Consider the following 112,669-nt stretch of genomic DNA (forward strand, 5'->3'; position numbering starts at 1 on the left):
CTGGCGGCGAGCGCTTCCAGGCGCGCTATGTCACGGGCGACCAGTACGAGGTCGTGGCCGCGTGCGGCAAAGCGTTCGGCGTAGGCGGCGCCAATGCCGGTCGAAGCGCCAGTGATCAGAACGGTAGTGGAAGTGCTCATGGTGTGATGCTCTGTGAGTGCGAGGAGGTTTTATGATGTCGATCATAATCAAAGCTGTCAACGGTTTTGATTATGATCGACATCATAGTAATATGCCTATCTCGCAAGCTGGCAGGACCACAGACATGAAGATCACCAAGGCGCAGTCACAGAGCAATCGGGCCCATATCGTCGCGACAGCTTCCGAGCTATTCCGCGAGCGGGGTTTCGATGGGGTGGGCGTGGCCGAGTTGATGGCTGCGGCCGGTTTTACCCAAGGCGGCTTTTACAAGCACTTCGGTTCCAAGGCGGACTTGATGGCGGAAGCAGCCGCCAACAGCCTGGCGCAGTCACTGGCCGACAGTGCGGAGATGGAGGTGGAGCAGTTTTTCGAGGTTTACCTGTCCAGGCAGCACCGCGACCATCGCGGCGGCGGATGCACATTGGCGGCGTTGTGTGCCGATGCTGCCCGTCAATCGGACACGCTGAAGGCGACCTTTGCCGACGGTTTGGAAAATACCCTGCAGGCCCTGGAAGCAAAGTACAACGCAGCTCATGAGACGCCACAAGAAGGCGTGCGCGCGAAAATGCTCGACAGCATGGCCCATGCCATCGGCGCAATCATGCTGTCGCGGGCGTGCCCGGATGATTCCGCACTGGCCGATGAAGTGCTTGAGGTTTGCCGCAAGGAGATTACGGCGTCACTGCCGTAATCCCGTTTGCATCACTCATGCCGTTTCGGCGACGGGTACCTGCGTGGCCCCGGCCAATGCCGGCAGCACGCCGGCGCGCAGGTCGTTGCCGCTCGGCTGCTGATACAGGCTCAGCCCGAACTCCGGCAACACCGCCAACAGATAATCGAAGATATCGCCCTGGATCCGCTCGTAATCGCCCCACGCCGTGGTGCGGGTAAAGCAGTAGATCTCCAGCGGCACGCCCTGGGCGGTAGTTTGCATCTGGCGCACCATGCAGGTCATGTTCGGCTGGATGTCCGGGTGGCTTTGCAGGTATGCCAGTGCGTAGGCGCGGAAGGTGCCGAGGTTGGTCATGCGCCGACGGTTGGCCGACAGTTGCGCGCTGTGGCCCTGAGCCTCGTTCCAGGCCTTGAGTTCGGCCTGCTTGCGGCTGATATAGCCGCTGAGCAAGTGCACCTGGGTCATGCGCACTTCTTCCTCGTCGTTCAGGAAGCGTACGCCGCTGGCGTCGATGTACAGGCTGCGCTTGATACGGCGCCCACCGGAGGCCTGCATGCCACGCCAGTTCTTGAACGACTCGGACATCAGGCGCCAGGTGGGGATGGAAACGATGGTCTTGTCGAAGTTCTGCACCTTCACCGTGTGCAGGGTGATATCCACCACATCGCCATCGGCACCCACCTGGGGCATTTCGATCCAGTCACCGACGCGCAGCATGTCGTTGCTGGTCAATTGCACACTGGCGACGAACGACAGCAGCGTGTCCTTGTAAACCAACAGAATCACCGCCGACATCGCACCCAGGCCCGACAGCAGCAACAGCGGCGAGCGGTCGATCAGGGTGGCGACGATGATGATCGCGCCGAACACGAACAGCACCATTTTCGCCAGTTGCACATAGCCCTTGATCGAGCGGGTGCGTGCGTGTTCGGTGCGTGCGTAGATATCCAGCAGCGCGTTGAGCAGGGCACTCATGGCCAAAACCATGAACAGAATGGTGATCGCCAGGGCGACGTTGCCGATAAACAGAATGGCGGTCTTGCTCAGGTCCGGCACGAGGTACAGTCCGAACTGGACCACCAGCGATGGCGTCATCTGCGCCAGGCGATGGAAGACTTTGTTATGCCGCAGGTCGTTCAGCCAGTGCAGGGCCGGCTGCCGGCCGAGCAATTTGACCGCGTGCAGGATGAGGTAACGGGCGACCCTTCCCACCACCAATGCCACCACCAGCAACACCAGCAAGCCTAGGCTGGAATGCAGGACCGGGTGTTCATCGAGGGCGCCCCAAAGGTCTTGGACGTTGAGCCAGAGCTGTTTGATATCCATGAGTGAACCGATTCTTCTGTAAGACAACACGGGGCGATTAGAGCATTTAAGTGCAACAAAGTTGACGCTCTGGACAAAATCGCTGACAAAAAAGCAGCTGATTAGCCCCGTTCGCGTAAAGAAACTCGGTTTGGGCGCCCGAAACCGGTAACCTATGCAGCTGATATTTTGTATTTCTTCGAGGTAGCACCCGTGTTTTCCCAATTCGCCCTGCACGAACGCCTGCTTAAAGCCGTGGCCGAGCTTAAATTTGTCGAGCCTACGCCTGTGCAAGCAGCGGCCATCCCGCTCGCGCTGCAAGGGCGTGACCTGCGGGTGACGGCGCAAACCGGCAGCGGCAAGACCGCCGCTTTCGTCCTTCCGGTACTTAACCGCCTGATCGGCCCGGCCAAAGTGCGCGTCAGCATCAAGACCCTGATCCTGCTGCCGACCCGCGAGCTGGCCCAGCAGACCCTGAAGGAAGTCGAGCGCTTCTCGCAGTTCACCTTCATCAAGTCCGGCATCATTACCGGTGGCGAAGACTTCAAGGTCCAGGCCGCGATGTTGCGCAAGGTACCGGACATCCTGATCGGCACCCCAGGGCGCATGATCGAGCAGCTCAACGCTGGCAACCTCGACCTCAAGGAAGTCGAAGTGCTGGTGCTCGACGAAGCCGACCGCATGCTCGACATGGGCTTTGCCGATGATGTGCAACGTCTGGTCGGTGAGTGCGTCAACCGCCAGCAGACCATGCTGTTCTCCGCCACCACCGGTGGTTCGACCCTGCGCGATATGGTCGCCAAGGTGCTGAACAACCCTGAGCACTTGCAGGTCAACAACGTCAGCGACCTGAACGCCACTACGCGCCAGCAGATCGTCACCGCTGACCATAACGTGCACAAAGAACAGATCCTGAACTGGTTGTTGGCCAACGAGACCTACCAGAAGGCCATCGTGTTCACCAACACCCGTGCCGCCGCCGACCGTATCTACGGGCGCCTGGTTGCGCAGGAATACAAGGCGTTCGTGCTGCACGGCGAGAAAGACCAGAAGGACCGCAAGCTGGCCATCGACCGTCTCAAGGCGGGCGGCGTGAAGATCCTGGTGGCCACCGATGTTGCCGCACGCGGCCTCGACGTCGACGGCCTGGACCTGGTGATAAACTTCGACATGCCCCGCAGCGGCGACGAATACGTGCACCGTATCGGCCGTACCGGACGGGCCGGCAACGATGGCCTGGCTATCTCGCTGATCTGCCACGGCGACTGGAACCTGATGTCGAGCATCGAACGCTACTTGAAGCAGTCGTTCGAGCGCCGCACCATCAAGGAAGTCAAAGGCACGTACACCGGGCCGAAGAAGGTCAAGGCGTCGGGCAAGGCCGTTGGCGTGAAGAAGAAAAAGACCGATGCCAAGGGCGACAAGAAGAAAACCGGCGCCAAGTCGCCGACCAAGCGCAAGATCGCCAACCGGCCGAAAACCGACAACCTGTCGCTCGTCAGCAAGGACGGCATGGCGCCGCTCAAGCGCCGCAAGCCAGAAGCTCCGGCTGCCGAATAAGCAGTTGGGCATAAAAAAACCGGACAATGTCCGGTTTTTTTTTCGCCATGATCGTTCCCACGCTCCGCGTGGGAATGCCTCCAGAGACGCTCTGCGTCGCGTTGTGCTCAATGCTTCCCCGCAGCCTCTCTGAGCTCCTTGAGTCGCGCATCGATCAACTGGCACTTGTCGGGAAACTTGGCGCTTTCAGTATCCAGGTCCATCTTCTGCAACTCGTCATTCATCTCCTTGGCCTTGTTCGGGTTCTGCTCGGTGAGCTTGGTCACTTCCTTGGCCAGCTCCTCGCGCTTGGCCGTGGCCTCCTCAGGCGTGCAGGCCCAGGCGGGCAGGGTGCTCAACAGCGTGGCGGCGAGGGTCAGCTTCATCAAGGTTTTCATGGTCGGACTTCCTTGGCAGTGATGTGCAGTTGAGGCGGCGAACCTAGGGAAAGTTCAGAGAAATGACGCCCGTCCGTTTGGTTGAACGGCCCGTGCCGGAACGTGTCACTCCCTAAGACGGGCTAACTCCATCGGCCTGCAGGAGGAATCAGGATGACGACTTACAATTGGGATCTGATCGAACGTCTGCTGCATGAAGTGCAGAACGGCGAAGGCAGCTTTGCCCCGCGCAAATACGCCGAACAAGAAGCGGCCGAGAAGGCGACGGCCGGCGAGGACACTGGCAACCTGGACGCACTCAAGAAGACCGCTGCCGATTACGAGGCGCTGCTGTTCAAGCGTGGCTTTATCGAGTCGCGGCCTGAGGAAGAGGGCGGCAATGGCGAGAATTTCATTCTGACGGCGCTGGGTGCGCAATTGCTGGCGCTGATCGACAGTTCGATTCCGGGTAATGATCATCCACGTCAGGTGTTGGATGAGCAGGAGGACGCGCTTGATCCGGCAACGTTCGCTGAAGTGGCCTCCAAAGCGCAGATCGCCTGATCTTCTTGTGCCCCGGCGCCCCCGAGGGAGCCGGGTGAACCTGTCGAATCGGTAATCTGTCGCTAAGGTTGCTGACAGCCGGCGACTCCTAATCTGCTGCCATTCAACTCACGGACTTGAATCGGCATGCACTCCACAACCTCCAGACGCACATTCGTCAAAGGCCTGACCGCAGGCGGCCTGCTGGGTGGGCTCGGGCTTTGGCGCCCACCTGTGTGGGCACTGACCAGCCCCGGCCAGCCCACGGTGCTCGCCGGCAGCGAATTTGAGCTGTTTATTGACCAGACCCCCGTCAACCTGACAGGCCAACCGCGCACCGCGTTGACCGTCAACGGCAGCCTGCCCGGCCCGCTGTTACGCTGGCGCGAAGGCGACACCGTGACCCTGCGCGTGAAAAACCGTCTTGGCGAGCCCACCTCGATCCACTGGCACGGCATCCTGTTGCCATCGACCATGGACGGCGTGCCCGGCCTGAGCTTCAAGGGCATCGAACCGGGCGGCCTTTACGTCTACCAGTTCAAGGTCAAACAGCACGGCACTTACTGGTATCACAGCCATTCAGGGCTTCAGGAACAGCAGGGCGTGTATGGCCCGCTGGTCATTGACCCCAAGGAACCCGAGCCGTATATCTACCAGCGCGATTACGTGGTGATGCTGTCGGACTGGACCGACGAAGACCCCATCGCCCTGATGAAGACCCTCAAGAAGCAGTCTGATTACTACAACCTGCACAAACCCACCCTGGGCGATTTTATCCGGGATGTGGGCAAGCAGGGCTGGTCGGCCACGGCTGCCGACCGGCTGATGTGGGCGCAAATGAAGATGAACCCCACCGACCTTGCGGACGTCAGCGGCGAGACCTACACCTACTTGCTCAACGGCCAGCCGCCTGGGCAGAACTGGACCGGAGTGTTCAAGACGGGGGAAACGATTCGCCTGAGTTTTATCAATGGCTCGGCGATGACCTATTTTGATGTGCGCATTCCTGGGTTGAAGATGACCGTCATCGCCGCGGATGGCCAGCCGGTGAAGCCGGTAAGCGTCGACGAGTTCCGTATCGCCGTGGCGGAAACCTACGATGTGCTGGTCGAGCCTGTGGCAGAGGCCTATACCCTGTTTGCCCAGTCCATGGACCGCACAGGCTATGCCCGTGGCACCCTCGCCCGGCAGATGGGTGCGACCGCCTCAGTACCGCCGCTTGATCCGCGCCCGTGGCTGACGATGGATGACATGGGCATGGGCGGCATGGACCACGGTGCCATGGCCGATATGCCGGGCATGGAAGGCATGGATCACAGCGCCATGGGCGCGATGGCGATGCAGAAACACCCCGCCAGCGAGCAGAACAGCCCGCTGGTAGACATGCAGGCGATGAACCCGATGCCCAAGCTGGACGACCCTGGAATCGGCCTGCGCAACAATGGCCGCCGGGTGCTCACCTATGCCGACCTGCGCAGTACCTTTGAAGACCCCGATGGCCGCGATCCCTCGCGCACTGTCGAATTGCATCTCACCGGGCATATGGAGAAGTTCGCCTGGTCGTTCAATGGCGTGAAGTTTTCCGATGCCGAGCCTCTGCAACTGACCTATGGCGAGCGCGTGCGGGTGGTGTTGGTCAACGACACCATGATGGCCCACCCAATTCACCTGCATGGTTTATGGAGCGACCTGGAGGACGAAAACGGCCAGTTCCAGGTGCGCAAACACACCATCGATATGCCTCCCGGCTCCCGTCGCAGTTACCGCGTCACCGCCGATGCCCTGGGGCGCTGGGCCTATCACTGCCACCTGCTGTACCACATGGAAATGGGCATGTTCCGTGAGGTGCGCGTGCATGAATAAGGAAGCGAGCATGAACCGTTGCGTTCTACCCGTTTGCATCGCCTTCGCCGCGCTGGGGTTCGCCCCATGGGCGTTGGCGGCCGAGGAGGAATTTCAGGGCATGAGCCCGGTGACGCCAGCGCTGACGCAAAGCCGTACGCCGATTCCGGCGCTGACCGACGCAGACCGTGCAGCGGTCTACAACGCGCCGGGAGGGCATCAGGTGCACGACAGCGGCGTGAACTCGATGCTGCTGATCAACCAGTTGGAATGGCAGGGCGGCGACGGCAACGCGCAGAGTTGGGACATCAAGGGTTGGGTCGGCGGTGACATCGACCGGCTGTGGCTACGCAGTGAAGGCGAACGCAGCGCCGGCCGCACTGAAAGCGCCGAAGCCCAAGCGTTATGGGGGCACGCTATCGGCCCGTGGTGGGACGTGGTCGGCGGCATGCGCCAGGACTTCAAACCCGGTGACAGCCAGACCTGGGCGGCCTTTGGCCTACAAGGCATGGCGCTCTACAATTTTGAGGCCGAAGCCACGTTGTTTGTCGGCGAATCGGGGCATACCGCCGCACGCTTGGAAGGTGACTACGACATTCTGCTCACCAATCGCCTGATCCTGCAGCCCACCGCAGAACTCAATTTTTATGCGCAGAACGATCCGCAACGCGGCGTTGGTTCGGGCTTGGCGGAAAGTGAGCTGGGCTTGCGTTTGCGCTACGAAGTTCGCCGCGAGTTTGCGCCTTATGTCGGGCTCAGCTGGAACCGCACTTATGGCCAGACCGCGCAATACGCACGGGACGAAGACGAAGACATCAATCAACTGCGCTGGGTCGTCGGCGTGCGCTTGTGGTTCTGACGGGTTTCCCTTTTTATTATTCGCCGCCTGGCGCGGCCTGGAGTCTTGCATGTCTATGTTGAAAACCACGCTGCTGGGTGCTGCGCTGTGGGTAGGTTTAAGTCTTAGCCTGCCCGCTTCGGCCCACCCCAAGCTGCTGTCATCCATTCCGGCGGCAGGCGCACAGGGCGCCGCTCCCGCAGTGATTGAATTGCATTTCTCAGAAAACCTGCTGACCCAGTTTTCCGGGGCCAAGTTGATCATGACCGACATGCCGGGCATGCCCAATTCGCCGATGCCGGTGAAGGCCAGCGTGTCGGCGAGCAGCGACCCCAAGGTGATGTTGATCAAGCCGGTCTCCGCACTTACCACCGGCAGCTATCGGGTGGATTGGCGTGCCGTGTCGTCCGATACACATCCGATCACCGGTAATGTGATGTTCAGCGTGCAGCCATGAGTGAGCTGATCTCCATCGCATTGCGCTTCGCGCTCTATCTCGACCTGATGATGCTATTTGGATTGGGACTGTTCGGCCTTTATGGTCTGCACGCTGAGCAACGTAGATGGCTCAATCTAAGGGCATGGATGGGATTGACGGGCGGCTTGGGGCTGGCGTTTTCGGTGGCGTCGCTATTGGTCATGACCCAATCCATGAGCGGCGCCACTCATTGGCAGGCGCTATGGCCGCATGTGCAGATGATGCTGTGGCAGACCGACTTGGGGCTGACGTGGTGGGTGCGTATCGCGGCGCTGGTCCTGGCGGCACTGAGCACTCATCTGGCGCTGGCCACGCTGTCGGCTGGCGTGGCGTTGGCCACCCTGGTGTGGACAGGGCACGGCGTAATGCACGAAGGCGTGCAAGGTGTGTGGCATATCGTCAGCGACAGTGCACACCTGTTGGCAGCGGCGGGTTGGGTGGGGGCGTTGGCGGCATTCGGTTTGTTGTTGATGCCTGCGCCGTTGCCACAGGATGATCGAGTGCAGGTTCTGGCCAGCGCATTGGCAGGCTTTGAGCGCATTGGCGCGGGATTTGTCTTGGTGCTGATCGGCACTGGCGTTGCCAATTATCTGTTTGTTGTCGGGCCGAATCTGGGGGGCATCAACGGCGGAGTCTATGCGGTGCTGCTATGCCTGAAGCTGGGGTTGTTCGGCGTGATGCTGGCCTTGGCGGCGCTCAATCGCTTTCACCTGACGCCGCTTCTGCAACAATCTATCGCGGCGGGCGATTATAACGTGGCGATCCGTGCGTTACGGCGCAGCATGGCCCTGGAGTTTGGCGCTGTGGTGCTCATCCTTGGCCTGGTGGCCTGGCTGGGCACCTTGGCGCCTGACTAAGACTGTGCGCTTTTCAGGCATTTAAGCGCCTGGAAGTCGCTGCGGACCTTGTCGATTTTTTGGGTGAGTTTCAGGCGCTGCGCTGGGGAGCTTTGGGCCATCACGTCCACGAGCAAGCCGCGCGCGGCGGCTTCGGTCTGTGCGTAGGCGGCGCGGTATTGTGGGGTCCACAGGCTTTCGCGATCGACCAGCAGTTGCTGGATTTTCTGCGGGAAATCGGCACTGTGGCGTTGTTGCAGCGCCTCGATAAATTGCGCCTGCCAATGGGCGCGGTTGCCGATCCACGCTTGGTTTTGCGCGCCCAACTGGGCGGACCAGGCCGTCACGCGATTTTGCTGGGCCGGACTCAATGGGCCGATCCAGGCGTCCAGGCGCTTGCTCATGCGCTGGGCGCGTTCCTTGATCTGCTGGGCCAGCGGCGGCTTGAGGTATTCGTCCTGGCGTTTGCGCAGGTCCTTGGCCAGGGCATCGCTCATGTCCTTGACCTGCTGATCGTCCAGGCCTTGCAGCAATTGCACGGCTGAGGGCGTGATTTCCCGCGCAATCTCGGCAATTGCCTGTTTGGCTTCGACTGTACGGGTTTGCAATGCGGCGTCGGTGACCTGGTTGCTGTCGACCATCTGTTGCAGGCGGTCGAGCCAGTCCAGGTAGCCAGGCAATTGCGTGGTGCAGTGCCAGGCCAGGTGTTCCTTGAGGGTGTCGTTGAACCAGCTCTTTTGCCCGGCATTCATGTCCAGGTAGTCGTTGAGGGTCCAGGGGATGATCACGTCGAGGTTACGGTAGGCCAGGCCCACGCGATTGCAGCCGGCGAGCACCAGGCTCAGGGTCAGCAGTAGCATCAGGAGTTTGAGCCGGCGCAACATGGGCAGGTCCTTGCATGGAGGGCGTTAATGCATGTGAACCTGCGCGGGGTGCGACAGTTCAGCCCATCAATAAAACGACCGCGCGGCCTTCAAGGTCAACAGCCCATCACATTGCGAATTGTGTCCGGAGTAGGCCGAGCAGTCACTGCCGCTGAGGCTGGAGCCGCTGTAGATCAGGTCCAGGTCAATGCCTTTCCAGGCCCGGGAAAACTGTACCGACCAATCGCTGAAACTGCTGATGGCGCCGTTCTCTACCGAGACCGGTGTGCCCAGTTGATGGGTGGTGTATTTCATGCTGACGCCGATGCCGAAAGGCTGGGTGCCGCCCAGGTCTGCAAACAGGGTGCTGTCCTGGCGGTCGGGGTCGTTGCTGAAAGACACGCCAAAGCGGTTGCCCAACAGGTTCAGCCCGCCGTAGAACTCCTGGCTGTCGAGGGGGGTGAGCTTGGGGTAGCTGTAGTGGATCAAGCCGACTTCATAGCCCAGGGTCTGGTCGAACGGACGCTTGAAGCCCATGTAGGAGTCGACTTCAAGGTTATTGGCCGACGACAGGCCCATGTTCGGGGAAAACTGGCCGAAATACAGGCCGCTGTCGTGGGTAAGGTCCAGGCCTCCGTGGAACGAGTCGCTGCCAGGGGCGGTCGGCTTGACCAGGCCCTGGGCCATGGTGCGGCTGGGGGTTGTACCTAATTTCAGGTCGAAGTCACCCAATTCGCGCTGGAAGATATGCGCTTCGGCCAAAGGGCTGGCGACCAGGATGCTGACCACGAAAATACAGCGTTTAAGCATGCTTCACTCCATGAAAAGCGAGGAGCAGTAACGGAAAGATTCAGGCAGATGCCCGTGCTAGACGGGTGCAAGGATACCGGCGAATGCCAGGCATTGAGGCCCGTTCGTCGATTAGCTGCGTATTGAGGGTGTCGGGAGGGGGTGGCAACTCTAGTCCTAGCGCCTCGAAGGCAAGACGCTTAGGGACCAGATGCAGTGCGCGGGTATGACTATTACTTCTTGCCCAGGCTGATCTGCTTGGACGGGCCGAAAGTCTGGCCGCTCACGCCCTTGGCAATTTGCTGGATTTCGCCGCCGGACTTGAGGAACGCAGCAATCTGGCTATTGATCGATTCGCTGGTTTCAACGGCGGGAGCTGGCTTTGCTTTGCTGTTGGATGCTTTTACACGCATGGCGGCCACTAACCTGTAGAAAATTAACTTGGCCAGCTATCGTACAGGAAATACTTGACAATTGCTTGGCAAATATCCCTCGAGAATAAGTGCTCGCGGCTGGAAATAGCCGAAGTTCAGCGCTGAAATAAAGCGCTAACTTACTGTTTTAGCTGGAAACCCAAGGCTTGTGGACACGCTGATGGCCTGCTCAAAGTGAACCGAACGATCAGACGAGTGGGGCGATGCCACTGGAACGCCATGCCAGCCCGCGATTTTTCAGGCGTGTGCGCGTGCAGGGCACAACTCGGGTAGAATGCCGCCCACGCAATGAGGGTATTGGAAATGGCTTTAGTCGGGCGCTACAACAGCTTGCAAGTGGTCAAGCACACTAACTTTGGTTTGTACCTCGATGGTGCGCAAGATGGGGAAATCCTCTTGCCTAATCGGTATATCCCTAAAGATATTCCCAGTGAAGATGAAGACTGGCTCAACGTTTTCATTTATCTGGACAGCGATGACAAACTTATCGCCACCACCGAAAAGCCCAAAGTTCAAGTCGGTGAATTCGCCAGTTTGAAAGTTGTGGAAGTCAACAGCATTGGCGTCTTCCTTGATTGGGGTTTGCCCAAGGATCTGCTGCTGCCTTATTCGGAAGAAAAACGCCAGATGACCGCGGGTGAATATTGCGTGGTGCACGTCTACCTCGACAAGCACACCAAGCGCATCACCGCCACCGCTCGCCTTGACCGTTACCTGGACAAGACGCCGGCGAACTATAAGGTGGGCCAGGAAGTCGACCTGCTGGTGGCCGAAGCCACTGACATGGGCTTCAAGGCGATCATCAACAACAAGCACTGGGGCTTGATCCACAAGAACGAAGTGTTCAAGTTCCTGCGCCCGGGCAAGGAAGAGAAGGGCTTTATCAAAGAGATCCGCGCCGATGGCAACATCAGCCTGAGCCTGCAGCCGGTGGGCCAGGAAGCGGCCTCCAGCCTGAACTCGAAGATCCTCGCCAAGTTGCGCGACAACAATGGCAGCCTGCCGGTCAGCGACAAAAGCGACCCGGCGGTGATCAGTAACTTGTTCGGCGTGAGCAAGGGCAACTTCAAGAAGGCCATTGGTGCGCTCTACAAGCAGGGCCAGATCGTGATTCATGCGGATCGCATTGAACTAAGCTGAGTACGCTTCGCTCTCCTGTAGGAGCGAGCTTGTTGTGGCGAGGGAGCTTGCTCCCGCTCGACTGCGTAGCAGTCGCAAGCTTTTTTGGGGGCGCTTCGCACCCCAACGCAAGCAAGCTTGCTCGCCACAACAAGCTTGCCTTCACAGTAGGGCTTGCTCATGTCAAGAAAGTCGTTGTATGCCTACCTCGGTACCTTGCTCGCCTTCCTGGTCCTCGACGGCCTTTGGCTCGGTGTGCTCATGGGGCCCACCTACAAATCCCTGCTTGGCGCGCTGATGCTTGATCAGCCACGCCTGTTGCCTGCCGTATTGTTCTATCTCCTGTACGTCCTCGGTTGCGTGGTGCTGGTTATCTTACCCAGCGCCAGTTGGCAGCGCGCTGCGCGTTTGGGCGCCTTGCTTGGCCTGGTGGCCTACGGCACCTATGACCTGAGCAACTGGGCCACGCTTCAAGGCTGGTCCGCTGGGTTGGCGCTGATGGACATGGCGTGGGGCACGTGCCTAACCGCCATTTGCTGCACTGTTGGCCACTTGTGTGCAAATCGGCTGTGGCGGTAGAGGGCGGTTGATCAGTACTGAACCGGCTAATAACAACCCGGTACCGGCAACGACCAACGCCGGTTGCAGGCCGCCACTGAGATGGCTGCTGACCGATGCCAACAGGGGGCCGCTCAATTGGCCGACGGCGAAGCTGGCGGTCAGCAACCCCGTGCTACGTTGGTAGCCATGGGGCGCGACCTCCCTTAATCGCGCCATCACCAACTGCATGCAGGCCAGAAATGGCGCACCGCACAGTAAAACGCCCAACGCCAAGCCCCAGCCATTGCCGAATAGGCAGGCGAACACCCCTGCCGCTTGCAGCCATAAAGTCGCCATCAGCCAGCGACGGGTGGTGTTCGGGTGCTTGCGGCGCAGGCTGGCCACCCCCACTCCCAGCGCGGCCGCCAGGCCAAAGCAGGGCCAGAACAAGTCGGCCTGCCAGGCGCCGTGGAATTGTGCGCTGGCCATCTGCGACAGAAAGGTCGCCGGGATGATGTAGCCCAGGCCGTACAAGAAATAGATACAGCACAAGTGCGCGATGCTGCCGTTGCTCCCCGCACTGGTGGGCTGTGTCACGGTGAGGGTCGGCTTGGGTAGAAACGGCAGGATCGCCAGCAACATCACCAGCGCCACCGTCCCGTAGATCAACCACAGCGCGGCAGAGCTTTGCCCCGATAGGTTCGACACCAGCGCCAGCAGCCCCGTCAGCACAATCCCCAACCCCGGCCCAGCAAACACCAGCGCACCCAGGCGCGGGCGGCCGGCGGCAATCGCCAGTGGCTGGCTCAGGCTGGTAATCATCACCAGGGCCCAGGCACTGGCGACCCCGGTGCCGAAACGCAGCAACAAATGCGGCCAGAACCCGTTAGCCCAGTAGGACGCCAGGGTCAGCAATACGCACAACCACAGCCCGCCGTAGAGGCGCCCGCGCACATGCTGATGGCTGCGGGCAAAGATCGAGTCCACCGCGCCGACAAAATAGCCCAGGTAATTGGCGGCTGCGATCAGGCCGGCGCCGGTCAGGTCGATCTGGCCTTCACTGAGCAAATGCGGCATTTGCGGAGTCAGGGCGAAGCGGCCAATGCCCATGGCCATCATCAGGGCGACGAAGCTGGCGAGTAAACGAATCAGCGGGGACATGGTCAGGTTTCCTGCAAAGAAGCGAATGCCTTGCAGGCTAAGACGGATTGACTTTCTGTAAAATTGAATAATAGTGAGTAACTTGTTCAGTTTTGGAGAAAGCAATGGAGTTCAGTCAATTGCGCATTTTCCAGGCCGTGGCGGAAGAGGGCTCCATCACCCGCGCCGCTGAGCGCCTGCACCGCGTTCCCTCAAATCTGTCGACCCGGCTTAAACAAATGGAAGAGCAACTCGGTGTCGATCTGTTCGTGCGCGAGCGCCAGCGTTTGCAGCTTTCTCCGGCAGGCAAGGTACTACTGGACTACAGCACCCGCCTGCTGGCGCTGCACAATGAAGCCCACGGCGCCGTACAAGGCGGGCAACCGGCTGGTGATTTCGTATTGGGCAGCATGTACAGCACCGCCGCGGTTCATTTGCCGAAGCTGCTGGCGCGCTATCACAAGACTTACCCCATGGTGAATCTGCAGGTGCAGTCGGCGCCCAGCGGGGAGTTGCTGGAAGGGCTGATTACCGGGCGCCTGGACGCAGCCTTCGTCGACGGCCCTCTGACCATCGCCACCCTGGATGGCGTACCGCTGTGCGAAGAGCGCCTGGTGCTGATTTGCGAGGCCGATCATCCGCCGGTGCGTGGCCCCCAGGATGTGGCGGGCCGTGCAGTATTCACGTTCCGGCGCAGTTGCGCCTACCGCACGCGCCTGGAAACCTGGTTTTCCCATGAGCGTGTGGCGATGGGGCGGGCGATCGAGATCGAGTCCTACCAAGGCATGCTCGCCTGCGTGATCGCAGGTTCCGGCGTGGCGTTGATGTCTGAGTCCATGCTCGCAAGCCTGCCCGGCAAGGACAGCGTGTCCGTTCATCCGCTGACTGGGCCTTTTGCCACTGCGACCACCTGGCTGATGTGGCGAAAGGGCATGCTCGGCGCTAACCTCAATGCATGGATCGACCTGCAGCAAGACGGCAACCCGCGATGCGTGCAAGACACACATGCCATTGCTTGAACGATCCGTCAGGATTCGGATCAATTCAGTAATAGTTCGTTGTGGTTTCCTTCAAGCATTACCTAGGACTTAGGGCTACTATCACTGTAGGAAACGGCGACAGTACTCACGCCGGCCAGCACTACCCTCAAAGGGGGCAATCATGAAAGAGAAAATCCAAAACTGGCTCCACGACCTCGGCGTTGCATTGGGCTTGATCGAGCCTCCGCTGCAACCGGTGCCGATTCGCACGGATGACGAGCAACGTCGGCCACGTCGCCGCTAATCACGCGGTTTAAAAAATGTGGGAGCGGGCTTGCTCGCGAATAGGGTGTATCAGCCAAAATAAGGTTGAATGACACACCGCTTTCGCGAGCAAGCCCGCTCCCACAGTTGTTTTGCACCAGGCGAAAAAAACGGGCGCGACCTCCGACGTCGCGCCCGCTGAAGAAAATATCCCCGTCCCTGTTATAGCTCAAACCACCGCAGCCGCCACCTTGGCCGGCCGACGCGACAGCAGGCTCACCAGTACAAAGCTCACCAGCGCCACCGCCAGGCTGTAGTAGATCGGCGTATTTGCATCCAACCCATCCTTGAACATAAATACCAGCGCGGTCACAAAGCCCAAGCTCATGGACGTGATTGCGCCCGAGGTGGTCGCGCGCTTCCAGAAGATCGCGCCGATCAAGGGCACCAACATACCGCCCACTAACAGGTTATAGGCCAGGGTCAGGGCGCTGATCACATCGTTCACCACCAATGCGATACCCAGCACGGCAACGCCGGTCAACAGGGTGAACAGGCGGTTGATGCGCAGGCTCGACGCCTTACCGCCGCGCAGGCGGGGCAGCAGGTCTTCGGTCAATACGGTGGAGGCGGCGAGCAGGCCGGCGCTGGCGGTGGACATCATGGCGGCCAGCGCGGCGGCGATGACCAGGCCGCGAATGCCGTCCGGCAGCGAAGCTTTGACGATCGCGGCGAAGGCATTGTTGACGTTGTCCAGGTCCGGGATCAGCACATGGGCAGCCATGCCGATCAGCGCACAGGCCAGGCCGTACAGGATGCAATAGAAGCCGGCGAAAGTGCCTGCGTACTGGGCGACCTTTTCGTCACGGGCGGTGAAGACCCGTTGCCAGATATCCTGGCCGATCAGGATGCCGAAGAAGTAGATCATGAAGTAGGTGATGATCGTGTCCCAGCCGATAGCGGTGAAGCTGAAGCTCGACGCCGGCAGTTTGGCCACCAGTTCATCCCAGCCACCGACGCGGTACAGGCAGATCGGCAACAGGATGAACATCAGGCCGACGGTCTTGATCACGAATTGCACGATATCGGTGAGGGTCAGCGACCACATGCCACCGATGGTCGAATACACCACCACCACGCCGCCGCCCACCAGTACCGACATCCAGAACGGCAGGTCAAACAGCACTTGCAGCACGGTGCCAATGGCCAGGATCGAGGTCACGCCGATCATCAGCGCGTAGGCCAGCATGATCACCGCGCTGGCCTGGCGGGCCATGGGGTTGTAGCGTTTTTCCAGGACCTGGGTGACGGTGAAGATTTTCAGCTTCAACAGCGGCTTGGCCAGGAACAGGTTCAGGGCAATGATGCCCGCGCCGAGCGCGGCGCACAGCCAGAAACCCGAAATGCCATGCACATACCCCAGGCGCACGGTGCCGACGGTGGAGGCACCGCCCAGCACCGTGGCGGCCATGGTGCCCATGTACAGTGACGGTCCGAGGTTACGGCCGGCGACCAGGTAGTCTTCGTGGGTCTTGGCGCGACGCATGCCGTAGTAGCCGAGCACCAGCATGCCGGCGGCGTAGATGAGTACGACGAATAAATCCAAAGCCATGACGGCGGTTCTCCGATTATATTTTTTATGGGCGATCAGGCGGCAGCTGGCTCGGTAAACACGCGAGCGAAAGTCAGGTACATCGTTGTCGGGGATCTGTGCGATCCCCTTGGTTGTGAGTGTGAAGACGCGGTTTTTATTGTTCTCAGCGCGTTCGCCTTATCAGCGATGCGCGACGCCAGGCAGTACGCAGAGCATCTCGTACAGCAAGTTGGCGCCCAGCAACGAGGTATTGCCGGTGGTGTCGTAAGGCGGCGAAACTTCTACCAGGTCGCAACCAATCAGATCGAGGCCCTGGCAGCCACGGATGATTTCGATGGCCTGGATGGTGGTCAGCCCGCCGATTTCCGGGGTGCCGGTGCCGGGTGCCCAGGCGGGGTCGATGCCGTCGATGTCGAAGCTCAGGTACACCGGGCCGCCGCCGACTTTTTCTCGCACTTCGGCCATCAGCGGCGCGAGGGAGTGATGCCAGCATTCTTCGGCCTGGACCACGCGGAAGCCTTGCTTGCGGCTCCAGTTGAAGTCTTCGGCGGTATACCCCTGGGCGCGCAGGCCGATCTGCACCACGCGGTCGCAATCGAGCAAGCCTTCTTCCACGGCGCGGCGGAAGGTGGTGCCGTGGGCAATTTTCTCGCCGAACATATGGTCGTTGACGTCGGCGTGGGCATCGATGTGCACCAGCCCGACCTTGCCATGTTTTTTGTGGATCGCCCGCAGGATCGGCAGGGTGATGGTGTGGTCGCCACCCAGGGTCAGGGGGATGGCGTCGTGCTCGAGGATCTCGTCGTAGGCCTCTTCGATGATGCGCACCGCGTCGAGCAGGTTAAAGGTATTGATCGCCACGTCGCCGATATCGGCCACCGACAGTGAGTCGAACGGTGCGGCGCCGGTGGCCATGTTGTAGGGACGGATCATCACCGACTCGGCGCGGATTTCCCGTGGGCCGAAGCGCGTACCGGCGCGCAGCGAGGTGCCGATATCCAGGGGCACGCCGACGAAGGCGGCATCCAGGCCCTTGGCGGTTTGCAGGTGGGGAAGACGCATCATGGTGGCGATGCCGGCGAAGCGCGGCATTTCGTTGCCGCCCAGTGGTTGGTGGAAAATCTTGTCCACGGGATTGCCTCATCGTTGTTTTGTTTATTGATGGCCGATTCTGCGAAAAGCCTGGCTTAGGAAGAATCGGCAGAGGCAAATACTTAGTTCAGATTTTTCTAAACTAAAGCCTGAGTTAAACTCCCTGATCCCTGTAGGAGCGAGCTTGCTCGCGAAAAACGTCAACGATGATGCGCAGCCCCAGAATGTACGCGGCGTCCTCAGGTTTTTCGCGAGCAAGCTCGCTCCTACAGTTGATCGTTCCCACGCTCTGCGTGGGGATGCATCCTGTGATGCTCTGCGTCACGCTTCATTGGAGCCCCCATGGCCAACGCCTTGCCCGACCTGAAACTCCTGCGCATCTTCGTCAGCGTCGTGCGCCACCAAGGGTTTGCCAACGCCCAGCACGAACTCAACCTGTCGACGTCGGCCATCAGCACCTACATGAGCCAACTCGAGTCAGCCTTGGGCCTGGTGCTGTGTCATCGTGGCCGTGGCGGCTTCAGCCTGACCAGCAAGGGCGAGCTGTTTCATCAGGAAACCCTGCGCCTGTTGGGCGAACTCGAAGGTTTCGAGCAGTACGCCGCCGCGTTGAAAGGCGAATTGCGCGGCACCCTCAAGCTCGGAGTGCTCGACTCCACCGTCAGCGACAAGGCCTTGCCGTTCGCCGAAGTGATTGGCGCCTACAGCCTGGAGCACCCGGCAGTGCATTTGCACCTGTCGGTGATGAGCCCCTACGAATTGCAACTGGGGGTGCAGGACAACCGCCTGGACCTGGCCATCGGTGCGTTTTCCAACCGCATGAGCGGGCTGGTCTACATGCCGCTGTACCGCGAACAGCACTGGTTGTATTGCAGCACCCGGCACCCATTGTTCAACGAGCGGCGCATCCCGGAACAAGTGATCACCCAGCAACGCATGGTCGGGCGGGGTTACTGGAGCCAGGCCGAGTTGGCGCGCCACGGCTTCAAGCACAGCGCTGCCACGGTGGAAAGTATGGAGGCGCAACTGATTCTGGTGCTGTCGGGCGCTTATATTGGCTACCTGCCCGAACACTACGCCCAGGCCTGGGCTGACAAGGGCGATCTGCGCGTTTTGCTGCCGGCGACCTTCGGCTACCAGGCGCCGTTTTCGCTGATCATGCGCCGTGGCCGCAGCCGCGAGCCACTGATCCAGACCTTCCGCGATTTGCTCAAGACCCAGCTCAACCAGGCCTGAAAACACCATGTCCCGACCCCATTGCCCGCGCTGCCTGCGCCCGACCACGCACTGCCTTTGTGCGCTGATCCCCCACCTTGACAGCCGCACTCGTGTGTTGGTGTTGCAGCACCCGAGCGAGGTCGGCCATGCGCTCAATACTGCACGGTTGGCGGCGTTGGGCCTGAACAACGCGCAGTTGGTGGTGGGGGAGGTGTTTGATGACCTTGCGACGCTATTGAACCCGCCTGGCTATCGGGCACGCCTGTTGTTTCCGGCGGATGATGCCGAGCCGCTGCACGCCTACGCACCTGACGATCAGCCACTGCTGTTGGTGGTTCCCGATGGCACCTGGCGCAAGGCGCGCAAACTGCTGCACCTCAACCCTTTGCTGGCGGCATTGCCCCGGGTGACGTTGGCTGAAGGCAGCGTTTCCCGCTATCGCTTGCGCAAGGCGCCGGGGCCTGGCGCCTTGTCGACGGTCGAAGCGATCACGCAAGCGTTGCAGGTATTGGAAGCGCCGACGTCGTTCGAGCCACTGCTCAAACCCTTTGAAGCGCTGATCGAAGGGCAGATTGCTGCGATGGGCGATGAAGTATTCCAGCGCAACCATGGTGACCCGTCATAAACCCGGCTTATGCCTTTAAGCCATAAGCACCACACTTTGCGTGATATGGCCCGCCGGCCTTTCCCGGTATGATGTGCGCCCCGCAGTCTGGATTGCGAATACGCCATGACCTTGCAGTACCCAACAATCGCCGATTGCGTCGGCAACACGCCCCTGGTCCGCTTGCAACGCATGGCGGGTGAAACCAGCAATACCCTGTTGCTCAAACTCGAGGGCAACAACCCGGCCGGCTCGGTCAAAGACCGCCCGGCGCTGTCGATGATCGCCCGCGCCGAGTTGCGTGGGCAGATCCAACCCGGTGATACCCTGATCGAAGCCACCTCGGGTAACACCGGGATCGCCCTGGCCATGGCCGCAGCGATCAAGGGTTACAAGATGGTGCTGATCATGCCCGACAACGGCAGTGCCGAGCGCAAGGCGGCGATGACCGCCTATGGCGCCCAGCTGATCCTGGTGACCCAGGAAGAAGGCATGGAAGGCGCCCGCGATCTTGCCGAGCGCATGGCCGCCGAAGGCCGTGGCGTGGTGCTCGATCAGTTCGCCAACGGCGACAACCCCGAGGCGCACTACACCAGCACCGGCCCGGAGATCTGGCGCCAGACCCAGGGCACCATCACTCACTTCGTCAGCTCCATGGGCACCACCGGTACCATCATGGGCAACTCGCGCTACCTCAAGGAGCAGAACCCGGCGATCCAGATTGTCGGCCTGCAACCGATGGAAGGCGCGGCCATCCCGGGTATTCGCCGCTGGCCCGAAGAGTATTTGCCGAAGATCTACAACGCGACGCGGGTAGACCGCATCATCGACATGGCCCAGCGCGAAGCCGAAGACACCACGCGCCGCCTGGCCCGTGAAGAAGGCATCTTCTGCGGCGTGTCCTCCGGCGGCGCCGTGGCCGGTATGTTGCGCTTGTCCAAAGAAGTGGAAAACGCGGTGATCGTCGCGATCATCTGTGACCGAGGCGACCGTTACCTGTCGACCGGCATTTTCGACGAACCCAACTGATGGCCAAGCACGAGAGAGGCCTGCGCTTCCAACCGACGGGCGGCAGCCGGGCCCCACAGATACCTGTGGGCAAGAAACAGCGCCTGACCATCGAGCGCCTGGCCAATGATGGCCGGGGCATCGTGTTCTTTGAAGGCCGCACCTGGTTTGTGAACGGTGCGTTGGCCGGCGAAGAGGTGGAGGCACGGGTGTTGGGCGCCCATGGCAAAGTGGTCGAGGCGCGCACCGAGCGGGTGTTCCAGGCCAGCGAGTTGCGTCGCCCGGCACCCTGCGCCCATGTTGGCCGCTGCGGCGGTTGCAGCGTGCAGCACCTGCCCCATGAAGAACAACTTGCCCTGAAACAGCGCATGCTTGCCGAGCAATTGTCCCGGGTGGCCGGTGTCGAGCCACAGGAGTGGGCAGCGCCGTTGAGCGGGCCGGAGTTCGGTTATCGGCGCCGCGCCCGTGTGGCCGTACGTTGGGACGCCAAGGCAAAGAAACTCGAAGTGGGTTTTCGCGCCGTGGCCAGTCAGGACATCGTCGCTATCGATGATTGCCCGGTGCTGGTACAGGCCTTGCAACCGATCATGCAGCGTTTGCCAACGATGCTGCGTCGCTTGAGTAAACCGCAGGCGTTGGGGCATGTCGAGTTGTTCAGCGGTTCGTCCATCGCCGTGTTGCTGCGGCATATGGCGCCGTTGTCCGAGGCTGACCTGCAGATCCTCAAGGAATTCTGCACCTTCCATGACGCCCAATTGTGGCTGCACGGGGAAGGGCAGCCGGAGCCCGTCGAGCCGGGTCAGGCCTTGGGCTTCCGTTTGGAGGCGTGGGATCTGGAGCTGGCGTACCGGCCGGGCGACTTTGTGCAGGTCAACGCCGGGGTCAACCAGGCGATGGTCGCCCAAGCGCTGCAATGGCTGGCGCCACAAGCCGACGAACGGGTACTGGACCTGTTTTGCGGCCTGGGCAACTTCGCCCTGCCACTGGCTCGCCACGTACGCGAAGTGGTGGCGGTGGAGGGCGTACAGGCCATGGTGGACCGTGCGGCCCTCAATGCCGTCAGCAACCATTTGCATAACGCACAGTTTTTTCAGGCCGATTTGTCCCAGCCTTTGACCGACGCAGAATGGGCCAAACAGGGCTTTTCTGCGGTACTCTTGGACCCACCCCGCGATGGTGCCCTGGAGGTTGTGCGCAAACTTGCAGCCTTGGGGGCCAAGCGCCTGGTGTATGTGTCCTGCAACCCAGCCACGCTGGCGCGGGACACGGTTGAGTTGGTCAAGCAAGGCTACCGGCTAAAGCGTGCCGGGATCCTCGACATGTTTCCGCAGACCGCGCATGTCGAGGCCATGGCGTTATTTGAAGCGGGCTAGGATGCCCGTTTAATCCGACTGGCCTGCGTTCTCCAGGGCCTGAACACTGCCACGGAGCTCGCAGTAAAGTCGGCGATGATTTTGGCGCATCGAAGGTGCGTCGTAGGGAAGGTAAGCAAGATGGTACAGGTGAGAGCACACCAGCCGATCAACACCGACGGCAGTATCAATCTCGAGGCATGGCTGGATCATGCCGTCAGTGTCGACCCGGCACTGGACCGTGAAGCCTTGAAAGCAGCCTGCGAGTTCGCTCGTGAGTCTGAACAGCAAGACAATGCGGCCAAGAACCTGTGGGCCGAAGGGACTTCAAGTTTTCGCACTGGCCTGGAAATCGCCGAGATCCTCGCCGATCTCAAGTTGGACCAGGATTCGCTGATCGCCGCCGTGCTCTATCGCGGCGTGCGCGAAGGGCACATTGCGTTGCCTCTGGTCAGCCAGCGTTTCGGCGCGGTGGTGGCCAAGCTGATCGACGGCGTGCTGCGCATGGCCGCCATCAGTGCCAGCCTCAGCCCGCGTCAGTCCATGGTGCTGGGCACCCAGGGCCAGGTAGAAAACCTGCGCAAAATGCTGGTAGCGATGGTCGACGATGTGCGCGTCGCCCTGATCAAGCTGGCCGAGCGTACCTGCGCGATCCGTGCGGTGAAGACCGCCGATGATGAAAAGCGCAACCGTGTGGCCCGCGAAGTCTTCGACATCTACGCGCCACTGGCCCATCGCCTGGGCATCGGCCACATCAAGTGGGAGCTGGAGGATTTGTCCTTTCGCTACCTTGAGCCCGACCAATACAAACAGATCGCCACGTTGCTGCACGAGCGGCGCCTGGATCGCGAGCGCTTTATCAGCGACGTGATGGGCCAGTTGCGTTCGGAGTTGCAGGCTACCGGCGTGGACGCCGATATCAGCGGCCGCGCCAAGCACATCTATTCCATCTGGCGCAAAATGCAGCGCAAGGGCCTGGCCTTCAGCCAGATCTACGACGTGCGTGCGGTGCGCGTGCTGGTGCCGGAAATGCGCGACTGCTACACCGCGCTGGGTATCGTCCACACGCTGTGGCGGCACATTCCCAAGGAATTCGACGACTACATCGCCAACCCCAAGGAAAACGGCTATCGCTCGCTGCACACGGCGGTAATCGGCCCTGAAGGCAAGGTGCTGGAAGTGCAGATCCGCACCCACGCCATGCACGAAGAAGCCGAGCTGGGGGTGTGTGCGCACTGGCGCTACAAGGGCACCGACGTCAAGGCCGGGTCCAACCAGTACGAAGAGAAAATTTCCTGGCTGCGCCAAGTGCTGGAATGGCACGAGGAGCTCGGCGACATCGGCGGCCTGGCCGAACAACTGCGGGTGGATATCGAGCCGGACCGGGTCTATATCTTCACGCCTGACGGCCACGCCATCGACTTGCCCAAGGGCGCCACGCCGCTGGACTTCGCCTACCGCGTGCACACCGAAATCGGGCATAACTGCCGCGGCGCCAAGATCAACGGGCGCATCGTGCCGCTCAACTACAGCCTGCAAACCGGTGAACAGGTCGAGATCATCACCAGCAAGCACGGTACGCCGAGCCGCGACTGGCTGAACCCGAACCTTGGCTACATCACCACCTCGCGGGCGCGGGCGAAGATCGTCCACTGGTTCAAACTGCAGGCGCGCGACCAGAACGTCGCCGCTGGCAAGACCTTGCTTGAACGCGAACTGGCGCGCCTGGGCCTGCCTCAGGTGGACTTCGACAAGCTGGCCGAAAAGGCCAACATGAAGATCGCCGAAGACATGTTCGCGGCCCTCGGCGCGGGCGACCTGCGCCTGGCGCAACTGGTCAACCTGGCCCAGCAACTGGTCGAGCCGGAGCGCGGCAACGAACAGTTGGAGCTGATCCCGCGCAAAGCCACTGGCTACAAGCCGGGCAAGCGTGGCGATATCCAGATCCAGGGCGTGGGCAACCTGATGACGCAAATGGCCGGCTGCTGCCAGCCGTTGCCGGGCGACGCCATTGTCGGCTACATCACCCAGGGCCGTGGCGTGAGCATTCACCGCCAGGATTGCGCCTCGGTGCTGCAACTGGGCGGGCGCGAACCGGAGCGGATCATCCAGGTCAGCTGGGGCCCGGTGCCGGTGCTCACTTACCCGGTGGACATTATCATCCGTGCCTACGACCGTTCCGGCTTGCTGCGTGACGTCTCGCAAGTGCTGCTCAACGAGCGGATCAACGTGCTGGCGGTCAACACCCGTTCGAACAAGGAAGACAACACTGCGTTGATGTCCCTGACCATCGAGATTCCGGGGTTGGACGCACTGGGACGGTTGCTGGGGCGGATTTCCCAGTTGCCGAACATCATCGAAACCCGGCGCAACCGCACCCCATGATTAGCGGGATGACAGCCGACTGACATGTGGAGTTGTTTTCTGTGGGAGCTGGCTTGCCTGCGATAGCATCACCTCGGTTTAACTGAAGCACCGAGTCGCAAGCATCGCAGGCAAGCCAGCTCCCACATTGGATTTTCAGCGGAAAGAGATACGATGTATTCACTCGAAGACCTGCTGCACCTGATGAGCCGCCTGCGCGACCCGCAGTACGGCTGCCCGTGGGACATCAAGCAAACCTACGCCACCATCGTCCCGCACACGCTGGAAGAAGCCTATGAAGTGGCCGACGCCATCGAGCGCGGCGACTTTGACCATCTGCAAGGCGAGCTGGGCGACCTGCTGTTCCAGGTGGTGTATTACAGCCAACTGGCCCGGGAAGAAGGGCGCTTCGAATTTGCCGGCGTGATCGACAGCATCACTCGTAAGTTGATTCGCCGGCATCCTCACGTGTTCCCAACCGGCGACCTGTACGCACCGCTGGATATCCCGCAGTTGAGCGAAGAACAGGTCAAGGAGCGCTGGGAGCAGATCAAAGCTGAGGAGCGCGCAGAAAAGTCCGACGTTCCCGAGCAACTCTCCCTACTCGATGATGTGCCCACCGCCTTACCCTCGTTGTCCCGTGCGGCCAAATTGCAAAAGCGCGCCAGCCAGGTTGGTTTCGACTGGCCTTCCGCGTTGCCGGTGGTGGACAACGTGCGCGAAGAGTTGGACGAAGTGCTCGAAGCCATGGCCGATAACGATGCGGCGGCCATCGCCGATGAAGTCGGCGACCTGCTGTTTGCCGCGGTCAACCTGGCCCGTCACCTCAAGGTCGACCCGGAAACCGCCTTGCGCGGTGCCAATGCCAAGTTCGAACGACGTTTCCGATTTATCGAACAGGCATTGCGCGATACACACCAACCCATAGAAGATTGCACCCTCGAAGAGTTGGACGCCCTCTGGGGTGAAGCCAAACGTCAGGAAAAGAATGTGTCCAGCTGCGGTTGAGCAGTTGCCTAAGTGAGTAAGCACCATGAGCCTTTCCCTTCGCGACCAGTTGCTCAAAGCAGGTCTGGTCAACCAAAAGCAGGCCAAGCAGGTCGGCAAAGAGAAACAGAAACAGCAGCGCCTGGTCCACAAAGGCCAGGCCGAAGTCGATGACACCCAGGCGCGCCTGGCTGCTGAGGCACACGCCGAGAAGGTCAAGCGTGACCAGGAGCTGAACCGTCAGCAGCAGGAAAAAGCCGAGGCCAAGGCGCGTACCGCCCAGGTCAAGCAACTGATCGAGACCTCGCGCCTGCCCAAGCTGACCACCGAGGACTACTACAACTTCGTGGATGACAAGAAGGTCAAGCGCCTGTCGGTCAACACGCTGATGCGCAACAAGCTGAGCAACGGCTCCCTGGCCATCGTGCACCACGGTGGCGGCTACGAGGTGATCCCGCGCGAAGCGGCGCTCAAAATCCAGGAGCGTGCTCCGGAGCGTATCGTGCAGCTCAACATCCTCACCGAAAGCCAGGTGCCGGATGAAGACGATCCATACGCCGCTTACCAGATCCCTGATGATCTGATGTGGTAAGCCGCTGGAAATGACAAACCCCGCCAAAAGGCGGGGTTTGTGTTTTAAGCGTGCAGCACCAGCCGGTTACCAATCCACTGCGTAACTCAGGCTGAAGGTACGACCCTCGGCATTCGGGTACGGTGCGCGGGCGTTGGCCTGGGCGAACATGTTTTGGTAGTTGCGGTTGGTGAGGTTGTACACCGCACCTTCGAGGCGGCCTACCGGTAGCCTTACCGAGCCCAGCAGGTCGACCAGGGTGTAGCCCTGGATATCGCGGCCGTTGTTGTCTTTGGCCGCCGCGTCATAATTGGCCAGGCGCATACCCTGCAAGCGCAGGCTGTAGTCGTCACGCTCATAGCCGACAAAGGCTGTGGTCTTGGCGGGGGAGATGCGGGTGGCAGGCAGGTCGATCCACTTGCCGTTCTGCTGGGTCTCGCCTTTGGCGTAAGCGTAAGTACCGCCGACGGACCATTGGTCGCTGATGTTATAGGTCAGGCCGGTTTCGACGCCACGCACGCGTTCTTTCTGATTGATCAGGCGCAGCACACGATCATTGGCATCATAGAACTGCGTGACATCCGAGGTGTTTTCGTACGCGGTGACACTGGCCTGCCACTTGTCCCAGTCGCCACGCCAGCCCAGCTCGTAGCTATCGACTTTCAAGGCCTGGGCATTGAGATCCTGGATATCGTATTTGCTGTTCACGTCACGCAGGAAGCGCTGGATATCCGGCAGGGAAAAGCCCTGGCTGAAGTTGACGAACACATCCTGGTTATCGGTCAGGTGGTACACCGCACCGAGGTTATACAGCGTGTCATCGTATTTGAGCGTGCCGCCGGGCAGTGTCGCGCGGTTGCCGGTCTGGACGATTTCGCCGTATGCGATGCTGTCGGAGACCTTGCTTTCAATCCATTCGCGACGTACGCCACCGCGCAAGGTCCAGTTGTCGATGTCGTAGGAGAGCTGGCCAAAGATGGCTTTGGTGGTGGTCTCGATATCTGGACCCAGTTCGAACGTGGTACCGGTTTTCGTGTAGGTCAGGCCATTGACCCGGTATTGGTCGCCACGCTGGCGTGAGGTTTCATGGTCGTAGTCCGCGCCCCATACCAGGTTGCCCGTTGCCGGGCCGATGTCCGGCATCTGGGTATCGACCGCTGCACGCAGGCCGTAGACGTCCTGCACGCTGTTGTTATCTGACACGCCTGCCCGGCCTCGGGACAGGTCTGGAAAGAACAGGGCGTCGGCCCGCCGCCAGTAGCTTTCGATCTGCAGGCCCTGGCCGTAGAAATCCTTGTCGGCGTAGTTGAGGTTGACCGCCTGGTTGTGGGTGTAGGGTTGGTCGCCCAGGTCCAGGCCTTTTACGGCGACTGCGTTGCTGGTGATGCGGGGGTTCTTGGTGTAGCGGGTGTCTTGTTCGTCCTTGTAGTCTTGCAGCGACAGGCTGATCTTCTTGTCGTCATCAAGCTCATAGCCGAAGCGACCTTGCAGGTCGTAGGTATCGGTGTCCATGTTGCTGCCCTGGGACGTGTCCTGGGGAATGCGCTTGCCATTACCGTCGAACTGATCGTTGCGCTGCACGGTGTTGCCCGAGAGGTACCAGTCCACCGGGCCTTTGCGCCCGGTGGCGCTTTGGAACGCCTGGTAAGCGAACCCCTTGTGGCTGAGGTTGTTGCCGGCGGTCATGCCGATCTTGCTGCTGAACGCCAGGTCTTCACCTTGGTTGCGTTTGGTGATGATGTTGATGATGCCGCCCGATGCGCCTGCGCCGTAGACGCTGCTGGCGCCGGAGATCACTTCGATACGCTCGATGCTTTCCGGTGCCACGCTGTTGAGCTGGCGGAAGTTGTCGCGCGTGGCGTTTTGCGAAACCCCGTCGATCAGGATCAGGGTATTGCGCCCGCGAAGCGTCTGGCCGAAGTTGCTCATGCCGCCGCTGGAAGGGGCAATGCCAGGCACCAGTTGGCCGAGGATATCTGCAACCCGACGTCCTGCCCCGGTCTGCTGGCGGATTTGCGCTTCATTGATCACCTGCACTGAGCCTGGAATCTGCGCAATGCTGGTTTCGCTGCGCGTGGCCGATACCACTGTCGCCTGCAGTTGCAGACTGGTCGGGGCTGCCTGTGTCTGCTCTGTCTGATCGGCCCAGGCGGGCGCACTCATCGAGCCGAGAAGCGGCAGCAGAACGGCCAATTGCGATTTATTCATGGGTTTGTCTCAGAGTTATTAGAAGTATTGACAGAAAAATCGGGTGTCTCAGGCGCTCGCGTATATGAACGGATCGCGCGGATACTCACGGCGGCCAAGGCATAGGTCAGTGCGACCAGCCAGAAGCTGTGCGCCAGGCCCACCCACCCCATGCCGATACCGCCTATCAAGGCGCCGCACAGCGCACCTGCTTTGGCGGCGCTGTTACCCATACCCAGGGCAAAACCCTGCTGGCTGGACGCGACGGTATTGGCGATCAGCGTGTAGGCCACGGGCAGCAAAGCTCCCTGCCACACGCCCCACAGCAACCGGCTGGCGATGAACCCTAACCATTCACTGGCCAGCGCCGTGCAGGCCAGCGTGAGGGCGCAGGCCCAGGTGACCCATTCGATGATGCGCAGCGTATGTGCTGGCTGATGTCGATCGAACAGGCGGCCCCATAACGGCGCAGACAGTGCCAGGGTCAAGGCGCTGGCGCCATAGCTGGCGCCGATCAGCCACGCGGGCGCCTGCAAAACCTCGGCAACATATAAAGCGTAAAACGGTTGCGGCATCATCCTGGCTGCCTGGATCAATACGATGATTCCCAACATCGCGCCAAGCCAGCCTTTGGGCAGTGCGACAGGCTTCGATGGGCGGGCAGGTCTCGATCGTGGTGAGTCGCTGGGTAAAAACGCGCTGATTATCGCGCACAACAGGCAGACGACGGTGGCGCTGTAGCACAGCAATGCGAAACCGGATATGTCCATGAGCCAGCCGCCCAATACCGGTCCGGCCAGGGAGCCTACAGCGGTGGCTGATTGCAGTCGTGCAAGAATGTGCCCGCGCCCACCCTCGCCGCAGCAGGCCAGTGCGTAGGCTTGGGCCGCTGCAATGAAGCCGGCCAACGCACCTTGCACCACGCGGATGACCACCAGCCACCACGGATCAGGCGTTATCGCAGCCAGCGCCTGGCACACCGCCAGTGCCAGCAACGCGCGGATGATCATGGGCTTATGGCCGGTACGGTCGCCCAGCTTCCCCCACATGGGTGTGAGAATCATTGCTGCCATCATCGGCCCGGCATACACCAGCGAAGACAGCAGGCCGGTGTACTGGGCATTTGCAGTGCCCAGCAACTTCTGGATTTGCAGCGGCCAGAACGGGCCGCTCATTTCCATCGCCCCCATCGACACCAACTGAATCACCACCAGCAGCCGCAGCGCTGTGTTGTTAGTCGGCATTGGCGGCCGCGCTCAACGGGTTAGGCAACCGCCCGACGATATCGGCATGACTCTCCAGCAGGCGCATGCGCATGAACGACTTGGCCGGCCATGCTTGCTCCAGCAGTGCTTCGCGCTCGGTGGCCCAGCGCTGCGGATCAACCTGCGAGCGCATGTCGTCAAAACACTGGCTGACCTGAGCTGACAGTTCATTCCAGAGCAGCGCCTGGGGGATGTCGAAGTGGCGCGCGGCAAGCAGGATGAGCTCGCCCAGATGGCACATGAAAACGGTGTGCAGCAGCTTGTCCCGTACGAAACCTGCGTCGTCGTACAGCGTCATCTTCGGGTCGTGCAGTTCAATGTCCAGGCCGTGGGCGTGCAAGGTTTTGCGGTCGATTCGGATATCGCCGAAGTCGCGCAACAGAAGACGGCTCAATTGTCCGTCTGCGGCCATCACCATGAAGGAGTTCTGTTGATGGGCCTCAAAAGCGATGCCGTAGCGTAAATACATGCCCAGCAGCACCGGCACACTGATCGCCGCGTAATCATGGAAGAAGGCGAGCATGGCCGCCGCGTCATCCTTGCCTTGGCTCAGGCGCACCCATTGGCGCAGCAGCGGCTGGCCGTGTTGATCAATGGCAAACAGGCTGCCCACCGGCACGGCCATTTCGTCCGGCTGGAGCTGGCTCTGGGGATTGTCGCGATAGAGCACCGCCAAGTGGCGGGAGTGCTCGTCATTGGCCGGTTGTGGCTGGAAATGCACACCGATCCGCTCGGGAACGATGTTCAGGCATTTTTGAATCGCAGGCTCGCGTTCCAGGATGCTCAGCAGCAGATGGCTGATCCGTGGGCCCATGCGCGCTGAACGCGGCGATACGGTGCGCTGTACGCTGGTCAGGCGCAGTGACACGGGCAGTTTGACCATCGGTGCATCGCGACGGCCTTCAGGCAACACGGTTCTGAATGACATGGTGGGGTGGGCAGTAAACGCGACGATATCGGTCAGCACCAGCAGTTTGTCGCCGATTTCGTTGGCGAACAGTTGAGGCAACTCCTGGCGTGCCTGCCAAGGGTGGGCAGGCAACGGCAGATAATCGTCTGCCTGAAGGCCCTGCGCTTGCAGGGCTGCGGTCAATTGCCGTGCTGCCTGCGGGAAGTGCTCGCTCCACCACTGCCAGTAGTCGGCGGTACCGGCCAACTTTTCGACATGGGCAAACTGGCGATGCAGCGCGCACAGCAGCACCGGGAAGCGTGCTTCGAACTCCGGCGAATAGTTGATGACTTGTGCGGTATTCAGGCCCAGCTTGGTCTTGTAGTTGGGGTGCCATGGGTGACCCAATGTTCCCCACTGTTCAAGCACGGAAGTCGGGTTGATAACGCTCGGGCTGTTCTTGAGATGACTCAGCAGGTTGTCTTGATGCACCGGGTCCATTGACGCATGCAGCTTGAGCGTCCATTGCTCATGGAAGGCGAGGCACAAGGTGTCGTTGATGAAGCTGTCGTCGATCTCTACGTTGAGGCGGTTGAGCACTTCCCGGTCGGCAGGCGACTCGAGGCTGGCGTTAAGCAACGTCAACAACTGCGATGGGAACTGGATTTTCTGTTCGGGCTGGCCTTCGCGCAACAGGATGACTTCGCCACGCAGGTCCCAGCTTGCCATGCGGCCAGGGTGCAAATGTTCGAAACGCAATCGGGCCTGGCAAGCCAGTGTCAGCGAGCAATGCCCATGTTCGTCATAAAGGAGAGCGCTGGGGTCCAGCAGGCTTTCACGAAACAATGCTTGGATCAGGCGTTGGAAGCTACGTTCGGCGGCAGGTGCCAGCGTATTGATCAGGGCTTCGAGGGTGACGTGGCTGGTCTGAAATTGCGCAGTGGCAAGTGCTTCGCTCCAGCGTTCCAGTAACGCATTTTCTGGCTTCCTGCTATTTCCGTGCATCAAATTGATTCCCTGATCGTCAGCCTGAATGAAAGGCGCACGAATGATATCGAGAATCATTATTTGTGTGTACTTTTGTTACATTAATTTACGGCGATGATGCTTCGGGCATGGGTGGCCGGAATCAACGTAAAGGTGGAGTCTCTTAATAAAAAAACCGCGCTCCAAAGGCGCGGTTTCTTGTAGACGGCCCGGCTGCGTGGGCCGGGCGTCAACATGATTTCAGAACTTCAGGAGCTTTTTGCCTGGCGTTGCAGTTCGAGAGTTTCGAGCTCGTTTTTATAATTGTTGGCGTCGCTCTCGTTGTGAAACATGCCGACCAATACGTCTTGCTGATGGACATCCCAGATGTGAATCCCGTGGCCTACTGCCTCATGGGACATATGTTCATCGTCGCGTTCAGTTACTTTTACAGTCATCTGCTTGCTCCAATCTCTGGTTGATCTGCGGCAAGTCGTCGCAGGGTTCTGTTATATGATTTGTTAGCTTGCTAAGTAAACCGATTTTGCGCGCAATAATTCATTGCGGGGAACGCAACAATGCTGCAGGCCTCGTAAACCGCGACATTGCGCCGCAGCTGCAAGGGATTTATGACAAAAGTTTCATGTTGGGATCGGCCTGTTTATCGAGTTTGGTTCTGCCGCCGCTATCGCAGGCAAGCCAGCTCCCACCGGGAAATGCATTCCAATGTGGGATCTGGCCTGCCTGCGAGTGGTAGTGGCTCCCCCCGAAATCCCAGGCAAAAAAAAGCCCCGCATTCAGCGAGGCTCTTTTCCGGTGCATCAGCAATCAGCTGCCTTTGACGGCCTTACCGTCAACAGTGCCATCTTGCAGCATGATGTTGTACTCCTTGCCGTCAGTCTCAACCTGACGCAGGGCAACCAGAATGCCGCCCTGGTCCTTGGCAAACCACATCTGTGTGATGCGCTTGCTCTGCGACGGGTCGCGCACGCGCTCGACCTTGATCGCGTCGATCGAACCGACCTTGGTCTGGACCTTTTCCGAGCCGATTACGCGGAAGTCGTAGGTATCGGTATCAGTACCCTCAACCACGCGGTAGCTCATGCTCTTCTTGCCCGCGGCAACATCGCGTTGCAGAGCAAGTTGGTAGGTGGACTTGTCGAGCATGCCGCTTTCGAGCGTGACATTGACCGGGTCTTTGTTTTCAAAGCCGGTGACTTTCTTGGCGCTCTGGTCGAAGTCCAGATTGATCTTCTTCGCCTTGCCCAGGCCGCCGCGTTCGAAGCTGTAGCTCTTGGGTTGCAGGGTGTCCTTGTCGAACAGGATCACACTGGTTTCGGTCAGGCTGGCAATCATCATCGAGGCCTTGAAATTCAAGGTCCAGGTACCGTCGCCATTCTTGCTCAGGCTGCGTTCAGCCGAACCGCTCATGGGCAGTTGTTTCCAGTCGGCGGTGTAGCTGACGGAGAAGGGGTGAAGGTCTGCCGCTTGTACGGCAGGCAAAGCGAACAGCGCAAAAGCGAAAAGCAGGGCGCGACGCATAAAATCTCCTAGGTTCGAATCAAGTGGCCGCTGGCCGCGAGTAACTGGCCGTCCAATAATGCACCCTGGTCGCCAAGAATCAACCGTCCTTCGGCAAACCAGCGAACAGCCAGCGGGTAAATCCTGTGTTCCTGGGTATGAACCCGTTGCGCAAGCGTCTGCGCCGAGTCGCCTGACTCTACCGGAACCACTGCCTGTACGACCAGAGGCCCGCCATCGAGTTCCTCGGTCACAAAGTGCACGCTGCAGCCATGTTCACGGTCGCCGGCGTTGAGAGCGCGCTGGTGGGTGTGCATGCCTTTGTACTTGGGCAGCAGGGAGGGGTGGATATTGAGCAGGCGCCCTTCGTAGTGCCGGACGAAATCTGCGCTGAGGATGCGCATGAAACCGGCAAGGACAACAAGTTTGGGGTTGAAGGCGTCGATCAGTTCGATCAAGGCGCTGTCGAAGGCCTCGCGACCTTCGAACGCCTTGTGATCCAGAGCGCGGGTGTCGATACCCGCGTCTCGGGCGCGTTGCAGACCGTAGGCGTCGCTGCGGTTGGAAATCACCGCAGCGATGCGCACCGGGCTGTCGCCGGTGCGCGTGCTGTCGATCAGGGCCTGCAAGTTACTGCCGGTGCCGGAAAGCAGCACCACGACATCACAGGTCTGGGGCATCAGTGAGCCTTGAGGTTCTTCAGTTCAACCTGGGCTGCGCCTTCGGCAGCAGTGGCGATCTGGCCAATGACCCAAGGTTGTTCGCCGGCTTCACGCAGCACGTTCAACGCGGTTTCAACGTGTTCCTGCGCGACGCAGATCACCATGCCTACGCCGCAGTTCAGCACGCGGTGCATTTCGGTTTCGTTGACGTTGCCTTTTTCCTGCAGCCAATCGAAGACTGCCGGGCGCTGCCAGCTGGCCACGTCGACGATCGCCTGGGCACCTTTTGGCAGTACGCGCGGGATGTTGTCTAGCAGGCCGCCACCGGTAATGTGGGCCATGGCTTTGACGGCGCCGGTGTCCTTGATCAGCTTGAGCAGTGGCTTGACGTAGATGCGGGTGGGCGCCATCAACAGGTCGGTCAGTGGCTTGCCGTCGAGCTGGATGTTCTCGATGTCGGCGCCGGACACTTCGATGATCTTGCGGATCAGCGAGTAGCCGTTGGAGTGCGGGCCGGACGATGGCAGGGCGAGCAGGGCGTCACCAGCAGCTACTTTGGAGCCGTCGATGATCTCGGCTTTTTCCACCACACCGACACAGAAGCCGGCCAGGTCGTAGTCTTCGCCTTCGTACATGCCTGGCATTTCAGCGGTTTCACCGCCGACCAGGGAGCAACCCGACAATTCGCAGCCGGCGCCGATGCCGGTCACGACCTGGGTCGCGGTCTCGACATTGAGCTTGCCGGTGGCGTAGTAGTCGAGGAAGAACAGCGGCTCGGCGCCGCACACCACCAGGTCGTTGACGCACATGGCGACCAGGTCGATGCCGATGCTGTCGTGCTTGTTCAGGTTCAGGGCCAGGCGCAGCTTGGTGCCTACGCCGTCGGTGCCGGACACCAGTACAGGCTGCTTGTAGCCGGCCGGGATTTCGCAGAGGGCGCCAAAACCGCCCAGGCCACCCATGACTTCAGGGCGCGCAGTGCGCTTGGCGACGCTCTTGATGCGTTCGACCAATGCTTCACCGGCGTCGATGTCTACACCGGCGTCCTTGTAGCTCAGGGAGGGTTGCTTGCTCATGATCCAGGCCTTTAGGGGGGATTTCTGGGTAACGACCGGGCGGGCGGGGGCTTTTGGAAAGGGCCCTGCCGTTGACGGTCTGCGAAGGCGCGCGATTTTATCAGGCTTGAGGGGCAGCGGCCATCCTCGGGCCGACGGGCAGGGCATATGAGCTCAAAAAAATGCAAATCGGGCCGGTAATCGTGCGTATTAAGGTATAGCCTTGAGCTCGCTAGCGTTATGACAGTATGAAAACTTACCGGGACCCTGTGAATGTTTTACCGGTCGCTGTGTCACAGCCTTGCCAAACCGAGATCACGCGGTCTGTTCCAACCGCTAAATTTGTCGTTCGGGAATCTTCCATGCGTCTGTGTAAATTCTTCTTTGTGGGCTGTTTGTCGTTGGTCAGCCTGGCGAGTCATGCCGAAACCCTCAATGGCCTCTATCAAGTACTTGAACCGGTCAGCAGCCAGTCGCCCCAAGAGCGCGACCAGGCCACCCAGCGTGCCGTGCAGACCCTGGTGATCCGCCTGACCGGCGACGCCAAGGCCGCCGATGGCCCGGGCCTGGCAGCGATCCGCAAAGACCCGCAACAAATCATCAGCCAGTACGGCTACGACGCCGGACCGCCGGAAAGCCTGCAAGTGGACTTCGACCCGGTCAGCACCGACCGCGCATTGCGTGATGCCGGCCTGTCGATCTGGGGCAGCAACCGGCCGTCGATCCTGGGTTGGTGGCTGAACGATTCAACTGAAGGCAGCAGCCTGGTCGGCGATGGCCAGGCCGTTGCCCAGGCCCTGCGCCGAGCCGCGCAACACAGGGGGCTGCCGCTGCGCTTGCCGTTGGGAGACCTGGATGAACAGGTAGTCGCCACCGCGCCGAATCTTGAAAGCCCCGACGCCACGCCTTTGCGCGCAGCCTCCGAGCGTTACGGTGCCGATGCTTTGCTGGCGGTGCATGCGCGCCAGGAAGGCAGTCAATGGCAGGCCAAATGGCGCCTGTGGCTGGGCGACAAGGCTGAGGAGGGCACCGCCCAAGGCGCTGACACTGCCGCGCTCGCCGATGCGGTATTGCTGGCGGTCAGCCAAAAGCTGGCGCCACGCTTTGCGGTCAAGCCGGGCGTGAGCACTGAGCAACTGCTTGAAGTACAAGGCATGAACCTTGAGCGCTACGCCGCCCTGGGTCGTTTGCTGGAGCCCTTTGGCGGCCAGCCGCAGTGGGTGGATGGCAATCGGATTGTGTATCGCGTCAATGGCAGCGCCGAACAACTGCGCACCCAATTGAGCCTGGCCAAGCTGCAGGAAATTCCTGCTGGCGAAGCCCCGGCCCAGCCAGCCGTGATCGATGGCACGCAACCGGCTGTTGCATCTGAGCCCCAGGCGCAACTGCGTTTTCGTTGGTAACTAGTGGTCCTCCTTCTATATAGAAGAAGGGCGTAAAAAACAGATGGAGTGGTTTATGGCGGATACGCGTCGTTGGGTGTGGCTTGGCGGGATTGTCCTGCTGTGCGGTTTTGTGTTCTTGCTGCATTCGATCCTGACGCCGTTCCTGGTGGCGCTACTGCTCGCCTATCTGTTCGATCCCGTGGTGGATCGCCTGGAAAAAGTCGGCATGTCGCGCACCTGGGGCGTGATCACGGTGTTTGCGCTGTTCACGTTGATCATCACGGCGCTGGTGTTGATATTGGTGCCGATGTTGGCCAAGCAGCTGTTTCGCCTCTATGAGCTGGCGCCGCAGATGCTCGACTGGTTGCAGCACACGGCGATGCCGTGGGCCCAGTCCAAGTTCGGGCTGGCGGATGGCTTCTGGAAGTTCGACAAGGTCAAGGCGGCCATCAGCGAGCACATGGACAAGACCACCGATATCGTCACGGTGGTGCTCAGCCAGGCGACTGCGTCGAGCCTGGCGCTGATCGGCTGGTTGACCAACCTGGTGCTGATCCCGGTGGTGGCGTTCTACCTGCTGCGAGACTGGGACATCATGATGGCCAAGATCCGCAGCCTGCTCCCCCGCGACCGGGAAGAGCGTGTTGTTTCCCTGGCAGCGGAGTGTCATGAGGTATTGGGTGCGTTCGTGCGTGGCCAGTTGCTGGTGATGCTGGCCCTGGGGGTGATTTACGCTGCCGGCCTGATGGCGATCGGCTTGGAGCTGGGGCTGTTGATCGGCTTGATCGCGGGCCTGGCGGCCATCGTGCCCTACATGGGCTTTGTGATCGGCATCGGCGCGGCGCTGGTGGCCGGGCTGTTCCAGTTCGGCGGCGACCTGTACCCGATGCTGGGGATTGTCGCAGTGTTCATGGTGGGCCAGGCCTTGGAAGGCATGGTGCTGACGCCACTGCTGGTGGGCGATCGAATCGGCCTGCACCCGGTGGCAGTGATCTTTGCGATTTTGGCGGGTGGCGAGCTGTTCGGCTTTACCGGCATCCTGTTGGCGCTGCCGGTGGCGGCGGTGATCATGGTGCTGGTGCGCCATGTGCACGACCTGTACAAGGATTCGGACGTGTATACCGGGGTGGATGAGCCCGAGTTGTAATCGCGGTGTCACAAACCCGGCCCTGGCCGGGTTTGTTGTTTCTGGCCCCGGGGTGCGTCAAACAAACTGCGTAAAACCTCCGGGTTAACGCAAACCTTTGATTTTGCTTGTGGTCTGCTGCATTGTGCGCCCGGCGTCACGGGTATAAACTTTGCAAACTTTACATAGAGGCCACTAACGGTTCGATGGGAGCCGTTCAGTCAGCATGAAACCGATTCAGCTGCCCCTAGGTGTGCGTCTGCGTGATGACGCTACCTTTATCAACTACTACCCAGGCGCCAATGCCGCTGCACTCGGCTATGTGGAGCGGCTTTGCGAAGCCGACGCCGGGTGGACTGAAAGCCTGATCTATCTGTGGGGCAAGCATGGCGTGGGGCGTACCCACCTGCTGCAGGCCGCGTGCCTGCGTTTCGAGCAGACGGGCGAGCCGGCGGTCTATCTACCCTTGGCCGAGTTGATGGACCGCGGGATCGGCATCTTCGATAACCTTGAGCAATATGAACTGGTGTGTCTCGACGACCTGCAGGCAGTGGCCGGCAAGCCGGAGTGGGAAGAGGCGCTATTTCATCTGTTCAACCGCTTGCGCGATAGCGGCCGGCGCTTGCTGATCGCTGCGTCCACCTCGCCGCGTGAACTGCCGGTGAAGCTGGCTGACCTCAAGTCGCGCCTGACCCTGGCGTTGATCTTCCAGATGCGCCCGTTATCCGATGAGGACAAGCTGCGTGCGTTGCAATTGCGCGCTTCCCGTCGTGGCCTGCACCTGACCGACGAAGTCGGGCACTTTATCCTCACCCGTGGCACCCGCAGCATGAGCGCGCTGTTCGATTTGCTTGAGCAACTCGACCAGGCTTCCTTGCAGGCGCAAAGAAAATTGACGATCCCTTTCCTGAAAGAAACTTTGGGCTGGTAAGGTCTTGATTTCCCGTGTGTCGGCATTTTCAAGGCGTCAGAAAACCTGCGTTTGAGCCCGAGGGGCTACGCAACTGAACCGAAAAATGGAATCACGGCTTAGATGGCATAGTCGAAACGATAAGTCACATAGATCGCGATTGAATTTGCAAATCGATGTGATAGAGGGCATAGTCTCGGCTTCTTTACACATCAGCCACGGTCGTGCCCATGCTAAATCGCTTCGCACCCCTCGTGCCTCTCGCACTCGTTACCCTGTTGTTTGGCTGCGCCTCCCACCCTCAGCAGGTGGCAGAACAGCAAAAACCACAGGTTCAAAATCAGGCAAAGTTCGTTGCTGCACAGTCTGCTTCTGTTTATGAAGAAGAGGTGGCAACCGAAAAAGAACTCGCCGAGTTCTCTGACAGCAAGCCTTACCAACTGCCTCTTCTGGCCGACAGTATCCTTGAGCGCGGCATGTCCTTGATCGGTACCCGTTACCGTTTCGGCGGCACCTCGGAAGCCGGTTTTGATTGCAGTGGTTTCATTGGCTACCTGTTTCGTGAAGAAGCCGGCATGAATCTGCCGCGCTCTACACGAGAGATGATCAACGTGAATGCACCGTTGGTCGCACGCAACAACCTCAAGCCCGGTGATCTGCTTTTCTTTAGTACCAGTGGCCGCGGTCGTGTCAGTCATGCCGGTATCTACCTGGGCGATAACCAATTTATCCACTCCAGCAGCCGCCGCAGTGGTGGTGTTCGGGTCGATAACCTGGGTGACAGCTACTGGAGCAAAACCTTCATCGAAGCCAAGCGTGCACTCGCCATGGCTCCGACTACGGTTACCGCTAGTAAGTAAAGTTAAAGTGATACTTGAAGTTTGACGTGTAAGCGCTAGAATCCCTGGACATTGTTGTCATCCGTTCGCGCGAGCTTTGCTTGCGCGTTCTGGTTTTCAACGTTCGGCAGCGAAAGCCGCATCCAGACCAGGATTGTTCTGCACATGTCGACCTCGGCCCGCCTGATGCTTATTGTTTGCGCCGCGCTGCTCAGCGCCTGCGCCAGTCGTACACCGCCGCCCGCGCCCGTCGCGGTCAAGCCTAAGCCGGTGTTCAACTATGCCACCCAGAATTTCTCGCCTGCTGCCGAAGACGTGCTCTTTCGTGCGCTGGGCCTGGTCGGCACACCTTACCGCTGGGGCGGCAACACACCGGACTCGGGGTTTGATTGCAGTGGCCTGATCGGCTTTGTATTCCGCGACGCTGCCGGCATCTCATTGCCGCGCACCACCCGTGAATTGATCGTGATGCGTGCCCAGGACGTCAGCGAACAAAACCTGCAAACCGGCGACCTGCTGTTCTTCGCTACCGGTGGTGGTTCGCGGGTCAGCCATGCGGGCATCTATGTGGGGGAGGGCCGCTTCGTACACGCGCCTCAAACCGGCGGTACGGTGAAGTTGGATACGCTATCCAAAGCGTATTGGCAGAATGCCTACCTGAGTGCCAAGCGCGTGTTGCCAGGGAATCTGGCGCGTAACCCCTGAATCAATAAAACTCCAAAATGTGGGAGCGGGCTTGCCCGCGAATGCAGTGTGTCAGTCAACGGATTGGTTGGCTGGGCCACCGTAATCGCGGGCAAGCCCGCTCCCACATTGGTGTGTGGCGATTTACTTAACAGCCGACACTCGCCAAACCTTATTGCCCACATCATCGGCCACCAGCAAATCCCCCTGCTGATCTATCACCACGCCGACCGGCCGGCCCATGGCTTTCTCATCGCTATCAAGAAACCCCGTCAGCACATCCACCGGTTGCCCTTTCGGCTGGCCCCCTTCGAAGGGCACGAAAATCACCTTGTAGCCACTGTGCGGCTTGCGGTTCCAGGAACCATGCTGGCCGATAAATGCGCCATTACTGAAGGGAGCGGGCAGTTTGCTGCCCTCGGCGAAGGTCAGCCCCAGCGACGCAGTATGAGGGCCTACCGCATAGTCGGGAGCGATGGCCTTGGCGACCATGTCCAGGTTCTGCGGGGTGACACGCACATCCACATGCTGGCCGTAATAACTGAAAGGCCAGCCGTAGAAGCCGCCATCCTTGACCGAGGTGATGTAATCCGGCACCAGGTCACTGCCGATCTCATCGCGTTCGTTGACCGCCGTCCACAGCTTGCCGCTCTGTGGCTCCCACGCCATGCCGTTGGGGTTGCGCAGGCCGGAGGCAAAAATGCGGTGTTGGCCGCTGGCGCGGTCGACTTCCCAAATGGCGGCGCGGCCCTGTTCGGCTTCCAGGCCGTTTTCGCCGACGTTGCTGTTGGAGCCGACGCTCACGTACAGCTTGCTGCCGTCCTGGCTGGCCACCACATTTTTGGTCCAGTGGTGGTTCAAGGGGCCACCGGGTAAATCCACCACCTTGGTGCCTGGGGAGGTGATTGCGGTTTCACCCGGCTGATAGGGGAAGCGCAGCAACTTATCCGAATCGGCCACATACAGGTCGTTGCCCACCAAGGTCATGCCAAACGGCGAATTGAGGTTCTCCAGGAACACCGTGCGAGTTTCTGCCACACCGTCATGGTCGGCATCGCGCAGCAAGGTAATACGGTTCGGGCTCGGCACCCCGGCGCCAGCGCGATCCATGACCTTTTCCATCACCCAGCCACGTACGCCTTTGGCATCGTCCGGCTTGGGCGGTGCATTGGTCTCGGCCACCAGCACGTCGCCGTTGGGCAGCACGTAGAGCCAGCGCGGATGATCCAGGCCTTCGGCGAATGCGGCCACTTGGGTGCCTGCGGCCGCGATTGGCTTGGCGCCTTCGGGCCAGCCGATGGCCGGGGCGATATTGACGGTGGGGATCAACGTCTTGTTCGGCTCCGGCAGCCGGGGCGAGGGCCCGGTGCCGTCGGCGACCTGCAGGGTTGAGCTTTCGCCGCATGCAGCGAGGCTACCGGCGAACATGATCAGTAGGGCGAGTCGGGTTTTAGGCATGGTTTTCTCCTTGATACCTGTAGGGGTAGAGAAGCACGAACGGCAGATGGTTCAAGTACAAGGCCAGCTTTAATTGACGCTCCACCCCCAACCCACTAACCTTCGCGGCTTGTTCCAGGTGCTCTGTGGCGCGCGCGTCGACAGAGTGAAACAGGGAAGCCGGTGAGTGAGCGCACTTGTACACAGTGCCGCCGCGATTCCGGCGCTGCCCCCGCAACGGTAAATGAGTCAAGACGGTGCTGTTTGCCACTGTATCGCGTGCGATATGGGAAGGCGCACCCTCGGCTGCTTGCTATCAAAAGCGCCACTCATGAGCCCGGAGACCGGCCTGGATCATCCAACAGCATCACGGTGGGCGATGCTTGGCTGTCTGTTTTTTCTTTTTCCTGCCCGCCGTTTTTGTCCAGCCCCAACGGAGAGCTGCCATGACTGATTCCCCCGACCGCGACGAACGCCACTTGGCGCGCATGCTGCGCAAAAAAGCCGTGATTGACGAGCGCATCGCCAATTCCCCCAATGAGTGCGGCCTGCTGCTGGTGCTGACCGGCAATGGCAAAGGCAAGAGCAGTTCGGCGTTCGGCATGTTGGCCCGGGCCATGGGGCATGGCATGCAATGCGGTGTGGTGCAGTTCATCAAGGGGCGTAACAGCACCGGCGAAGAATTGTTTTTCCGCCGCTTCCCCGAGCAGGTGCACTTTCATGTGATGGGCGAAGGCTTCACCTGGGAAACCCAGGATCGCCAGCGCGATATCGCCGCTGCCGAAGCGGCTTGGGCGGTGTCCCGGGCCATGTTGAATGACCCCTCTATCGGCTTGGTGGTGCTGGATGAACTGAACATCGCCCTCAAGCACGGTTACCTTGACCTGGACCAGGTACTCAGCGACCTGCAAGCCCGCCCGCCCATGCAGCATGTGGTGGTCACCGGCCGTGGCGCCAAGCCTGAGCTGATCGAAATGGGCGACACCGTCACCGAAATGGGCATGCTCAAGCACGCGTTCCAGGCCGGTATCAAGGCACAGAAAGGCGTCGAACTTTGAATCAGCCCCGTCATTGCCCGGCCGTATTGATCGCCGCTCCGGCGTCCGGCCAGGGCAAAACCACGGTCACCGCCGCGCTCGCCCGTTTGCACCGCAACCTGGGACGCAAGGTGCGCGTGTTCAAATGCGGGCCGGACTTTCTCGACCCGATGATCCACGAGCGTGCCAGTGGCGCGCCGGTGTACCAGTTGGACATGTGGATGGTGGGCGAGCAGGAAAGCCGCCGCCTGCTCTGGGAGGCGGCGGGGGAGGCTGACCTGATCCTCATCGAAGGCGTGATGGGCCTGTTCGACGGCACGCCTTCCAGCGCTGACCTGGCGCGGCACTTCGGTGTACCGGTGCTGGGCGTGATTGATGGCACGGCTATGGCCCAGACGTTCGGCGCCCTGGCCCTGGGGCTGGCGCGCTATCAGCCCGACCTGCCATTCGCCGGCGTGCTGGCCAACCGCGTCGGCACCCTGCGCCATGCGCAATTGCTTGAAGGCAGCCTCACTGAGGGCTTGCGTTGGTACGGCGCGTTATCCCGTGAGACCGGCATCGAACTGCCCAGCCGCCACCTGGGCCTGGTGCAAGCCAGCGAACTGAATGACCTTGATATACGCTTGGATGCTGCCGCCCAGGCGTTGGGCAGCAGTTGCGAAGTGGCCCTGCCGCCGCCGGTGACCTTTGCCGCGCCGCAAGTGGTCGAGGCCGAGCCCTTGCTGGCCGGTGTGCGGATTGCCGTGGCCCGTGACGAAGCCTTTGCCTTTACCTACGGCGCCAGCCTGGATTTGCTGCGGGCGATGGGCGCCGAGTTGAAGTTCTTTTCACCGATCCATGATCGCCAATTGCCTGAAGCGGATAGCCTCTATTTGCCCGGCGGGTATCCGGAACTGCATCACCAGGCATTGTCGGCCAATACCTCGATGCTGGACGCCATCCGTGCTCATCACACCGCTGGCAAACCACTGCTCGCTGAATGTGGCGGCATGCTCTATCTGCTCGACTCCTTGACCGATGTGGAGGGTAGGCGCGCCGAACTGGTTGGCTTGTTGCAAGGCGATGCGGTGATGCAGAAGAAACTCGCGGCCCTGGCGCTGCAAAGCGTTGAGCTACCGGAGGGGACGTTGCGTGGGCATACCTATCATCATTCTCTGACCAGTACCGAATGGGCGCCGATTGCCCGTGGGCTTAGCCCTAACGGCGGGCGCGGTGCCGAGGCGGTCTATCGACAGGGGCGGATGACGGCGTCCTATGTGCACTTTTATTTTCCGTCGAATCCTGGCGCGGTGGCCGCGTTGTTCGCGCCAGACCTTGAGACAGCTATCGCAGGCAAGCCAGCTCCCACAGGGGAATGCATTCCAAATGTGGGAGGGGGCTTGCCCCCGATGAGGCCATGACTGACAACGCTTTCCCCCAAGCCGATCGCGAGGCCGTCTATCGCGCCATCGCCGAACGCCGCGACATGCGCCACTTCCGCGGTGGCAGCGTCGCGCCTGAACTGCTGCAACGCCTGCTCCACGCCGCGCACCAGGCGCCCAGTGTCGGCCTGATGCAGCCGTGGCGTTTTATCCGCATCAGCGACCGTTCGTTGCGCAGCCAGATTCAACAGTTGGTGGAAGAAGAGCGCGTGCGCACCGCCGAAGCTTTGGGCGAGCGCTCCGATGCGTTCATGAAGCTCAAGGTCGAAGGCATCAGCGACTGCGCCGAGGTACTGGTCGCCGCCTTGATGGACGATCGCGAGCGCCACATCTTCGGGCGCCGCACCTTGCCGGAAATGGACATGGCCTCGCTCTCCTGCGCCATCCAGAACCTGTGGCTGGCGGCGCGCGTGGAAGGGTTGGGCATGGGCTGGGTTTCGCTGTTCGACCCCCAGGCCCTGGCCGAGTTGCTGGGTTTGCCACCCGGCGCAAAGCCCCTGGCAGTGTTGTGCCTGGGCCCGGTGGCAGAGTTTTACCCGGCACCGATGTTGCAGCTCGAGGGCTGGGCCGAGCCGCGACCGCTAAGTGACATGCTGTATGAAAACAAGTGGGGAGTGAGTCAATGAGTGTGGCCTTGCTGTGTGTGGCTGCGGTGGCGCTGGATGCGCTGCTGGGTGAGCCCAGACGCTGGCATCCGCTGGTGGCGTTCGGCAATTTCGCCGGGCGCATCGAACAACGTTTCAATACTGGCGGGCGTGGCTGGCGCAGCCATGGTGTGACCGCGTGGTTTATCGCGGTGGTGCCGCTGACCCTGCTGGCCACGGCGTTGTCGTGGGCGCCTTATATCGGCTGGCTGCTCGAGATCCTGGCGCTGTACTGCGCCTTGGGCATGCGCAGCCTGGGCGAGCATGTGACGCCGGTGGCCCAGGCCCTGCGCCGTGATGACCTGGACGAAGCGCGCACGCGTGTGAGTTACCTGGTCAGCCGCCAGACCAGCGAACTGGACCGCACTGAAGTCGCGCGCGCAGCCACCGAATCGGTGCTGGAGAACGGCAGCGATGCGGTATTCGCTGCGTTGTTCTGGTTCGTGGTGGCCGGTGTGCCAGGCGTGGTGCTCTATCGCCTCAGCAACACCCTGGACGCCATGTGGGGCTATCGCAATGAGCGCTTTGAGCGTTTCGGCTGGGCAGCCGCCAGGATCGATGATGTGCTCAACTATATTCCTGCGCGTTTGGTGGCCTTAACCTACGCGCTATTGGGTAAAACCCGCCTGGCGCTCAAATGCTGGCGCACCCAGGGCCCGACCTGGGACAGCCCCAACGCCGGCCCGGTGATGGCGGCAGGGGCCGGAGCCTTGGGTGTGGAACTCGGCGGCGCGGCGATTTATCACGGCGAGGTGCATCAGCGCCCGCCATTGGGCGAAGGCCCGCCGGCCGACGCCGATTCCATTGATCGCGGCTGGCAACTGGTGCAGCGCGGCGTATGGTTGTGGCTGCTGGTCCTGTGCGTGGGGGCGCAAATCTATGCTTGAACATGGTGGTCGGCTGCGCAAGGCCGCGATTGAGTACGGCATTGCCGAAGCGGATTGGCTTGACCTGTCCAGCGGCCTGGCGCCCTGGCCGTGGCCGATCCCCGAGATTCCCTTGCGTGCCTGGGCGCGCTTGCCGGAAACCGATGACGGCTTGGAGAAGGCTGCCAGCGATTATTACGGTGCCGGCCCGTTGCTGCCGGTGCCGGGTTCCCAGGCAGCGATTCAACTGCTGCCGCGCCTGCGTCGGTCCGGTAAGGTCGGCGTGCTTTCGCCCTGTTACGCCGAGCACGCCGAAGCCTGGCGCCGTGCCGGTTATGTGGTGCGTGAAGTGCAGGAGCAGGAAGTCGACTTCTTTCTCGACAGCCTCGACGTGCTGGTCGTGGTCAACCCCAACAACCCCACCGGCTTGAGCCTGAGCCCGCAACGCCTGCTGGACTGGCATGCGCGGCTGGCCCAGCGCGGTGGCTGGCTGGTGGTGGACGAGGCATTCATTGACGTGACCCCGGACTTGAGCCTGGCCAGCCATGCCGATCAGGTCGGCTTGATCGTGCTGCGCTCATTCGGCAAGTTCTTCGGCCTGGCCGGCGTGCGCCTGGGCTTTGTGCTGGCCGAGCGCAAGTTGCTCAAGCTGTTGGCCGAGCAGGTCGGGCCCTGGGCTGTCAGTGGTCCGACGCGGGTGCTGGGCCAAGTGTGCCTGCGCGACACCGACGGGCATGCGCGCCAGCGCAGTCGTTGCATCGCAGCCGGCCAGCGTCTGTTCGAGTTGCTTGAGCGCCGCGGCCTTCAACCTCACGGTGGCTGCGCATTGTTCCAGTGGTTGATTACCCCCCACGCTGAACGGCTGTACGAGTTCATGGCCCAACGCGGCATCCTGCTGCGCTTGTTTGTGCACAACAGCAGCGTGCGCTTGGGCCTGCCCGGCACCGACGCCGACTGGCTGCGCCTTGACGAAGCCCTGGCCGCCTACAAGGACGCCACATGACCACGTTGATGGTGCAGGGCACCACCTCCGACGCCGGAAAAAGCACTCTGGTGACTGCGCTGTGTCGCTGGCTGGTACGCCAGGGTGTCGCGGTGGTGCCGTTCAAGCCGCAGAACATGGCGCTCAACAGCGCGGTGACCGCCGAAGGCGGCGAGATCGGCCGTGCCCAGGCGGTGCAGGCCCAGGCTGCCAACCTGGCACCCCACACCGACATGAACCCGGTGTTGCTCAAGCCCAACAGCGACACCGGCTCCCAAGTGATCATCCATGGCCGTGCTGTCACCAGCATGAATGCTGTGGCCTATCACGACTACAAAGCCATTGCGATGCAAGCGGTGCTGGCCTCCCACACGCGTTTGAGCCAGGCCTACCCGGTGGTGATCGTCGAAGGCGCGGGCTCACCGGCCGAGATCAACCTGCGTGCCAATGACATTGCCAACATGGGCTTCGCCGAAGCGGTGGACTGCCCGGTGCTGTTGATCGCGGACATCAACCGCGGCGGCGTGTTCGCCCATCTGGTCGGCACCCTGGAGCTGCTGTCGCCCAGTGAGCAGGCCCGGGTCAAGGGCTTCATCATCAACCGTTTTCGCGGCGATATCGCGTTGCTGCAACCAGGCCTGGACTGGCTCGAAGCGCGCACCGGCAAACCGGTAGTCGGCGTGCTGCCCTACGTGATGGACCTGCACCTGGAGGCGGAAGACGGCATCGACCAGCGCCAGATCGACAAGGCCGCCCAGGTGCTCAAGCTGGTGGTGCCGGTGCTGCCGCGCATCAGCAACCATACCGACTTCGACCCGCTGCGCTTGCACCCCCAGGTGGACTTGCAGTTCGTCGGGCCGGGCCAGGCGATACCTGCTGCTGACCTGATCATCCTGCCGGGCTCGAAAAGCGTGCGCAGTGACCTGGCCTATCTGCGTGCCAATGGCTGGGACACCGCCGTGGCGCGGCATCTGCGTTATGGCGGCAAGGTACTGGGGATCTGCGGCGGCTTGCAGATGCTCGGCGAGCAAGTCCACGACCCGTTGGGCCTGGAAGGGCTGGCCGGTTCCAGCGACGGCCTTGGGTTGCTGGCGTTCAGCACCACCCTGGAACAAGAGAAACAACTGCGCAATGTGCGTGGGCGTCTGGTATTGGAAGATGCCGACGTCAGCGGTTATGAAATCCATGCGGGGGTGACCTCCGGCGCTGCCCTGGCAAGCGCTGCGGTGCTGCTGGACGATGGCCGTAGTGATGGCGCGCAGAGTGCCGATGGGCAAATTCTAGGCACCTACCTGCATGGGTTGTTCGAGACTCCGGCGGCGTGCAGCGCGTTGCTGCGTTGGGCCGGGTTGCAGGATGTGCAGGAGGTGGATTATCACGGCCTACGCGAGCGCGATATCGAGCGGCTGGCGGACTTGGTGGAGCATCACTTGGACACCGATTTGTTGCGCAAGCTATGTGGGATCTGACGGTGTTCACACGACCCAGTTGTGGGAGCTGGCTTGCCGGCGATAGCGGTGGATCGGTGTACATATCCATTGCTGCGGCAACGACCACTTATGGTTCCGCTCTTACAGCGGGTCACTTTTGGAAGGACCCAAAAGTAACCAAAAGGTCCTCGCCCCACCACTCGGCACCTCGCCTAGGCTCGGTGTGCCCTCTCTCCGGCTTGAATCCGTGGGCCGCCGCAATGGGCCATCCCTGGCCCAGTGCGGCTAACCCGGCGTCCTGCCGGGTTACCCACGGATTCAAGCCTGCGTTCGGCCAGCGTGGTTTAACGGGGCGCCTGAGATCAAAATCAAAAGCCTGCGCAAAAGCCGATCAGGTTTCCTGTGGGAGCTGGCTTGCCTGCGATAGCGCTCTGGCGACCGCCTCGTGTCCACCTGGCACGCCACAACTTAACTGTGGGAGCGGGCTTGCTCGCGAATGCGGTGGGTCAGCCATAGGTGCATTCACTGATGCACCCTAATTGGCGAGCAAACCCGCTCCCACATCGTTTGCCAGGGGCCTTTGCATGTATCAATTGATCCTCGGCGGCGCCCGTTCGGGCAAGAGCCGTCTGGCCGAAAAGCTTGCCGCAGAGAGCGGGCTTGCCGTCATTTATATCGCCACCAGCCAGCCGCTCGACGGTGAGATGAACGAGCGTGTCACTTTGCACCGCCAGCGTCGTCCCGACCATTGGGGCCTGGTTGAAGAGCCCATCGACCTAGCGCGTGTGCTACAGGAAAACGCCGCCACTGATCGCTGCCTGCTGGTGGATTGCCTGACCTTATGGCTCACCAATCTTCTGATGCTCGAAGACCCGGCGCGCCTTGCGTGCGAGCGTGATCAACTGTTGCAAACCCTGGCTTCGCTGCCGGGGGAAATCATTTTTGTCAGCAACGAGACCGGTCTGGGTGTCGTGCCGCTGGGCGAATTGACTCGCCGTTATGTGGATGAAGCCGGTTGGCTGCATCAAGCCTTGGCCGAGCAATGTCAGCGCGTTGTGCTGACGGTTGCCGGCCTGCCCCTGACTTTGAAAGGTACTGCGTTATGACCGATTCCTGGTGGCTCAACCCCTGCAAGGCGGTGGATACCACGACCCACGAACAGGCGCTGGCGCGTCAGCAGCAGTTGACCAAGCCCGCTGGCTCCCTCGGTCAGTTGGAGGCGCTGGCGGTGCAGTTGGCGGGTTTGCAGGGCCAGGTCAAACCGTCGGTGGATCACCTGTGGATCGCGATTTTTGCCGGCGATCACGGCGTGGTCGCTGAAGGCGTGTCGGCATTTCCCCAAGAGGTCACCGGGCAGATGCTGCAAAACTTCGTCACCGGTGGCGCGGCGATCAGCGTGTTGGCGCGGCAACTGCAAGCGCAATTGGAGGTGATTGACCTCGGCACGGTCACGCCGTCCCTGGATTTGCCCGGCGTTCGTCACCTGAATATCGGCGCGGGCACGGCCAATTTCGTGCATGGCCCGGCGATGACCCAGTCTCAGGGGCAACTGGCCCTGCAAGCCGGGCGAGACAGCGCACGCCGTGCCCTGGAAAGCGGCGCGCAACTCTTTATCGGCGGTGAGATGGGCATCGGCAATACCACTGCCGCCAGTGCCTTGGCCTGCGCATTGCTGGATTGCCAGGTCACTGACCTCACAGGCCCTGGCACCGGTTTGAATGCCGCAGGGGTCAGCCACAAGGTCGCGGTCATCGAGCGCGCCCTGGGGTTGCACGCCGGTCAGCGCAGCGATGCGTTGCAAACCCTGTTCAATCTCGGCGGTTTTGAAATTGCTGCCTTGGTTGGCGCCTACCTGGCCTGCGCCCAGGAAGGCATCGTGGTGCTGGTGGATGGGTTCATCTGCAGCGTGGCCGCGCTGGTGGCGGTGCGCTTGAACCCGGCGTGCCGCGAATGGCTGGTGTTCGGCCATCGGGGTGCCGAGCCGGGCCATCGCCATGTGCTGCACAGCCTCGATGCGCAACCGTTGCTGGAACTGGGCCTGCGCCTGGGCGAAGGCAGCGGCGCGGCGTTGGCGGTGCCTTTGTTGCGCCTGGCATGCGCGCTGCACGGGCAGATGGCGACCTTCGCCGAAGCCGCCGTGGCGGATCGCCCCGCATGACCTTGCGCCTGGACCTGCTGCGCCACGGCGAAACCGAGCTGGGCGGCGGCCTGCGTGGCAGCCTGGACGATGCGCTGACCGCCAACGGCTGGCAGCAGATGCGCGACGCAGTGGTGGGGCAAGGGCCCTGGGATCGGCTGATCAGCTCGCCGCTGCAACGCTGCGCTCTGTTCGCCCGGGAGCTGGGGACGCAACTTGATTTGCCGGTGAGTCTGGAGCCTGACTTGCAGGAGCTTCACTTCGGCGCCTGGGAAGGGCAGAGTGCGGCCGCGTTGATGGATACCGATGCCGAAGGGCTGGGCTTGTTCTGGGCCAACCCCTATGGCTTCACGCCGCCGGAGGGTGAGCCTGTCATCCAGTTTTCCGAGCGCGTGCTTGGCGCTGTCGCCCGGCTGCATCAGGCGTACGCGGGCCAGCGGGTGCTGTTGGTCAGTCATGGCGGTGTGATGCGCCTGCTGCTGGCGCAGGCGCGAGGGTTGCCCCGTGAGCAACTGCTGAATGTTGAAGTGGGTCACGGTGCCTTGTTCGGCCTGCAGGTTGAAGCCGATGGTGTGTTGAAGGAAGGACTCTGACGATGCTGCCGTTCTGGATCGCCCTGCAATTTCTCAGCAGTCTGCCCATTCGCTTGCCGGGCATGCCGCAACCTCAAGAACTGGGCCGTTCGTTGTTGTTTTATCCGCTGGTTGGGTTGCTGTTCGGCGTGCTGTTATGGGGCCTCAATCAGTTGTTGCAGGGCGCCCCGTTGCTGTTGCACGCCGCGTTGCTGCTCACAGCCTGGGTGTTGCTCAGCGGTGGCCTGCACCTGGACGGCCTGGCCGACAGCGCCGATGCCTGGCTGGGAGGTTTTGGCGACCGCGAGCGCACCCTCAGCATCATGAAAGACCCGCGCAGCGGCCCGATTGCGGTGGTCACCCTGGGGCTGGTGCTGCTGCTCAAGTTCAGCGCGTTGGTGGCGTTGATCGAACAACGCAATGGCGCCGCGTTGATCCTGGCGCCCTTGATCGGACGCGCTTCGATGCTGGCGCTGTTTCTCAGCACGCGCTATGTGCGGGCGGGCGGATTGGGCCAGGCACTGTCAGATCATCTGCCGCGAATTGTCGGCCAACAGGTGCTGATCCTCAGCGGGTTGGCCTGCATTCTGATCGGCGGTTTCAGCGGCGGTATCGCGGTGTTGCTGGCGGCACTGTGTTTCGTATGGCTGCGCCAGTTGATGGTCAAGCGTCTGGGCGGTACCACCGGCGACACTGCTGGCGCACTGCTGGAGCTGCTTGAAGTCGCGGTACTGGTCGGGCTGGCGCTGTAACGCTTTCTTGCAATTGATTAACTCCGGGTATATACACGCTCTATGCTTGCCTCCCAATGTTTATGCACCAACCTGCGACGCGCTGCCCGTGGCGTCAGCAGGCACTACGACGGCGCTCTCGACGGCTTCGGGATCAACGTTGCCCAGTATTCTCTGTTGTGCAACCTGCAGCGTCTCGACCAGCCGAGCATTTCCAGCCTGGCGGACGCCATGGGCCTGGATCGCAGCACCCTGGGGCGCAACCTGCGCGTCCTGGAAGGTGAGGGGCTGGTGCAGTTGGTCGAGGGTGACGATTTGCGCAACCGCCTGGTGGTGTTGACTGCCACAGGGCAAGAGCGGCTGACTGCCGCGTTACCGGCTTGGGAAGCGGCGCAACAGAAATTGATTGATAAGCTCGGCGCCGAAAAGCGCGAAATGTTGTTGGCCTTGCTGGATGAACTCGCCTGAATGGCGGTTTGTTCGACTACAAGCGGGTATATACCCGCGAACGGAGAATAAGAAATGACCTCGATGTGGCGCACCAGTGGTTGGGTCCTTTTAGGGAGTGCGCTGATCCTGGCGTTGTCCTTGGGCGTACGGCATGGCTTTGGCCTGTTCCTGGCGCCGATGAGCAGCGAATTCGGTTGGGGGCGTGAAACCTTTGCCTTTGCCATCGCTTTGCAGAATCTGATCTGGGGCTTGGCGCAGCCATTTACCGGGGCCTTGGCCGACCGTTTCGGCGCGACCAAGGCGGTGTTTGTCGGCGGGGTGTTGTACGCCGTCGGCCTGGTGCTCATGGGCATGTCCGACTCCGCGTGGTCACTGTCGTTGAGCGCAGGTTTGCTGATTGGCATTGGCCTGTCCGGCACCTCGTTCTCGGTGATTCTCGGCGTGGTTGGCCGCGCCGTTGCGCCAGAAAAACGCAGCATGGCCATGGGCATTGCCAGCGCCGCCGGCTCGTTCGGCCAGTTCGCCATGGTGCCCGGCACCCTCGGCTTGATTGGTTGGCTGGGCTGGTCGGCCGCCTTGCTGGCGCTGGGCTTGATGGTGGCGTTGATCCTGCCGCTGGTCGCCATGCTCAAGGACCGGCCGCTGGCGGTCGCGGTGGGCCAGCAAACCCTGGGTGAAGCGCTGAAAGAGGCTTGTTCTCACTCCGGCTTCTGGCTGCTGTCCTTCGGCTTTTTTGTGTGCGGTTTCCAAGTGGTGTTTATCGGTGTGCACTTGCCGGCGTACCTGGTCGACCAGCACCTGCCGGCCACGGTGGGCACCACGGTGCTGGCCTTGATTGGCCTGTTCAACGTATTTGGCACCTACACGGCGGGTTGGCTCGGTGGCCGCATGTCCAAGCCGCGTCTGCTCACCGGCTTGTATCTGTTGCGGGCGGTAGTGATTGTGTTGTTCCTGTGGGCGCCGGTCACCGAAGTCACGGCGTATCTGTTTGGCATGGCGATGGGATTCCTGTGGTTGTCCACGGTGCCACTGACCAATGGCACCGTCGCGACCCTGTTTGGGGTGCGCAACCTCTCGATGCTCGGCGGGATTGTGTTCCTGTTCCACCAGCTTGGCTCGTTCCTCGGTGGATGGCTGGGCGGGGTGGTCTATGATCGAACCGGCAGCTACGATTTGATCTGGCAGGTAGCAATTTTACTCAGCCTGCTCGCCGCCGCGCTGAATTGGCCGGTGCGTGAGCGGCCGGTGGCGCGTATTCAGGCGCAGATGGAGGCGGCATGAGCATGACAGCGCGTCTTATGCTGTTGGCTGTGGGGCTGGGGTTGTTGCTGCTGGCCTGGTGGGGTTGGCAACGGGGCGGCCTGGCGTTGATGCAACTGGGCATGGCGATCTGCTAAGTTGTGGGTCTGAACTGACTCAAGGACTTTTGACATGCAGATGCGCTGGCTCGCTGTACCCGTCCTGATGGCTATTGGCAGCGTGGCGATGGCCGCCAGTTGCCCACCGTTGCTGGAGGGCCAACTGCCCAAGCTGCGGGCCAAGGAATCCATCGACCTGTGCCAGCAATTCGCTGGCAAACCCTTGGTGATCGTCAACACGGCGAGCTTCTGCGGCTTTGCCCCGCAATTCAAGGGCCTGGAAGCGTTGTATCAGCGCTACAAGGGCGAAGGTCTGGAAGTGATCGGCGTGCCGTCCGATGACTTCAAACAGGAAGCCAAGACCGGGGAAGAAACCGCCAAGGTCTGCTACGTGAATTATGGCGTGACCTTCACCATGACCGAGCCGCAGAAGGTCAAGGGGCCGGATGCGGTGCACCTGTTCAAGGTGCTTGCACAGCAGGCCGACGCCGCGCCCAAGTGGAACTTCTACAAGTATGTAGTGGATCGCCAGGGCAATCTGGTTGCCAGTTTTTCTAGCCTGACCAAGCCGGACAGTCCGGAGCTGATCAAGGCGGTGGAACAGGCATTGGCTTCCAAACCCTGACCGTCAGCCAAACAAAAGCCCCGCCTCCTTCACAGGAGAGCGGGGCTTTTTTATACGACTGCGGTTAGAACTTGTAGGTCATGCCCAAGCCGAAACCGTTGGCGCTGTTTTCATACTTGGCGTTGTAGCTGGCCAATTGGTTGGAGCGCGAGATCTTGACGTCCTCTTCCTTCAGGTAGGAGTAGGCCAGGTCGATGGTCATGTTATCCATGACCTGGTAGCCCAGGCCCAGGCTGAAGATAGTACGGTCGCCGGTCGGGATGCGCGGTGAGCGATCCGTGTTGTTGGTAGGCGACTGGTCGAATGTCAGGCCGGTACGCAGTACCACTTGCTTGGTGAGCTGGTACGAAGTACCCACGGCGTAGGCCCAGGTGTCGTGCCAGTTCTGGTCTTCCTTGATTGTGCTGACCAAGCCTGGGGCAAGCGCGCCGCCAGTAGCGCCGCTGACGCCTTCGTTCTTGACGGTGATGTCTTTCAGGCGGCTCCAGCGTGTCCAGGTTGCACCGGCATAGAGTTTCCACGCGTCGGTCAGGTCTTGAGTGACGGACAGGTCGTAGGACTCAGGTGTGTCGATTTTCAGCGAGGCGTCATAGCGGTTGCTGCGCAGGAACGGCGAGGTCGCGGTCGGTGCGGTGACTTCGGTGTGGCCGTCCAGCTTGTAGCTGACCTTGGAGTGGTAGGTCAGGCCGACACGGGTGGTATCGGTGGCTTGGACCAGTACGCCGATGTTGAAGCCCAGCGCGGTGTCGTCACCCTTGATCTTGATATTGGTGTCTGGCGCGCGAGGGTTCAGCGTCAGGTCCGATTCCAGGGTGCCGGCGATGCGGTTGATGGTCGGGCCAAAACCCACGGAAACGCGGTCGTTGAAGGCGTAGCTGACGGTCGGTTGCAAGGTGATGACTTTCACTTCGCTCTTGCTGCCAAAGCCACGGCCCTGGAAGCCGCTTTCGTAGTCGGTCACCAGGCCGAACGGCGCATAGACGCCGAAGCCGACAGCCCACTGGTCGTTGAGCTTATTGGTGTAGAAACCGAAAGGCACGGCAGTGAAAGGCACCATATCGCCTTTGTTGCTGCCAGCGGAGCGGCCGCTGACATTGCTGATATCGGTGGAGGCATCAATGGCTGCAACGCCACCGGTGATCTGTTGGCCTTCCAGGCGTGCCATACCGGCAGGGTTACCGAACACAGTGCTCGCATCATCGGCAGAAGAAGAGCGACCTGCGAAACCGGTACCCATCCCGCTGACGCTCTGTTCGTTGAGGGCAAAGCCGCTGGCGAACAATTGGGAGGATGCCATGGCAACGGCGAGGCTAAGTGTGGTCTTGAGCATTACTTTTTTCATTATTAGAACTCCGTGTGATCACCGCTGCGGAAAGTATCAATAAATTTCACATCGCGCTATAGGCTGTAATGCAGGAGATAGAGCGGTTTTGTAGGACAATCCGACCAAAATTGCCGTTTTTTGCCGAATCTTGCAATTTGCCCGGTCAGCAAGCTGCCTGTTTCAGGGGGCTTACACAGGTTTGCCACGCTTGGGTGAAATCTCGCAGGCGGCCTTGTGGATGGAATATTTCTTTCCAGATACGCGCCATGGCCAGCACATCGCCGGGTGCGGGAAGGGCTGGGCGTTGTTGTTCCACCAGCAACCAGGCGATGGCCGTGGCGTAGCGCAGGTTCACGGTCAACTCCAACTGAGGCGCGCTGAGGAACGCATGTTGGCTGGCCAGCCCGCGCACCAGGCTGGCGCGTTCCGGGTCAAGGGCCAGGTAGTCATCCCAAAGGGCGCGGTGACGTGGTTCGGTGATGCTGTAGAGGCCATGGCCGCGCCGGTCATGCAGCGCCGAGCCCAGTTCTGACTGGCTGGCGGCAATGCCCAGCAGCAGGGATTCGGCTGTCGAGCTGTGACGGCCGAGGTACATCAGCGTCGGCCGGATCACATAGCGACACAATTCACTGGCGGCAATACCCATACGAGCCTCAGTCCTTACAAAGAGTGGACGAGCCTGAGAAGGGGGGCTTGGCAGCAATGAATCGGATCTCAGGCCCGTCGTAAGCGGATCATGCCGCTTGACTTGAAGTGTAGTGTCATATTCCTGATGTAAAGGACTGTTTTTAAAACATCTTCTGCAATCGGTTATAACGTTTATATCGATTTGTACTTAGCACCACGGACTCAAGGCCAAATTCCAGGCAATAAAAAACCCTGTTGTTCAAACAGGGTTTTTGAGGTTTCAGCGACGCGGGTCGATCAGGCGGTCAGTGCCTGACGGGTACGATCGATCACGGCCTGCAGCGGTTCTGCGCTGGAGTATTGATCGGGGTACAGGCGTTCGCTGTGACGAGCGATGCCGTGTTCGTTGACCAGGGTGAAGCTGAAGCAGCCTTTGCGAGCAGCCATGATCAGGCAGTTCATTGGGGCAAAAGCGTTGGTGAGGGCGCGAATGGCATCCTGAGTGTGGATTTGAGCGTTCATATTATTGGTGTTCCTACAAATGACACGGATAAGAACCGTGCAACGTTAAAACGTTCCAGTAACGCTGATCACCATTGATCAAACGAAGAACCCGACTGGAACAAAGCAGCCAGTTTGAAGCGCTATGGAATTAGGCGCGCTTGGGCTGGCAGGTAGGTACTTAGGAGGGCAGGCAACACAACAGGGGCAAAGGTTCTGGGCCCGGGGTGAAGATCCTGATCAATTTGCAGGTTGGTTCGGTCAGAGTATTGGAACTTCGCGACACCCTTTGCTTGTTCAAAGGCAGTGTCGTCGCAAGGAATACCTGGAAACCATCGAGGTGGCCGATCCCATGTGGTTCAGGGGACGTATTCGACCAGAATTGACTTTCAGCTTGGTACTAACGCCGCAGATAGTAACGGATTGAAACAGGGAAGGGAAGGCCGATTGCAAAAAAACTTCGATCAGCCGCCGAGCAACTCGCGATAGACCAGTACGGTCATGGACGCGGCCAGGGCGCACCCCAGCCCATAGGCGGCGAGCGTCAATCGCAAGGACTGGCCGGTCTCGATCATGTGGATCACTTCGCGCATGTCATTGATCTTTCCGTCACTGAGTTCGATGCACAGGACCACGGCGGTAAAGGCGGCTGACAGCAAGATAGCAATGGCGAACAGTGCGCCGTCCGGAGAGGGGAGCGCGGCATTGATTCCCAGGGAGGTCGCGCAGATGGCCAGTAGCAGCCCGGCGAATAACAGAATTCCTTTCATCGGCCCTACTGGTTTGCATTGTCGGTGGCGCAGTGTGGCGAGCCGAGGCGGATTTGAAAAGCCCTCGGGTTTGCCCGGTCAGTAACATGTTTAACCGGTGTTGAATCAAAAAACGCCGCCGATATAACCAGTCGATCGGGACTTGTGCACATTTGTGGCCAAGGGTGTAACCCTGCTGTCACTGGTGTGCAAGTGCGCCCATTTGCCTGTAATCAAAATTTAAGTCAATGAAAAATCTCGCTTTTTTTTATTGGTGAAAAAATCGTCAGTTTGACTGCGGCCCCCGTTCCATGGGGCTTTGCGCCTGTTCTAGGGGGGTTGTCCACTGAGTTATCCACAGCTTCTGTGGATTGTCCCGAGCGCTTGCTCTAGGACGGGCGTGCACGGTTTTTTCAGCTTTACCTGTACGAAAAAAAGAGTAGAGTGGCGCGCCTTCCGTTCTGCCCCACAGTGCTTTATGAAGTTTCGCTCAGTATCACCTTCTGTTACCGACACGCCCCAAACTGTTACCGCACCCAAGCGTTTTTCCTTGAAGGTCGCATTGTGGCTGCTCGACAGCCCGCGCCTGGGGCAGAGCACCAATATCAAGCATCTCGCCGGACGCTTGCTCAAGCAGCCCGCCCGCGAAGGCGTGGTGGCCGCTCAGAGCCGTCTTGGCCAACTGATGTGCCGCGAGTGCGGAAATGCCCGTGACCGGCGCATCGGCCACGATTTGTTGCGTTCGGCTGCCCGCGCCGGCGACCGTCGCGCCCAGCGCGAACTGGGGCAGGTCGAAGACTGAGCTGTCCTCCGGCCTTAGGCTTGGTTAACCTTGATCTTTTTCGGTGATGGCAGAAATGGCTATGGTGTTTGACTGGACCAGTATCGCCTTGGGTCTTGTGGGTGCAGCCGTGCCGCTACTGGCGCTGTGCTGGCAACTCCAGCGGCGCCTGACCGCACGCACCACCGGTTGGGAACTGCTGGAAGAACGCCTGGCAACCGCGCAACTGGCCCAGGAAGGGCTCGCCGCGCAACTGGACGCCAGTCGCGATGAGATCAGTGACCTCAGCCAGGCCAATGCCGCCAAACAAGCCGACCTGGCGGCGCTGCGCCGTGAAGTCGAGTTGTTGCAGATCGACCGCGATAACGCCCGCGATGCCGCGCACGCCTGGAACCTCGACCGCAGCGCCAAGGAAACCGAACTGCGTCGCCTTGACGCCTTGGCCGCTGCCCTGAGCGCCGAATTGCGCGAGCAGCAAGAGAGTCATCAGCAACGCCTCACCGACCTGCAAGGCTCACGGGACGAGCTGCGTGCGCAATTTGCCGAGCTGGCCGGCAAGATCTTCGACGAGCGTGAGCAACGCTTCGCCGAAACCAGTCAGGAGCGGCTGGGCCAACTTCTCGACCCGCTCAAGGAACGTATCCAGTCCTTCGAGAAGCGTGTCGAAGAAAGCTATCAGAACGAAGCCCGTGAGCGCTTTTCCCTCGCCAAAGAGCTTGAGCGCCTGCAGCAATTGAACCTGCGTCTGTCGGACGAAGCCACCAACCTGACTCGCGCCCTCAAGGGCCAGAAAACCCAGGGCAACTGGGGCGAGTTGATTCTTGAACGGGTGCTGGAGCACGCGGGCCTGGAGAAGGGCCGTGAGTACCAGACCCAGGTCAGCCTCAAAGGCCCGGATGGCGAGCGTTTCCAGCCCGACGTGCTGATCATGTTGCCGGGCGACAAGCAGGTGGTGGTCGACTCCAAGGTCAGCTTGACCGCCTATCAACAGTACGTTGCGGCGGATGACGAGGTGATTGGCCAGGCCGCCTTGAAGCAACACGTGCTGTCCCTGCGCAATCATGTCAAAGGCTTGGCCGGCAAGGACTACAAGCGCCTGGAGGGTTTGCACAGCCTGGATTTCGTCCTGCTGTTCGTACCGATCGAGGCTGCCTTTTCTGCGGCATTGCAGGCCGAGCCCAACCTGTTCCAGGAAGCCTTCGACCGCCATATTGTAATCGTCAGCCCCACGACCTTGCTCGCCACCCTGCGCGTGATCGACAGCCTTTGGAAGCAGGAGCGCCAGAGCCAGAACGCACGGGAAATTGCCGAGCGTGCCGGTTGGCTGTATGACAAGTTCGTGCTGTTTATCCAGGACCTGGACGAAGTGGGCAACCGGCTACAACAGTTGGACAAGGCCTACAGCGCGGCGCGCAACAAGCTGACGGATGGGCGTGGGAACCTGGTCAGCCGTACCGAGCAACTCAGGTTGCTCGGTGCCCGCGCCAGCAAGAGCTTGCCGGCGGATCTGCTGGAGCGGGCGATGACCGATTCGGATGGCGTGGCGCATCTCCCGGAATAAATACGGGGCTAAATTGTAGGAGCGAGCTTGCTCGCGAAAAACTCATAGGCGCCGCGTTTATTCAGGAAACACGCGTTATCATTGACGTTTTTCGCGAGCAAGCTCGCTCCTACAGGGGCAAATGTCTGCTCAATAGCGCCCGCAGCGCCGCCGGCTTCACCGGCTTGGCCAAGTAATCCAACCCCGCCCCATGCACCTCGGCCACCATCTCCGGTCGCCCATCGGCACTGATCACTACGCCGGGAATCGGCTCGGCCAGTTGCGCACGCAGCCAGCCCATCAACTCGGTACCGGTTTCGCCGTGGTCCAGGTGGTAATCCACCAACGCCAGTTGCGGGCGGATACCCTCGGCCAGCAATGCCGCGCATTCGGCCTGGTTGGCGGCCGTCCAGACTTCACAGCCCCAGCGCGTGAGCAGGCTGCGCATGCCGATCAGGATGCTGTCTTCGTTATCCACACACAGCACGCGTGCGCCACTCAGGGGCAGGCCGGTTTCTGCGGGCGCCTTGGGTTGCACGCTGGTCTGGTTACGGGCCAGCGGCACGCACACGCTGAAGACGCTGCCTTTGCCCGGCCAGGAGCGCACGCTCAGGCGATGGCCCAGCACGCGGCACAGGCCGTCGGCAATCGCCAGGCCCAGCCCCAGGCCCTTTTCGGCACGGGTCTGGTGACTGTCCAGGCGCTTGAACTCTTCGAAGATCACCTTTTGTTTATCGGGCGCAATACCAGGCCCGCGATCCCAGACCTCCAGGCAGAGTTCGCCCTTGCGACGACGTACGCCCAGCAGCACCGGGCCGTCGGCATAACGGAAGGCATTGGTCAGAAAATTCTGCAAAATCCGCCGCAGCAGCTTGACGTCGCTGTCCACTCGCAAACGGCTGCCGCGCCAGCGGAAGCGCAAGTGTTGCTCCTGGGCCAGCGCCTTGAATTCTGCTCCCAGGGTGTCGAACAGCTCGTTGAGAACAAAGGGCTGGCGTTGTGGGTTGATCTTGCCGTTTTCCAGGCGCGAAATGTCCAGCAAATCGCTGATCAGGTCTTCGGCCGAGCGCAGTGAGCTATCCAGATGCTGCACCAACTGCCGTGCCTCGCCGGACAGGCCATCGGTCTGGTGGGAAAGGGCGGCGGAAAACAGCCGCGCAGCGTTCAGCGGTTGCATCAGGTCATGGCTCACGGCCGCCAGGAACCGCGTCTTCGACTGGCTGGCGGATTCGGCCACGCCCTTGGCGTCGGTGAGGGCCACGTTCAGTTGCGACAGTTCATGGGTGCGCTCGGTCACGCGCTGCTCCAGGCCCTCATTGGCCTCGGTCAGCGCTTGTTCGGCTTCGCGGAACGCGGTGATGTCGGTGAAGCTCATGACAAACCCGCCGCCGGGCATCGGGTTGCCGATCAACTCGATCACCCGGCCGTTGGGGAACAGGCGCTCGGAGGTGTGCGCACGCCCCTGGCGCATCCAGTGCAGGCGACGCGCCACGTGCACCTGCGCTTCACCGGGGCCACACAGGCCGCGCTCGGCGTTGTATCGAATGATGTCTGCAATGGGCCGGCCGACGCTGATCAAGCCGTCCGGGTAGTTGAACAGTTCCAGGTAGCGCCGGTTCCAGGCCACCAGCTTGAGCGACTGGTCCACCACGCTGATGCCCTGGGTGATGTTCTCAATGGCACCTTGCAACAGAGCGCGGTTGAACTGCAGCACTTCCGAGGCTTCGTCGGCGATACGGACCACGTCCTCCAGTTGCATTTCCCGCCCTTCAATCGCCGCTTTCACCACCGCCCGCGTCGATGAGGCTCCGAGTACGCCGGCCAGCAAGCGTTCGGTGTGGGCGATCCAATCGTTATCAGCATTCTGGTTGGGGTTGAAGCCTTTGCCCTGGCGATAGGCGAAGCGAATAAAACTCTGCTGGGCCCGTTCTTCCCCGACGAAGCGTGCCGCCAGGCTGAGCAGGTCGCTGATCTGCACCGACAGCATGGAGCGCGCACTCGCACGCTGGCTGATTTCCTGGCCGATAAAACGGCCTGCCTGCCAGTGCTCGGAAACCCGTGTGCGCGACAGCATCGACACCCACACGAAGAGGGTGAAGTTACCTGCCAGGGAGAACACGGTGCCCAGGGTCAGCGAGGTGACCGACAGCCCGAACGGGTGGGAGTGCATCCATGTCAGGCCGGGGAAAAGGTTGAGCGACCAGCCCAGACTTTTCGCCGTCACTGGCAAGACCAGCGTGTAGAACCACAGGAAAGTACCGGCGGCCAAGCCGGCAAACACCCCACGCCGGTTGGCCTGCTTCCAATAGAGGGCGCCGAGCATCGCCGGGGCCAGTTGGGTCACAGCGGCAAAGGCGATCTGGCCGATGGTCGCCAGGCTGGCGGTGGAGCCCAGCAAGCGGTAGCTCACGTACGCCAGCAGCAGGATGATCACAATGCTCACCCGGCGAACCGACAGCATCCAGTGACGGAAGACTTCGAATGGCCGCTCGGCGCTGGATCGGCGCAACAGCCAGGGCAGCAGCATGTCGTTGGAGACCATGGTCGACAAGGCGATGCTCGCTACGATGACCATGCCAGTGGCCGCCGATGCACCGCCAATGAATGCCAGCACGGCGAGGGCAGGATGGGCCTCGGCCATTGGCAGGCTGATCACATAGGAGTCCGGCAGCACCGAGCTGGGCAACAGCATCTTGCCGCCCAGGGCGATGGGCACCACAAACAGTGCCGCGAGGATCAAATAAGCCGGGAACACCCACTTGGCCAGGCGCAAATCCTGGGGGTCAATGTTCTCCACCACCGTCACATGGAATTGTCGCGGTAGGCAGATGATCGCCATCATGGCGACGCCGGTCTGTACCACCATCGAAGGCCAGTTGATGGTCTCTTTCCAATATTCCTCAAGGCGCGGGGCGAGCATAGCCTGGCTGAACAGATCGCCGAAACCGTCGTACAAGCCGTAGGTGACAAACGCACCGACGGCGAGAAAAGCGAACAGCTTGACCAGCGACTCAAAGGCAATCGCCAGCACCATGCCGCGGTGGTGTTCGGTGGCGTCGAGGTTGCGTGTACCGAACACGATGGTAAACAGCGCCAATACCAGCGACACAATCAAGGCCGTGTCCTGGGCGCGGGTGCCGGTGGTGTCGGGGCCGGCGCCGATCAGCAGGTTCACGCCCAACACGATGCCTTTGAGCTGCAGCGCGATATAGGGCAGCACGCCGACCAGGCAGATCAATGCCACCACCACCGCCAGGGACTGGGATTTGCCGTAGCGGGCGGCGATAAAGTCGGCGATTGAGGTGATGTTTTCCTGCTTGCTGATCAGGATCATCTTTTGCAGCACCCAGGGTGCCAGCACCAGCAACAGCACAGGTCCCAGGTAGATCGGCAAGAATGCCCACAGTTGTTCCGCCGCTTGGCCTACGGCGCCGAAGAAGGTCCAACTGGTGCAGTACACCGCCAGCGACAGGCTATACACCCAGGCACGCACGCGCGGCGGCAGCGGCGCATGGCGGCGGTCACCGTAAAAGGCGATGGCAAACATAGTGGCCATATAGGCCAGGGCAACGGCGGCGATCAGCCCGCTGGACAGCGTCATGGTAACTCCGAGCATAAGAACACCCGGGCATTCCAGGCCCGGTTGGACAGTCTCGCATGATGCCTGGTGTTAGTCAGTGTCGACCAAGGTCGTGTGGGATCGAATGTCGCAGGCGGCGCTCAGCGTGGCGGCAGGGTTTTCTGGCGCAGGATGTAGATCGTCACCAGCACCGCACTGGTCAGCATGAAGCCCCGTGCCCATGGCAGTGGCACCAGGTAGCAGGAAATCGAGATGCTCAGCCACATCAAGCCGATGGCGTAGACCTTGCCTTTGAGCGGGATGCCATTGCCGTCGAGGTAATCGCGCACCCAGGGCCCCAGGCGCGGGTGTTCCACCAGCCAGTGGTAGAAGCGCGGGGAGCTGCGAGCGAAGCAGGCGGCGGCGAGTAGCAGGAAGGGTGTGGTCGGCAGTACCGGCAGGAAAATACCGATGACTCCCAGCGCTACGCTTAGCCAGCCGATGGCCAGCAGCGCATAGCGCAGGAGCAGTGGACGGTTGCCCATGGGTTCCACGGGCAAGCGACTCAGTGGTGACGTGGCTTGAGGATCGCCGGTTTTTCGTCAGGCGCGTTGCACAGCAGGTACAGCGCGGTCAGGGCTTCCGGGATCTGCACGATCATGTCGTCCATCAGGTTGGCGTCGGCGGCGATGTCGGAGAACTCTGCTTCCTCTTCGAACAGGCCCGAACCGACCATGATCGGCAGCAGCATTTCGCTGACTTCTTCTTCGGCGGTTTCGAACCAGGCGGCTTCGCGCAGAAATACGCCTTCCATGAAACCGATGCACCAGCCGCGCAGGTCGGAGTCATCCGGATCGTCGCCCAGGTCCAGCTCGCACGGCAACTCGAACTCTTCGTCGGAGGCCAGTTGGCGCGCGATGTGGGCCTTGAGGGCGATCAGGGTGGATTCGATTTCTTCGCGATGGGCGGCGTCGCTGTAATGAGGCTCTTCAGCGAACAGCGCGTCGATCCATTCACGGTCCGGGACGGGGTCGGAGCAGATCGACAGGGCGGTCAGGTAGCCGTGGGCGGCCACGTAGTCCAGCGCCTCGTCATGCAGCTCATCGGCGTCGAGGAAGGCTTGCAGGCGGGTTAGTTGCTCAGCGAAGGACATTGAAGGGCTACCTTGGGAATAAACGATGCTGAATTCTAGGCTTTCTTGAGCGCCCAGGCCAGCCGCACGGCATATTTGCCCGGTTTTAGCCTGGTGCGTCTATTCGTCAGTCGCGCCCTTTGGTGGATAACGCTCGGGTATACTGCCGCGTTTTGTGATGCCCCTGCAGGCCCAGCGCCAATCCGGGAAAACTTCGCTTACGGATTATTTTTCGTGAGCGCGGATATTTTCGGCCAGCCTGTATTGAGGGATTTCGGCACCATTTTGGAGTTTTACATGCTCGAGCAGGCTCAACGCGTCCTCAAGGACATCTTCGGCTACGACAGTTTTCGTGGCCGCCAGGGTGCGATCATTGAGCGCGTGGCCAGTGGCGGCGATGCCCTGGTGCTGATGCCTACCGGTGGCGGCAAGTCGCTGTGCTTCCAGGTGCCGGCGCTGTTGCGCAATGGCCTGGCCGTGGTGGTGTCGCCGCTGATCGCGTTGATGGACGACCAGGTCGCCACCCTTGAAGAACTCGGTGTCGCCGCCGCGTCGTTGAACTCCACCCTCAGCGCCGAGCAGCAGCGCGACCTGGCTGCACGCATCAAGCGTGGCGAGGTTAAAATGCTTTACCTGGCGCCGGAGCGCCTGGTGCAGCCACGCATGCTGGCCTTTTTGCAGAGCCTTGAGATCGCTCTGTTCGCCATCGACGAAGCCCACTGTGTGTCGCAATGGGGCCACGATTTCCGCCGCGAATACCTGCAGCTTGGCCAATTGGCAGAACTGTTTCCCGATGTGCCGCGTATCGCCCTGACCGCCACCGCCGACAAGCGCACCCGCGAAGAGATCGTCGAGCGCCTGCATTTGCAGAACGCCGAGCGCTTCCTGTCGAGTTTTGACCGGCCCAATATTTTCTACCGCATCGTGCCCAAGGAGCAGCCGCGCAAGCAGTTGCTGGCGTTCCTGTCCGAGCGGCGTAGTGACGCGGGCATTGTGTATTGCCTGTCGCGCAAGAAAGTCGACGAGGTCGCGGCGTTCCTCTGTGAACAAGGCTACCCGGCGCTGCCTTACCATGCCGGGCTGCCCAATGAAACGCGATCAGCGCACCAGAAACGCTTCCTGAACGAGGAAGGCCTGATCATGGTGGCGACCATTGCCTTTGGCATGGGCATCGACAAATCCAACGTGCGTTTCGTGGCGCACATGGATCTGCCCAAGTCCCTTGAGGCCTATTACCAGGAAACCGGGCGTGCCGGCCGCGATGGCCTGCCGGCGGATGCCTGGATGGTCTACGGCCTGCAAGACGTGGTGATGCTCAAGCAGATGCTGCAGAACTCCGAGGGCGACGAGCGCCACAAGCGCCTGGAGCAGCACAAGCTCGATGCCATGCTTTCGTTGTGCGAAGAGACCCGCTGCCGCCGCCAGACCCTGCTGGCGTATTTTGACGAAGACATGCCTGAGCCCTGCGGCCACTGCGATAACTGCATCGACGGCGTGCAAACCTGGGACGCCACCGAACCGGCGCGCCAGGCGTTGTCGACGATCTATCGCACCGGCCAGCGTTATGGCGTGGGCCATCTGGTGGATGTTCTGCTGGGCAAGGACAACGAAAAAATCCGCAGCTTCGGCCACGAAAAACTCTCGGTGTACGGTGTCGGTAAGGCTCGCGCCGAAGGTGAGTGGCGTTCGCTGTTTCGCCAGATGGTTGCCCGTGGGCTTGTCGACATCGATATCGAAGGCTACGGCGGGCTGCGGCTGAATGACAGTTGCCGGCCGTTGCTCAAGGGCGAAGTGAGCCTGGAACTGCGCCGTGACCTCAAGCCGCAGACCACCGCCAAAAGCAGCAGCACCAGCCAGGCCAGCCAACTGGTGCGGGGTGAAGAGCGCGAACAATGGGAAGCCTTGCGCACCCTGCGGCGCAAACTGGCGCAGGAGCACAGCGTGCCACCCTACGTTATCTTCCCCGACTCCACCCTGCTGGAGATGCTCCGCGAGCAGCCCACCACCATGGCCGAGATGGCCCGGGTCAGCGGTGTGGGCGCGCGTAAACTGGAGCGCTACGGCCAGGCCTTCCTGGAAGTGCTCGGCGGCCAGGCCGAAGCGCCGAAGGAAATCGCCGATATTCGCCACGAACTGATCAGCCTGGCCCGTGCCGGCATGACCCCGATCCAGATCGCAGGCCAACTGCAATGCTCGGAAAAAAACGTGTACACCTTGCTTGCCGAAGCCATCGGCAAGCAGCAATTGTCCCTGGAGCAGGCCCTTGATTTGCCTGAGGATTTGCTCGGTGAAATCCAGGACGCCTTTCTCGATGGAGAAGGCGAATTGCCAGCTGTCACCGAAATTGCGCCGTTGTTTACCGGGCGTGTTCCGGAAGGCGTTTTGTACTGCGTGCGTGCCGCTTTGCAGTCTGAATTCGAAATTTAGTGTGCCAATTACGACAATGTAACGAATCAGTACATAGCGGGCCTTGCCTATGGGCAGGGCTCATGCTTAGCTGACTAATAATTAGCCATACTTTATTTTCAGTCTTAAACACGAGTTTTTTATGCCGTTAACCGATCAACACCGTTTTGGCATGCAGTTGGCGCAAATGTCGCGAGGTTGGCGCGCCGAACTGGACCGCCGCCTGGCGGGGCTGGGCTTGTCCCAGGCGCGCTGGTTGGTGCTGCTGCACCTGGCCCGTTTTGTCGAAGCACCCACCCAGCGTGAATTGGCCCAAAGTGTCGGCGTGGAAGGGCCCACCCTGGCTCGTCTGCTCGACAGCCTCGAGGGCCAGGGCCTGGTGCAACGCCAGGCCGTAGTAGAAGACCGTCGTGCCAAACGTATCCTGCTGTGCGACACCGCCCAACCGTTGATCGACCAGATCGAAACCATTGCCACGGCGTTGCGCCATGAATTGTTCGTGGGCGTGAATGAAGAAGACCTGCGGGTGTGCATGCGGGTGCATGAGCACATCCTGGCGAACCTGGAAAAGTCCTGATCTGCAAAATGTAGGAGCGAGCTTGCTCGCGAAAAACGCCAACGATAACGCGGGCTTCCTGAATAAACGCGGCGTCTGTGGGTTTTTCGCGAGCAAGCTCGCTCCTACAAAAGTCCTTGGCAATCCTTTCCTAGAACGTCTGGCCCAGGTTCAAGTACACCGCCTTCTGATTATCATCATTGAACCCATAGCTGAAATTCAGCGGCCCCAGTGGTGTATCAAACCCCAGGAAAATACTCGCGGCGTTGATATAGCCGCTGTCGAACTCGTTATCGTTGTTCCACGCCCGGCCCCGTTCCAGGGATGCACCCAGGTACAACGGGAAGTCCAGCGGCAGGTAAGAGCGTGGGGTGAGCCTGCGGAAGTACACCGCGCGCATGAGGCTGATGTTCTGCCCCGAAATCGCATCCTGGCGGAAGCCCGACAATTGCCGTGCGCCCCCCAGCAGGAAGCTGGAAATCACCACATCCGAATTATCCAGTGTGCGACCGTAACGACCGCCCAGTATCAAGGTGTCCGGCCCGTGGCTCATGGCCTTGTCCAGCTTGAATTCCCACTGGCGATAGCGCTGGTCGGAGCCCAAACCGGGTTCGAACTCGCGAAAGGCCAGGCCGATGTCTTCGCCGCTGTGGGGGAAGTACACGTTGTCCAGGGAGTCGAAGGAATATTTGAGTTCATAGAAGCCTTCGCTGAAGCTCACGCTCGGCAGGTCGCGGTCGCCAATGCGCACGTCCGCCTTGCCCCAGGCTTCGCCCACGCCAAAGCGGATCTCGCCGCTGTTGCCGATCTGCCGGCCCACATTCAAACCAAAGCCATAGCGTTCCAGGCGGTATTCGGAGATGGGGTCGTTGTCCAGGATCAGCTCGACATTCTGTGCCTCGGCCCTGATATAGGGGGCCACAAAGTAGCGTGAGCCGGTGTCCATGGGCTGGTAGAACTCGCTGTAGAGCTCCTGCCGGTCACCAATCTGCACCCGTGTGAGCCATTCCGCGCCGAGGCGGTTGATGCCGTTCACACGGTAACTGGCGCCGAGGTTGAAGGCGCTATCACCGCGCATGTCATCCGAGAGGTTCAAGCCCAGTCGCAGGTAGTCGGTGCCGCTGCGCTTGCCGCGTGCGCTGATCACTAGGGTGTTGTCCTGGCCCTTTTTCACTACGCGGTATTGCACCTGCTCGAAGTAATCCAGGCCGTACAGGGTGCCCATGTCCGATTGCAGGCGGCCCAGATTCAAAGGTTCTCCCAGGCCCTGGCGAATGTAGTAGCGGATGACGTCATCGCTGACCTTGGAGTCGTTCTCCACCTGGATCGCGGTGATCACCGGGGTGCGTTCGCCCGGCGTGCGCGCGGCTACCAGGTCGGCGTCGATGGGTTCGGCAGGGCGCAGGTGTGCCAGGCGTACGTCGAGGGCACGGGTGGCGCGGTAGCCAGCGTCGATCATGTCCTTGGCGCGGCCAAAGTCGGTGACGCCATACGCGGCCAGCGGTGGTTGGATCAACACATCCTTGGGGTTCAGGGCCTTGAGCTGCTCTTCGGAGTTGCGCCGGGTCATCAGGGTGATGGACTGGTTGAGCACATCCACCACGGTTGCCAATTGCTTGCGCGAGCGTAGCGGGGTGCCGATGTCGACCACGATGGCGATATCGACGCCCATCTCCCGCGCCACATCCAACGGAATGTTGTCGGTCATGCCGCCATCTACCAGCAGGCGGCCATCCAGCTCCACCGGGGCGAACACCGCGGGGATCGACATGCTGGCGCGTATCACCTGGGGCAGGTGGCCTTTGCTGAACACCACTTTTTCGCCGGTGGTGATGTCGGTGGCCACGGCGCGGAATGGGATCGGCAGCTTGTCGAAATTACGTGTGTTGCTGCTGTGGGCGAACATGCTTTCCAACAGCAGTGCCAGGTTCTGGCCCTGGATCACGCCCAGCGGCAGGCCGAGGCTGCCATCGTCGCGGAAACTGAGTTTTTGTTTGACCAGGAAATCCCGGTCATCCTGTTTGCGCCGAAACGGTACGTCTTCACGTGGTGGCGCGTCGGACAGGGCCTGCTGCCAGTCGATACCCAGCGCCAACTTCTCCAGCTCGTCGATCTTGTAGCCTGACGCGTACAACCCGCCAATCACCGCGCCCATGCTGGTGCCGGCAATCGCATCGATATGAATACCTTGCTCTTCAAGCGCCTTGAGCACACCGATATGCGCCAGGCCACGGGCAGCCCCGCCGGACAGCACCAGGCCGATTTTCGGGCGGGGGGCTTCTACCGCGTCGGCAAGTAGGGGGACAAGGCACAGGAACAGGCAAGACAGCAGGCGGCGCATCATCAATCTCGTGGCTGGGCGACAAAGGCCGCTATTATAGCCACCCGATCCGCTGAGCCTGTTACGCCAGGAGCCGCTTAATGATGTCTGCATGCAAACCCGAGATCGTTATCACCTATTGCACCCAGTGCCAGTGGTTGCTGCGCGCCGCGTGGCTGGCCCAGGAGCTACTCAGCACCTTTGCCGATGACTTGGGGCGCGTGGCACTGGAACCGGCCACCGGCGGGGCCTTTCGCATTACCTGCGATGGCGTGCAGATTTGGGAGCGCAAGGCCGATGGCGGTTTTCCCGAGGCCAAGGTGCTCAAGCAGCGAGTGCGCGACCAGATCGACCCGCAGCGCGACCTCGGGCATAACGACCGTACCGTCTGAAGTCAGGCCGGCGCCGGTTGCTTGGCCTGGCTGGCGCTGCCCATCAGGCCGGAGAGCACGATGGCGACGATGATCAAGGCGCCGCCCAGCAGCATGCGCAGGGTCGGGGTTTCGGCAAACAGCAGCCAGGCCACGGTGATGCCGTAGACGGGCTCCATGGCAAACACCACCGAAGCGGTGCGCGCCTTGATTACGGCGAGGCTGGCGACAAACAGGCTATGGGCCAGGCCGGTACAAAACACCCCCAGCAGCCCGATCCACAGCCAATCTATCCCTCGCACATCCGCCAACCCCGGCGCGGCCACGGGCAGCAGGAGCGCGGCGACCACGACGTTCTGGCACAGCGCGGCCTGTACCGCAGGAATGCGCCCGGAACTGGCGCGATTATTCAGCGACAACAACGAGAACAACAGGCCCGAGACGATGCCCCATAGCAGGCCGCCCGTGGCTTCGCTGGCGAGGTTGAAATCCGGGGTCACAAGCACCAGGCCAACGGTGACCAGCACCACCAGCAGCACTTCATTGGCCCGAATACGCTCGCGGAAAATCAGCCCCTCAAGGATCACCGTAAAGGCCGGAAAGGCGGTGAACCCCAAGGTCGCCACGGCCACGCCGGCGACTTTGACGGCGATAAAGAACGTCACCCAATGGGCAGCCAACAACACGCCGCTGACCAGCAGCCGGCGCCAGTCACGCATCTCCAGTTTTTTCCAGGGAGCGTTGCTGGCAAAGCGCGCAAAGACCGCCAGTGCCAGCACGGCAAACGCCGCCCGACCAAATACGATGATGGCGGGGGAGGCCGCGGCCAGCTTGCCGAATACACCGGTAAGGCCAAACATCAATGCGCCGATATGCAGGGCGCCGAGGGCTGAGCGGGGAGTCATTGCGATCCTTGATTCAACAGGGGGTGACAGCCTCGCAGTCTAGAGGGTTGGCGGGTGGGCGTCTGTCGCGGGTGGGGTGATTTTTAGCGCAAGACTCTTGCTAGCCCGCTCGACGCAATGCACCGGGCGAGGCGCCAAACGCCCGAAGCATGGCCGCGCAAAATGCACTTTGCGAGGCGTAGCCGACGCGCTCGGCAATCTCGCCGATGGGTAGGGAGGTTTCGCGTAAAAGCCTGAGCGCCAAGTGCAAGCGGCGACTGCGTAGATAGTCCATCGGCGTTTGCCCGCACTCCGCCATGAACCGCGCATGCAGGCGCGGCACGGACAAATCGGCAATCCGCGCCAGGTCGGCCACCTGGAGCGGACGCGCCGCATGGCGCTCGATATGGCTATTGAACGCGGCATAAGGCAGACGCCGGCCAGGCAGCGGTTGAGCTTGAGGGTGGTTGAGGCTGGCCAGTAACAACACAGCGCCTTGCTGGACGATCAGTGGGTCGTGCACCGGGCTCTGTGCCAGCCACTGCACCAACTGGTGTTGCCGGGCATCCAACACGAGGCGCGCGGGTTGGTCGAGCAAGCGGCGGCTGGCATCGGCATGTTCGCCCAAGGATTGCACCACCCAGTGCTCGGTCGGCACATCCAGCACCAGGCAGCGGCTGCCATCGCGGCTGATGCAGGCGTGGTGGGCGGAGAAGGGCAGCACCATCACGCTGCTTTCGCGTACCTGGCTGCCACGGCCATCGACCTCCAGGTCCAGGTGCCCGGAAAGGCCGAACACCAACTGCGCATGGTCATGGCTGTGGGCAATGGGCGCTTCGAGGTAGTGGCGTAGCGTGAGGGTCGGGCTCATCGCGGTCTCCAGGGCGGCAAGCCGTCAGTCTACAACGCTTGGCGGGCCGCGGGCGCTGTCATCAGACTGACGCACGCTTGTCATGGGCTATTAATCGCCAAGGCGCAAGCTCGCCAAAACAGCGTCGAGGGATGCCCATGACCCGTGCCGAGTTCACCAAGCCCAGCCGCAAGCAACGGGGGCGAACCCTGTGGATTTCCGACGTGCACCTGGGCACTCGGGATTGCCAGGCCGAGCATCTGTCGCACTTTCTCAAGGGCTACCACGCCGACAAGGTCTACCTGGTCGGTGACATCATCGACGGTTGGAAACTGCGCGGCGGCATGTATTGGCCTCAAGCCCACACCAACGTGATCCGCCGCTTGCTGACCATGGCCAAGCGTGGCACCGAGGTGATCTATGTCACCGGCAACCATGACGAGTTCCTGCGTCGCTATTCCAAGCTGATCCTGGGCAATATCCAATTGGTCGATGAGGCTGTGCACGTCACCGCCGATGGCCGCCATTTGCTGGTGATTCATGGCGACCAGTTTGATGTGATCACGCGCTATCACCGCTGGCTCGCTTTCCTCGGCGACTCGGCCTACGAATTCACCCTGACGCTGAACCGCTGGCTGAACCACTGGCGTGCGCGGTATGGCTACGGTTATTGGTCGCTGTCGGCGTACCTGAAGCACAAGGTCAAGACGGCAGTGAGTTTTATCAGCGATTTCGAAGAGGCGATTGCCCACGAGGTGACCAAGCGGGAATTGCACGGGGTGGTGTGCGGGCATATTCACCATGCCGAGATTCGCAAGGTGGGCGAGGTGGATTACCTCAACTGCGGGGACTGGGTGGAGTCGTGCACGGCCTTGATCGAGCACTGGGATGGGCATATCGAGTTGTATCGGTTGGCGGATGCGCAGGCCAAAGAAGCAATGCTAAAGGCCGAAATGGTCGCTGGTTGAAGCCCGGTGTGCTTATAAATGTGGGAGCTGGCTTGCCCGCTCCCACAGTTAATCCTGTTGCTTCAGTTGGAGACGTCAGCAATGGCTTGAGCCAGCAATGTCAAGCGCGTCGCATCAACCCCAGCCACGTTAGCCCGCCCCGAACTGACCATATACACACTGTGCTTCTCGCGTAGTTGCTTGACCTGCTCGGCACTCAAGCCGGTATAGGAAAACATCCCACGTTGCGCGCCGATATGCGCAAAGCGCTCGGCCAGCCCATGGGGCACAAGCGCTTCCACCAACCCGGAACGCAAATGGGCGATCCGCGAACGCATGGCCTCGACTTCCTCGCTCCACTGCTTTTTCAGCTGTGCATCACCGAGGATGGTCGCCACCACGGCGGCACCGTGATCCGGCGGTGTCGACCACAGGTTGCGCGCGATATTCGCCAGTTGGCTGCGTACATCGGTGAGCTTTTCGGCATCCGCCGCACAGACGATCAATGCACCCACGCGGTCGCGATACAGGCCGAAGTTCTTCGAGCAGGAGCTGGTGATCAGCACTTCCGGTAGCTCGGCGGCAAACAGGCGCACCGCCCAGGCGTCCTGCTCCAGGCCATCGCCAAAGCCCTGGTAGGCAAAGTCGATCAGTGGCAGCAACTGGCGTTCCCGCACGATCTGCAACACCTGGCGCCAGTCATCCTGGGACAGGTCAAAGCCGGTCGGGTTATGGCAGCACGCGTGCAGCAATACCACGTCGCCCTTGGGCACGCTGGACAGGGTTGCCAGCATCGCCGTCACATCCAGGCGGTTGTCGCTGCCCACGTAAGGGTAATGGCTGACCTTGAGCCCGGCCTTGGCAAAAATGGTTTCGTGGATCGGCCAGGTCGGGTTGCTCAGCCACACGCCACGGCCCGGCAGGCTGTGGGCGATAAAGTCGGCACTCAAGCGCAGGGCGCCGGTGCCGCCTGGGGTTTGTGTGGCGCCAGCGCGGCGGTCACGCAGCAAGGCCGAGTCGGCGCCTAGCACCAGTTGGCTGATCAGGCTGCCGAAGGCTGCATCGCCATGGCCACCGATATAGGTCTTGGTGACTTGCGTGTCGACCAGGCGCTGTTCCGCCAGTTTCACCGAGTGAGGAATCGGCGTCAGGCCTTGGTCGTCCTTATAGACCCCTACGCCCAGGTCGAACTTGTTCGGGTTGGCATCCTGGGTATACAGGTCCATCAGCCCTAGGATCGGGTCGCCGGGCACGCGGTCGATGGCATCGAAATGCATTACTTGCGGCCCTCGGCGGTCTTGGCCACTTCGTCGGTGCGCGCGGCCATGATGAAGTCGTTGCGGTGCAGGCCCTTGATGGAGTGGCTCCACCAGGTCACGGTGACTTTGCCCCACTCGGTGAGCAGGCCTGGGTGATGGCCTTCGGCTTCGGAGATTTCACCCATGGCGTTGGTGAAGGCCAGGGCGAATTTGAAGTTCTTGAACAGGAAAACCTTTTCCAGCTGCATCACGCCGTCGCGCACTTCGATGTTCCAGTCAGGGATCTGCTTGATCAGCACCGGCAGTTCTTCATCGCTGACTTGCGGGGCATCGGCGCGGCAGGCTTCGCAGTGGGCTTGGTTCAAGGTGGTCATGGAAGGTGTCCTGAATTCGAATGATTGAAGGTCAGTGGCGTTACCCTAAAGCAACGCGGGGCCAGGGAACAGACTCACCTGGCCTTAAAACGCAAGGTTCACGCGGCTTTGGGCTTGGGTGGGAATTTCGGTGCGTGCAGACCCAACTGCATACCGCGCTCCACCATACCCATGATGTCCTCCTGCGCCACGTCGAACAGGCGCTTGAGCTCGGGCAATACGAAGTACAAAGGTTGCAGGATGTCGATGCGATAGGGGGTGCGCATCGCTTCCAGCGGATCAAAGGCCTGGTGCTCGGGCTCGTCCGACAGGCAATACACACTTTCTTTAGGCGACGACAGAATGCCGCCACCGTAGATACGCCGGCCCTGGGGCGTGTCCACCAGGCCGAACTCGATAGTCATCCAGTACAGGCGCGCCAGGTACACCCGTTGCTCCTTGGTGGCCGCCAGGCCGAGCTTGCCGTAGGTGTGGGTGAATTCAGCGAACCAGGGGTTGGTCAGCAGCGGGCAGTGGCCAAAGATCTCGTGAAAAATATCCGGCTCTTGCAGGTAGTCCAATTCTTCACGGGTGCGAATAAAAGTCGCCACCGGAAACTGCTTGCTGGCCAGTAATTCAAAAAAGGTCTGGAAGGGGATCAGCGCCGGCACGCGGGCGACTTGCCAGCCGGTGGTGTCGGCCAGCACCTTGTTGATTTCGCCCAACTGGGGAATGCGGTCCAGAGGCAGGCCGAGCTTATCGATACCGTCCAGGTATTCCTGGCAGGCGCGGCCCTCGATCACTTTCAATTGGCGAGTGATCAGGGTGTTCCACACCGCATGTTCTTCTGGCGGGTAGTGGATAAAACCTTGCGCATCGGGCTCGCGGGCCACGTAGTGCGTCTGCTTCATACGGCTCTCCTGCTAGGCATTCGTTCTTGTTATGTCCTGGGATGCTCCTATTGATAACCGGATAGGCGCCGGTTTCCATCAGCCTTAACGGACTAGCGTAGGAAAAATTACCGATTATCGTAAAGTATTCGTTACGGTAGGCCGCTCGTCGCAGCCATGGGCTGGGAAAAGTCACCGCGCTGTCACATAATCTTGACGACTATCTGCGCCCAGCGACAAAAAGCCGCGGCGCCTACTCCCTTTTCGAGTCTTTCCATGCGTATCAAAGTGCACTGCCAAAACCGCATCGGCATCCTGCGGGACATCCTCAACCTGCTGGTGGAGTACGGCGTCAACGTCGCCAAGGGCGAAGTCGGCGGCGAGCACGGCAATGCCATCTACCTGTTCTGCCCCAACCTGGTGAACATGCAATTCCAGGCGTTGCGCCCGCAGTTCGAGGCGATTGCCGGGGTGTTCGGGGTCAAGCGGGTAGGGCTGATGCCCAGCGAGCGGCGGCATATGGAGCTCAATGCGTTGCTCGGCGCCCTGGAATTCCCGGTGCTGTCCATTGATATGGGCGGCTCCATCGTGGCCGCCAACCGTGCGGCGGCGCAGTTGCTTGGCGTACGGGTAGATGAAGTGCCGGGGATTCCCCTGTCGCGTTATGCCGAGGATTTTGACCTGCCGGAACTGGTGCGCGCCAGCAAGTCACGAATCAATGGCCTGCGGGTCAAGGTCAAGGGTGACGTATTTCTGGCGGACATCGCGCCCCTGCAATCCTCCGAGCACGATGACAGTGAAGCCATGGCCGGCGCCGTGCTCACCCTGCACCGTGCCGACCGGGTCGGTGAGCGTATCTATAACGTGCGCAAGCAAGAGCTGCGCGGTTTCGACAGCATCTTCCAGAGCTCCAAGGTCATGGCCGCAGTGGTGCGTGAAGCGCGACGCATGGCGCCGCTGGATGCGCCACTATTAATAGAAGGCGAAACCGGCACCGGCAAGGAGCTGTTGGCCCGGGCCTGCCACTTGGCCAGCCCGCGGGGGCAGTCGCCGTTGATGGCGCTCAACTGCGCGGGGTTGCCCGAGTCGATGGCCGAGACTGAACTGTTTGGCTATGGCCCCGGCGCATTTGAAGGGGCGCGGGCCGAAGGCAAGTTGGGCCTGCTTGAGCTGACGGCGGGCGGTACCTTGTTTCTCGATGGCGTGGGAGAAATGAGCGCGCGCTTGCAGGTCAAGCTGCTGCGCTTTCTGCAGGACGGTTGTTTTCGCCGGGTGGGCAGTGATGAAGAGGTGTACCTGGACGTGCGGGTGATCTGCGCGACCCAGGTAGATTTGTCGGAACTCTGCGCCCGGGGTGAGTTTCGTCAGGACCTTTATCACCGGCTGAATGTGCTGTCGTTGCATATCCCTCCGTTGCGCGAATGCCTGGATGGCCTTGCGCCGTTGGTCGAGCACTTTCTCGACCAGGCCAGCCGGCAGATCGGTTGCCCTCTGCCCAAGTTGGCCCCCGCCGCTATGGACAAACTCAGCCACTACCACTGGCCGGGCAACGTGCGGCAGCTGGAAAACGTGCTGTTCCAGGCGGTGTCGTTGTGTGAGGGCGGTACGGTCAAGGTTGAGCATATTCGCTTGCCCGATTACGGCGTGCGTCAGCCGCTGGGTGATTTTTCCCTGGATGGCAGCCTGGAGGATATCGTCGGGCGCTTTGAAAAGGCGGTGTTGGAAAGCCTGTACGCCGAACACCCGAGCAGTCGCCAGTTGGGCAAGCGCCTGGGGGTGTCGCACACCACCATTGCCAACAAACTGCGTGATTACGAAGTGCTCAAGGCCGATAAATAGTTCGCTGATTCAACGCGGCCAAAAATGTGGGAGCGGGCTTGCTCGCGAATGCGGTAGGTCATTCAACATATCAGTGACTGAGCCACCGCATTCGCGAGCAAGCCCGCTCCCACATTTGATCTTTGTCGTTTTCCAGGCCGGTGTTTGCCGCAGGCGGCAGTAGTCCGCCGTTTTTTCGACTGTTTCTCCCTTCACTTCTTTCAGCTACTCCACGAAACCCCTGCCCCGCCTGGACTTTAGCCTCATTTAAAAAGTTGGTTCGCAAATTGCTTAAGCCTCCTCAGTACAGCGGTGGGCGGCAAGCGTCCGTCAGAAAGAGGATAGAGCGTGGACAAGTACCTTTATGTGGCAATGACCGGCGCCAGCCAGAATGCACTGGCGCAGAAGGCCCATGCCAACAATCTGGCGAACATTTCCACCAACGGCTTCCAGCGCGACCTGGAACAGGCGCGTTCGATGCCGGTGTTCGGTGACAGCTTTCCGGCGCGGGCGTTTGCCATGACCGAACGTCCGGCTACCGACTTTTCACCGGGCGCGATGATCGAAACCGGCCGCGACTTGGACGTAGCCGTCAGCGGCGACGGCTGGATGGCGGTGCAGACCCCCGATGGCGGCGAAGCCTACGTGCGCAGCGCCAGCATGAACGTGGATGCCCTGGGCGTGCTGCGGGCCGGCAACGGTATGCCGATCATGGGCAACGGTGGCCCGATCGCCGTGCCGCCCCAGCAGAAAATCGAAGTGGGTTCGGACGGCACTATCAGTATCCGCGCCATGGGCGAAGGTCCGCGGGTGATGGCGGAAGTGGACCGTATCAAGATGGTTCAGCCTGACCTCAAGAACATGACCAAGGGCCTGGACGGCACCATCCACACCAAGGATGGCCAACCGGCCCAGGCCGACGCGAACGTGCGGCTGACCTCGGGTTTCCTGCAGGCGAGCAACGTCAATGCCGTGGAAGAAATGACCGCAGTGCTGGCGCTGGCCAAGCAGTTCGAGCTGCATATCAAGATGATGAACAGCGCTAAAGAAGACGACCAGGCCATGACGCGCGTCATGCAGATGAGCTGATCCAAGCCCATTAACTAATTTGCAACGCAGCGCCAACCATCCGGCGCACGAAGGAGAACAGCATGCTTCCGGCTCTATGGGTTGCCAAGACAGGCCTGTCCGCCCAGGACACCAACCTGACGACCATTTCCAACAACCTGGCAAACGTGTCGACCACGGGCTTCAAACGTGACCGCGCCGAGTTCCAGGACTTGCTCTATCAGATCAAGAAGCAACCGGGCGCCCAATCGACCCAGGACAGCGAACTGCCGTCGGGCCTGCAACTGGGTACCGGTGTGCAGATCGTCGGCACCCAGAAAAACTTCAGCGCCGGCAACCTGCAGCAAACCGGCCAGCCCCTGGACATGGCGATCAACGGCCGGGGCTTTTTTCAAGTGCTGCAACCGGATGGCACCACTTCTTACACCCGTGACGGCACCTTCCACCTGGACTCCAACGGCCAGATCGTGACCGCCAACGGGTTCGCCCTGGAGCCTGCTGTCGTGGTGCCGCCCGACGCCAAGACCTTCACCGTCGGCAACGACGGCACCGTGTCCATCACTGTCGCTGGCAACCCAGCGTCCCAGGTGATCGGCAACCTGCAAACCGCCGACTTCATCAACCCGGCCGGCCTGCAGGCCATGGGCAACAACCTGTTCCTGGAAACCGCCTCCAGTGGCGCGCCGCAAATCGGCACCCCTGGCTTGAACGGCTTCGGCACCACGCTGCAAAGCACCCTGGAAACCTCCAACGTCAGCACCGTTGAGGAGATGGTCAACATGATCACCACCCAGCGCGCCTACGAGATGAACTCCAAGGTGATTTCCACCGCCGACCAGATGCTTTCGTTCGTTACGCAGAATCTGTAATCAGTCTATGGGGCGCCCTTGAGGGTGCCTGCAACACCGTGAGGTTAGGGTCATGAATCGCTATGTTTGTGTGTTGGCATTGAGTGGGATCGCCGTGCTTGCGGGCTGTGTCGCCCCCACGCCAAAGCCCAATGACCCGTACTACGCGCCGGTGTTGCCACGCACGCCGCTGCCGGCGGCGGCCAACAATGGCTCGATCTACCAGGCCGGTTTCGAGCAGAACCTGTACAGCGACCGCAAGGCGTTCCGGGTCGGTGACATCATCACCATCACCCTGAACGAGAAGACCCAGGCCAGCAAGAACGCCAACTCGCAGATCGGCAAGAACAGCAAGACCAGCATCGGCCTGACCTCGCTGTTCGGCGGCGGCCTGAACACCAACAACCCGCTGGGCGGTGGTGACCTGAGCCTGGACGCCGGCTACAGCGGCGACCGCGCCACCAACGGCAAGAGCGCGGCCGGGCAGGGCAACAGCCTGACCGGTTCGATCACCGTGACCGTCGCCGATGTATTGCCCAACGGCATCATTGCCGTGCGCGGTGAAAAGTGGATGACCCTCAACACCGGCGACGAGCTGGTGCGCATCGCCGGCATGGTACGCGCCGATGACATCTCCACCGACAACACCGTGCCGTCGACGCGCATTGCCGATGCACGCATTACCTACTCGGGCACCGGTTCGTTTGCCGATGCGAGCCAGCCGGGCTGGTTCGACCGCTTCTTCCTCAGCCCGCTGTTCCCTTTCTAGGTGGCCATTTTGAAGTTCAAACAGCTGATGGCGATGGCGCTTTTGCTGGCCTTGAGTGCTGTGGCCCAGGCCGAGCGCCTGAAGGACATCGCCAGTATTTCCGGCGTGCGCTCCAACCAGTTGATCGGCTATGGCCTGGTCGTGGGGCTCAACGGCACGGGTGACCAGACCACCCAGACGCCGTTCACCCTGCAAACCTTCAATAACATGCTCTCCCAGTTCGGCATCAAGGTACCGCCAGGCTCGGGCAACGTGCAGTTGAAGAACGTCGCGGCGGTGTCGATCAGCGCCGATCTGCCCGCGTTCGCCAAGCCGGGGCAGGTGGTGGACATTACCGTGTCGTCCATGGGTAACTCCAAGAGCCTGCGCGGCGGCACCTTGCTGATGACGCCGCTCAAAGGTATCGACGGCAACGTCTACGCCATCGCCCAGGGCAACCTGGTGGTCGGCGGTTTTGACGCCGAAGGCCGCGACGGCTCGAAGATCACCGTCAACGTGCCGTCGGCCGGGCGTATCCCCGGTGGCGCCACGGTTGAACGCACCGTGCCGAGTGGTTTCAACCAGGGCAACAGCCTGACCCTGAACCTCAACCGCTCCGACTTCACCACCGCCAAGCGCGTGGTCGACAAGATCAACGACATGCTCGGCCCTGGCGTGGCCCAGGCCATCGACGGCGGCTCGGTTCGCGTCACTGCGCCTTTGGACCCAAGCCAGCGCGTGGACTACCTGTCGATCCTGGAAAACCTTGAAGTGGACCCAGGCCAGGCCGTAGCGAAAGTCATCATCAACTCGCGCACCGGCACCATCGTGATCGGCCAGAACGTCAAGGTCTCGCCAGCGGCGGTAACCCACGGCAGCCTGACGGTGACCATCACCGAAGACCCGATCGTCAGCCAGCCTGGGCCGTTGTCCGGTGGCCAGACTGCCGTGGTCCCGCGCTCGCGGGTCAATGCCCAGCAAGAAGCCAAGCCGATGTTCAAGTTCGGCCCCGGCACCACCCTGGACGAGATTGTCCGTGCGGTGAACCAGGTGGGCGCTGCGCCCGGCGACTTGATGGCGATCCTCGAAGCTTTGAAGCAGGCCGGCGCGTTGCAAGCCGACCTGATCGTGATCTGAGGCCATGGCCATGGATATGCGCAAGAGCGGCATCAGCAGCACGGCGGACTCGGGGTCTTACTCCGACCTGAACCGGCTTAACCAGCTCAAGGTCGGTGACGACAAAAACAGCGAAGGCAACCTGCGCAAAGTGGCGCAGGAATTCGAGTCGCTGTTTTTGAACGAGATGCTCAAGTCCATGCGTTCGGCCACCGAGGCCCTGGGCAAGGACAACCCGCTGAACACCCCGGCCGCCAAGCAATACCAGGAAATGTACGACCAGCAACTGGCGGTGTCGATGTCCCGCGAAGGTGGCGGTATCGGCCTGGCCGATGTGCTGATGCGCCAGATGCAGAAGAACAAGCCGGTGGAGGCTCAGGCCGCCACCTTGCAAGGCCCGGCGGCGGATGCGCCGGTGAAGAAAGTCGATGTGCCGACCGAGATTGCCGCCGGTACCCAGGCCGAAGGCCCGTTGGGCCGCTCCAATGGACAGCGGCCTTTGTGGGCGTATCGCGTGGCCGTGCCTGAGGGCGCCAGCACCCATGCCAACGACATGGAACTGATGAACCAGCGTCGTATCGCCTTGCCCAGCAAGCTGGCCGACCGCCTGCTGGCGGGTATCGTGCCGAACGCTCCGGTCGAAGCCAAATCCGCGCCCCTGCGTAACAGCGCTGCCGACGACACGGTCATCAACAGCAGCGCGCGTAGCTTTGCCGTGCCGAGCGGGCGCATGCAGGTGTATGGCCGCGCCATTGCCCAGCCACCGCTGGCGCCGGCCAAGAAAGCCTTCAGCTCCCAGGATGAATTTGTCGCCACCATGTTGCCGATGGCCAAGGCCGCTGCCGCACGGATTGGTATCGACCCCAAGTACCTGGTGGCCCAGGCGGCACTGGAAACCGGTTGGGGCAAATCAGTCATGCGCGCCGAGGACGGCAGCAGCAGCCACAATTTGTTTGGCATCAAGGCCGGGCAGAGCTGGCAGGGCGGTCAGGCCCGGGCGATCACCAGCGAGTTTCGCGATGGGGCGATGGTCAAGGAAACGGCGCAATTCCGTTCCTACAGCTCCTACCAGGACAGCTTCCACGACCTCGTGACCCTGCTGCAAAGCCATGATCGCTATAAAGAAGTTGTGAAATCAGCCGACAACCCGGAACAGTTTGTACGCGAGTTGCAAAAAGCCGGTTATGCAACCGACCCGGATTACGCCAGCAAGATTTCGCAGATCGCAAAAAACATGAACAGTTACCAGAACTACGCTGCCGCTGGCGCAACCACACATTTATAAGGTCTGAACCATGAGTTTGCTCAGTATCGGGATGTCAGGGCTCAATGCCGCTCAAGGATCGTTGTCGGTCTTGAGTAATAACATCGCCAACGCCAACACCTCGGGTTATTCGCGCCAGCAGACCACGCAGAATGCGAGTGCCAACAACCCCTACGGCGGTGTGTACATTGGCAGCGGCACCACGCTGGCGGATGTGCGTCGGGTCTATAACGAGTTCCTGGACGCGGCCTACCAGAACAGCACGGCGCTCAATAACGATGCCAAGGCTTATTCCAGCCAGGCCAGCGCCATCGACAAGACCTTGTCGGACAAAACAACCGGCATGTCTTCGGTGCTCAGCGCGTTTTTTGCCGCTGTGCAGACCTCCGCGGCCAACCCCAGCGACGTGTCTGCCCGGCAAGTGCTGCTGACCAGCGCCCAGACCCTGAGTAACCGTTTCAACGCCATCTCCAGCCAATTGACTCAACAGAAAGAGTCGATCAATGGCCAGTTGAGCACCATGAGTGACCAGGTCAACCAGTTGACCTCCTCGATTGCTTCGCTCAACAAGCAGATCACCCAGGCCCAGGGCTCAAGCAACAGCGCCCCGGCCAACCTGCTGGACGCCCGTAACGAGGCGGTGCGCTCGCTCAATGAACTGGTGGGTGTGACCACCAGTGAACAGAATGGTGTGTTCAGCGTCAGCACCGGCACGGGCCAATCCCTGGTATTGGGCGACCGGTCCAACACCCTCTCGGCAGTGCCGAGCGCTAGCGACCCAAGCCAGTACACCATTGCGCTCAATGCTGGCGGCGGTACGGCGATCGATCTGGGCAACGTGCTCAGTGGGGGCAGCATCGGCGGCCTGTTGCGTTATCGCAGTGATGCCCTGATGCCGGCCATCAATGACTTGGGGCGTATTGCCCTGGCGACAGCCGATACCATCAACAGCCAACTGGGGCAGGGCCTGGACTTGAACGGTGACTTCGGCTCATCGCTGTTCAAGGACATCAACAGCGCGGCGGCCATTGCTCAGCGCAGTCAGGGCGCGCTGGGCAACAGCACGGGCTCCGGCAATTTGAATGTGACCATTGCGGACACCAGCAAGCTGTCGACCTACGACTACAAAGTGACCTTTACCAGCGGCAACAACTACACGGTGGTGCGTTCCGACGGCAAGGCCATGGGCGCGTTCGACACCAATACCGCGCCACCGCCGGTGATCGATGGGTTCACCCTGGCGTTGGATGGCAAGGGGCCGATGGCGGCGGGCGATAGTTTCAAAGTCAGCCCTACCGCCAGCGGTGCCACCAACATCGGCACGACTTTGACGGACGCCAATAAAATCGCGTTCGCCGGGCCATTGCTGGGCGAGGGCAGCAAGACCAACCAGGGTACCGGCACTTTTACACCGCCGACCCTGACCCTGCCTATCGATATTCATGGTGGCGCCGATACCGCGCAATTGCGTACCGGCATTGAGCACTCGATGCCAGTGAAGATGGTATTCGGCAAGCCGGCCGCCGACGGCACCCAGGGCTACACGCTCAACGATGCCCAGGGCAACCCGATTGGCACCGGCACCATCGTGCCGGGCCAAGGCAACAAAATCACGGTCGATGTACCGATGCGGGATGCCAACGGCACGCTGCTGGTGCCGGCCAAAAGCTTCAAGTTCGATACCACGGTCGCCGGGTCGCCCGCCGCTGGCGACAGCACCACGTTTTCCTTCAACGCCTCGGGCAAGTCGGATAACCGTAACGCCCAGGCGTTGCTCGACCTGCAGACCAAAGCCACCGTCGGCCTGTCCGATGGCAGTGGCGGCGGAGTGAGCCTGGTGGCGGCCAACAGTCGCCTGGTGTCGACCGTCGGGGCCAAGGCCGCGTCGGCCAATACCGACACCACGGCCACGGGCGCCTTGCTCAAGGCCAACCAGGATGCGCGCAACTCCGTGTCCCAGGTCAACCTCGATGAAGAGGCGGGCGACATGATCAAATTCCAGCAGTACTACACCGCCTCGTCGCAGATCATCAAGGCTGCGCAAGAAACCTTCAGCACGCTGATCAATAGTCTTTAAGGGAGTCTGGGACGATGCGTATTTCCACTGCACAGTATTTTGAAACCAGTGCCGCCAAGTACACGGACAACTATTCCAGCGTGGTGAAGGCCCAGGAGCAGGCCAGTTCCGGCGTGCGCGTGCAGACCGCAGCGGATGACCCGGTGGCGGCGGCGAGGTTGTTGTTGCTGCAACAGCAGAAGGACATGCTCGGGCAGTTCAACGGCAATATCACCAGTTTGAAGAACTCGTTGACCAACGAGGAAAGCGTATTGGGTGCAATCAACGAGGCGCTGCAGGCGGCCAGTACCTTGGCCATTGAAGCGGGCGGTTCGCGCAGCGATGCCGACCGCAAGTCGATTGCCGGCCAGATCGGTGCGCTTGAAGACCAGGTGCTGGGCTTGCTTAACAGCAAGGATTCCTCGGGCAACTATCTGTTTTCCGGCTCCAAGACCTCGACGCCGCCCTACAGCCGTAACAGCGACGGCACCTACACCTATCAGGGTGATGAAACGCCGCTGAGCCTGCAGGTTTCCGATTCCCTGAGAGTCAGTGCCGGTGACACCGGCAAGAGCATCATGGACGGTGCCGTTAACTCGGGCCGCACCCAGGCGACCTGGATCGCACCTGCAATCGTGCCGCCGGCGACGGCGCCAGTGCCCAATGATCATAAAGTCTCAGTGTCGGCCGGCCTGGTGACTTCAGGCTCGGATTACACGAATAAATTCGCCGATGGCGAGCCTTACAAGCTGACCTTTACCAGCAGCACTCAGTACAAGGTCTCCGACAAGAACGGCAACGACATCACGTCGGAAATCCCTGGCAACGGCACCTTTGATTCCACCAAGGAAGGCGGCTCCACCGTGAGCCTGCGCGGCGTGAATTTTGATATTGCGGTGGATCTCAAGGATATGGCGACGGGGCCGGACGCCGATGCGCTGGTCAAGGACCGTTCGTTCAGCCTGGCCGCCAAACCCGACACCTTCAGTGTTTCGCGCACGCCCAGTAATGCCTCCACTGCGCAGCTGACGAATGCGCAGGTGAGCAACCCGGCCACCTATGCCAGTACGTTCCCGGCTAACAGCGGGGCGGTGATCAAGTTCACCAGTGGCACGGCGTATGAAGTCTATGCCCAGCCCTACAGTGCCGACAGTAAAGCGATCGCAACCGGCGACACCGGTGGCGGTACGACCGTGACGGCAGCAGGCGTGACCTTTGATGTCAGCGGCACACCGCAAGCCGGCGATCAGTTTGCGGTCGCTGCCAGCACTGCCAAGACCCAGAACGCGCTGGATACCCTGAGCCAACTGCGCAAGGCGCTGGAGCAACCGGCCGACGGCAACCCGGCGGCGATGGTCAAGCTCAAGGATGCGCTCGACGCTTCCATCAGTAATTTTGCCAATTCACGTGCCCAGGTCGATAACGTGCGCGGTTCCATCGGGGCCCGCGAAGCTGCACTGGATATCCAGTCGGCGGAAAACATCAGTATCGGCACTGCAAACAAAAGCACCATGAGCGATCTGGCGAACATTGACATGGGCGAAGCGGCGATCAACCTCACGTTGCAGCAAACCATGTTGCAGGCCTCGCAACTGGCGTTCGTTAAAATCTCCCAGCTGAACCTGTTCAGCCGCATGTAATCGTCGCAATGAACAACGGCCTCCCCTGGCGACAGGGGAGGCCGTTGTCGTTTCTGGCATGGAAATGTTGCCGGTTTTTGCACAAAGCGCGCAAAATTGAGTGACCTGTGAGTCATAAAGCGCATCTTCACTGTATCGTGTGAAAAGGATAAGTCGTCACAGGGCCTTTATCGGGCGGCTTTCAGCGAGATTTTCATGGGGTTATCCCCTTTATTGTCAGCACTCCCGGCGTAGTCCGAGGGGTGTTCTCCAGCTATTTAGTATTGGGAAGCCACAATGATTGGCATAAAAAGCATCGCCAGTTACGTGCCGGCAGACGGGATCGATAACTACGCCCAGGGTGCCAAATTCGCCAAGGATGAAGAGTTCATCATCGGCAAGATCGGTTCGGCGTTCCTGCCGCGCAAGGAAGCTGCACAGGAGACTTCCGACCTGTGCGTCGAAGCAGTCAATGCATTGTTTGCCAACAACACGGATTTGAAGCGCGAGTCCATCGACGCGCTGATCGTCGTCACCCAGAACGGCGATGAAGAGGGCTTGCCCCACACCGCCGCCATCGTCCAGGACAAATTGGGCCTGCCGACTCACGTTGCCGCTTTCGATATTTCCCTGGGCTGCTCCGGCTACGTGTACGGCATCTACGCGATGAAAGGCTTCATGGAAGCCGCCGGCCTGAAAAACGGCCTGCTGATCACCGCCGACCCGTATTCCAAGATCGTCGACCCGGAAGACCGCAACACCACCATGCTGTTCGGTGATGCCGCCACCGCCACCTGGATGGGCGAGGACGCGCCGTGGTTGCTGGGCAAATCCAAGTTCGGTACCGACGGTTCCGGCGCGCCGCACTTGAAGGTCAGCGATGGTGTGTTCTTCATGAACGGCCGCCAGGTGTTCAACTTCGCCTTGCTCAAGGTGCCGGCACACTTGCACGAACTGCTCAATGAGTCGGACCTCAAGGCAGATGACATTGATGCGTTCTGCATCCACCAGGGCAGCGCGGCCATCGTCGACGCCGTGGCGCGCCGCTTTGAAGAAGCGCCGGTGGACAAGTTCATCAAGGACATGGTCGAGACCGGCAATACCGTGTCATCGAGCATTCCGTTGCTGCTGGAAAAGCACGTGATGGACGCCACCTGGAAGCGCGTGGCAATCAGCGGCTTTGGTGTGGGGCTGTCGTGGGGCTCGGCGATTCTCTATCGTCCGTGATGCTTTAGCGGCTTCATGAAAAACGCCGATGATCGAATGATCATCGGCGTTTTTTTTGCGCCCCCTTTTTAGGAGCGAGCTTGCTCGCGAAGAACCTGAGGGCGCCGCGTGCATTCTGAATGCCCGCGTCATTGTTAACGTTCTTCGCGAGCAAGCTCGCTCCTGCAAGGGGGGACGTCTTGAAGGCGAAGTTTTGGCGCCAGTAACCCGTGATTACTGGCGTTTCACGCCTCTATAAGCCGTTGAAATACAAGGGCTGGCACAGGGCTAGTAAAAAAAATCAAAAAAACCCTCAAGCAACCGGCTACCACGACGATAACTATTACGTAGGTTCTCAGGCCACACCCGGCGGTTGCCAGGGCCGGAAGCCGCAGTATCCATCCAACGAGGATTTCGTCATGGCTTTAACAGTAAACACCAACATTGCTTCCATCACGACTCAGGGCAACCTGAACAAAGCTGGCGGCGCCCTGGCCACTTCCATGCAGCGCCTGTCTTCCGGCCTGCGTATCAACAGCGCTAAAGACGACGCTGCCGGCCTGCAGATCGCTAACCGCCTGACCAGCCAAATCAACGGCCTGGGCCAAGCTGTAAAAAACGTGAACGACGGCATCTCCATCGCTCAGACCGCTGAAGGCGCGATGCAGGCTTCGACCGACATCCTGCAAAAAATGCGTACCCTGGCCCTGTCCTCGGCTACCGGCTCCCTGAGCGCCGACGACCGTAAGTCGAACAACGACGAATACCAGGCCCTGACTTCGGAACTGACCCGTATCTCGCAAACCACTACTTTCGGTGGCCAGAAGCTGCTGGACGGTTCGTACGGTACCAAGGCTATCCAGGTTGGCGCCAACGCCAACGAAACTATCAACCTGAGCCTGGAAAACGTTGCGGCTAACAACATTGGTTCGCAGCAGGTTAAATCCGGCGCGCTGACGCCTAACGCTACCGGCCTGGCTGCTGGTTCGATCGCCATCACCGGCAATGGCCAGACTGCAAACGTTGCTGTCAACCCTGCTGACTCTGCCAAGACCATTGCTGCCGGTCTGAACGGCGCCATCGGTGGCCTTAGCGCTACTGCCAGCACCGAAGTCAAGTTCTCGGTAGACGAGACCAAAACCAAGGGCGATCCTGCTGCAACTCCGCCTGTTGCCGGTGTTCCAGCCAGCTTCTCGATCGATGTAGGTGGTGCTACCGTCAAAATCGTTGGCGTAACCAGCACTGCCGACCTGGCTGATCAACTGAAGTCCAACGCTGCCAAACTGGGCGTGAGCGTTAACTACGACGAAGCCAAGGGCACTCTGGAAGTCAAATCCGACTCCGGTGAAAACATCAAGTTTACCAGCGACGCGCTGGGTGCTGATGCTGTCAGCGTTAACGTAAAAGACGGTGCTGGCAAATATGCAGCTGCCGCTACTAACCTGGGCGCTGCCGTCAACGATCCAATCATTGCAACTGGTCAGATCTCCCTGGATTCGTCCAAGGGCTACTCCCTGGCCAACGGCGCTACCGGTACTTCGGTAACCACTTTGTTCGGCGCAGCTCAGGTGTCTTCCCAGAAGACTTCCGTTGCCCAAACCGACGTGACTGACGCTACCAATGCTCAGAACGCTCTGGCTGTAATCGACAAGGCCATCGGCACCATCGACAGCGTACGTTCGGGCCTGGGTGCTACCCAGAACCGTCTGACTACCACTGCAGACAACCTGCAGAACATTCAGAAGAACTCCACCGCTGCACGCTCCACCGTTCAGGACGTCGACTTCGCTTCCGAAACCGCCGAACTGACCAAGCAACAAACCCTGCAGTCGGCTTCCACCGCGATCCTGTCGCAGGCTAACCAGCTGCCATCCGCTGTACTGAAACTGCTTCAGTAATCAGCGCGCTTGGTAACTAACGGAAGGGCGCGTTTACGTGCCCTTCCGTTTTTTCGGTTTAGAGGAGATTGGACATGGACATGAGTGTAAAGCTGAACCAGTCTTATCCGCCGGTTGCCCCTCAAGGCGCGCCTCCCAAGGTGACTGCCGATCAAAGCAGCAGCAAGGCCCAGGAAGTGGCGGCAACCGGCAAAGAGCCTGAGCGCGCGGACCTGGAAAAAGCAGTAACCGACATTCGCGAATTCGTCCAGGCTGCCCAGCGCAGCCTGGATTTTTCCATTGACGATTCGACCCACCGGGTCGTGGTCAAGGTCATTGCCACCGACAGTGGTGAAGTGATCCGTCAGATTCCGTCGGAAACGGCGTTGAAACTGGCACAAAACCTTTCCAGCGCAAGCAACGTGTTGTTTGACGACAAGGTGTGAGCTGGCATGAAATTTGTTGCTGTCAGGTCTTGAGGCGCAATAAGTCAAGATAACGGCAGCCACCGAACAGGAGATAGATGATGGCGGGTTCAACGGTAAGTGGTATCGGTTCGAACATCGATACGCAAGCGATCGTGAAGTCCTTGGTGGACGCCGAAAAGGTGCCCAAGCAGACGCAGATCAATACCGCGTCTCAGAAGGCGACCACCACGCTGTCTTCGATCGGCAAGATTCAGGCCGCCCTGGATGCATTCCGTGGCGCTCTTGACAATATGACTGCCAGCTCCAGCTTCACGGGTTTGACCGGCTCATCTTCGGATGAAAAAGTTGCGACCATGACTGCGAGCAATACAGCCTCCAACGGCAGCTTCCGGCTGATCGTGAACCAGTTGGCGCAGCCTTCGAAGCTATCGAGCAAAATCTTCACCGGTGGTGCCAACAGCGTGGTCAACGCTACCGACAAGCCTACGACCCTAACAATCAGTCAGTCGGGCAAGAGTTACGACGTTAATATCCCGGCTGGAGCAACGTTGCAGCAGGTGCGCGATTCGATCAACACCCAATTCGGCACCTCCGGGTTGAGCGCCAACATCCAGACCGACTCCAATGGTTCGCGTCTGATCCTGACGTCGACCACTATGGGCACTGGTTCGGATCTGAAGTTGTCGGGTAATTCGGGGCTGGATGTCGGCTCGACGGTTATCGACGAGCCCAAGGACGCGCTGTACAGCATCGATGGTGTTGCATCTGTCTCCAAATCCAACAACATCGAGGGTGCGCTCAGCGGGGTAAATATCAAGCTGGTCTCGGTATCCGCACTAAAGACTGCGGGCGACACTTCTCCGACGCCTGAGCGCAATGCGACGCTCATCACTGTCAGTACCAACAACACCGCGCTCAAGTCTGGCGTTAAGGGTTTCATCGACACCTATAACGCCCTGATCACGGCAATGAACGCCGAAACCAAGGTCACCAAGAACCTGGACGGCAGCACCACGGCCGCTGCCCTGACTGGCGACTCCACCATGCGCTCGCTGCAGGCGGCGATCCGCAATGAGTTCAATACCATTTCCGGTACCGGTCAGTTCAAGTCCCTGGCGCAATTTGGCGTCAGCACCAGCTCTACTACTGGTTTGCTGTCCATGGACGATAAAAAGTGGGACGCTGCAGTCAAGACCAATGCGGCCGACATCAACAGTATGTTCGCTGGCAAGAATGGCATGTTGGCGCGCATGAAGAGTGCAACGGATGACTTTGCCAAGGCCTCAACCGGGGTGCTGGCGACACGTTCCAATTCCTTGTCCGATAGCCTCAAGGACATCGCAAAGCAGCAGGAAACCCTGAACGAGCGCATGGAACTGCTGACCAACAGCCTCTCCGCCAAATACAACGCCATGGACACCTTGGTTGCCCAACTGCGCCAGCAAAGCACCAGCGTCATGACCACGCTCAACGCCTTGAACAACCCTAAAACCAATAACTGATCGCCACTCACGCAAAAGGCCAGGCAACCTGCCTGGCCTTTTCGTACCGAAAGACGACCGGTGTTAAAGCTTTTTGCGGCCCAGTCGACATATTGGTTACTAGAATCCTTTTCGCTGTCGCCTGTCACGAGGTAGAAACATGAACCCTATGCGAGCCCTTCGCCAATACCAGAAGGTCAATTCCCACGCACAGATCTCCGAAGCCAGCCCGCATCGCCTGGTGCAGATGCTGATGGAAGGCGGCCTGGATCGCATGTCCCAGGCCAAGGGCGCCCTGGCGCGTGGTGACATCGCACAGAAGGGTTTGATGCTCGGCAAGGCCATCGACATCGTTATCGGGCTGCGCGATGGCCTGGATGCTGAAAAGAGTGATAACCCGGCTTATGTTCAGCAGTTGGAAAGCCTTTATGTGTACATGACCAATCGGTTGATGGAGGCTAACCAGCAAAACGACTCCGAGATCATCGACGAAGTCGCTCGCTTGATGATTACCGTAAAAGAAGGCTGGGATGCTATCGGCGCGCCACAAGGCGCAGCAGAATAAGGCCACGGGCCTTGAGGAACTCGTCATGAGCCACGCACTGCAACGCATTGATGAAACCCGTGAAGCCCTGGTCGACGCGCTGGCTGCGCGCAACTGGGATGCCATCAGCGAGCTCGACCTGGGCTGCCGCAGTGTGATCGATCAGGTGCTGAGCGAAGCGCCGGTGGATGAGGATGCGCTGCGTGGAAAGCTGGAAAGTCTGTTGGCGGTTTACCAGCAGTTGCTTGAAGTGACGACCGGCGAGCGCCAGGCGATCTTCGAAGAGATGTCGCAGATCAACCAAGCGAAAAATGCGTCAAAGGTTTACCATCTGTTCGGTTGAAAGGGCGCAGTTAATCCGAACGGCGCGTCATATATTTGACTATGCCATCATTTTTGACTTAACTAGTGCTGTTTTCAGATTTCAGACGTCTAGAAGGTAAGAAATCTTACAGACGTCTTGATTGCCCTCATTCCGGGGCAGGAAGTTTTACTAGGGAAGTTGCTATTGCATGTGGCGTGAAACCAAAATTCTGCTGATCGATGACGATAGCGTCCGCCGCCGCGATTTAGCGGTGATTTTAAATTTTCTCGGTGAAGAAAATTTACCCTGCGGCAGCCACGATTGGCAGCAGGCGGTCAGCTCGTTGTCGTCGAGCCGTGAAGTCATTTGTGTATTGATCGGGACGGTAAACGCTCCTGGCGCAGTTCTGGGCCTGTTAAAGACACTGTCTACCTGGGATGAGTTCCTTCCGGTGTTGCTAATGGGCGATATTTCTTCCGTGGACCTGCCGGAAGACCAGCGCCGCCGCGTGCTATCCAACCTGGAAATGCCGCCCAGCTACAGCAAATTGCTCGATTCCCTGCACCGTGCCCAGGTCTATCGCGAGATGTACGACCAGGCCCGCGAGCGCGGCCGTCACCGTGAACCCAACCTGTTCCGCAGCCTGGTCGGCACCAGCCGCGCCATCCAGCACGTGCGCCAGATGATGCAGCAAGTGGCCGATACCGACGCCAGCGTGCTGATCCTCGGCGAGTCGGGCACCGGCAAGGAAGTGGTCGCGCGCAACCTGCACTATCACTCCAAGCGTCGCGACGGGCCCTTTGTGCCGGTCAACTGCGGGGCGATCCCGGCAGAGCTGCTGGAAAGCGAATTGTTCGGCCACGAGAAGGGCGCCTTTACCGGGGCGATCACCAGCCGTGCCGGGCGCTTTGAGCTGGCCAATGGCGGCACCCTGTTCCTCGACGAAATCGGCGACATGCCGTTGCCGATGCAGGTCAAGCTGCTGCGCGTACTGCAAGAGCGCACCTTCGAGCGCGTGGGCAGCAACAAGACCCAGAGCGTGGACGTGCGCATCATTGCCGCCACCCACAAGAACCTCGAAAGCATGATCGAGGTCGGCAGCTTCCGCGAAGACCTGTACTACCGCCTCAACGTATTCCCTATCGAGATGGCCCCGCTGCGCGAGCGCGTGGAAGACATCCCGTTGCTGATGAACGAACTGATCTCGCGCATGGAGCACGAGAAGCGCGGCTCCATTCGTTTCAACTCCGCGGCAATCATGTCCCTGTGCCGCCACGGCTGGCCGGGCAACGTCCGCGAGCTGGCCAACCTGGTGGAGCGCATGGCGATCATGCATCCGTACGGGGTGATCGGCGTGGTCGAGTTGCCGAAGAAATTCCGCTACGTCGACGACGAGGACGAGCAGATGGACAGCCTGCGCAGCGACATGGAAGAGCGCGTGGCAATCAACGGCCATACTCCAGACTTCGGCGCTAGCGCGATGTTGCCGCCCGAAGGCCTGGATCTCAAGGACTACCTCGGCAACCTGGAACAAGGCCTGATCCAACAGGCGCTGGACGATGCCAACGGCATCGTCGCCCGTGCCGCCGAGCGCCTGCGTATCCGTCGCACCACCCTGGTGGAGAAGATGCGCAAGTACGGGATGAGCCGCAAAGAAGGTGATGAACAGGCGGATGATTGACGCCTGTTTTTCAACTACTTGATTTACAGGTAGATTTTTTTCGGCACGGGTATTGCTACAGTCCTCGCAACGTTCCGTTTAACTGACGGTCAGCCAAGCGAGAGAGCATCATGCCCCACGCCGCCCAACTATCTTCGGCCCCTGCCATCCAGGGGCTGGTTTCGCCTGTAGAACCGCCGACCCGCCAGAGCCTGGAGCACGCGCTCTCGCAGTTCAACCAGATGTCGAACCAGCTGACCGACTCCTACAGCCTGCTTGAGGCCCGGGTTTCCGAGCTTAAAGGCGAACTGGCGGTGGTCAGCGCCCAGCGAATGCAGGAGCTGGCCGAGAAAGAACGCCTGGCCAACCGTCTGCAAAACCTGCTGGACCTGTTGCCCGGTGGCGTGATCGTCATCGACGACCAAGGCCGCGTTCGCGAAGCCAACCCGGCGGCCTGCGACCTGCTTGGCTTGCCGCTGGAAGGCGAGCTGTGGCGTGAAGTCATCACCCGCTGTTTCGCCCCCCGTGAAGACGACGGCCACGAAGTCTCCCTCAAGGACGGGCGCCGGCTGTCCATTGCGACCCGTTCCCTGGACGCCGAGCCGGGCCAGCTTGTGCTACTCAATGACCTGACAGAAACCCGGCACCTGCAAGATCAGTTGGCTCGCCATGAGCGGCTGTCGTCCCTGGGGCGGATGGTCGCTTCCTTGGCGCATCAGATTCGTACGCCGTTGTCGGCGGCATTGATCTACGCCAGCCATTTGACTGACGAGCAATTACCAGCGGCCACCCACCAACGCTTTGCCGGGCGCCTCAAGGAGCGCCTGCATGAGTTGGAACACCAAGTACGTGACATGCTGGTATTTGCCCGCGGCGAACTGCCGCTGACCGATCGCGTTACCCCTGCCGGTTTGATGCAGTCGCTGCAAGCGGCAGCGGCGACCCATGTGCAGGAGGCCAACCTGCGCTGGCAGTGCGACAGCCACCAGGGCGAATTGCTGTGCAACCGCGACACCCTGGTGGGCGCGCTGCTCAACCTGATCGAAAACGCTACCCAGGCCAGTGGCCCCGGGGCGCGCCTGAAAGTGCACCTGTATAGCCGCGGACAAACCCTGCGCCTGTGCGTCAGCGACAGCGGCAGCGGTATCGCCCCGCAGGTGCTGCAGCGCCTGGGCGAGCCGTTTTTTACCACCAAGACCAACGGCACTGGCCTGGGTCTGACCGTGGTCAAGGCAGTGGCCCGTGCCCATCAGGGACAATTGCAGCTGCGTTCGCGCCTGGGGCGTGGCACCTGTGCATTGATGACCTTGCCGCTGTTTTCCAGCGCGGCAAGCGCGGAGTAAGAGGATGATGGCTATCAAGGTTTTATTGGTGGAAGACGATCGCGCCCTGCGTGAAGCATTGGCTGACACGCTGCTGTTGGCGGGCCATGACTACCGTGCGGTCGGCTCTGCCGAGGAAGCCTTGGAGGCGGTCGAGCAGGAAACCTTCAGCCTGGTGGTCAGCGACGTCAACATGCCCGGCATGGACGGCCACCAGTTGCTCGGCCTGCTGCGGGTGCGCCAGCCGCAACTGCCGGTGCTGCTGATGACCGCCCATGGCGCGGTGGAGCGGGCGGTGGATGCCATGCGTCAGGGCGCGGCGGATTACCTGGTCAAGCCGTTCGAACCCAAGGCGTTGATCGAACTGGTCGCCCGGCATGCCCTGGGCGTGATGCCCGCAGCCGACGGCGATGGCCCGATTGCCTTTGAGCCGGCCAGCGCGCAATTGCTGGAACTGGCAGCGCGGGTGGCGCGCAGTGATTCCACTGTGCTGATTTCCGGCGAGTCCGGCACCGGTAAAGAAGTGCTGGCGCGTTATATCCACCAGCAATCGGGCCGTGCCAAGCAACCGTTCATTGCGATCAACTGCGCGGCGATCCCCGACAACATGCTGGAAGCCACCTTGTTTGGCCATGAAAAGGGCTCGTTCACCGGCGCCATCGCGGCCCAGGCCGGCAAGTTCGAACAAGCCGACGGCGGCACCATTCTGCTCGACGAAATCTCGGAAATGCCCCTGGGCCTGCAAGCCAAGTTGCTGCGTGTGTTGCAGGAGCGTGAAGTGGAGCGCGTGGGGGCACGCAAGCCGATCCAGCTGGATATCCGCGTGGTTGCCACCACCAACCGCGACCTGGCGGGCGAAGTGGCGGCGGGGCGCTTCCGTGAAGACCTCTTCTACCGGTTGTCGGTGTTCCCGCTGGCCTGGCGCCCATTGCGTGAGCGCCCGGCGGATATCATCCCCTTGGCCGAGCGCCTACTGAACAACCACGTCAAAAAAATGAAGCATGCCCAGGCGCGGTTGTCGCCCGAGGCCCAGGCGTGCCTGGTCAATTACCCATGGCCGGGCAACGTGCGCGAGTTGGATAATGCCATACAGCGTGCGCTGATTTTGCAGCAGGGCGGCTTGATCCAGCCGCAGGATTTCTGCCTGGCCATGGGTAATGGCGTTGCGCCGTTGCCGAGCCTGGCCCCGGCTCCAGTGGTCGCCGAGGCGGAATCGGCAGGCGCCCTGGGTGATGACCTGCGCCGCCGTGAATTTCAGATGATCATCGACACCCTGCGCGCCGAGCGTGGCCGCCGCAAAGAAGCGGCCGAGCGCCTAGGCATCAGCCCGCGTACCTTGCGCTACAAGCTGGCGCAGATGCGCGACGCCGGTATGGATGTGGAAGCCTATCTGTTCGCCACCTGACTTCGCGCCCATACCGTTTTTTTGTAGGAGCGAGCTTGCTCGCGAAAAACGTCAACGATAACGCGTGCTTCCTGGATGCTCGCGGCGTCCATGAGTTCTTCGCGAGCAAGCTCGCTCCTACCAAAAACTTGCGGTAACAAGTTCGACAAGCTTTGTCGCCTTTTCTTACGAGTTGCTCCAGAGCTGGCACCCTTGTTGCTACCACCCCTAGTAACCGCTGCGTAGTGTCAAAAAATTGCGGGTCGTCGGAGAGAGAAGGTCATGAGCCAGGGTATTGAGTTCAATCGGTTGATGTTGGATATGCGCGCCATGCAAATGGATGCCATGGCTCAACCGAAATCCGTCGCGCCAGCGCCGGAATTGGGCCAAAGCAATTTTGCCGACATGCTCGGTCAGGCAATCAATAAAGTCAGCGATACCCAGCAGGCGTCCAGCCAGTTGGCGACGGCCTTCGAGATCGGTAAAAGCGGTGTGGACCTCACCGATGTGATGGTCGCCTCGCAAAAGGCCAGTGTGTCCTTCCAGGCCTTGACCCAAGTGCGTAACAAGCTGGTTCAGGCGTATCAAGACATCATGCAGATGCCGGTTTAAGGACGAGATTTAAGTCATGGCTGAAGCAGTCTCCGACAACCTCCCCGCCAAGGCCGACGGCAAACCGCCGTTATTTGGCCTGTCGTTCCTGGAAAACCTCTCGGAAATGACCATGCTGCGTCAGGTGGGCCTGATGGTGGGCCTGGCCGCCAGCGTGGCGATTGGTTTTGCCGTGGTGCTGTGGTCGCAGCAACCCGATTACCGCCCCCTGTACGGCAGCCTGTCGGGCATGGATTCCAAGCAGATCATGGAAACCCTCGCCGCCGCCGACATCGCCTACACCGTGGAGCCCAACTCGGGCGCCTTGCTGGTCAAGGCTGATGACGTAGCCCGCGCGCGGATGAAACTGGCCGCCGCTGGCGTGGCGCCGTCCGACAGCAACATTGGTTTTGAAATCCTCGACAAGGACCAGGGTCTGGGCACCAGCCAGTTCATGGAAGCCACCCGCTATCGTCGTGGCCTGGAAGGCGAACTGGCGCGCACCATTTCCAGCCTCAATAACGTCAAGGCCGCCCGTGTGCACCTGGCGATTCCGAAAAGCTCGGTGTTCGTGCGTGACGAACGCAAGCCCAGCGCCTCGGTCTTGGTCGAGCTGTTTGCCGGCCGCTCCCTTGAGCCTGGCCAGGTACTGGCGATCGTCAACCTGGTGGCAACCAGTGTTCCCGAATTGAGCAAGTCGCAAATCACCGTGGTGGACCAGAAGGGCAACCTGCTGTCTGACATGGCCGAAAACTCCGCGCTGACCCAGGCCGGCAAGCAGTTCGACTACAGCCGCCGCATGGAAAGCATGCTCACCCAGCGCGTGCATAACATCCTGCAACCGGTACTGGGCAACGACCGCTACAAGGCTGAAGTGTCGGCCGACGTGGACTTCAGCGCCGTCGAGTCCACCTCCGAACAGTTCAACCCGGACCAGCCGGCCCTGCGCAGCGAGCAGTCCACCAGCGAACAACGCACCGCCAGCAATGGCCCCCAAGGTGTGCCAGGCGCCCTGAGCAACCAGCCACCCGCGCCGGCCTCGGCACCGCAAACCACTGGTGGCGCCGCCGCCACCGCTGGCGCGATCCAGCCTGGCCAGCCGCTGTTGGACGCCAACGGCCAGCAGATCATGGACCCGGCCACCGGCCAGCCGATGCTTGCGCCATACCCTGCGGACAAGCGTAACCAGTCCACCAAGAACTTCGAACTCGACCGTTCCATCAGCCACACCAAGCAGCAGCAGGGCAAGATCAATCGCCTGTCGGTGTCGGTGGTGGTCGATGACCAGGTCAAGGTCAACCCTGCGGACGGCGCGGTGACCCGTGCGCCTTGGACGGCTGACGAACTGGCGCGCTTCACTCGTCTGGTGCAGGACGCTGTTGGCTTCGACGCCAGCCGTGGCGACAGCGTCAGCGTGATCAACATGCCGTTCTCCGCCGAGCGCGGTGAAGTGATCGCTGACCCGGCGTTCTACACCCAGCCGTGGTTCTGGGACATCGTCAAGCAAGTGCTGGGGGTGCTGTTCATCCTGGTGTTGGTGTTCGGCGTATTGCGCCCGGTGCTCAACAACATCACCGGCGGCGGCAAGAAGCAACTGGCGCTGGCCGGTGGTGACGTCGAGTTGGGTGGCATGGGCGGCCTGGACGGCGAACTGGCCAACGACCGCGTCAGCCTCGGCGGCCCGCAAAGCATCCTGTTGCCAAGCCCGAGCGAAGGCTATGACGCTCAGTTGAACGCAATCAAGAGTCTGGTGGCAGAAGACCCGGGCCGTGTGGCTCAGGTCGTGAAAGAGTGGATTAACGCAGATGAATGATCGAGCCGCTGTGGCCAAGCTGTCCCGGGTCGACAAAGCCGCCGTGCTGCTGCTGTCCCTGGGTGAAACCGACGCTGCCCAAGTGCTGCGCCACATGGGCCCTAAAGAGGTCCAGCGAGTGGGCGTGGCCATGGCGCAGATGCGCAATGTGCACCGCGAGCAAGTCGAGCAGGTGATGAGCGAGTTCGTCGAGATCGTCGGCGACCAGACCAGCCTGGGCGTCGGCTCCGACAGCTACATTCGCAAGATGCTCACCTCGGCCTTGGGCGAAGACAAGGCCAACGGCCTGATCGACCGCATCCTGCTGGGTGGCAACACCAGCGGCCTGGATAGCCTCAAGTGGATGGAACCGCGGGCAGTGGCCGACGTGATCCGCTATGAGCACCCGCAGATCCAGGCGATCGTGGTGGCCTATCTCGACCCGGACCAGGCCGGTGAAGTGCTCGGGCACTTCGACCATAAAGTGCGCCTGGACATTATCCTGCGTGTGTCATCGCTGAACACTGTGCAACCGGCGGCGCTCAAAGAACTCAACACCATTCTGGAGAAGCAGTTCTCCGGCAATTCCAACGCCTCGCGCACCACCCTGGGTGGCATCAAGCGCGCAGCCGACATCATGAACTTCCTCGACAGCTCGGTCGAAGGCCAGTTGATGGACTCGATCCGCGAGATCGACGACACCCTGTCCGGCCAGATCGAAGACCTGATGTTCGTGTTCAACAACCTGGCCGATGTCGACGACCGTGGCATCCAGGCGCTGCTGCGCGAAGTGTCCTCGGACGTGCTGGTGCTGGCGCTCAAGGGCTCGGACGAAAACGTCAAAGAAAAGATCTTCAAGAACATGTCCAAGCGCGCCTCGGAGCTGTTGCGCGACGACCTGGAAGCCAAGGGCCCGGTGCGCGTCAGCGACGTGGAAACCGCCCAGAAGGAAATCCTCACCATTGCCCGCCGTATGGCCGAAGCCGGAGAAATCGTTCTCGGCGGGAAGGGCGGCGAAGAAATGATCTAAGGCGCCTTGCATGTCGAATAAAGATGAGGCGCCCAGCGATCTGATTCGCGCACGGGATGTCGGTGGTTTCGACATCTGGTCGCTGCCCAGTTTCGACCCCCATGTGCCGGAACCCGAGCCTGAACCGGTTGAAGAACCTCCGGCAGAGATGGAAGAAGTGCCACTGGATGAAGTCCAGCCACTGACCCTCGAAGAGCTGGAAACCATTCGTCAGGAGGCCTACAACGAAGGCTTCGCGGCGGGGGAAAAAGACGGTTTTCGCAGCACCACCCTCAAGGTTCGCCAGGAAGCCGAGGCGGCGCTGGCCACCAAGCTGGGTAGCCTGGAGCGCTTGATGGGCAACCTGTTCGACCCTATCGCCGAACAGGACTCGCAGCTGGAAAAATCCATGGTTGGCCTGGTGCAGCACATCGCGCGCCAAGTGATCCAGCGCGAACTGGTGCTCGATTCCAGCCAGATCGAAGGCGTGATGCGCGAAGCCCTCAAGCTGCTGCCCCTGGGCGTCGGCAATGTGCGGCTGTACATCAATCCGCAGGATTTCGAACAGGTCAAGGCCCTGCGCGAGCGTCATGAAGAAACCTGGCGCATCGTCGAAGACGCTTCGTTGCAGCCCGGTGGTTGCCGCGTCGAAACCGAGCACAGCCGCATCGATGCAACGGTGGAAACCCGTATCAGCCAGATCATGGCCAAGTTGTTTGATCAACTGCATGAACAGGCCCTGCATCCCGCCGAGCCTGACCTGAGCGTTGACCTGGACGCCACCGATGCGCCTTGATCGCACCAGCTTCGCCAAGCGCCTGGGCAGCTACGCCGAGGCTACTGAGTTGCCGGGCCAGCCGGTTCTCGAAGGGCGTCTGTTGCGCATGGTCGGCCTGACTCTCGAAGCCGAGGGCCTGCGCGCCGCCATGGGCAGCCGCTGCCTGGTGATCAACGACAATAGCTACCACCCGGTGCAAGTCGAAGCTGAAGTGATGGGCTTTTCGGGCAGCAAAATTTTCCTGATGCCGGTCGGCAGCCTCACCGGCATTGCCCCCGGCGCCCGCGTGGTGCCGCTGGCCGACACTGGCCGCCTGCCCATGGGCATGAGCATGCTGGGCCGCGTACTCGACGGTGCCGGCCGTGCGCTGGACGGCAAGGGCGGCATGAAGGCCGAAGACTGGGTGCCGATGGACGGCCCCACCATCAACCCGCTCAAGCGCAACCCCATCAGCGTGCCGCTGGACGTGGGCATTCGCAGCATCAACGGTTTATTGACGGTCGGTCGCGGCCAGCGCCTGGGCCTGTTCGCCGGTACCGGCGTGGGTAAGTCGGTGTTGCTGGGCATGATGACGCGCTTTACCGAGGCCGACATCATCGTGGTGGGGCTGATCGGCGAGCGGGGCCGCGAAGTGAAGGAGTTCATCGAGCACAGCCTCGGTGAAGAAGGGCTCAAGCGTTCTGTTGTCGTCGCTTCTCCGGCAGACGATGCACCGCTGATGCGCCTGCGTGCGGCGATGTACTGCACGCGCATCGCCGAATATTTTCGCGACAAGGGCAAGAACGTCCTGTTGCTGATGGACTCCCTCACGCGTTTCGCCCAGGCCCAGCGCGAGATCGCTTTGGCCATCGGTGAGCCGCCCGCGACCAAGGGTTACCCCCCGTCGGTATTTGCCAAGCTGCCCAAGCTGGTAGAGCGTGCCGGTAATGCCGAAGCCGGCGGTGGCTCGATCACCGCGTTCTACACCGTGTTGTCTGAAGGCGACGACCAACAGGACCCGATTGCCGACTCGGCCCGGGGCGTGCTCGACGGCCACATCGTGCTGTCGCGGCGCCTGGCGGAAGAGGGGCATTACCCAGCCATCGATATCGAAGCGTCCATCAGCCGGGTGATGCCGGCGGTGGTCACGCCGGAGCATATGGCCCGTGCCCAGCAGTTCAAGCAGCTGTGGTCGCGTTACCAGCAAAGCCGTGACCTGATCAGCGTCGGCGCCTATGTGGCCGGTGGCGACCGCGACACCGACCTAGCCATCGCCTTGCAGCCGCAACTGGTGACCTACCTGCGCCAGGGTCTCAACGACAAGATCACCATGGGCGAGAGCCAGTCGCACTTGCAGTCTATCTTCGCCCCGGCGCCGGGCGGCTAAGCCATGGCCAACAGCCGCGCCGCACGCCTGGCCCCGGTGGTGGACATGGCCGAAAAGGCCGAGAAAGCCGCCGTACAGCGCCTGGGCTACTTCCAGGGCCAGGTGCGGTTGGCCCAAAGCAAGCTGGGCGACCTGGAGCGTTTTCGTGGCGAGTACCAACAACAGTGGATCGAGCGCGGCAGCCAGGGTGTTTCTGGCCAGTGGCTGATGGGGTACCAGGGCTTTCTCAATCAGCTTGAAACCGCCGTCGGCCAGCAACGCCAGAGCCTGGCCTGGCACGAGACCAACCTCGACAAAGCCCGCGAGGCTTGGCAACAGGCGTTTGCCCGGGTCGAGGGGCTGCGCAAGCTGGTGCAGCGCTACATCGACGAAGCGCGAGCCATCGAAGACAAGCGCGAGCAAAAACTGCTCGATGAATTGTCCCAGCGCCTTCCCCGCCCAGAACAGTTCTAACCGGCACCACAAATCCAGTGTGGGAGCTGGCTTGCCTGCGATGGCGGTGGTTCAGTTAAAGATTCAGTGGCTGACACGCCGCCACCGCAGGCAAGCCAGCTCCCACAGTTGATTCACTGTGTTGCTCAGATGCTCTTCAACTGCTACACCTTGTGTCTAGTGCAATGACAAGGAAGCAGTCACATGTCAGTCGAGTCAGAAGTATCCCTGGACGGGAAGAAGTTGACGATCGCAATCAAGGGCCGGTTCGATTTCGGCAGCCACCAGGCGTTTCGGGAAGCCTACGAGCGTTTCTACAAGGTCCCCGAGACCTATATCGTCGACCTCAAGGATGCCACCTATATGGACAGTTCAGCCCTCGGCATGCTGCTGTTGTTACGGGATCATGCCGGCGGTGATGACGCCGAAGTCAGAGTGATCAACAGCAGCAACGACGTGCGCAAGATCCTCGCCATCTCCAACTTCGACAAACTGTTCGATATCAATTGAGCGCCCTGGCCCCTGTCCTGGAGGCGCTGACCATCCTGATCGCCGAAGACAGCGCCGCCGACCGCCTGTTGCTGGCGAGCATCATCCGCCGCCAGGGCCATCAGGCGCTGACTGTCAGCAATGGCGCCGAAGCGATTGAGGTGTTTGCCCGCGAGCGTCCGCAACTGGTGTTGATGGACGCACTGATGCCGGTCATGGATGGCTTTGAAGCCGCGCGGCAGATCAAGCAACTGGCGGGGGAGGCGCTGGTGCCGATCATCTTCCTCACGTCGCTGCGCGAAAGCGAAGCCCTGGCCCAGTGCCTGGACGCCGGCGGCGATGACTTTCTGCCCAAGCCCTATAACCCCTTGATCCTGGCGGCCAAGATCAACGCCATGGACCGCCTGCGCCGCCTGCAAGCCACGGTTTTGCAACAGCGTGACCTGATCGCCAGGCATCACGAACACCTGATGCATGAGCAGCGGGCGGCCAAGGCGGTGTTCGACAAGGTCGCCCATTCCGGTTGCATCAACGCCGCGCCGAATATCCGCTACCTGCAATCGCCTTATGCGTTGTTCAACGGTGACCTGTTGCTGGCGGCCTACACACCGTCCGGCGATATGCACGTGCTGCTAGGGGATTTCACTGGCCATGGCTTGCCGGCCGCTATCGGTGCCATGCCCCTGGCCGAGGTGTTCTACGGCATGACCGCCAAGGGCTACGGCCTCACGCAGACCCTGCGGGAAATGAACGCCAAGCTCAAGCGCATCCTGCCGGTAGACATGTTCTGCTGTGCCACCTTGCTGTGCCTGAGCGCCCAGCGGCGTGCGGTGGAGGTGTGGAACGGCGGCATGCCCGAAGGCTATGTGCATGAAGTCGCCACGGGCAGGCGCACGCCATTGATGTCGCGGCACCTGCCGTTGGGGGTGTTGTCGGCAGAGGCGTTCGATGACAGCACCGAGGTCTGGCCCATGGCGTTGGGCGACCGGGTATTCCTGCTCTCCGACGGCGTGCTGGACACCGCTGACGCCAACGATCAACTGTTCGGTGCCGAGCGCTTGCAGCAGGTGTTCGCCGCCAACCGCGAGCCCGACCGCCTGTTCGAGGACATCGAGCAGGCCCTGGCGGCCTTTCGCGGCCAGGCGCGCGATGACGTCAGCATGGTCGAGATCACGTTGCAGGCGGGCCAGCCATTGCGGGCGGCCGAGCCGATGTATGCCGACAGCGGCCAGTCGTGCCCGCTGGATTGGTCGGTGAGTTTCGAATTTCGCGCCCAGACGCTCAGGACCTACAACCCGTTGCCGTACCTGCTGCAACTGCTGTTGGAGATCCATGGCCTGCGTGCGCAGAGCGGGGCGCTTTACAGTGTGATGGCCGAGTTGTATTCCAACGCGCTGGAGCATGGCGTGCTGGGCCTGGACTCACGCCTCAAGCGCGATGCCCAAGGGTTTGCGCAGTATTATCGCCAGCGCCATGAGCGCCTGGCGCAGTTGGACAGCGGCTATGTGCGCGTGCATATGCAGGTGGTGCCCACCGACAAGGGCGGCAAACTGACCTTGCGCCTCGAAGACAGCGGGCAGGGTTTTGATGTGGAGCAAGAGCTGGCGCGCCCCGTGGACATCGACCGTCTGTCTGGTCGGGGACTGAGCCTGGTGCGTCAACTGAGCAGCGCTGTAGGCTGGTCCGATGGCGGGCGCACTGTCTGCGTGGAGTTTTGTTGGGCGGCTCTGGCATAATCCGCCGATTCTTGATCAAGGAGCGAGCAAGTGGCTGAGATTCATATGGACCCCGAGGTGTTGTCGGGTTTGCAGGAAGTCATGGAAAGCGAATACCCCACGCTGCTGGACACCTTTCTGCATGATTCTGAAGAGCGCGTGCAAGCGCTGCGCAAGGCGCGGGACGACGCCAAGACGTTGGGGCGCATCGCACACAGCTTCAAGGGCAGCAGTGGCAACTTGGGGGCGCTGCGGTTGGCAACGTTGTGTGAGCGGTTGGAGACCGAGTCCTTCAAGTCTGCTTCCGACTTGGGGGCGTTGGTGGATCAGATTGATCGTGAGTTTGCGCTGGTTCGGCCGCTTTATGAGCATGAACGGGAGCGGTTTTCTGGGGTTTGATATTTTATCGGCCTGACTTGGCCCGACTCTTGCTCTACCTCCACAGACTGCATTCCCGACCCCATGCAGTGGAGACCCTTACTTATGCCAGTCGCTCCCAATTCGCTTCTTCAGGCTGCCGCTGCGGCCAAGCCTCAAGCGCCGGCCGCCACGCCTGCCGTAGCGCCTGCGGCTCCGCGGGACAAGGGCGCTGGCTTCGCTCAAGTGTTTGCCAAACAAGCTGCCAAGCCGCAGGCCAAGAGCGACGACGCGCCAGCCAAACCGGTGCGCGACAAGGCTTCTGATGCCAGCGCCAAACCGGCCGCCGGCGACGATAAACCTGCCGCCAGCGCGCCAGCGGTTGCCGATAGCGGCAATCCCTTGCCTGCCAAGCCGGCCAAGAGCGACGACCACGCTGACAGTGAAGGCGAGCAACCTGCCGACCCGTCCCTGGCGTTGCAACCGGTTGCCGACCCGGCGCTGGTTGCTACCGTGACGCCTGTGGCGGTCCCTGTGCCGGTACAAGCGCCTGCCGTCACGGCCGCAGATGACAACGCCCAGCCGCCGCTCATTGCGGTAACCGAGGAGCCCAAGCAGCCAACCTTCGACCCTGAGGCCGACCCGCTGGATTCGATGCCGGCCGTGCGCCTGGCGATGGAGCAGGGCGGTCATGTCTCGGCCAGCAGCCAGGCGCCGCAGAAAGCCGCGCCCACCACCCAGGACCAGCCGACCGCCGCGCAGAGCTTTGCCGCCGGCCTGGCCAACATGGTCGACCAGCAAGCCACCAAGGACAGCACCGACCAGGGAGGCGACAAGGCCTTCGGCGCGCTGATCGATGACGGCCTCAAGGACCTCAAGAACGCCAGCAGCGACACCCGTGTGGATGACTTCGCCAACCGCCTGGCGGCGCTGACCCAGGCGGCCACGCCGAAAACCGCGAATGCCTTGCCGCCCGTCCCCAATGCGCCCCTGGCCATGCACCAGAGCGGCTGGACCGAGGAGGTGGTCAACCGCGTGATGTATCTGTCCAGCGCCAACCTCAAGTCGGCTGAGATCCAGTTGCAGCCCGCTGAGCTGGGGCGCCTGGACATCAAGGTCAACATGACGGCGGACCAGCAGGCCCAGGTCAACTTCATGAGCGGCCATGCGGTGGTGCGTGAAGCGCTGGAAAGCCAGTCTGGCCGTTTGCGCGAGATGTTTGCCCAGCAGGGCATGGGGCAGGTGGATGTGAATGTCTCCGACCAGTCGCGGGGCCAGGACCAGCAGCAACAGCAGAGCCAGGCGCGAGGCGTCAGTAGCAGCGGCAGGCGCGCTGACAGCGGCGACGCCGGTGGCCCTGTGGATGTGGCCGAAGTGGCAGCGCCCGTGAGCCAGAGCGTGATCGGCTCCAGCGCCGTCGACTACTACGCCTGACTTCCTGCTCAAACCCGGTCAGTGGCTGATCGTTCCCACGCTCTGCGTGGGAATGCCGCCCCGGACGCTCCGCGTTCCGAAGTCGGCGATGTTTTCGACCATTGCACACGGTGACGCGAAGCGTCACAAGATGCATTCCCACGCAGAGCGTGGGAACGATCATCTTCCTGCGCCTGCCAGACAACTCTGGCATAACACTTGCTCTTGCCTTGCCATAGATCTACGAATCCCCGAATAGTGACGGATTATTGGCATGGCGAAGAGCGACGACGCAGCAACTCCCCCCGCAGGCAAAGGCAAGCTCAAGCTGATCCTGTTGATTGTGCTGGGCCTGCTCCTGGCGATCGGTGCCTCGGTGGGCGGCACCTGGTACATCATGCACAGCAGTGCGAGCAAACCGGCGCCCACCGCCGAAACTGCCACGAACGTCAAGCAACCGGCAATCTTCGAGCAGATGCTTCCGGCCTTTGTCGCCAACTACAACCAGAATGGTCGTCAACGCTACCTGCAGGTGAGCATCACCTTGCTGGCGCGCAACCAGGCGGACCTGGATGCCCTCAAGGTGCATATGCCGGTGATCCGCAACAACCTGGTGATGCTGTTCTCCGGGCAGAGCTTCGACAGCCTGGCCACGCCAGTCGGCCAGGAAATGTTGCGCCAGAAGGTCACTGCCAGCGTGCAGGAAGTGGCCCAGAAAGAACTCGGCAAAGTCGTGGTCGAGCAGGCGCTCTTCACTAACTTCGTATTGCAGTAGGATCACGACATGGCCGTGCAAGACCTGCTGTCCCAGGATGAAATCGACGCGCTGTTGCATGGCGTGGACGATGGTCTGGTACAGACCGAAATGGCTGCCGAACCCGGCAGCGTCAAAAGTTATGACCTGACCAGCCAGGATCGCATCGTGCGGGGACGCATGCCGACCCTGGAGATGATCAACGAACGCTTTGCCCGCTACACCCGCATCAGCATGTTCAACATGTTGCGCCGCTCGGCGGACGTGGCCGTGGGCGGCGTGCAGGTGATGAAGTTCGGTGAATACGTGCACTCGCTGTACGTGCCCACCAGCCTCAACCTGGTCAAGATCAAGCCGTTGCGCGGTACCGCGCTGTTCATCCTCGACGCCAAGCTGGTGTTCAAGCTGGTGGACAACTTCTTCGGTGGCGACGGCCGTCACGCCAAGATCGAAGGGCGTGAATTCACCCCCACCGAACTGCGGGTGGTACGCATGGTGCTGGAGCAGGCCTTCATCGACTTGAAGGAAGCCTGGCAGGCGATCATGGAAGTCAATTTCGAGTACATCAACTCGGAAGTGAACCCGGCCATGGCCAACATCGTCGGCCCCAGCGAGGCCATTGTGGTGTCGACCTTCCACATCGAACTCGATGGCGGTGGCGGCGACCTGCACGTGACCATGCCTTACTCGATGATCGAACCGGTGCGCGAAATGCTCGACGCCGGCTTCCAGTCCGACCTCGACGATCAGGACGAACGCTGGGTCAAGGCCCTGCGCGAAGACCTGCTGGACGTCGACGTGCCGCTGAGCGCCACCGTGGCCCGCCGTCAGTTGCGCCTGCGGGATATTTTGCACATGGCGCCTGGGGACATCATCCCCGTCGACTTGCCGGAAGAGTTGATCATGCGCGCCAACGGCGTGCCGTCATTCAAGGTCAAGCTCGGTTCCCACAAGGGCAACCTGGCGCTGCAAGTGGTTGAGCCGATCAACCGCCGCTGATTCAACCCCAATTCATGATTGTTTGCTGCGCCGAGGACATGTAATGGCTACCGAACACGAAAACACTTCCGCCGAAGACCAGGCCCTGGCTGACGAGTGGGCTGCGGCCCTGGAAGAAACCGGCGATGTTGGCCAGGACGACATCGACGCGCTGCTGGCCGCCGACGCCGCCACCGCGCCGGCCGGCAACCGCCTGGCCATGGAAGAATTCGGCAGCGTGCCGAAGAACAACGACCCGGTGAGCCTCGATGGCCCGAACCTGGATGTGATCCTCGACATCCCGGTGTCGATTTCCATGGAAGTGGGCAGCACCGAAATCAACATCCGCAACCTGTTGCAGCTCAACCAGGGCTCGGTGATCGAACTGGACCGCCTGGCCGGCGAGCCATTGGACGTGCTGGTCAACGGCACCCTGATTGCCCATGGCGAGGTGGTGGTGGTCAACGAGAAGTTCGGCATCCGCCTGACCGACGTGATCAGCCCGAGTGAACGCATCAAGAAGTTGCGCTGAGATGAAGTACTCGATGGCGGGACTGTTGCTGGCGCTGCCATTGAGCGCCTTGGCGGCCGAGCCGGTGGCGCAGGTGGCTGCGGCGCCAGCGGTCGGCAGCGTCGGCGGGCAGTTGACGCAACTGGTGCTGGGCCTGTTGCTGGTGATCGGCCTGATCTTCCTGCTGGCCTGGTTGATGCGCCGCGTGCAGCGCATCGGCCCGGGCAACGGCCAGGTGATAGAGCTGGTGGGCTCGCGCGCCCTCGGCCCGCGTGATCGGCTGGTGCTGGTGCAAGTGGGCGAAGAGCAGATCCTGCTCGGCATCACCCCCGGCCGCATCACCCCGCTGCATGTACTCAAGACCCCGGTGGACGCGGTCAAGACCGAAGCCGCCACGCCAGAATTCGCCCAGCGCCTGATGGAGTTGCTGGGCAAGGATCAGAAGGATAAGAAGTAATGCGCGTTTTGTTGACGCTCATGCTGTTGCTGGCCGCGCCGATGGCCCTGGGCGCCGACCCGTTGTCGATCCCGGCGATCACCCTGGGCACCAACGCGGCGGGCGCCCAGGAATATTCGGTCAGCCTGCAGATCCTGCTGATCATGACGGCGCTGAGTTTCATCCCAGCGTTCGTCATGCTGATGACCAGCTTTACGCGGATCATCATCGTCTTCTCGATCCTGCGCCAGGCCCTGGGCCTGCAGCAGACGCCATCGAACCAGATCCTCACCGGCATGGCGCTGTTTTTGACGCTGTTCATCATGGCGCCGGTGTTCGACAAGGTGAACCAGCAAGCCCTGCAACCTTATCTGGCGGAAAAGCTCACAGCCCAGGATGCCATCGACAAGGCTCAGGGCCCGATCAAGGACTTCATGCTGTCGCAAACCCGCTCCAGCGACCTTGAGCTGTTCATGCGACTGTCCAAGCGCACCGACATCGCCACTCCGGACCAGGCGCCGCTGACCATCCTGGTACCCGCGTTCGTCACCTCCGAATTGAAGACCGCGTTCCAGATCGGTTTCATGATCTTCATCCCGTTCCTGATCATCGACTTGGTGGTGGCGAGCGTGTTGATGGCCATGGGTATGATGATGCTGTCGCCGCTGATCATCTCGCTGCCGTTCAAGATCATGCTGTTTGTGCTGGTGGACGGTTGGGCGCTGATTATTGGCACCCTGGCCGGCAGTTTCGGAGGGGTATAGCGCTATGACGCCAGAAGTCGCCGTCGACCTGTTCCGCGAAGCGCTGTGGCTGACCACCCTGATGGTCGCCGTGCTGGTGGTGCCGAGCCTGTTGGTCGGCCTGCTGGTGGCGATGTTCCAGGCCGCCACCCAGATCAACGAACAGACCCTGAGCTTCCTGCCGCGACTGCTGGTGATGCTGGTGACCCTGATTGTCGCCGGCCCGTGGCTGGTGCAAACCTTCATGGAATACATCCTGCAGTTGTACGGCAGTATTCCGCAGTTGATCGGCTGAGCCGATGCAATCCTTGCTGGCCTTGACCGACACCCAGATCAGTACCTGGGTGGCCTCGTTCATCCTGCCGCTGTTTCGCGTCACGGCGATGCTGATGGCCATGCCGGTGTTCGGCACCACCCTGGTTCCGCGTCGTGTGCGCCTGTATTTCGCGGTGGCGATCACCGTGGTAATCGTGCCTGGCCTACCGCCGATGCCGCCGGTGAACGCTCTCGATCTGAGCGCCTTGCTGCTGATTGCCGAACAGATTCTGATCGGTGCCATGCTGGGGTTTTCCCTCATGCTGTTCTTCCAGGCGTTTGTGATCGCCGGGCAAATCATCTCGATCCAGATGGGCATGGGCTTCGCGTCCATGGTCGACCCCACCAACGGAGTGTCGGCGGCGGTGATCGGGCAGTTCCTGACCATGCTGGTGACCTTGCTGTTTCTGGCCATGAACGGTCATCTGGTGGCGTTCGAAGTCTTGACCGAAAGCTTCACCACCTTGCCGGTGGGCTCGGGGTTGGTGGTCAACCATTTCTGGGAGCTGGTGGGGCGCCTCGGCTGGGTACTGGGGGCTTCGCTGTTGCTGGTGCTGCCGGCGATCACTGCGCTGCTGGTGGTCAATATCGCGTTTGGCGTGATGACCCGTGCGGCGCCGCAACTGAACATCTTCTCGATTGGTTTCCCGCTCACCCTGGTGTTGGGTATGGGGATTTTCTGGGTCGGCCTGGCTGACATTCTCAATCAGTATCAACCGCTGGCCACCGATGCCTTGCAATTCTTACGTGACCTGGCACGGGCGCGCTGAGTCATGGCCGAGAGCGAGAGTGGTCAGGACAAAACAGAAGACCCCACGGAGAAACGTAAAAAGGACTCCAGGGAAAAGGGCGAGATCGCGCGCTCCAAAGAGCTCAACACCTTCGCCACCATGATCGCCGGTGCAGGCGCCTTGCTGATCTACGGCGGTGGCCTGGCGCAGGACCTGCTGGAGATGATGAGGCACAACTTCAGCTTGCCGCGCGAAGTGTTGCTCAACCCCGATGCCATGGGCCAGTACCTGCTGCATTCGGGCAAAATCGCGCTGCTGGCGGTGCAGCCGATCCTGATCACCTTGTTGCTGGCCGCGCTGATCGGCCCGGTGGCCCTCGGCGGTTGGCTGTTTGCCGCGGGCAGCATGGCGCCCAAGTTCAGCCGCATGAACCCGGGGGCGGGGCTCAAGCGCATGTTTTCCGCCAAGGCCCTGGTGGAATTGCTCAAGGCCCTGGCCAAGTTTTTCCTGATTCTGTTCGTGGCGCTGGCGGTGTTGTCGTCCGATATCGACGATTTGCTGCGCATTGCCCATGAGCCGCTGGAATCAGCGATCATCCACAGCGTGCAAGTGGTGGGCTGGAGTGCGCTGTGGATGGCGGCCGGGCTGATCCTCATCGCCGCCGTGGATGCGCCGATCCAGTTGTGGGAAAGCCACAAGAAACTGCTGATGACCAAGCAGGAAGTGCGCGACGAGCACAAGGACCAGGAAGGCCGCCCCGAGGTCAAGCAACGCATCCGCCAACTGCAGCGGGAAATGTCCCAGCGCAAGATGATGGCCTCGGTGCCCGACGCCGATGTGGTCATCACCAACCCGACTCACTACGCCGTAGCGCTTAAGTACGACCCGGAGAAGGGCGGCGCACCGATGCTGCTGGCCAAGGGCAGTGATTTTACCGCGTTGAAAATCCGCGAAATCGCGGTGGCCAACGACATTCTGTTATTGGAGTCGCCAGCATTGGCGCGCTCGATTTTCTACTCCACCGATCTGGACCAGGAAATCCCGGCCGGCTTGTACCTGGCCGTTGCACAGGTACTGGCCTACGTTTACCAAATCCGTCAATACCGCGCCGGCAAGGGCAAGCGGCCTGATCCGCTCAAGGATTTGCCGATCCCGCCGGACCTGCGTCGCGATTCCTGAACGCTGCTGCTCACTGTAGGAGCGAGCTTGCTCGCGAAAAACTCACCGTCGTCGCGTTCATCCTGGCTCCCCGCGTTATCGTTACCCATCTCCGCGAGCAAGCTCGCTCCTACAGTGGTGTGCCGTTTACCTGTCAACTTTGACAGTAGCCATTACGCCGCCTTCACTGTTTGATACAGCGATGAGACGTGCAGCTCTGCACGACTCGGGAGGCGGTGATGGATAGGGGTACGGTCAGGTGGTTTGATGCGGTCAAAGGCATCGGCTTTATTGCCCGGGATCGCGATGGCAACGAGGTTGCCGTTCAGTCGACAGGCGCTCAACACGGTAACGTTCCACCCACCCCTCCCAAACCGCGAAAACCCCGCAAGCGCAAGAAACCCTCGGATGCATGAATCTTCTGCTGTTCCACCGCTACCACCCATCGGCAGCTCGCGTCTACCTGTCAACTTTGACAGTAGCCAAAGGATGTTTCCCGTTGTTCTATGACTGAACCAAACACTGCGCGTATGTAGTCAACGAGATGCAGGGAGAGCGGGATTGAAGGTGGCTACAGGAACTGTCAAATCCTATGACTGGGTCAGGGGCGATTGGCTGATCGAATTGGATGATGAGGCAGAAGAGGTATTTATCAATCGCAAGGATTGGCGTTGCACAGCGTTGTCGGTGGGTAAGCAACTGAGGTTTCAAATGGTCCATCGGCCCAAGGGCGTCTATGCGTTGCCCGTCAGGGTGCGTCACCGGGGTGAGTTGGGTTCTGAGTAAGTGTAAGGAGAGCGGCAATGGCAGCGGGTACTGTGAAATGGTTTAACGCGGAGAAGGGATTTGGCTTTATTGCCCAGGAGGATGGGGGGGATGACGTTTTCGTCCATTACTCGGTAATCCAGTCGCAGGGGCTAAAAACCCTGGCTGAAAACCAAAAAGTAGAATTTGACATCACGCAAGGACCAAAGGGCCCCCAGGCTGAGAATGTGCGGCCAGTTTAAAAACTGGATCACAGGTGGGTGCTGGCTTGATCGTTCCCACGCTCCCGCGTGGGAACGCATCGCGTGATGCTCTGCGTCACCCTTGCAGAGTGCTCAAGTCGTGCGCCTGGCTCGGGACGCGGAGCGTCCCAGGCGGCATTCCCGCGCAGAGCGTGGGAATGATCGAGGGAACCGCGTTATTGTTCTAGCCTCAGGTATCAAGCCTCTTGATCGTTCCCACGCTCCCGCGTGGGAACGCATCGCGTGACGCTCTGCGTCACCCTTGCAGAGTGCTCAAGTCGTGCGCCTGGCTCGGGACGCGGAGCGTCCCAGGCGGCATTCCCACGCAGAGCGTGGGAATGATCGAGGGAACCGCGTTATTGTTCTAGCCTCAGGTATCAAGCCTCTTGATCGTTCCCACGCTCCCGCGTGGGAACGCATCGCGTGACGCTCTGCGTCACCCTTGCAGAGTGCTCAAGTCGTGCGCCTGGCTCGGGACGCGGAGCGTCCCAGGCGGCATTCCCACGCAGAGCGTGGGAATGATCGAGGGAACCGCGTTATTGTTCTAGCCTCAGGTATCAAGCCTCTTGATCGTTCCCACGCTCCCGCGTGGGAACGCATCGCGTGACGCTCTGCGTCACCCTTGCAGAGTGCTCAAGTCGTGCGCCTGGCTCGGGACGCGGAGCGTCCCAGGCGGCATTCCCACGCAGAGCGTGGGAATGATCGAGGGAACCGCGTTATTGTTCTAGCCTCAGGTATCAAGCCTCTTGATCGTTCCCACGCTCCCGCGTGGGAACGCATCGCGTGACGCTCTGCGTCACCCTTGCAGAGTGCTCAAGTCGTGCGCCTGGCTCGGGACGCGGAGCGTCCCAGGCGGCATTCCCACGCAGAGCGTGGGAATGATCGAGGGAACCGCGTTATTGTTCTAGCCTCAGGTATCAAGCCTCTTGATCGTTCCCACGCTCCCCGCGTGGGGAACGCATCGCTTGACGCTCTGCGTCACCCTTGCAGAGTGCTCAAGTCGTGCGCCTGACACACCGCATCGCAGGCAAGCCAGCTCCCACCCTTGAATCGGTTCCCACTCGAAAATCGGCCCCGAAAGCAAAGTTGGAAGGCTTTTTGCAACCCCGCCTCCAAGTCGCCTTCCAGCGTCAAAACTTTGCTTCAAGGACCCGAGGAATACCGGTGGTAGATCGCTCTCAAATGCTCAACACGGCCCGTGGCACCCTGACTGACCTGTCGCGGGGCAATCTGGGTGTGCCGTTGTTGTTGCTGGTGATGCTGGCAATGATGATGTTGCCGATGCCGCCGTTCCTGCTCGATGTGTTCTTCACTTTCAACATTGCCCTGTCTGTCGTGGTCTTGCTGGTGTGCGTGTACGCCTTGCGGCCGCTGGATTTCGCGGTGTTCCCGACGATTCTGCTGGTGGCGACCCTGCTGCGCCTGGCATTGAACGTCGCTTCCACGCGGGTGGTGATGCTCCACGGCCAGGACGGCCACGCCGCCGCCGGCAAGGTGATCCAGGCCTTCGGTGAGGTGGTCATCGGCGGTAACTACGTGGTCGGTATCGTGGTGTTCGCGATCCTGATGATCATCAACTTTGTGGTGGTGACCAAGGGCGCCGGGCGGATTTCCGAGGTGAGCGCGCGGTTC

109 protein-coding genes, 1 pseudogene and 1 riboswitch (2 of these 111 only partly in view) are annotated in these 112,669 nt (G+C 60.9%); of the genes and pseudogenes, 80 read left to right on the forward strand and 30 right to left on the reverse strand.

Going from position 1 to position 112,669, the window contains the following annotated elements:
* Positions 1-140 carry the 5' portion of an SDR family oxidoreductase gene (locus HBO10_RS12645; protein ID WP_034128299.1) on the reverse strand. Its footprint begins 649 nt before the window's first position, so the window shows 140 of its 789 coding nt (coding positions 1-140); its start codon is at positions 138-140; its stop codon lies beyond the left edge, outside the window.
* A 125-nt stretch (positions 141-265) separates the two neighbouring features.
* Here HBO10_RS12645 and HBO10_RS12650 point away from each other — a divergent pair, with 125 nt between their 5' ends.
* Positions 266-832, forward strand: coding sequence for a TetR/AcrR family transcriptional regulator (locus HBO10_RS12650; RefSeq protein WP_034128300.1), 567 nt, complete (start codon positions 266-268; stop codon positions 830-832).
* Positions 833-847: 15 nt separating this feature from the next.
* Here HBO10_RS12650 and HBO10_RS12655 read toward each other — a convergent pair whose 3' ends face one another.
* A complete protein-coding gene (locus tag HBO10_RS12655) occupies positions 848-2,140 on the reverse strand; it encodes a mechanosensitive ion channel family protein (RefSeq protein WP_034128301.1) in 1,293 nt (430 codons plus the stop codon).
* Positions 2,141-2,332: 192 nt separating this feature from the next.
* Here HBO10_RS12655 and HBO10_RS12660 point away from each other — a divergent pair, with 192 nt between their 5' ends.
* Positions 2,333-3,679: a DEAD/DEAH box helicase gene (locus HBO10_RS12660; RefSeq protein ID WP_003193110.1), complete on the forward strand. Its 1,347-nt coding sequence runs from the start codon at positions 2,333-2,335 to the stop codon at positions 3,677-3,679.
* Between the two features lie 107 nt (positions 3,680-3,786).
* On the opposite strand, the gene HBO10_RS12665 is transcribed toward HBO10_RS12660, so the two are convergent.
* Positions 3,787-4,056 carry a hypothetical protein gene (locus tag HBO10_RS12665; protein WP_034128302.1) on the reverse strand — a complete coding sequence of 90 codons (270 nt, stop codon included), beginning with the start codon at positions 4,054-4,056 and terminating at the stop codon, positions 3,787-3,789.
* Positions 4,057-4,209: 153 nt separating this feature from the next.
* On the opposite strand from HBO10_RS12665, the gene HBO10_RS12670 reads away from it, so the two are divergent.
* The 5 genes from HBO10_RS12670 to copD all read left to right on the forward strand — a co-directional run bounded on the left by HBO10_RS12670 (position 4,210) and on the right by copD (position 8,593).
* A complete protein-coding gene (locus HBO10_RS12670) occupies positions 4,210-4,599 on the forward strand; it encodes a hypothetical protein (RefSeq protein ID WP_034128303.1) in 390 nt (129 codons plus the stop codon).
* A 126-nt stretch (positions 4,600-4,725) separates the two neighbouring features.
* Positions 4,726-6,441, forward strand: coding sequence for a copper resistance system multicopper oxidase (locus HBO10_RS12675; RefSeq protein WP_169922001.1), 1,716 nt, complete (start codon positions 4,726-4,728; stop codon positions 6,439-6,441).
* A gap of 10 nt (positions 6,442-6,451) precedes the next feature.
* Positions 6,452-7,279: a copper resistance protein B gene (locus tag HBO10_RS12680; RefSeq protein WP_034128305.1), complete on the forward strand. Its 828-nt coding sequence runs from the start codon at positions 6,452-6,454 to the stop codon at positions 7,277-7,279.
* A 49-nt stretch (positions 7,280-7,328) separates the two neighbouring features.
* Positions 7,329-7,715 (forward strand): copper homeostasis periplasmic binding protein CopC, encoded by a 387-nt coding sequence (gene copC / locus HBO10_RS12685; protein ID WP_034128306.1) that lies wholly within the window; start codon positions 7,329-7,331, stop codon positions 7,713-7,715.
* Positions 7,712-8,593: a copper homeostasis membrane protein CopD gene (gene copD / locus HBO10_RS12690; RefSeq protein ID WP_034128307.1), complete on the forward strand. Its 882-nt coding sequence runs from the start codon at positions 7,712-7,714 to the stop codon at positions 8,591-8,593. Before copC ends, copD begins: the two co-directional genes overlap by 4 nt.
* On the opposite strand, the gene HBO10_RS12695 is transcribed toward copD, so the two are convergent.
* The 3 genes from HBO10_RS12695 to HBO10_RS12705 all read right to left on the reverse strand — a co-directional run bounded on the left by HBO10_RS12695 (position 8,590) and on the right by HBO10_RS12705 (position 10,637).
* Complete coding sequence (locus HBO10_RS12695) at positions 8,590-9,456, reverse strand: DUF6279 family lipoprotein (RefSeq protein WP_034128308.1); 867 nt, start codon at positions 9,454-9,456, stop codon at positions 8,590-8,592. The two genes, copD and HBO10_RS12695, sit on opposite strands and share 4 nt — an antisense overlap.
* Positions 9,457-9,522: 66 nt before the next feature.
* Positions 9,523-10,245 (reverse strand): TorF family putative porin, encoded by a 723-nt coding sequence (locus HBO10_RS12700; protein ID WP_034128309.1) that lies wholly within the window; start codon positions 10,243-10,245, stop codon positions 9,523-9,525.
* A gap of 212 nt (positions 10,246-10,457) precedes the next feature.
* Positions 10,458-10,637: a hypothetical protein gene (locus HBO10_RS12705; protein ID WP_003193095.1), complete on the reverse strand. Its 180-nt coding sequence runs from the start codon at positions 10,635-10,637 to the stop codon at positions 10,458-10,460.
* A 324-nt stretch (positions 10,638-10,961) separates the two neighbouring features.
* Here HBO10_RS12705 and HBO10_RS12710 point away from each other — a divergent pair, with 324 nt between their 5' ends.
* Both HBO10_RS12710 and HBO10_RS12715 read left to right on the forward strand, forming a co-directional pair.
* The gene (locus HBO10_RS12710; RefSeq protein WP_034128310.1) at positions 10,962-11,798 is read left to right on the forward strand and encodes a S1-like domain-containing RNA-binding protein; all 837 of its coding nucleotides are present in this window, start codon (positions 10,962-10,964) and stop codon (positions 11,796-11,798) included.
* Between the two features lie 159 nt (positions 11,799-11,957).
* A complete protein-coding gene (locus HBO10_RS12715) occupies positions 11,958-12,356 on the forward strand; it encodes a DUF2177 family protein (protein WP_080757723.1) in 399 nt (132 codons plus the stop codon).
* On the opposite strand, the gene HBO10_RS12720 is transcribed toward HBO10_RS12715, so the two are convergent.
* Positions 12,300-13,478, reverse strand: coding sequence for an MFS transporter (locus tag HBO10_RS12720; protein WP_034128312.1), 1,179 nt, complete (start codon positions 13,476-13,478; stop codon positions 12,300-12,302). The genes HBO10_RS12715 and HBO10_RS12720 overlap by 57 nt on opposite strands.
* 104 nt (positions 13,479-13,582) lie before the next feature.
* On the opposite strand from HBO10_RS12720, the gene HBO10_RS12725 reads away from it, so the two are divergent.
* The gene (locus HBO10_RS12725) at positions 13,583-14,476 is read left to right on the forward strand and encodes a LysR family transcriptional regulator (protein WP_034128313.1); all 894 of its coding nucleotides are present in this window, start codon (positions 13,583-13,585) and stop codon (positions 14,474-14,476) included.
* Between the two features lie 142 nt (positions 14,477-14,618).
* Positions 14,619-14,741 carry a PA1414 family protein gene (locus tag HBO10_RS31305; RefSeq protein ID WP_003193089.1) on the forward strand — a complete coding sequence of 41 codons (123 nt, stop codon included), beginning with the start codon at positions 14,619-14,621 and terminating at the stop codon, positions 14,739-14,741.
* A 189-nt stretch (positions 14,742-14,930) separates the two neighbouring features.
* Here HBO10_RS31305 and HBO10_RS12730 read toward each other — a convergent pair whose 3' ends face one another.
* Entirely contained in the window at positions 14,931-16,313 is a 1,383-nt protein-coding gene (locus HBO10_RS12730; RefSeq protein ID WP_034128314.1) for a sodium:solute symporter, read from the reverse strand.
* Between the two features lie 162 nt (positions 16,314-16,475).
* Positions 16,476-17,426 carry an agmatinase gene (gene speB / locus HBO10_RS12735; protein WP_034128315.1) on the reverse strand — a complete coding sequence of 317 codons (951 nt, stop codon included), beginning with the start codon at positions 17,424-17,426 and terminating at the stop codon, positions 16,476-16,478.
* Positions 17,427-17,550: 124 nt separating this feature from the next.
* On the opposite strand from speB, the pseudogene HBO10_RS31310 reads away from it, so the two are divergent.
* The 8 genes and pseudogenes from HBO10_RS31310 to HBO10_RS12770 all read left to right on the forward strand — a co-directional run.
* Positions 17,551-17,661, forward strand: a pseudogene (locus HBO10_RS31310) (outer membrane lipoprotein carrier protein LolA); the annotation flags it as partial.
* Between the two features lie 68 nt (positions 17,662-17,729).
* Positions 17,730-18,623: a LysR family transcriptional regulator gene (locus HBO10_RS12740; RefSeq protein WP_034128316.1), complete on the forward strand. Its 894-nt coding sequence runs from the start codon at positions 17,730-17,732 to the stop codon at positions 18,621-18,623.
* Positions 18,624-18,630: 7 nt separating this feature from the next.
* Entirely contained in the window at positions 18,631-19,230 is a 600-nt protein-coding gene (locus HBO10_RS12745) for a DTW domain-containing protein (RefSeq protein WP_034128317.1), read from the forward strand.
* A 105-nt stretch (positions 19,231-19,335) separates the two neighbouring features.
* Positions 19,336-20,238, forward strand: coding sequence for a cysteine synthase CysM (gene cysM, locus HBO10_RS12750; RefSeq protein WP_034128318.1), 903 nt, complete (start codon positions 19,336-19,338; stop codon positions 20,236-20,238).
* On the forward strand, positions 20,238-21,590 hold the full coding sequence (gene rlmD, locus HBO10_RS12755; RefSeq protein WP_034128319.1) for a 23S rRNA (uracil(1939)-C(5))-methyltransferase RlmD: 1,353 nt from the start codon (positions 20,238-20,240) through the stop codon (positions 21,588-21,590). Before cysM ends, rlmD begins: the two co-directional genes overlap by 1 nt.
* A 120-nt stretch (positions 21,591-21,710) precedes the next feature.
* Positions 21,711-23,954, forward strand: coding sequence for a GTP diphosphokinase (gene relA, locus HBO10_RS12760; RefSeq protein ID WP_003193076.1), 2,244 nt, complete (start codon positions 21,711-21,713; stop codon positions 23,952-23,954).
* A gap of 153 nt (positions 23,955-24,107) precedes the next feature.
* A complete protein-coding gene (mazG, locus tag HBO10_RS12765; protein WP_034128320.1) occupies positions 24,108-24,941 on the forward strand; it encodes a nucleoside triphosphate pyrophosphohydrolase in 834 nt (277 codons plus the stop codon).
* Positions 24,942-24,966: 25 nt separating this feature from the next.
* Entirely contained in the window at positions 24,967-25,512 is a 546-nt protein-coding gene (locus HBO10_RS12770; RefSeq protein WP_014719402.1) for a DUF2058 domain-containing protein, read from the forward strand.
* 66 nt (positions 25,513-25,578) lie between these two features.
* Here HBO10_RS12770 and HBO10_RS12775 read toward each other — a convergent pair whose 3' ends face one another.
* The 7 genes from HBO10_RS12775 to purM form a co-directional block, all read right to left on the reverse strand.
* The gene (locus HBO10_RS12775; RefSeq protein WP_034128321.1) at positions 25,579-27,699 is read right to left on the reverse strand and encodes a TonB-dependent receptor; all 2,121 of its coding nucleotides are present in this window, start codon (positions 27,697-27,699) and stop codon (positions 25,579-25,581) included.
* A complete protein-coding gene (locus HBO10_RS12780; RefSeq protein ID WP_034128322.1) occupies positions 27,696-28,922 on the reverse strand; it encodes an MFS transporter in 1,227 nt (408 codons plus the stop codon). The genes HBO10_RS12775 and HBO10_RS12780 overlap by 4 nt, the downstream gene beginning before the upstream one ends.
* Positions 28,912-30,837 (reverse strand): IucA/IucC family protein, encoded by a 1,926-nt coding sequence (locus tag HBO10_RS12785; RefSeq protein ID WP_034128414.1) that lies wholly within the window; start codon positions 30,835-30,837, stop codon positions 28,912-28,914. Before HBO10_RS12785 ends, HBO10_RS12780 begins: the two co-directional genes overlap by 11 nt.
* A 230-nt stretch (positions 30,838-31,067) precedes the next feature.
* Positions 31,068-31,256, reverse strand: coding sequence for a hypothetical protein (locus tag HBO10_RS12790; RefSeq protein WP_034128323.1), 189 nt, complete (start codon positions 31,254-31,256; stop codon positions 31,068-31,070).
* A 370-nt stretch (positions 31,257-31,626) separates the two neighbouring features.
* Positions 31,627-32,340 (reverse strand): DUF3108 domain-containing protein, encoded by a 714-nt coding sequence (locus HBO10_RS12795; protein ID WP_014719399.1) that lies wholly within the window; start codon positions 32,338-32,340, stop codon positions 31,627-31,629.
* An 8-nt stretch (positions 32,341-32,348) separates the two neighbouring features.
* Positions 32,349-32,999: a phosphoribosylglycinamide formyltransferase gene (gene purN, locus HBO10_RS12800; protein ID WP_034128324.1), complete on the reverse strand. Its 651-nt coding sequence runs from the start codon at positions 32,997-32,999 to the stop codon at positions 32,349-32,351.
* Entirely contained in the window at positions 32,999-34,057 is a 1,059-nt protein-coding gene (gene purM, locus HBO10_RS12805) for a phosphoribosylformylglycinamidine cyclo-ligase (RefSeq protein WP_014719398.1), read from the reverse strand. Before purM ends, purN begins: the two co-directional genes overlap by 1 nt.
* 341 nt (positions 34,058-34,398) lie before the next feature.
* Here purM and HBO10_RS12810 point away from each other — a divergent pair, with 341 nt between their 5' ends.
* The 5 genes from HBO10_RS12810 (at position 34,399) to HBO10_RS12830 (ending at position 39,001) form a co-directional block, all read left to right on the forward strand.
* The gene (locus tag HBO10_RS12810) at positions 34,399-35,439 is read left to right on the forward strand and encodes a DUF2066 domain-containing protein (RefSeq protein ID WP_034128325.1); all 1,041 of its coding nucleotides are present in this window, start codon (positions 34,399-34,401) and stop codon (positions 35,437-35,439) included.
* A 55-nt stretch (positions 35,440-35,494) separates the two neighbouring features.
* Positions 35,495-36,568, forward strand: coding sequence for an AI-2E family transporter (locus HBO10_RS12815; protein ID WP_014719396.1), 1,074 nt, complete (start codon positions 35,495-35,497; stop codon positions 36,566-36,568).
* A 205-nt stretch (positions 36,569-36,773) separates the two neighbouring features.
* Positions 36,774-37,478 carry a DnaA regulatory inactivator Hda gene (hda, locus tag HBO10_RS12820; protein ID WP_014719395.1) on the forward strand — a complete coding sequence of 235 codons (705 nt, stop codon included), beginning with the start codon at positions 36,774-36,776 and terminating at the stop codon, positions 37,476-37,478.
* 209 nt (positions 37,479-37,687) lie between these two features.
* Positions 37,688-38,317, forward strand: a complete 630-nt coding sequence (locus HBO10_RS12825) for an NlpC/P60 family protein (protein WP_003193051.1) — start codon at positions 37,688-37,690, stop codon at positions 38,315-38,317.
* A 144-nt stretch (positions 38,318-38,461) separates the two neighbouring features.
* On the forward strand, positions 38,462-39,001 hold the full coding sequence (locus HBO10_RS12830) for a C40 family peptidase (protein WP_003193049.1): 540 nt from the start codon (positions 38,462-38,464) through the stop codon (positions 38,999-39,001).
* Between the two features lie 123 nt (positions 39,002-39,124).
* Here the strand turns inward: HBO10_RS12830 and HBO10_RS12835 are convergent, their stop codons facing one another.
* Positions 39,125-40,438, reverse strand: coding sequence for a sorbosone dehydrogenase family protein (locus HBO10_RS12835; RefSeq protein WP_003193047.1), 1,314 nt, complete (start codon positions 40,436-40,438; stop codon positions 39,125-39,127).
* Between the two features lie 99 nt (positions 40,439-40,537).
* A riboswitch (cobalamin riboswitch) is annotated at positions 40,538-40,785 on the forward strand.
* 78 nt (positions 40,786-40,863) lie between these two features.
* Here HBO10_RS12835 and cobO point away from each other — a divergent pair.
* The 13 genes from cobO to HBO10_RS12900 all read left to right on the forward strand — a co-directional run bounded on the left by cobO (position 40,864) and on the right by HBO10_RS12900 (position 52,670).
* Positions 40,864-41,475, forward strand: a complete 612-nt coding sequence (gene cobO, locus HBO10_RS12840) for a cob(I)yrinic acid a,c-diamide adenosyltransferase (RefSeq protein ID WP_034128326.1) — start codon at positions 40,864-40,866, stop codon at positions 41,473-41,475.
* Positions 41,472-42,854, forward strand: coding sequence for a cobyrinate a,c-diamide synthase (locus HBO10_RS12845; RefSeq protein ID WP_034128327.1), 1,383 nt, complete (start codon positions 41,472-41,474; stop codon positions 42,852-42,854). The genes cobO and HBO10_RS12845 overlap by 4 nt, the downstream gene beginning before the upstream one ends.
* Positions 42,851-43,501, forward strand: coding sequence for a 5,6-dimethylbenzimidazole synthase (gene bluB / locus HBO10_RS12850; RefSeq protein ID WP_034128328.1), 651 nt, complete (start codon positions 42,851-42,853; stop codon positions 43,499-43,501). The genes HBO10_RS12845 and bluB overlap by 4 nt, the downstream gene beginning before the upstream one ends.
* Positions 43,498-44,406: an adenosylcobinamide-phosphate synthase CbiB gene (cbiB, locus tag HBO10_RS12855; protein ID WP_034128329.1), complete on the forward strand. Its 909-nt coding sequence runs from the start codon at positions 43,498-43,500 to the stop codon at positions 44,404-44,406. The genes bluB and cbiB overlap by 4 nt, the downstream gene beginning before the upstream one ends.
* Positions 44,399-45,388 (forward strand): threonine-phosphate decarboxylase CobD, encoded by a 990-nt coding sequence (gene cobD, locus HBO10_RS12860; protein ID WP_034128330.1) that lies wholly within the window; start codon positions 44,399-44,401, stop codon positions 45,386-45,388. Before cbiB ends, cobD begins: the two co-directional genes overlap by 8 nt.
* The gene (locus tag HBO10_RS12865) at positions 45,385-46,836 is read left to right on the forward strand and encodes a cobyric acid synthase (protein ID WP_034128331.1); all 1,452 of its coding nucleotides are present in this window, start codon (positions 45,385-45,387) and stop codon (positions 46,834-46,836) included. Before cobD ends, HBO10_RS12865 begins: the two co-directional genes overlap by 4 nt.
* 545 nt (positions 46,837-47,381) lie before the next feature.
* Entirely contained in the window at positions 47,382-47,903 is a 522-nt protein-coding gene (gene cobU, locus HBO10_RS12870; protein WP_034128332.1) for a bifunctional adenosylcobinamide kinase/adenosylcobinamide-phosphate guanylyltransferase, read from the forward strand.
* Complete coding sequence (cobT, locus tag HBO10_RS12875; RefSeq protein ID WP_034128333.1) at positions 47,900-48,955, forward strand: nicotinate-nucleotide--dimethylbenzimidazole phosphoribosyltransferase; 1,056 nt, start codon at positions 47,900-47,902, stop codon at positions 48,953-48,955. Before cobU ends, cobT begins: the two co-directional genes overlap by 4 nt.
* On the forward strand, positions 48,952-49,527 hold the full coding sequence (gene cobC / locus HBO10_RS12880) for an alpha-ribazole phosphatase family protein (protein ID WP_034128334.1): 576 nt from the start codon (positions 48,952-48,954) through the stop codon (positions 49,525-49,527). The genes cobT and cobC overlap by 4 nt, the downstream gene beginning before the upstream one ends.
* A 2-nt stretch (positions 49,528-49,529) precedes the next feature.
* Positions 49,530-50,258 (forward strand): adenosylcobinamide-GDP ribazoletransferase, encoded by a 729-nt coding sequence (locus tag HBO10_RS12885; protein WP_034128335.1) that lies wholly within the window; start codon positions 49,530-49,532, stop codon positions 50,256-50,258.
* Positions 50,259-50,300: 42 nt separating this feature from the next.
* The gene (locus tag HBO10_RS12890; protein ID WP_034128336.1) at positions 50,301-50,705 is read left to right on the forward strand and encodes a MarR family winged helix-turn-helix transcriptional regulator; all 405 of its coding nucleotides are present in this window, start codon (positions 50,301-50,303) and stop codon (positions 50,703-50,705) included.
* Between the two features lie 63 nt (positions 50,706-50,768).
* The gene (locus HBO10_RS12895; protein ID WP_161793222.1) at positions 50,769-51,968 is read left to right on the forward strand and encodes an MFS transporter; all 1,200 of its coding nucleotides are present in this window, start codon (positions 50,769-50,771) and stop codon (positions 51,966-51,968) included.
* 150 nt (positions 51,969-52,118) lie between these two features.
* Positions 52,119-52,670 carry a redoxin domain-containing protein gene (locus HBO10_RS12900; protein ID WP_034128338.1) on the forward strand — a complete coding sequence of 184 codons (552 nt, stop codon included), beginning with the start codon at positions 52,119-52,121 and terminating at the stop codon, positions 52,668-52,670.
* 64 nt (positions 52,671-52,734) lie between these two features.
* Here HBO10_RS12900 and HBO10_RS12905 read toward each other — a convergent pair whose 3' ends face one another.
* The 4 genes from HBO10_RS12905 to HBO10_RS12920 all read right to left on the reverse strand — a co-directional run bounded on the left by HBO10_RS12905 (position 52,735) and on the right by HBO10_RS12920 (position 55,892).
* The gene (locus HBO10_RS12905; protein ID WP_003193026.1) at positions 52,735-54,012 is read right to left on the reverse strand and encodes an outer membrane protein transport protein; all 1,278 of its coding nucleotides are present in this window, start codon (positions 54,010-54,012) and stop codon (positions 52,735-52,737) included.
* 145 nt (positions 54,013-54,157) lie between these two features.
* On the reverse strand, positions 54,158-54,640 hold the full coding sequence (locus HBO10_RS12910; RefSeq protein WP_034128339.1) for a hypothetical protein: 483 nt from the start codon (positions 54,638-54,640) through the stop codon (positions 54,158-54,160).
* A 278-nt stretch (positions 54,641-54,918) separates the two neighbouring features.
* Positions 54,919-55,143, reverse strand: coding sequence for a hypothetical protein (locus HBO10_RS12915; protein ID WP_034128340.1), 225 nt, complete (start codon positions 55,141-55,143; stop codon positions 54,919-54,921).
* Positions 55,144-55,586: 443 nt separating this feature from the next.
* Positions 55,587-55,892: a hypothetical protein gene (locus HBO10_RS12920; RefSeq protein ID WP_034128341.1), complete on the reverse strand. Its 306-nt coding sequence runs from the start codon at positions 55,890-55,892 to the stop codon at positions 55,587-55,589.
* A 457-nt stretch (positions 55,893-56,349) separates the two neighbouring features.
* Here HBO10_RS12920 and HBO10_RS12925 point away from each other — a divergent pair, with 457 nt between their 5' ends.
* Both HBO10_RS12925 and rmuC read left to right on the forward strand, forming a co-directional pair.
* On the forward strand, positions 56,350-56,673 hold the full coding sequence (locus tag HBO10_RS12925) for a hypothetical protein (RefSeq protein WP_034128342.1): 324 nt from the start codon (positions 56,350-56,352) through the stop codon (positions 56,671-56,673).
* Positions 56,674-56,848: 175 nt separating this feature from the next.
* Entirely contained in the window at positions 56,849-58,213 is a 1,365-nt protein-coding gene (gene rmuC / locus HBO10_RS12930; RefSeq protein WP_169918249.1) for a DNA recombination protein RmuC, read from the forward strand.
* A 109-nt stretch (positions 58,214-58,322) separates the two neighbouring features.
* Here rmuC and HBO10_RS12935 read toward each other — a convergent pair whose 3' ends face one another.
* The 3 genes from HBO10_RS12935 to HBO10_RS12945 form a co-directional block, all read right to left on the reverse strand.
* Complete coding sequence (locus HBO10_RS12935; RefSeq protein ID WP_034128343.1) at positions 58,323-61,793, reverse strand: PAS domain-containing hybrid sensor histidine kinase/response regulator; 3,471 nt, start codon at positions 61,791-61,793, stop codon at positions 58,323-58,325.
* A gap of 119 nt (positions 61,794-61,912) precedes the next feature.
* Positions 61,913-62,296 carry a YbaN family protein gene (locus tag HBO10_RS12940; RefSeq protein ID WP_019818414.1) on the reverse strand — a complete coding sequence of 128 codons (384 nt, stop codon included), beginning with the start codon at positions 62,294-62,296 and terminating at the stop codon, positions 61,913-61,915.
* Between the two features lie 20 nt (positions 62,297-62,316).
* Complete coding sequence (locus HBO10_RS12945) at positions 62,317-62,904, reverse strand: YecA family protein (RefSeq protein WP_034128344.1); 588 nt, start codon at positions 62,902-62,904, stop codon at positions 62,317-62,319.
* Positions 62,905-63,180: 276 nt separating this feature from the next.
* Between HBO10_RS12945 and recQ the strand changes: the two genes are divergently transcribed.
* Both recQ and HBO10_RS12955 read left to right on the forward strand, forming a co-directional pair.
* The gene (gene recQ, locus HBO10_RS12950) at positions 63,181-65,310 is read left to right on the forward strand and encodes a DNA helicase RecQ (RefSeq protein WP_014719373.1); all 2,130 of its coding nucleotides are present in this window, start codon (positions 63,181-63,183) and stop codon (positions 65,308-65,310) included.
* 121 nt (positions 65,311-65,431) lie between these two features.
* Entirely contained in the window at positions 65,432-65,866 is a 435-nt protein-coding gene (locus tag HBO10_RS12955; protein ID WP_003193007.1) for a MarR family transcriptional regulator, read from the forward strand.
* Between the two features lie 130 nt (positions 65,867-65,996).
* On the opposite strand, the gene HBO10_RS12960 is transcribed toward HBO10_RS12955, so the two are convergent.
* Positions 65,997-68,186: a patatin-like phospholipase family protein gene (locus tag HBO10_RS12960; protein WP_034126768.1), complete on the reverse strand. Its 2,190-nt coding sequence runs from the start codon at positions 68,184-68,186 to the stop codon at positions 65,997-65,999.
* 83 nt (positions 68,187-68,269) lie between these two features.
* Between HBO10_RS12960 and HBO10_RS12965 the strand changes: the two genes are divergently transcribed.
* Entirely contained in the window at positions 68,270-68,557 is a 288-nt protein-coding gene (locus tag HBO10_RS12965) for a SelT/SelW/SelH family protein (RefSeq protein ID WP_014719371.1), read from the forward strand.
* A gap of 2 nt (positions 68,558-68,559) precedes the next feature.
* On the opposite strand, the gene HBO10_RS12970 is transcribed toward HBO10_RS12965, so the two are convergent.
* Together HBO10_RS12970 and HBO10_RS12975 are read right to left on the reverse strand one after the other, a co-directional pair.
* Positions 68,560-69,441: a DMT family transporter gene (locus HBO10_RS12970; RefSeq protein WP_034126769.1), complete on the reverse strand. Its 882-nt coding sequence runs from the start codon at positions 69,439-69,441 to the stop codon at positions 68,560-68,562.
* A 100-nt stretch (positions 69,442-69,541) separates the two neighbouring features.
* Entirely contained in the window at positions 69,542-70,291 is a 750-nt protein-coding gene (locus HBO10_RS12975) for an AraC family transcriptional regulator (RefSeq protein WP_034126770.1), read from the reverse strand.
* A 137-nt stretch (positions 70,292-70,428) separates the two neighbouring features.
* On the opposite strand from HBO10_RS12975, the gene HBO10_RS12980 reads away from it, so the two are divergent.
* Positions 70,429-71,238, forward strand: coding sequence for a UDP-2,3-diacylglucosamine diphosphatase (locus HBO10_RS12980; RefSeq protein ID WP_169922002.1), 810 nt, complete (start codon positions 70,429-70,431; stop codon positions 71,236-71,238).
* A gap of 62 nt (positions 71,239-71,300) precedes the next feature.
* Here HBO10_RS12980 and HBO10_RS12985 read toward each other — a convergent pair whose 3' ends face one another.
* From HBO10_RS12985 to phhA, 3 genes are all read right to left on the reverse strand, one after another.
* On the reverse strand, positions 71,301-72,494 hold the full coding sequence (locus HBO10_RS12985) for an amino acid aminotransferase (RefSeq protein WP_034126772.1): 1,194 nt from the start codon (positions 72,492-72,494) through the stop codon (positions 71,301-71,303).
* A complete protein-coding gene (locus HBO10_RS12990; RefSeq protein ID WP_003192995.1) occupies positions 72,494-72,850 on the reverse strand; it encodes a 4a-hydroxytetrahydrobiopterin dehydratase in 357 nt (118 codons plus the stop codon). Before HBO10_RS12990 ends, HBO10_RS12985 begins: the two co-directional genes overlap by 1 nt.
* 98 nt (positions 72,851-72,948) lie before the next feature.
* On the reverse strand, positions 72,949-73,740 hold the full coding sequence (phhA, locus tag HBO10_RS12995) for a phenylalanine 4-monooxygenase (RefSeq protein WP_003192992.1): 792 nt from the start codon (positions 73,738-73,740) through the stop codon (positions 72,949-72,951).
* A gap of 255 nt (positions 73,741-73,995) precedes the next feature.
* Between phhA and HBO10_RS13000 the strand changes: the two genes are divergently transcribed.
* The 37 genes from HBO10_RS13000 to flhA all read left to right on the forward strand — a co-directional run.
* The gene (locus HBO10_RS13000; RefSeq protein ID WP_034126773.1) at positions 73,996-75,558 is read left to right on the forward strand and encodes a sigma-54-dependent phenylalanine hydroxylase transcriptional regulator PhhR; all 1,563 of its coding nucleotides are present in this window, start codon (positions 73,996-73,998) and stop codon (positions 75,556-75,558) included.
* A 327-nt stretch (positions 75,559-75,885) separates the two neighbouring features.
* Entirely contained in the window at positions 75,886-76,626 is a 741-nt protein-coding gene (locus HBO10_RS13005; RefSeq protein WP_003192988.1) for a flagellar basal body rod protein FlgF, read from the forward strand.
* A gap of 62 nt (positions 76,627-76,688) precedes the next feature.
* Complete coding sequence (flgG, locus tag HBO10_RS13010) at positions 76,689-77,474, forward strand: flagellar basal-body rod protein FlgG (RefSeq protein ID WP_003192986.1); 786 nt, start codon at positions 76,689-76,691, stop codon at positions 77,472-77,474.
* Between the two features lie 52 nt (positions 77,475-77,526).
* A complete protein-coding gene (flgH, locus tag HBO10_RS13015) occupies positions 77,527-78,222 on the forward strand; it encodes a flagellar basal body L-ring protein FlgH (protein ID WP_034126774.1) in 696 nt (231 codons plus the stop codon).
* Between the two features lie 6 nt (positions 78,223-78,228).
* A complete protein-coding gene (locus HBO10_RS13020; protein ID WP_161793221.1) occupies positions 78,229-79,338 on the forward strand; it encodes a flagellar basal body P-ring protein FlgI in 1,110 nt (369 codons plus the stop codon).
* A gap of 4 nt (positions 79,339-79,342) precedes the next feature.
* Positions 79,343-80,602, forward strand: coding sequence for a flagellar assembly peptidoglycan hydrolase FlgJ (gene flgJ / locus HBO10_RS13025; protein WP_034126775.1), 1,260 nt, complete (start codon positions 79,343-79,345; stop codon positions 80,600-80,602).
* A gap of 10 nt (positions 80,603-80,612) precedes the next feature.
* Complete coding sequence (gene flgK, locus HBO10_RS13030) at positions 80,613-82,658, forward strand: flagellar hook-associated protein FlgK (protein ID WP_034126776.1); 2,046 nt, start codon at positions 80,613-80,615, stop codon at positions 82,656-82,658.
* A gap of 14 nt (positions 82,659-82,672) precedes the next feature.
* Positions 82,673-84,277, forward strand: coding sequence for a flagellar hook-associated protein 3 (locus HBO10_RS13035; RefSeq protein WP_034126777.1), 1,605 nt, complete (start codon positions 82,673-82,675; stop codon positions 84,275-84,277).
* A 276-nt stretch (positions 84,278-84,553) separates the two neighbouring features.
* Positions 84,554-85,483, forward strand: a complete 930-nt coding sequence (locus tag HBO10_RS13040; RefSeq protein WP_034126778.1) for a ketoacyl-ACP synthase III — start codon at positions 84,554-84,556, stop codon at positions 85,481-85,483.
* A 398-nt stretch (positions 85,484-85,881) separates the two neighbouring features.
* The gene (locus HBO10_RS13045) at positions 85,882-87,360 is read left to right on the forward strand and encodes a flagellin (RefSeq protein ID WP_034126779.1); all 1,479 of its coding nucleotides are present in this window, start codon (positions 85,882-85,884) and stop codon (positions 87,358-87,360) included.
* A 74-nt stretch (positions 87,361-87,434) separates the two neighbouring features.
* Positions 87,435-87,785, forward strand: a complete 351-nt coding sequence (locus HBO10_RS13050) for a flagellar protein FlaG (RefSeq protein ID WP_034126780.1) — start codon at positions 87,435-87,437, stop codon at positions 87,783-87,785.
* Positions 87,786-87,865: 80 nt separating this feature from the next.
* Positions 87,866-89,269: a flagellar filament capping protein FliD gene (fliD, locus tag HBO10_RS13055; RefSeq protein ID WP_034126781.1), complete on the forward strand. Its 1,404-nt coding sequence runs from the start codon at positions 87,866-87,868 to the stop codon at positions 89,267-89,269.
* Between the two features lie 139 nt (positions 89,270-89,408).
* Complete coding sequence (fliS, locus tag HBO10_RS13060; RefSeq protein ID WP_034126782.1) at positions 89,409-89,813, forward strand: flagellar export chaperone FliS; 405 nt, start codon at positions 89,409-89,411, stop codon at positions 89,811-89,813.
* 25 nt (positions 89,814-89,838) lie between these two features.
* Positions 89,839-90,135 carry a flagellar protein FliT gene (locus HBO10_RS13065; protein ID WP_034126783.1) on the forward strand — a complete coding sequence of 99 codons (297 nt, stop codon included), beginning with the start codon at positions 89,839-89,841 and terminating at the stop codon, positions 90,133-90,135.
* A gap of 169 nt (positions 90,136-90,304) precedes the next feature.
* On the forward strand, positions 90,305-91,777 hold the full coding sequence (locus HBO10_RS13070) for a sigma-54 dependent transcriptional regulator (RefSeq protein WP_034126784.1): 1,473 nt from the start codon (positions 90,305-90,307) through the stop codon (positions 91,775-91,777).
* 110 nt (positions 91,778-91,887) lie between these two features.
* Complete coding sequence (locus tag HBO10_RS13075; RefSeq protein ID WP_034126785.1) at positions 91,888-93,099, forward strand: ATP-binding protein; 1,212 nt, start codon at positions 91,888-91,890, stop codon at positions 93,097-93,099.
* A gap of 7 nt (positions 93,100-93,106) precedes the next feature.
* Positions 93,107-94,483, forward strand: a complete 1,377-nt coding sequence (locus HBO10_RS13080; protein ID WP_034127042.1) for a sigma-54 dependent transcriptional regulator — start codon at positions 93,107-93,109, stop codon at positions 94,481-94,483.
* 261 nt (positions 94,484-94,744) lie between these two features.
* The gene (gene fliE / locus HBO10_RS13085; protein ID WP_003192959.1) at positions 94,745-95,074 is read left to right on the forward strand and encodes a flagellar hook-basal body complex protein FliE; all 330 of its coding nucleotides are present in this window, start codon (positions 94,745-94,747) and stop codon (positions 95,072-95,074) included.
* Between the two features lie 16 nt (positions 95,075-95,090).
* Complete coding sequence (fliF, locus tag HBO10_RS13090) at positions 95,091-96,866, forward strand: flagellar basal-body MS-ring/collar protein FliF (RefSeq protein ID WP_014719351.1); 1,776 nt, start codon at positions 95,091-95,093, stop codon at positions 96,864-96,866.
* Positions 96,859-97,875 carry a flagellar motor switch protein FliG gene (gene fliG, locus HBO10_RS13095; RefSeq protein ID WP_003192957.1) on the forward strand — a complete coding sequence of 339 codons (1,017 nt, stop codon included), beginning with the start codon at positions 96,859-96,861 and terminating at the stop codon, positions 97,873-97,875. The genes fliF and fliG overlap by 8 nt, the downstream gene beginning before the upstream one ends.
* A gap of 10 nt (positions 97,876-97,885) precedes the next feature.
* Positions 97,886-98,650, forward strand: a complete 765-nt coding sequence (fliH, locus tag HBO10_RS13100) for a flagellar assembly protein FliH (protein WP_014719350.1) — start codon at positions 97,886-97,888, stop codon at positions 98,648-98,650.
* Positions 98,640-99,998, forward strand: a complete 1,359-nt coding sequence (gene fliI, locus HBO10_RS13105; RefSeq protein ID WP_034126786.1) for a flagellar protein export ATPase FliI — start codon at positions 98,640-98,642, stop codon at positions 99,996-99,998. Before fliH ends, fliI begins: the two co-directional genes overlap by 11 nt.
* Before the next feature lie 3 nt (positions 99,999-100,001).
* Positions 100,002-100,451 (forward strand): flagellar export protein FliJ, encoded by a 450-nt coding sequence (fliJ, locus tag HBO10_RS13110; protein ID WP_034126787.1) that lies wholly within the window; start codon positions 100,002-100,004, stop codon positions 100,449-100,451.
* Positions 100,452-100,634: 183 nt separating this feature from the next.
* A complete protein-coding gene (locus HBO10_RS13115) occupies positions 100,635-100,940 on the forward strand; it encodes an STAS domain-containing protein (protein ID WP_034126788.1) in 306 nt (101 codons plus the stop codon).
* Positions 100,937-102,655 carry a fused response regulator/phosphatase gene (locus tag HBO10_RS13120; protein WP_034126789.1) on the forward strand — a complete coding sequence of 573 codons (1,719 nt, stop codon included), beginning with the start codon at positions 100,937-100,939 and terminating at the stop codon, positions 102,653-102,655. Before HBO10_RS13115 ends, HBO10_RS13120 begins: the two co-directional genes overlap by 4 nt.
* 30 nt (positions 102,656-102,685) lie before the next feature.
* A complete protein-coding gene (locus HBO10_RS13125) occupies positions 102,686-103,033 on the forward strand; it encodes an Hpt domain-containing protein (RefSeq protein ID WP_014719347.1) in 348 nt (115 codons plus the stop codon).
* An 84-nt stretch (positions 103,034-103,117) separates the two neighbouring features.
* Positions 103,118-104,425 (forward strand): flagellar hook-length control protein FliK, encoded by a 1,308-nt coding sequence (locus HBO10_RS13130; RefSeq protein ID WP_034126790.1) that lies wholly within the window; start codon positions 103,118-103,120, stop codon positions 104,423-104,425.
* Positions 104,426-104,678: 253 nt separating this feature from the next.
* Positions 104,679-105,179 (forward strand): flagellar basal body-associated protein FliL, encoded by a 501-nt coding sequence (fliL, locus tag HBO10_RS13135; RefSeq protein ID WP_019818373.1) that lies wholly within the window; start codon positions 104,679-104,681, stop codon positions 105,177-105,179.
* Positions 105,180-105,188: 9 nt separating this feature from the next.
* Positions 105,189-106,157, forward strand: coding sequence for a flagellar motor switch protein FliM (gene fliM / locus HBO10_RS13140; RefSeq protein ID WP_014719344.1), 969 nt, complete (start codon positions 105,189-105,191; stop codon positions 106,155-106,157).
* A 43-nt stretch (positions 106,158-106,200) separates the two neighbouring features.
* The gene (fliN, locus tag HBO10_RS13145; RefSeq protein WP_003192941.1) at positions 106,201-106,668 is read left to right on the forward strand and encodes a flagellar motor switch protein FliN; all 468 of its coding nucleotides are present in this window, start codon (positions 106,201-106,203) and stop codon (positions 106,666-106,668) included.
* Between the two features lies 1 nt (position 106,669).
* Complete coding sequence (fliO, locus tag HBO10_RS13150; RefSeq protein ID WP_034126791.1) at positions 106,670-107,104, forward strand: flagellar biosynthetic protein FliO; 435 nt, start codon at positions 106,670-106,672, stop codon at positions 107,102-107,104.
* Positions 107,104-107,847: a flagellar type III secretion system pore protein FliP gene (gene fliP / locus HBO10_RS13155; RefSeq protein WP_003192937.1), complete on the forward strand. Its 744-nt coding sequence runs from the start codon at positions 107,104-107,106 to the stop codon at positions 107,845-107,847. Before fliO ends, fliP begins: the two co-directional genes overlap by 1 nt.
* Before the next feature lie 4 nt (positions 107,848-107,851).
* On the forward strand, positions 107,852-108,121 hold the full coding sequence (fliQ, locus tag HBO10_RS13160; RefSeq protein ID WP_003192936.1) for a flagellar biosynthesis protein FliQ: 270 nt from the start codon (positions 107,852-107,854) through the stop codon (positions 108,119-108,121).
* 4 nt (positions 108,122-108,125) lie between these two features.
* Entirely contained in the window at positions 108,126-108,911 is a 786-nt protein-coding gene (fliR, locus tag HBO10_RS13165; protein ID WP_034126792.1) for a flagellar biosynthetic protein FliR, read from the forward strand.
* A 3-nt stretch (positions 108,912-108,914) separates the two neighbouring features.
* Complete coding sequence (gene flhB, locus HBO10_RS13170; protein WP_169922003.1) at positions 108,915-110,051, forward strand: flagellar biosynthesis protein FlhB; 1,137 nt, start codon at positions 108,915-108,917, stop codon at positions 110,049-110,051.
* Between the two features lie 782 nt (positions 110,052-110,833).
* On the forward strand, positions 110,834-111,037 hold the full coding sequence (locus HBO10_RS13180) for a cold-shock protein (protein WP_034126795.1): 204 nt from the start codon (positions 110,834-110,836) through the stop codon (positions 111,035-111,037).
* A gap of 1,182 nt (positions 111,038-112,219) precedes the next feature.
* On the forward strand, positions 112,220-112,669 hold the start of the coding sequence (gene flhA, locus HBO10_RS13185; protein ID WP_034126796.1) for a flagellar biosynthesis protein FlhA. It continues 1,665 nt past the right edge of the window; 450 of the gene's 2,115 nt are visible here — the first part of the coding sequence; its start codon is at positions 112,220-112,222; the stop codon falls past the right edge of the window.

The sequence above is a fragment of the Pseudomonas sp. WS 5503 genome, from assembly GCF_012985385.1.
Lineage (GTDB): Bacteria > Pseudomonadota > Gammaproteobacteria > Pseudomonadales > Pseudomonadaceae > Aquipseudomonas > Aquipseudomonas paracarnis.

Excerpts from the sequence above, each read along its gene's own strand:
- fliN (WP_003192941.1), top strand. The coding sequence starts at position 106,201 with ATGGCTACCGAACACGAAAACACTTCCGCCGAAGACCAGGCCCTGGCT.
- HBO10_RS13075 (WP_034126785.1), top strand. The coding sequence starts at position 91,888 with ATGCCCCACGCCGCCCAACTATCTTCGGCCCCTGCCATCCAGGGGCTG.
- HBO10_RS12650 (WP_034128300.1), top strand. The coding sequence starts at position 266 with ATGAAGATCACCAAGGCGCAGTCACAGAGCAATCGGGCCCATATCGTC.
- fliP (WP_003192937.1), top strand. The coding sequence starts at position 107,104 with ATGCGCGTTTTGTTGACGCTCATGCTGTTGCTGGCCGCGCCGATGGCC.
- HBO10_RS12730 (WP_034128314.1), bottom strand. The coding sequence starts at position 16,313 with ATGGCTTTGGATTTATTCGTCGTACTCATCTACGCCGCCGGCATGCTG.
- HBO10_RS13065 (WP_034126783.1), top strand. The coding sequence starts at position 89,839 with ATGAGCCACGCACTGCAACGCATTGATGAAACCCGTGAAGCCCTGGTC.
- HBO10_RS13035 (WP_034126777.1), top strand. The coding sequence starts at position 82,673 with ATGCGTATTTCCACTGCACAGTATTTTGAAACCAGTGCCGCCAAGTAC.
- fliR (WP_034126792.1), top strand. The coding sequence starts at position 108,126 with ATGCAATCCTTGCTGGCCTTGACCGACACCCAGATCAGTACCTGGGTG.
- HBO10_RS12680 (WP_034128305.1), top strand. The coding sequence starts at position 6,452 with ATGAACCGTTGCGTTCTACCCGTTTGCATCGCCTTCGCCGCGCTGGGG.
- HBO10_RS12775 (WP_034128321.1), bottom strand. The coding sequence starts at position 27,699 with ATGAATAAATCGCAATTGGCCGTTCTGCTGCCGCTTCTCGGCTCGATG.
- cysM (WP_034128318.1), top strand. The coding sequence starts at position 19,336 with ATGACCTTGCAGTACCCAACAATCGCCGATTGCGTCGGCAACACGCCC.
- purM (WP_014719398.1), bottom strand. The coding sequence starts at position 34,057 with ATGAGCAAGCAACCCTCCCTGAGCTACAAGGACGCCGGTGTAGACATC.
- fliS (WP_034126782.1), top strand. The coding sequence starts at position 89,409 with ATGAACCCTATGCGAGCCCTTCGCCAATACCAGAAGGTCAATTCCCAC.
- HBO10_RS12940 (WP_019818414.1), bottom strand. The coding sequence starts at position 62,296 with ATGGGCAACCGTCCACTGCTCCTGCGCTATGCGCTGCTGGCCATCGGC.
- HBO10_RS12780 (WP_034128322.1), bottom strand. The coding sequence starts at position 28,922 with ATGCCGACTAACAACACAGCGCTGCGGCTGCTGGTGGTGATTCAGTTG.
- mazG (WP_034128320.1), top strand. The coding sequence starts at position 24,108 with ATGTATTCACTCGAAGACCTGCTGCACCTGATGAGCCGCCTGCGCGAC.
- copC (WP_034128306.1), top strand. The coding sequence starts at position 7,329 with ATGTCTATGTTGAAAACCACGCTGCTGGGTGCTGCGCTGTGGGTAGGT.
- HBO10_RS12695 (WP_034128308.1), bottom strand. The coding sequence starts at position 9,456 with ATGTTGCGCCGGCTCAAACTCCTGATGCTACTGCTGACCCTGAGCCTG.
- rlmD (WP_034128319.1), top strand. The coding sequence starts at position 20,238 with ATGGCCAAGCACGAGAGAGGCCTGCGCTTCCAACCGACGGGCGGCAGC.
- HBO10_RS12865 (WP_034128331.1), top strand. The coding sequence starts at position 45,385 with ATGACCACGTTGATGGTGCAGGGCACCACCTCCGACGCCGGAAAAAGC.
- HBO10_RS12665 (WP_034128302.1), bottom strand. The coding sequence starts at position 4,056 with ATGAAAACCTTGATGAAGCTGACCCTCGCCGCCACGCTGTTGAGCACC.
- HBO10_RS12890 (WP_034128336.1), top strand. The coding sequence starts at position 50,301 with ATGCTTGCCTCCCAATGTTTATGCACCAACCTGCGACGCGCTGCCCGT.
- HBO10_RS12935 (WP_034128343.1), bottom strand. The coding sequence starts at position 61,793 with ATGACGCTGTCCAGCGGGCTGATCGCCGCCGTTGCCCTGGCCTATATG.
- HBO10_RS12675 (WP_169922001.1), top strand. The coding sequence starts at position 4,726 with ATGCACTCCACAACCTCCAGACGCACATTCGTCAAAGGCCTGACCGCA.
- relA (WP_003193076.1), top strand. The coding sequence starts at position 21,711 with ATGGTACAGGTGAGAGCACACCAGCCGATCAACACCGACGGCAGTATC.
- HBO10_RS12725 (WP_034128313.1), top strand. The coding sequence starts at position 13,583 with ATGGAGTTCAGTCAATTGCGCATTTTCCAGGCCGTGGCGGAAGAGGGC.
- bluB (WP_034128328.1), top strand. The coding sequence starts at position 42,851 with ATGACTGACAACGCTTTCCCCCAAGCCGATCGCGAGGCCGTCTATCGC.
- hda (WP_014719395.1), top strand. The coding sequence starts at position 36,774 with ATGAAACCGATTCAGCTGCCCCTAGGTGTGCGTCTGCGTGATGACGCT.
- HBO10_RS12975 (WP_034126770.1), bottom strand. The coding sequence starts at position 70,291 with ATGAGCCCGACCCTCACGCTACGCCACTACCTCGAAGCGCCCATTGCC.
- HBO10_RS12965 (WP_014719371.1), top strand. The coding sequence starts at position 68,270 with ATGTCTGCATGCAAACCCGAGATCGTTATCACCTATTGCACCCAGTGC.
- flgH (WP_034126774.1), top strand. The coding sequence starts at position 77,527 with ATGAATCGCTATGTTTGTGTGTTGGCATTGAGTGGGATCGCCGTGCTT.
- HBO10_RS12720 (WP_034128312.1), bottom strand. The coding sequence starts at position 13,478 with ATGTCCCCGCTGATTCGTTTACTCGCCAGCTTCGTCGCCCTGATGATG.
- HBO10_RS13180 (WP_034126795.1), top strand. The coding sequence starts at position 110,834 with ATGGCAGCGGGTACTGTGAAATGGTTTAACGCGGAGAAGGGATTTGGC.
- HBO10_RS13045 (WP_034126779.1), top strand. The coding sequence starts at position 85,882 with ATGGCTTTAACAGTAAACACCAACATTGCTTCCATCACGACTCAGGGC.
- HBO10_RS12915 (WP_034128340.1), bottom strand. The coding sequence starts at position 55,143 with ATGAACGCTCAAATCCACACTCAGGATGCCATTCGCGCCCTCACCAAC.
- fliQ (WP_003192936.1), top strand. The coding sequence starts at position 107,852 with ATGACGCCAGAAGTCGCCGTCGACCTGTTCCGCGAAGCGCTGTGGCTG.
- fliL (WP_019818373.1), top strand. The coding sequence starts at position 104,679 with ATGGCGAAGAGCGACGACGCAGCAACTCCCCCCGCAGGCAAAGGCAAG.
- HBO10_RS12985 (WP_034126772.1), bottom strand. The coding sequence starts at position 72,494 with ATGCATTTCGATGCCATCGACCGCGTGCCCGGCGACCCGATCCTAGGG.
- HBO10_RS12745 (WP_034128317.1), top strand. The coding sequence starts at position 18,631 with ATGTCCCGACCCCATTGCCCGCGCTGCCTGCGCCCGACCACGCACTGC.
- HBO10_RS12655 (WP_034128301.1), bottom strand. The coding sequence starts at position 2,140 with ATGGATATCAAACAGCTCTGGCTCAACGTCCAAGACCTTTGGGGCGCC.
- recQ (WP_014719373.1), top strand. The coding sequence starts at position 63,181 with ATGCTCGAGCAGGCTCAACGCGTCCTCAAGGACATCTTCGGCTACGAC.
- HBO10_RS12910 (WP_034128339.1), bottom strand. The coding sequence starts at position 54,640 with ATGGGTATTGCCGCCAGTGAATTGTGTCGCTATGTGATCCGGCCGACG.
- HBO10_RS13130 (WP_034126790.1), top strand. The coding sequence starts at position 103,118 with ATGCCAGTCGCTCCCAATTCGCTTCTTCAGGCTGCCGCTGCGGCCAAG.
- flgK (WP_034126776.1), top strand. The coding sequence starts at position 80,613 with ATGAGTTTGCTCAGTATCGGGATGTCAGGGCTCAATGCCGCTCAAGGA.
- HBO10_RS12970 (WP_034126769.1), bottom strand. The coding sequence starts at position 69,441 with ATGACTCCCCGCTCAGCCCTCGGCGCCCTGCATATCGGCGCATTGATG.
- HBO10_RS12785 (WP_034128414.1), bottom strand. The coding sequence starts at position 30,837 with ATGCACGGAAATAGCAGGAAGCCAGAAAATGCGTTACTGGAACGCTGG.
- HBO10_RS12945 (WP_034128344.1), bottom strand. The coding sequence starts at position 62,904 with ATGTCCTTCGCTGAGCAACTAACCCGCCTGCAAGCCTTCCTCGACGCC.
- HBO10_RS12895 (WP_161793222.1), top strand. The coding sequence starts at position 50,769 with ATGTGGCGCACCAGTGGTTGGGTCCTTTTAGGGAGTGCGCTGATCCTG.
- HBO10_RS12705 (WP_003193095.1), bottom strand. The coding sequence starts at position 10,637 with ATGCGTGTAAAAGCATCCAACAGCAAAGCAAAGCCAGCTCCCGCCGTT.
- HBO10_RS12955 (WP_003193007.1), top strand. The coding sequence starts at position 65,432 with ATGCCGTTAACCGATCAACACCGTTTTGGCATGCAGTTGGCGCAAATG.
- fliD (WP_034126781.1), top strand. The coding sequence starts at position 87,866 with ATGGCGGGTTCAACGGTAAGTGGTATCGGTTCGAACATCGATACGCAA.
- fliO (WP_034126791.1), top strand. The coding sequence starts at position 106,670 with ATGAAGTACTCGATGGCGGGACTGTTGCTGGCGCTGCCATTGAGCGCC.
- HBO10_RS12960 (WP_034126768.1), bottom strand. The coding sequence starts at position 68,186 with ATGCGCCGCCTGCTGTCTTGCCTGTTCCTGTGCCTTGTCCCCCTACTT.
- HBO10_RS12825 (WP_003193051.1), top strand. The coding sequence starts at position 37,688 with ATGCTAAATCGCTTCGCACCCCTCGTGCCTCTCGCACTCGTTACCCTG.
- cobD (WP_034128330.1), top strand. The coding sequence starts at position 44,399 with ATGCTTGAACATGGTGGTCGGCTGCGCAAGGCCGCGATTGAGTACGGC.
- HBO10_RS13070 (WP_034126784.1), top strand. The coding sequence starts at position 90,305 with ATGTGGCGTGAAACCAAAATTCTGCTGATCGATGACGATAGCGTCCGC.
- HBO10_RS13080 (WP_034127042.1), top strand. The coding sequence starts at position 93,107 with ATGGCTATCAAGGTTTTATTGGTGGAAGACGATCGCGCCCTGCGTGAA.
- fliI (WP_034126786.1), top strand. The coding sequence starts at position 98,640 with ATGCGCCTTGATCGCACCAGCTTCGCCAAGCGCCTGGGCAGCTACGCC.
- HBO10_RS12790 (WP_034128323.1), bottom strand. The coding sequence starts at position 31,256 with ATGACTGTAAAAGTAACTGAACGCGACGATGAACATATGTCCCATGAG.
- cobU (WP_034128332.1), top strand. The coding sequence starts at position 47,382 with ATGTATCAATTGATCCTCGGCGGCGCCCGTTCGGGCAAGAGCCGTCTG.
- HBO10_RS13000 (WP_034126773.1), top strand. The coding sequence starts at position 73,996 with ATGCGTATCAAAGTGCACTGCCAAAACCGCATCGGCATCCTGCGGGAC.
- HBO10_RS12815 (WP_014719396.1), top strand. The coding sequence starts at position 35,495 with ATGGCGGATACGCGTCGTTGGGTGTGGCTTGGCGGGATTGTCCTGCTG.
- HBO10_RS13050 (WP_034126780.1), top strand. The coding sequence starts at position 87,435 with ATGGACATGAGTGTAAAGCTGAACCAGTCTTATCCGCCGGTTGCCCCT.
- HBO10_RS12990 (WP_003192995.1), bottom strand. The coding sequence starts at position 72,850 with ATGACCACCTTGAACCAAGCCCACTGCGAAGCCTGCCGCGCCGATGCC.
- copD (WP_034128307.1), top strand. The coding sequence starts at position 7,712 with ATGAGTGAGCTGATCTCCATCGCATTGCGCTTCGCGCTCTATCTCGAC.
- HBO10_RS12900 (WP_034128338.1), top strand. The coding sequence starts at position 52,119 with ATGCAGATGCGCTGGCTCGCTGTACCCGTCCTGATGGCTATTGGCAGC.
- HBO10_RS12710 (WP_034128310.1), top strand. The coding sequence starts at position 10,962 with ATGGCTTTAGTCGGGCGCTACAACAGCTTGCAAGTGGTCAAGCACACT.
- HBO10_RS12925 (WP_034128342.1), top strand. The coding sequence starts at position 56,350 with ATGAAGTTTCGCTCAGTATCACCTTCTGTTACCGACACGCCCCAAACT.
- fliM (WP_014719344.1), top strand. The coding sequence starts at position 105,189 with ATGGCCGTGCAAGACCTGCTGTCCCAGGATGAAATCGACGCGCTGTTG.
- fliJ (WP_034126787.1), top strand. The coding sequence starts at position 100,002 with ATGGCCAACAGCCGCGCCGCACGCCTGGCCCCGGTGGTGGACATGGCC.
- fliG (WP_003192957.1), top strand. The coding sequence starts at position 96,859 with ATGAATGATCGAGCCGCTGTGGCCAAGCTGTCCCGGGTCGACAAAGCC.
- HBO10_RS12980 (WP_169922002.1), top strand. The coding sequence starts at position 70,429 with ATGACCCGTGCCGAGTTCACCAAGCCCAGCCGCAAGCAACGGGGGCGA.
- HBO10_RS12810 (WP_034128325.1), top strand. The coding sequence starts at position 34,399 with ATGCGTCTGTGTAAATTCTTCTTTGTGGGCTGTTTGTCGTTGGTCAGC.
- HBO10_RS13040 (WP_034126778.1), top strand. The coding sequence starts at position 84,554 with ATGATTGGCATAAAAAGCATCGCCAGTTACGTGCCGGCAGACGGGATC.
- flgJ (WP_034126775.1), top strand. The coding sequence starts at position 79,343 with ATGGCCATGGATATGCGCAAGAGCGGCATCAGCAGCACGGCGGACTCG.
- HBO10_RS12795 (WP_014719399.1), bottom strand. The coding sequence starts at position 32,340 with ATGCGTCGCGCCCTGCTTTTCGCTTTTGCGCTGTTCGCTTTGCCTGCC.
- HBO10_RS13115 (WP_034126788.1), top strand. The coding sequence starts at position 100,635 with ATGTCAGTCGAGTCAGAAGTATCCCTGGACGGGAAGAAGTTGACGATC.
- flhB (WP_169922003.1), top strand. The coding sequence starts at position 108,915 with ATGGCCGAGAGCGAGAGTGGTCAGGACAAAACAGAAGACCCCACGGAG.
- cobC (WP_034128334.1), top strand. The coding sequence starts at position 48,952 with ATGACCTTGCGCCTGGACCTGCTGCGCCACGGCGAAACCGAGCTGGGC.
- HBO10_RS31305 (WP_003193089.1), top strand. The coding sequence starts at position 14,619 with ATGAAAGAGAAAATCCAAAACTGGCTCCACGACCTCGGCGTTGCATTG.
- HBO10_RS12885 (WP_034128335.1), top strand. The coding sequence starts at position 49,530 with ATGCTGCCGTTCTGGATCGCCCTGCAATTTCTCAGCAGTCTGCCCATT.
- cbiB (WP_034128329.1), top strand. The coding sequence starts at position 43,498 with ATGAGTGTGGCCTTGCTGTGTGTGGCTGCGGTGGCGCTGGATGCGCTG.
- HBO10_RS12715 (WP_080757723.1), top strand. The coding sequence starts at position 11,958 with ATGTCAAGAAAGTCGTTGTATGCCTACCTCGGTACCTTGCTCGCCTTC.
- cobT (WP_034128333.1), top strand. The coding sequence starts at position 47,900 with ATGACCGATTCCTGGTGGCTCAACCCCTGCAAGGCGGTGGATACCACG.
- HBO10_RS12670 (WP_034128303.1), top strand. The coding sequence starts at position 4,210 with ATGACGACTTACAATTGGGATCTGATCGAACGTCTGCTGCATGAAGTG.
- HBO10_RS12920 (WP_034128341.1), bottom strand. The coding sequence starts at position 55,892 with ATGAAAGGAATTCTGTTATTCGCCGGGCTGCTACTGGCCATCTGCGCG.
- phhA (WP_003192992.1), bottom strand. The coding sequence starts at position 73,740 with ATGAAGCAGACGCACTACGTGGCCCGCGAGCCCGATGCGCAAGGTTTT.
- fliF (WP_014719351.1), top strand. The coding sequence starts at position 95,091 with ATGGCTGAAGCAGTCTCCGACAACCTCCCCGCCAAGGCCGACGGCAAA.
- HBO10_RS12740 (WP_034128316.1), top strand. The coding sequence starts at position 17,730 with ATGGCCAACGCCTTGCCCGACCTGAAACTCCTGCGCATCTTCGTCAGC.
- HBO10_RS12905 (WP_003193026.1), bottom strand. The coding sequence starts at position 54,012 with ATGAAAAAAGTAATGCTCAAGACCACACTTAGCCTCGCCGTTGCCATG.
- HBO10_RS12830 (WP_003193049.1), top strand. The coding sequence starts at position 38,462 with ATGTCGACCTCGGCCCGCCTGATGCTTATTGTTTGCGCCGCGCTGCTC.
- cobO (WP_034128326.1), top strand. The coding sequence starts at position 40,864 with ATGACTGATTCCCCCGACCGCGACGAACGCCACTTGGCGCGCATGCTG.
- purN (WP_034128324.1), bottom strand. The coding sequence starts at position 32,999 with ATGCCCCAGACCTGTGATGTCGTGGTGCTGCTTTCCGGCACCGGCAGT.
- HBO10_RS12700 (WP_034128309.1), bottom strand. The coding sequence starts at position 10,245 with ATGCTTAAACGCTGTATTTTCGTGGTCAGCATCCTGGTCGCCAGCCCT.
- flgG (WP_003192986.1), top strand. The coding sequence starts at position 76,689 with ATGCTTCCGGCTCTATGGGTTGCCAAGACAGGCCTGTCCGCCCAGGAC.
- HBO10_RS12770 (WP_014719402.1), top strand. The coding sequence starts at position 24,967 with ATGAGCCTTTCCCTTCGCGACCAGTTGCTCAAAGCAGGTCTGGTCAAC.
- HBO10_RS12835 (WP_003193047.1), bottom strand. The coding sequence starts at position 40,438 with ATGCCTAAAACCCGACTCGCCCTACTGATCATGTTCGCCGGTAGCCTC.
- fliH (WP_014719350.1), top strand. The coding sequence starts at position 97,886 with ATGTCGAATAAAGATGAGGCGCCCAGCGATCTGATTCGCGCACGGGAT.
- fliE (WP_003192959.1), top strand. The coding sequence starts at position 94,745 with ATGAGCCAGGGTATTGAGTTCAATCGGTTGATGTTGGATATGCGCGCC.